General features: G+C 72.5%; 96 protein-coding genes, 1 pseudogene and 1 riboswitch (1 of these 98 running past the window's edge). Of the genes and pseudogenes, 31 read left to right on the plus strand and 66 right to left on the minus strand.

Annotation, left to right across the window (positions count from 1 at the left end; translation table 11 throughout):
• Positions 1 to 391: 391 nt before the first annotated feature.
• Both ACWC0C_RS25200 and ptsP read left to right on the plus strand, forming a co-directional pair.
• Positions 392 to 841, plus strand: coding sequence for a PTS sugar transporter subunit IIA (locus ACWC0C_RS25200; RefSeq protein WP_450866034.1), 450 nt, complete (start codon positions 392 to 394; stop codon positions 839 to 841).
• Positions 842 to 920: 79 nt separating this feature from the next.
• Positions 921 to 2,591, plus strand: coding sequence for a phosphoenolpyruvate--protein phosphotransferase (gene ptsP, locus ACWC0C_RS25205; protein ID WP_450866035.1), 1,671 nt, complete (start codon positions 921 to 923; stop codon positions 2,589 to 2,591).
• Between the two features lie 72 nt (positions 2,592 to 2,663).
• On the opposite strand, the gene ACWC0C_RS25210 is transcribed toward ptsP, so the two are convergent.
• A complete protein-coding gene (locus ACWC0C_RS25210) occupies positions 2,664 to 3,557 on the minus strand; it encodes a hypothetical protein (RefSeq protein WP_450866037.1) in 894 nt (297 codons plus the stop codon).
• Between the two features lie 24 nt (positions 3,558 to 3,581).
• Entirely contained in the window at positions 3,582 to 4,856 is a 1,275-nt protein-coding gene (locus ACWC0C_RS25215) for an MFS transporter (RefSeq protein ID WP_450866038.1), read from the minus strand.
• 57 nt (positions 4,857 to 4,913) lie between these two features.
• Here ACWC0C_RS25215 and ACWC0C_RS25220 point away from each other — a divergent pair, with 57 nt between their 5' ends.
• Positions 4,914 to 6,233: an aminotransferase class I/II-fold pyridoxal phosphate-dependent enzyme gene (locus ACWC0C_RS25220; protein WP_450866040.1), complete on the plus strand. Its 1,320-nt coding sequence runs from the start codon at positions 4,914 to 4,916 to the stop codon at positions 6,231 to 6,233.
• A 15-nt stretch (positions 6,234 to 6,248) separates the two neighbouring features.
• Here ACWC0C_RS25220 and ACWC0C_RS25225 read toward each other — a convergent pair whose 3' ends face one another.
• The gene (locus ACWC0C_RS25225; protein WP_450866042.1) at positions 6,249 to 8,225 is read right to left on the minus strand and encodes an acetoacetate--CoA ligase; all 1,977 of its coding nucleotides are present in this window, start codon (positions 8,223 to 8,225) and stop codon (positions 6,249 to 6,251) included.
• A 215-nt stretch (positions 8,226 to 8,440) separates the two neighbouring features.
• On the opposite strand from ACWC0C_RS25225, the gene ACWC0C_RS25230 reads away from it, so the two are divergent.
• Positions 8,441 to 10,801, plus strand: coding sequence for a glycoside hydrolase family 31 protein (locus ACWC0C_RS25230; RefSeq protein WP_450866043.1), 2,361 nt, complete (start codon positions 8,441 to 8,443; stop codon positions 10,799 to 10,801).
• Between the two features lie 10 nt (positions 10,802 to 10,811).
• Here ACWC0C_RS25230 and ACWC0C_RS25235 read toward each other — a convergent pair whose 3' ends face one another.
• Together ACWC0C_RS25235 and ACWC0C_RS25240 are read right to left on the minus strand one after the other, a co-directional pair.
• The gene (locus ACWC0C_RS25235) at positions 10,812 to 11,348 is read right to left on the minus strand and encodes an NUDIX domain-containing protein (RefSeq protein WP_450866044.1); all 537 of its coding nucleotides are present in this window, start codon (positions 11,346 to 11,348) and stop codon (positions 10,812 to 10,814) included.
• 46 nt (positions 11,349 to 11,394) lie between these two features.
• Positions 11,395 to 12,204: a M15 family metallopeptidase gene (locus ACWC0C_RS25240; protein ID WP_450866046.1), complete on the minus strand. Its 810-nt coding sequence runs from the start codon at positions 12,202 to 12,204 to the stop codon at positions 11,395 to 11,397.
• Between the two features lie 78 nt (positions 12,205 to 12,282).
• Here ACWC0C_RS25240 and ACWC0C_RS25245 point away from each other — a divergent pair, with 78 nt between their 5' ends.
• The 5 genes from ACWC0C_RS25245 (at position 12,283) to glpK (ending at position 18,414) form a co-directional block, all read left to right on the plus strand.
• Complete coding sequence (locus ACWC0C_RS25245; RefSeq protein WP_450866047.1) at positions 12,283 to 12,729, plus strand: Zn-ribbon domain-containing OB-fold protein; 447 nt, start codon at positions 12,283 to 12,285, stop codon at positions 12,727 to 12,729.
• The gene (locus ACWC0C_RS25250) at positions 12,726 to 13,916 is read left to right on the plus strand and encodes a lipid-transfer protein (RefSeq protein WP_450866049.1); all 1,191 of its coding nucleotides are present in this window, start codon (positions 12,726 to 12,728) and stop codon (positions 13,914 to 13,916) included. Before ACWC0C_RS25245 ends, ACWC0C_RS25250 begins: the two co-directional genes overlap by 4 nt.
• A gap of 134 nt (positions 13,917 to 14,050) precedes the next feature.
• A complete protein-coding gene (locus tag ACWC0C_RS25255) occupies positions 14,051 to 15,700 on the plus strand; it encodes an EAL domain-containing protein (RefSeq protein WP_450866050.1) in 1,650 nt (549 codons plus the stop codon).
• Between the two features lie 343 nt (positions 15,701 to 16,043).
• Positions 16,044 to 16,793: an MIP/aquaporin family protein gene (locus ACWC0C_RS25260; protein WP_450866051.1), complete on the plus strand. Its 750-nt coding sequence runs from the start codon at positions 16,044 to 16,046 to the stop codon at positions 16,791 to 16,793.
• Between the two features lie 97 nt (positions 16,794 to 16,890).
• A complete protein-coding gene (gene glpK / locus ACWC0C_RS25265; RefSeq protein ID WP_450866052.1) occupies positions 16,891 to 18,414 on the plus strand; it encodes a glycerol kinase GlpK in 1,524 nt (507 codons plus the stop codon).
• 110 nt (positions 18,415 to 18,524) lie between these two features.
• On the opposite strand, the gene ACWC0C_RS25270 is transcribed toward glpK, so the two are convergent.
• The 4 genes from ACWC0C_RS25270 to ACWC0C_RS25285 all read right to left on the minus strand — a co-directional run bounded on the left by ACWC0C_RS25270 (position 18,525) and on the right by ACWC0C_RS25285 (position 23,009).
• Positions 18,525 to 19,130 carry a GTP-binding protein gene (locus ACWC0C_RS25270; RefSeq protein ID WP_449196805.1) on the minus strand — a complete coding sequence of 202 codons (606 nt, stop codon included), beginning with the start codon at positions 19,128 to 19,130 and terminating at the stop codon, positions 18,525 to 18,527.
• Between the two features lie 61 nt (positions 19,131 to 19,191).
• Complete coding sequence (locus ACWC0C_RS25275) at positions 19,192 to 19,587, minus strand: DUF742 domain-containing protein (RefSeq protein ID WP_450866054.1); 396 nt, start codon at positions 19,585 to 19,587, stop codon at positions 19,192 to 19,194.
• A gap of 9 nt (positions 19,588 to 19,596) precedes the next feature.
• Positions 19,597 to 20,031, minus strand: a complete 435-nt coding sequence (locus ACWC0C_RS25280) for a roadblock/LC7 domain-containing protein (protein WP_449196803.1) — start codon at positions 20,029 to 20,031, stop codon at positions 19,597 to 19,599.
• Positions 20,028 to 23,009, minus strand: coding sequence for a nitrate- and nitrite sensing domain-containing protein (locus tag ACWC0C_RS25285; RefSeq protein WP_450866056.1), 2,982 nt, complete (start codon positions 23,007 to 23,009; stop codon positions 20,028 to 20,030). The genes ACWC0C_RS25280 and ACWC0C_RS25285 overlap by 4 nt, the downstream gene beginning before the upstream one ends.
• 403 nt (positions 23,010 to 23,412) lie before the next feature.
• Between ACWC0C_RS25285 and ACWC0C_RS25290 the strand changes: the two genes are divergently transcribed.
• Positions 23,413 to 23,961 (plus strand): hypothetical protein, encoded by a 549-nt coding sequence (locus ACWC0C_RS25290; protein ID WP_450866058.1) that lies wholly within the window; start codon positions 23,413 to 23,415, stop codon positions 23,959 to 23,961.
• An 84-nt stretch (positions 23,962 to 24,045) separates the two neighbouring features.
• On the opposite strand, the gene ACWC0C_RS25295 is transcribed toward ACWC0C_RS25290, so the two are convergent.
• From ACWC0C_RS25295 to ACWC0C_RS25310, 4 genes are all read right to left on the minus strand, one after another.
• Positions 24,046 to 28,800, minus strand: a complete 4,755-nt coding sequence (locus ACWC0C_RS25295) for a hypothetical protein (RefSeq protein WP_450866059.1) — start codon at positions 28,798 to 28,800, stop codon at positions 24,046 to 24,048.
• A 65-nt stretch (positions 28,801 to 28,865) separates the two neighbouring features.
• Positions 28,866 to 29,744, minus strand: coding sequence for a hypothetical protein (locus ACWC0C_RS25300; RefSeq protein WP_449196800.1), 879 nt, complete (start codon positions 29,742 to 29,744; stop codon positions 28,866 to 28,868).
• 31 nt (positions 29,745 to 29,775) lie between these two features.
• Complete coding sequence (locus ACWC0C_RS25305) at positions 29,776 to 31,305, minus strand: hypothetical protein (protein WP_450866061.1); 1,530 nt, start codon at positions 31,303 to 31,305, stop codon at positions 29,776 to 29,778.
• A gap of 168 nt (positions 31,306 to 31,473) precedes the next feature.
• Positions 31,474 to 32,175, minus strand: coding sequence for a GntR family transcriptional regulator (locus ACWC0C_RS25310; RefSeq protein WP_450866063.1), 702 nt, complete (start codon positions 32,173 to 32,175; stop codon positions 31,474 to 31,476).
• Positions 32,176 to 32,304: 129 nt separating this feature from the next.
• On the opposite strand from ACWC0C_RS25310, the gene ACWC0C_RS25315 reads away from it, so the two are divergent.
• Positions 32,305 to 33,159 (plus strand): putative hydro-lyase, encoded by an 855-nt coding sequence (locus ACWC0C_RS25315; protein WP_450866064.1) that lies wholly within the window; start codon positions 32,305 to 32,307, stop codon positions 33,157 to 33,159.
• 1,093 nt (positions 33,160 to 34,252) lie between these two features.
• On the opposite strand, the pseudogene ACWC0C_RS25320 reads toward ACWC0C_RS25315, so the two are convergent.
• The 5 genes and pseudogenes from ACWC0C_RS25320 to ACWC0C_RS25340 all read right to left on the minus strand — a co-directional run.
• Positions 34,253 to 35,077: pseudogene (locus ACWC0C_RS25320) on the minus strand (SGNH/GDSL hydrolase family protein); the annotation flags it as partial.
• Positions 35,074 to 36,249 carry a glycosyltransferase gene (locus ACWC0C_RS25325; protein ID WP_450866066.1) on the minus strand — a complete coding sequence of 392 codons (1,176 nt, stop codon included), beginning with the start codon at positions 36,247 to 36,249 and terminating at the stop codon, positions 35,074 to 35,076. The gene ACWC0C_RS25325 and the pseudogene ACWC0C_RS25320, both read right to left, overlap by 4 nt.
• Positions 36,246 to 37,373 (minus strand): glycosyltransferase family 4 protein, encoded by a 1,128-nt coding sequence (locus ACWC0C_RS25330; RefSeq protein ID WP_450866068.1) that lies wholly within the window; start codon positions 37,371 to 37,373, stop codon positions 36,246 to 36,248. Before ACWC0C_RS25330 ends, ACWC0C_RS25325 begins: the two co-directional genes overlap by 4 nt.
• Positions 37,374 to 37,558: 185 nt before the next feature.
• Positions 37,559 to 38,977: a HEAT repeat domain-containing protein gene (locus tag ACWC0C_RS25335; protein WP_449196794.1), complete on the minus strand. Its 1,419-nt coding sequence runs from the start codon at positions 38,975 to 38,977 to the stop codon at positions 37,559 to 37,561.
• Positions 38,978 to 39,277: 300 nt separating this feature from the next.
• Positions 39,278 to 39,670: an ankyrin repeat domain-containing protein gene (locus ACWC0C_RS25340; RefSeq protein ID WP_449196793.1), complete on the minus strand. Its 393-nt coding sequence runs from the start codon at positions 39,668 to 39,670 to the stop codon at positions 39,278 to 39,280.
• Between the two features lie 311 nt (positions 39,671 to 39,981).
• Between ACWC0C_RS25340 and ACWC0C_RS25345 the strand changes: the two genes are divergently transcribed.
• Both ACWC0C_RS25345 and ACWC0C_RS25350 read left to right on the plus strand, forming a co-directional pair.
• Positions 39,982 to 40,176, plus strand: coding sequence for a hypothetical protein (locus ACWC0C_RS25345; RefSeq protein WP_449196792.1), 195 nt, complete (start codon positions 39,982 to 39,984; stop codon positions 40,174 to 40,176).
• 40 nt (positions 40,177 to 40,216) lie between these two features.
• Positions 40,217 to 41,848 (plus strand): hypothetical protein, encoded by a 1,632-nt coding sequence (locus ACWC0C_RS25350; protein WP_450866070.1) that lies wholly within the window; start codon positions 40,217 to 40,219, stop codon positions 41,846 to 41,848.
• 114 nt (positions 41,849 to 41,962) lie between these two features.
• Here ACWC0C_RS25350 and ACWC0C_RS25355 read toward each other — a convergent pair whose 3' ends face one another.
• Positions 41,963 to 43,471, minus strand: a complete 1,509-nt coding sequence (locus ACWC0C_RS25355; protein ID WP_450866071.1) for an SCO1417 family MocR-like transcription factor — start codon at positions 43,469 to 43,471, stop codon at positions 41,963 to 41,965.
• Between the two features lie 102 nt (positions 43,472 to 43,573).
• Between ACWC0C_RS25355 and yczE the strand changes: the two genes are divergently transcribed.
• The 4 genes from yczE to ACWC0C_RS25375 all read left to right on the plus strand — a co-directional run bounded on the left by yczE (position 43,574) and on the right by ACWC0C_RS25375 (position 47,082).
• Positions 43,574 to 44,242 carry a membrane protein YczE gene (yczE, locus tag ACWC0C_RS25360; RefSeq protein ID WP_450866073.1) on the plus strand — a complete coding sequence of 223 codons (669 nt, stop codon included), beginning with the start codon at positions 43,574 to 43,576 and terminating at the stop codon, positions 44,240 to 44,242.
• A complete protein-coding gene (locus tag ACWC0C_RS25365) occupies positions 44,239 to 45,015 on the plus strand; it encodes a glycerophosphodiester phosphodiesterase (protein ID WP_449196788.1) in 777 nt (258 codons plus the stop codon). The genes yczE and ACWC0C_RS25365 overlap by 4 nt, the downstream gene beginning before the upstream one ends.
• Positions 45,016 to 45,071: 56 nt before the next feature.
• Positions 45,072 to 46,418, plus strand: coding sequence for an MFS transporter (locus ACWC0C_RS25370; protein ID WP_450866075.1), 1,347 nt, complete (start codon positions 45,072 to 45,074; stop codon positions 46,416 to 46,418).
• A 289-nt stretch (positions 46,419 to 46,707) separates the two neighbouring features.
• On the plus strand, positions 46,708 to 47,082 hold the full coding sequence (locus ACWC0C_RS25375; protein WP_003977404.1) for an RNA polymerase-binding protein RbpA: 375 nt from the start codon (positions 46,708 to 46,710) through the stop codon (positions 47,080 to 47,082).
• A 115-nt stretch (positions 47,083 to 47,197) separates the two neighbouring features.
• Here ACWC0C_RS25375 and fxsA read toward each other — a convergent pair whose 3' ends face one another.
• The 4 genes from fxsA to ACWC0C_RS25395 form a co-directional block, all read right to left on the minus strand.
• Positions 47,198 to 47,758: an FxsA family membrane protein gene (fxsA, locus tag ACWC0C_RS25380; RefSeq protein WP_450866077.1), complete on the minus strand. Its 561-nt coding sequence runs from the start codon at positions 47,756 to 47,758 to the stop codon at positions 47,198 to 47,200.
• A gap of 76 nt (positions 47,759 to 47,834) precedes the next feature.
• Positions 47,835 to 48,632, minus strand: a complete 798-nt coding sequence (locus ACWC0C_RS25385; protein ID WP_450866078.1) for a polyprenol monophosphomannose synthase — start codon at positions 48,630 to 48,632, stop codon at positions 47,835 to 47,837.
• 558 nt (positions 48,633 to 49,190) lie between these two features.
• The gene (locus tag ACWC0C_RS25390) at positions 49,191 to 50,798 is read right to left on the minus strand and encodes an amidohydrolase (RefSeq protein ID WP_449196784.1); all 1,608 of its coding nucleotides are present in this window, start codon (positions 50,796 to 50,798) and stop codon (positions 49,191 to 49,193) included.
• 73 nt (positions 50,799 to 50,871) lie between these two features.
• A complete protein-coding gene (locus tag ACWC0C_RS25395) occupies positions 50,872 to 51,312 on the minus strand; it encodes an Lrp/AsnC family transcriptional regulator (protein ID WP_449196783.1) in 441 nt (146 codons plus the stop codon).
• Between the two features lie 244 nt (positions 51,313 to 51,556).
• Here ACWC0C_RS25395 and ACWC0C_RS25400 point away from each other — a divergent pair, with 244 nt between their 5' ends.
• Entirely contained in the window at positions 51,557 to 51,991 is a 435-nt protein-coding gene (locus ACWC0C_RS25400; protein ID WP_449196782.1) for a hypothetical protein, read from the plus strand.
• A gap of 6 nt (positions 51,992 to 51,997) precedes the next feature.
• On the opposite strand, the gene ACWC0C_RS25405 is transcribed toward ACWC0C_RS25400, so the two are convergent.
• The 7 genes from ACWC0C_RS25405 to ACWC0C_RS25435 form a co-directional block, all read right to left on the minus strand.
• Positions 51,998 to 53,095, minus strand: a complete 1,098-nt coding sequence (locus tag ACWC0C_RS25405) for a phosphotransferase family protein (RefSeq protein ID WP_450866080.1) — start codon at positions 53,093 to 53,095, stop codon at positions 51,998 to 52,000.
• A 51-nt stretch (positions 53,096 to 53,146) separates the two neighbouring features.
• Entirely contained in the window at positions 53,147 to 54,247 is a 1,101-nt protein-coding gene (locus ACWC0C_RS25410; RefSeq protein ID WP_450866082.1) for a hypothetical protein, read from the minus strand.
• Between the two features lie 342 nt (positions 54,248 to 54,589).
• Positions 54,590 to 55,762, minus strand: a complete 1,173-nt coding sequence (locus ACWC0C_RS25415; protein ID WP_450866084.1) for an acyl-CoA dehydrogenase family protein — start codon at positions 55,760 to 55,762, stop codon at positions 54,590 to 54,592.
• Between the two features lie 280 nt (positions 55,763 to 56,042).
• Complete coding sequence (locus ACWC0C_RS25420) at positions 56,043 to 56,696, minus strand: TetR/AcrR family transcriptional regulator (protein ID WP_449196778.1); 654 nt, start codon at positions 56,694 to 56,696, stop codon at positions 56,043 to 56,045.
• A gap of 121 nt (positions 56,697 to 56,817) precedes the next feature.
• Positions 56,818 to 58,200, minus strand: a complete 1,383-nt coding sequence (locus ACWC0C_RS25425; RefSeq protein WP_450866086.1) for a peptidase C39 family protein — start codon at positions 58,198 to 58,200, stop codon at positions 56,818 to 56,820.
• A gap of 246 nt (positions 58,201 to 58,446) precedes the next feature.
• A complete protein-coding gene (locus ACWC0C_RS25430) occupies positions 58,447 to 59,988 on the minus strand; it encodes an amino acid permease (RefSeq protein ID WP_449196776.1) in 1,542 nt (513 codons plus the stop codon).
• A 52-nt stretch (positions 59,989 to 60,040) separates the two neighbouring features.
• Positions 60,041 to 60,997: a hypothetical protein gene (locus ACWC0C_RS25435; RefSeq protein WP_450866088.1), complete on the minus strand. Its 957-nt coding sequence runs from the start codon at positions 60,995 to 60,997 to the stop codon at positions 60,041 to 60,043.
• A gap of 259 nt (positions 60,998 to 61,256) precedes the next feature.
• Here ACWC0C_RS25435 and ACWC0C_RS25440 point away from each other — a divergent pair, with 259 nt between their 5' ends.
• Positions 61,257 to 61,877 carry a uridine kinase family protein gene (locus tag ACWC0C_RS25440; protein ID WP_450866198.1) on the plus strand — a complete coding sequence of 207 codons (621 nt, stop codon included), beginning with the start codon at positions 61,257 to 61,259 and terminating at the stop codon, positions 61,875 to 61,877.
• A 429-nt stretch (positions 61,878 to 62,306) separates the two neighbouring features.
• Entirely contained in the window at positions 62,307 to 64,166 is a 1,860-nt protein-coding gene (locus ACWC0C_RS25445) for an AAA family ATPase (protein ID WP_449196774.1), read from the plus strand.
• Positions 64,167 to 64,219: 53 nt separating this feature from the next.
• Here the strand turns inward: ACWC0C_RS25445 and ACWC0C_RS25450 are convergent, their stop codons facing one another.
• The 9 genes from ACWC0C_RS25450 to ACWC0C_RS25490 form a co-directional block, all read right to left on the minus strand.
• A complete protein-coding gene (locus ACWC0C_RS25450) occupies positions 64,220 to 65,305 on the minus strand; it encodes a hemolysin family protein (RefSeq protein WP_449196773.1) in 1,086 nt (361 codons plus the stop codon).
• Complete coding sequence (locus tag ACWC0C_RS25455; protein WP_449196772.1) at positions 65,302 to 66,636, minus strand: hemolysin family protein; 1,335 nt, start codon at positions 66,634 to 66,636, stop codon at positions 65,302 to 65,304. The genes ACWC0C_RS25450 and ACWC0C_RS25455 overlap by 4 nt, the downstream gene beginning before the upstream one ends.
• Before the next feature lie 225 nt (positions 66,637 to 66,861).
• Positions 66,862 to 67,317 (minus strand): PH domain-containing protein, encoded by a 456-nt coding sequence (locus ACWC0C_RS25460; RefSeq protein ID WP_450866091.1) that lies wholly within the window; start codon positions 67,315 to 67,317, stop codon positions 66,862 to 66,864.
• 15 nt (positions 67,318 to 67,332) lie between these two features.
• The gene (gene hisG / locus ACWC0C_RS25465) at positions 67,333 to 68,190 is read right to left on the minus strand and encodes an ATP phosphoribosyltransferase (protein ID WP_449196770.1); all 858 of its coding nucleotides are present in this window, start codon (positions 68,188 to 68,190) and stop codon (positions 67,333 to 67,335) included.
• Between the two features lie 62 nt (positions 68,191 to 68,252).
• Positions 68,253 to 68,525 carry a phosphoribosyl-ATP diphosphatase gene (locus ACWC0C_RS25470; protein WP_023552153.1) on the minus strand — a complete coding sequence of 91 codons (273 nt, stop codon included), beginning with the start codon at positions 68,523 to 68,525 and terminating at the stop codon, positions 68,253 to 68,255.
• Between the two features lie 34 nt (positions 68,526 to 68,559).
• Positions 68,560 to 69,045 (minus strand): 6,7-dimethyl-8-ribityllumazine synthase, encoded by a 486-nt coding sequence (ribH, locus tag ACWC0C_RS25475; protein WP_208901990.1) that lies wholly within the window; start codon positions 69,043 to 69,045, stop codon positions 68,560 to 68,562.
• Positions 69,046 to 69,102: 57 nt separating this feature from the next.
• The gene (locus ACWC0C_RS25480; RefSeq protein WP_450866094.1) at positions 69,103 to 70,392 is read right to left on the minus strand and encodes a bifunctional 3,4-dihydroxy-2-butanone-4-phosphate synthase/GTP cyclohydrolase II; all 1,290 of its coding nucleotides are present in this window, start codon (positions 70,390 to 70,392) and stop codon (positions 69,103 to 69,105) included.
• Positions 70,389 to 71,030 carry a nicotinamide mononucleotide transporter family protein gene (locus ACWC0C_RS25485; protein ID WP_450866095.1) on the minus strand — a complete coding sequence of 214 codons (642 nt, stop codon included), beginning with the start codon at positions 71,028 to 71,030 and terminating at the stop codon, positions 70,389 to 70,391. Before ACWC0C_RS25485 ends, ACWC0C_RS25480 begins: the two co-directional genes overlap by 4 nt.
• On the minus strand, positions 71,027 to 71,635 hold the full coding sequence (locus ACWC0C_RS25490; RefSeq protein WP_449196767.1) for a riboflavin synthase: 609 nt from the start codon (positions 71,633 to 71,635) through the stop codon (positions 71,027 to 71,029). Before ACWC0C_RS25490 ends, ACWC0C_RS25485 begins: the two co-directional genes overlap by 4 nt.
• A gap of 162 nt (positions 71,636 to 71,797) precedes the next feature.
• A riboswitch (FMN riboswitch) is annotated at positions 71,798 to 71,928 on the minus strand.
• A gap of 270 nt (positions 71,929 to 72,198) precedes the next feature.
• Here ACWC0C_RS25490 and ACWC0C_RS25495 point away from each other — a divergent pair.
• Positions 72,199 to 73,089: an RNA polymerase sigma-70 factor gene (locus tag ACWC0C_RS25495; RefSeq protein ID WP_450866096.1), complete on the plus strand. Its 891-nt coding sequence runs from the start codon at positions 72,199 to 72,201 to the stop codon at positions 73,087 to 73,089.
• A 102-nt stretch (positions 73,090 to 73,191) separates the two neighbouring features.
• Positions 73,192 to 73,932, plus strand: coding sequence for an SDR family oxidoreductase (locus ACWC0C_RS25500; RefSeq protein WP_450866097.1), 741 nt, complete (start codon positions 73,192 to 73,194; stop codon positions 73,930 to 73,932).
• Between the two features lie 318 nt (positions 73,933 to 74,250).
• Here ACWC0C_RS25500 and ACWC0C_RS25505 read toward each other — a convergent pair whose 3' ends face one another.
• Positions 74,251 to 75,507, minus strand: a complete 1,257-nt coding sequence (locus ACWC0C_RS25505) for an ROK family transcriptional regulator (protein WP_450866099.1) — start codon at positions 75,505 to 75,507, stop codon at positions 74,251 to 74,253.
• Positions 75,508 to 75,649: 142 nt separating this feature from the next.
• Between ACWC0C_RS25505 and ACWC0C_RS25510 the strand changes: the two genes are divergently transcribed.
• The gene (locus ACWC0C_RS25510; RefSeq protein WP_450866100.1) at positions 75,650 to 76,864 is read left to right on the plus strand and encodes an MFS transporter; all 1,215 of its coding nucleotides are present in this window, start codon (positions 75,650 to 75,652) and stop codon (positions 76,862 to 76,864) included.
• On the opposite strand, the gene ACWC0C_RS25515 is transcribed toward ACWC0C_RS25510, so the two are convergent.
• A complete protein-coding gene (locus tag ACWC0C_RS25515; RefSeq protein WP_450866102.1) occupies positions 76,824 to 77,282 on the minus strand; it encodes an acyl-CoA thioesterase in 459 nt (152 codons plus the stop codon). The genes ACWC0C_RS25510 and ACWC0C_RS25515 overlap by 41 nt on opposite strands.
• 222 nt (positions 77,283 to 77,504) lie before the next feature.
• Between ACWC0C_RS25515 and ACWC0C_RS25520 the strand changes: the two genes are divergently transcribed.
• Positions 77,505 to 78,896 carry a uracil-xanthine permease family protein gene (locus ACWC0C_RS25520; protein WP_450866103.1) on the plus strand — a complete coding sequence of 464 codons (1,392 nt, stop codon included), beginning with the start codon at positions 77,505 to 77,507 and terminating at the stop codon, positions 78,894 to 78,896.
• On the opposite strand, the gene ACWC0C_RS25525 is transcribed toward ACWC0C_RS25520, so the two are convergent.
• Positions 78,863 to 80,053, minus strand: coding sequence for a glycoside hydrolase family 6 protein (locus ACWC0C_RS25525; protein WP_450866105.1), 1,191 nt, complete (start codon positions 80,051 to 80,053; stop codon positions 78,863 to 78,865). The two genes, ACWC0C_RS25520 and ACWC0C_RS25525, sit on opposite strands and share 34 nt — an antisense overlap.
• A 110-nt stretch (positions 80,054 to 80,163) precedes the next feature.
• Here ACWC0C_RS25525 and ACWC0C_RS25530 point away from each other — a divergent pair, with 110 nt between their 5' ends.
• Both ACWC0C_RS25530 and ACWC0C_RS25535 read left to right on the plus strand, forming a co-directional pair.
• On the plus strand, positions 80,164 to 80,850 hold the full coding sequence (locus ACWC0C_RS25530) for a DUF5995 family protein (protein WP_450866107.1): 687 nt from the start codon (positions 80,164 to 80,166) through the stop codon (positions 80,848 to 80,850).
• Between the two features lie 97 nt (positions 80,851 to 80,947).
• Positions 80,948 to 81,877: an LLM class F420-dependent oxidoreductase gene (locus ACWC0C_RS25535; RefSeq protein WP_450866108.1), complete on the plus strand. Its 930-nt coding sequence runs from the start codon at positions 80,948 to 80,950 to the stop codon at positions 81,875 to 81,877.
• A 40-nt stretch (positions 81,878 to 81,917) separates the two neighbouring features.
• Here ACWC0C_RS25535 and ACWC0C_RS25540 read toward each other — a convergent pair whose 3' ends face one another.
• Positions 81,918 to 83,615 (minus strand): flavin monoamine oxidase family protein, encoded by a 1,698-nt coding sequence (locus ACWC0C_RS25540; protein ID WP_450866110.1) that lies wholly within the window; start codon positions 83,613 to 83,615, stop codon positions 81,918 to 81,920.
• A gap of 62 nt (positions 83,616 to 83,677) precedes the next feature.
• Complete coding sequence (locus ACWC0C_RS25545) at positions 83,678 to 84,466, minus strand: carbon-nitrogen hydrolase family protein (protein ID WP_450866111.1); 789 nt, start codon at positions 84,464 to 84,466, stop codon at positions 83,678 to 83,680.
• A 326-nt stretch (positions 84,467 to 84,792) separates the two neighbouring features.
• Here ACWC0C_RS25545 and ACWC0C_RS25550 point away from each other — a divergent pair, with 326 nt between their 5' ends.
• Complete coding sequence (locus ACWC0C_RS25550) at positions 84,793 to 85,362, plus strand: Repetin (protein WP_450866113.1); 570 nt, start codon at positions 84,793 to 84,795, stop codon at positions 85,360 to 85,362.
• 983 nt (positions 85,363 to 86,345) lie between these two features.
• Here ACWC0C_RS25550 and ACWC0C_RS25555 read toward each other — a convergent pair.
• Positions 86,346 to 86,768 (minus strand): hypothetical protein, encoded by a 423-nt coding sequence (locus tag ACWC0C_RS25555; protein ID WP_450866115.1) that lies wholly within the window; start codon positions 86,766 to 86,768, stop codon positions 86,346 to 86,348.
• Positions 86,769 to 86,887: 119 nt separating this feature from the next.
• On the opposite strand from ACWC0C_RS25555, the gene ACWC0C_RS25560 reads away from it, so the two are divergent.
• The gene (locus tag ACWC0C_RS25560; protein ID WP_450866116.1) at positions 86,888 to 87,691 is read left to right on the plus strand and encodes a helix-turn-helix domain-containing protein; all 804 of its coding nucleotides are present in this window, start codon (positions 86,888 to 86,890) and stop codon (positions 87,689 to 87,691) included.
• A gap of 15 nt (positions 87,692 to 87,706) precedes the next feature.
• On the opposite strand, the gene ACWC0C_RS25565 is transcribed toward ACWC0C_RS25560, so the two are convergent.
• The 8 genes from ACWC0C_RS25565 to ACWC0C_RS25600 all read right to left on the minus strand — a co-directional run bounded on the left by ACWC0C_RS25565 (position 87,707) and on the right by ACWC0C_RS25600 (position 96,400).
• Positions 87,707 to 88,087 carry a DUF742 domain-containing protein gene (locus ACWC0C_RS25565; protein ID WP_449196752.1) on the minus strand — a complete coding sequence of 127 codons (381 nt, stop codon included), beginning with the start codon at positions 88,085 to 88,087 and terminating at the stop codon, positions 87,707 to 87,709.
• Positions 88,088 to 88,094: 7 nt separating this feature from the next.
• Entirely contained in the window at positions 88,095 to 88,532 is a 438-nt protein-coding gene (locus ACWC0C_RS25570) for a roadblock/LC7 domain-containing protein (protein WP_449196751.1), read from the minus strand.
• Entirely contained in the window at positions 88,522 to 90,879 is a 2,358-nt protein-coding gene (locus ACWC0C_RS25575; protein ID WP_450866119.1) for a nitrate- and nitrite sensing domain-containing protein, read from the minus strand. Before ACWC0C_RS25575 ends, ACWC0C_RS25570 begins: the two co-directional genes overlap by 11 nt.
• 101 nt (positions 90,880 to 90,980) lie before the next feature.
• A complete protein-coding gene (locus ACWC0C_RS25580) occupies positions 90,981 to 92,438 on the minus strand; it encodes an HAD-IA family hydrolase (RefSeq protein WP_450866120.1) in 1,458 nt (485 codons plus the stop codon).
• Positions 92,439 to 92,452: 14 nt separating this feature from the next.
• On the minus strand, positions 92,453 to 93,529 hold the full coding sequence (locus tag ACWC0C_RS25585) for an ABC transporter ATP-binding protein (protein ID WP_449196748.1): 1,077 nt from the start codon (positions 93,527 to 93,529) through the stop codon (positions 92,453 to 92,455).
• Between the two features lie 8 nt (positions 93,530 to 93,537).
• Entirely contained in the window at positions 93,538 to 94,359 is an 822-nt protein-coding gene (locus tag ACWC0C_RS25590; RefSeq protein WP_449196747.1) for an ABC transporter permease, read from the minus strand.
• Positions 94,344 to 95,243, minus strand: a complete 900-nt coding sequence (locus ACWC0C_RS25595; protein ID WP_449196746.1) for an ABC transporter permease — start codon at positions 95,241 to 95,243, stop codon at positions 94,344 to 94,346. The genes ACWC0C_RS25590 and ACWC0C_RS25595 overlap by 16 nt, the downstream gene beginning before the upstream one ends.
• A complete protein-coding gene (locus ACWC0C_RS25600; RefSeq protein ID WP_450866123.1) occupies positions 95,240 to 96,400 on the minus strand; it encodes an ABC transporter substrate-binding protein in 1,161 nt (386 codons plus the stop codon). The genes ACWC0C_RS25595 and ACWC0C_RS25600 overlap by 4 nt, the downstream gene beginning before the upstream one ends.
• Positions 96,401 to 96,604: 204 nt before the next feature.
• On the opposite strand from ACWC0C_RS25600, the gene ACWC0C_RS25605 reads away from it, so the two are divergent.
• Positions 96,605 to 97,345: a GntR family transcriptional regulator gene (locus ACWC0C_RS25605; RefSeq protein ID WP_450866124.1), complete on the plus strand. Its 741-nt coding sequence runs from the start codon at positions 96,605 to 96,607 to the stop codon at positions 97,343 to 97,345.
• A gap of 178 nt (positions 97,346 to 97,523) precedes the next feature.
• Here ACWC0C_RS25605 and ACWC0C_RS25610 read toward each other — a convergent pair whose 3' ends face one another.
• From ACWC0C_RS25610 to fmt, 9 genes are all read right to left on the minus strand, one after another.
• Positions 97,524 to 97,976: an Lrp/AsnC family transcriptional regulator gene (locus tag ACWC0C_RS25610; protein WP_030343799.1), complete on the minus strand. Its 453-nt coding sequence runs from the start codon at positions 97,974 to 97,976 to the stop codon at positions 97,524 to 97,526.
• A gap of 27 nt (positions 97,977 to 98,003) precedes the next feature.
• Positions 98,004 to 99,491, minus strand: a complete 1,488-nt coding sequence (locus tag ACWC0C_RS25615; RefSeq protein WP_449196743.1) for an amino acid permease — start codon at positions 99,489 to 99,491, stop codon at positions 98,004 to 98,006.
• Positions 99,492 to 99,810: 319 nt separating this feature from the next.
• Positions 99,811 to 101,253, minus strand: a complete 1,443-nt coding sequence (locus ACWC0C_RS25620; RefSeq protein WP_449196742.1) for a GuaB1 family IMP dehydrogenase-related protein — start codon at positions 101,251 to 101,253, stop codon at positions 99,811 to 99,813.
• A 132-nt stretch (positions 101,254 to 101,385) separates the two neighbouring features.
• Positions 101,386 to 101,700, minus strand: a complete 315-nt coding sequence (locus tag ACWC0C_RS25625; RefSeq protein ID WP_449196741.1) for a barstar family protein — start codon at positions 101,698 to 101,700, stop codon at positions 101,386 to 101,388.
• On the minus strand, positions 101,697 to 102,128 hold the full coding sequence (locus ACWC0C_RS25630; RefSeq protein WP_450866125.1) for a ribonuclease domain-containing protein: 432 nt from the start codon (positions 102,126 to 102,128) through the stop codon (positions 101,697 to 101,699). The genes ACWC0C_RS25625 and ACWC0C_RS25630 overlap by 4 nt, the downstream gene beginning before the upstream one ends.
• Positions 102,129 to 102,839: 711 nt before the next feature.
• Entirely contained in the window at positions 102,840 to 103,883 is a 1,044-nt protein-coding gene (locus ACWC0C_RS25635; protein ID WP_449196740.1) for a sugar-binding transcriptional regulator, read from the minus strand.
• Positions 103,884 to 103,973: 90 nt separating this feature from the next.
• On the minus strand, positions 103,974 to 104,660 hold the full coding sequence (rpe, locus tag ACWC0C_RS25640) for a ribulose-phosphate 3-epimerase (protein WP_450866127.1): 687 nt from the start codon (positions 104,658 to 104,660) through the stop codon (positions 103,974 to 103,976).
• Positions 104,661 to 104,814: 154 nt separating this feature from the next.
• A complete protein-coding gene (locus ACWC0C_RS25645; protein WP_450866128.1) occupies positions 104,815 to 106,233 on the minus strand; it encodes an RsmB/NOP family class I SAM-dependent RNA methyltransferase in 1,419 nt (472 codons plus the stop codon).
• Between the two features lie 79 nt (positions 106,234 to 106,312).
• Positions 106,313 to 107,245 (minus strand): methionyl-tRNA formyltransferase, encoded by a 933-nt coding sequence (gene fmt / locus ACWC0C_RS25650; protein WP_449196737.1) that lies wholly within the window; start codon positions 107,243 to 107,245, stop codon positions 106,313 to 106,315.
• A 271-nt stretch (positions 107,246 to 107,516) separates the two neighbouring features.
• Between fmt and ACWC0C_RS25655 the strand changes: the two genes are divergently transcribed.
• A complete protein-coding gene (locus tag ACWC0C_RS25655) occupies positions 107,517 to 108,059 on the plus strand; it encodes a hypothetical protein (protein ID WP_449196736.1) in 543 nt (180 codons plus the stop codon).
• Positions 108,060 to 108,170: 111 nt separating this feature from the next.
• Here ACWC0C_RS25655 and ACWC0C_RS25660 read toward each other — a convergent pair whose 3' ends face one another.
• Entirely contained in the window at positions 108,171 to 110,330 is a 2,160-nt protein-coding gene (locus ACWC0C_RS25660; RefSeq protein WP_450866131.1) for a primosomal protein N', read from the minus strand.
• A 168-nt stretch (positions 110,331 to 110,498) separates the two neighbouring features.
• Between ACWC0C_RS25660 and ACWC0C_RS25665 the strand changes: the two genes are divergently transcribed.
• Positions 110,499 to 110,732 carry a hypothetical protein gene (locus ACWC0C_RS25665; protein WP_450866132.1) on the plus strand — a complete coding sequence of 78 codons (234 nt, stop codon included), beginning with the start codon at positions 110,499 to 110,501 and terminating at the stop codon, positions 110,730 to 110,732.
• A 69-nt stretch (positions 110,733 to 110,801) separates the two neighbouring features.
• Here ACWC0C_RS25665 and metK read toward each other — a convergent pair whose 3' ends face one another.
• The 3 genes from metK to rpoZ form a co-directional block, all read right to left on the minus strand.
• Positions 110,802 to 112,010 (minus strand): methionine adenosyltransferase, encoded by a 1,209-nt coding sequence (metK, locus tag ACWC0C_RS25670; protein WP_450866133.1) that lies wholly within the window; start codon positions 112,008 to 112,010, stop codon positions 110,802 to 110,804.
• 260 nt (positions 112,011 to 112,270) lie between these two features.
• Positions 112,271 to 113,473: a bifunctional phosphopantothenoylcysteine decarboxylase/phosphopantothenate--cysteine ligase CoaBC gene (gene coaBC / locus ACWC0C_RS25675; RefSeq protein WP_450866199.1), complete on the minus strand. Its 1,203-nt coding sequence runs from the start codon at positions 113,471 to 113,473 to the stop codon at positions 112,271 to 112,273.
• Positions 113,474 to 113,562: 89 nt separating this feature from the next.
• Positions 113,563 to 113,726, minus strand: partial view of a DNA-directed RNA polymerase subunit omega gene (gene rpoZ / locus ACWC0C_RS25680; protein ID WP_003982715.1) — the 3' portion only. Its footprint extends 109 nt past the window's final position; 164 of the gene's 273 nt are visible here — the last part of the coding sequence; its start codon lies off the right edge, out of view; it ends in the stop codon at positions 113,563 to 113,565.

Below are 113,726 nucleotides of genomic sequence, written 5' to 3' on the forward strand. Positions count from 1 at the left end.
GGCGTTGATTTTTGGCACGCTGTTGAGTTCTCAAGGAACGGTCGCTTCCTTTGTACTCACCCTCTCGGGCTTTCCTCCGGGCGCTTCCCTTCGGTGTTTCACACTCTACCAGGGTTTTTCCGTCTCTCTGACCACCCTCCTGCGAACATGCAGAAGCGGATCCAGAGACAGGATCTGACGAGTTTGGTTTCTGCCTGGTAGGGGCGCTCTCGCGTTCTTCCGTCCCAAGCAGGAGTACGACTGTACACGGGGCCTTGAACGCGGTGCAAATCCAGGGGGCTGGTGGTCTAGACCACTAACTGGTAGCTTCTAAACGGAACCGCCACTTCATATGACATACGCTGCTGCTCAGTGACGGCCCGTAAGCAGCTCCACTCCTGGGAGGCTTCCCATGACCACCGTGACGTCCCCGCTCGACGGACGCGCCATCGGACTGACCGCCGTGCCGGATCCGGTCTTCTCCGGGGCCATGGTCGGCCCGGGCACCGCGATCGACCCCGTGCGTGAGCCCTCCGAGGCCGTGGCGCCCGTGGACGGCGTCATCGTTTCGCTGCACCCGCACGCCTTCGTCGTCGTGGACGAGAACGGGCACGGCGTGCTCACCCACCTCGGCATCGACACGGTGCAGCTCAACGGCGAGGGTTTCGAACTGCTCGTCAGCAAGGGCGACACCGTGACGCGCGGCCAGGCCGTCGTGCGCTGGAACCCGGCCGCCGTCGAGGCCGCCGGCAAGTCCCCGATCTGCCCGGTCGTCGCACTGGAAGCCACCGCCGAGAACCTCTCCGACCTCCGTGACAGCGGAGACGTGAAGGCCGGCGACAGCCTCTTCGCCTGGAACTGACGGCAGTGCCGTCCCCGGACGGCGATCAGGACAACCACCGCGGCGGCGGGACCCGCCGCACTACTCGGAGACGGGTGAGATGGAGACAACGCTGCGAGGCGTCGGCGTGAGCCACGGCGTGGCCGTCGGCGAGGTTCGGCACATGGGTACGGCGGTGCTGGAGCCGCCGGCCAAGCAGATCCCGGCGGAGGAGGCCGAGCGGGAGCAGGGGCGCGCCCGCCAGGCCGTGGACGCCGTGGCCGCCGATCTGATGGCGCGCGGCAATCTGGCCGGGGGCGAGGCCCAGGCCGTGCTCGAGGCGCAGGCCATGATGGCCCAGGACCCCGAGCTGATGGCGGATGTGGACCGGCGGATCGCCGTCGGCAGCACGGCCGAGCGTGCGGTGTACGACGCGTTCGCGGCGTACCGGGAGCTGCTGGCCGGTGCCGGTGAGTACCTGGCCGGCCGTGTGGCCGACCTCGATGACGTGCGGAATCGTATCGTCGCCCGGCTGCTGGGCGTTCCCATGCCGGGTGTCCCGGACAGCGACCAGCCGTACGTGCTCGTGGCGCGGGATCTTGCTCCCGCCGACACCGCGCTGCTGGATCCCTCGTTGGTGCTCGGGTTCGTGACCGAGGAGGGCGGGCCGACCAGTCACAGCGCGATCCTGGCGCGGGCGCTGGGTGTGCCGGCGGTCGTGGCGCTGCCGGGTGCCGGTGAGCTCGCCGAGGGCACGGTGATCGCCGTCGACGGCAGCACCGGCGACATCTTCGTGAACCCGAGCGAGGAGAAGAAGGCGCAGCTGGAGGCCGCGGCAGCCGAGCGCAAGGCCGCGCTGGCCGCCTCGACCGGACCGGGCGCGACCGCGGACGGTCACAAGGTGCCGCTGCTGGCCAACGTGGGCGGGCCGGCGGACGTACCGGCCGCCGTGGCGGCCGGGGCCGAGGGTGTCGGTCTGTTCCGTACCGAGTTCCTGTTCCTGGACGACAGCAAGAAGGCTCCTTCCGAGGCGAAGCAGGTGGAGGCCTACCGGCAGGTGCTGGTGGCGTTCCCCGAGGGCCGTGTGGTCGTGCGGGTGCTGGACGCGGGTGCGGACAAACCGCTGGACTTCCTGACTCCCGCCGACGAGCCGAACCCCGCGCTGGGCGTGCGGGGTCTGCGCACCCTGCTGGACCACCCCGAGATCCTGCGTACGCAGCTGACCGCGCTGGCGAAGGCCGCCGAGGGGCTGCCCGTCTATCTCGAGGTCATGGCGCCCATGGTGGCGGACCGTGCGGACGCGAAGGCGTTCGCGGACGCCTGCCGTGAGGCGGGGCTGCGGGCGAAGTTCGGCGCGATGGTGGAGATCCCGTCGGCCGCGCTGCGCGCGCGTTCGATCCTGCAGGAGGTCGAGTTCCTGTCGCTGGGGACCAACGACCTCGCGCAGTACACGTTCGCGGCCGACCGGCAGGTGGGCGCGGTGTCCCGGCTTCAGGACCCGTGGCAGCCGGCGCTGCTGGACCTGGTCGCGTTGTCCGCGGAGGCGGCCAAGGCCGAGGGCAAGAGCTGTGGTGTGTGCGGCGAGGCCGCGTCCGACCCGCTGCTGGCCTGTGTGCTGACCGGTCTGGGGGTCACCTCCCTGTCGATGGGTGCGGCGTCGATTCCTTATGTCCGGGCGACGCTCGCGAAGTACACGCTGGCTCAGTGCGAGCGGGCCGCGGCGGCCGCGCGTGCCGCGGACAGCGCCGAGGAGGCGCGCAGCGCGGCTCAGGCGGTGCTGTCCGGCGAGTAGCCGTACCGGCGGCGCGGTGCGTGTGCCGGGTGCAGGGGCGTCCCGCCTTCGGGTGGGACGCCCCTGGTGCGTTCAGTGGTGGTGGCCCGGATCTGTGCGCTCGTCTCCGAGGCCGGGGGGCTCGCAGTAGTCGACGCCGGTCTCCGGGGAGATGAGGTCGCCGGATTCGACGTCGGTGCAGTAGGCATCGAACACTTCGGCGGCGGTGAGTGGTTCGAGGCCGCCGGAGCGCAGTCGCCAGCCGTAGACGCGGTCGGCCGTGTCCGGGGCGCTGGTGCGCAGGACGAGGCCGCCGGGGCTTCGGGTCGCGAGGCCGAGTGCGAGGACGGTGGTGAATTCCAGGGCCTCGGCCTCGTCCAGGTGGATGCCGTCGTGGCCGTCCTGGTCGGCGTGCAGGACGGAGACGAGGGTGTCGGGTGGTCCGGAGACGCTGCAGACCAGGTGCCGGTCGCCGGGTGGTGCGGTGTCGAGGATGCGGACCAGGAGGTCGGAGGCGCGGGTGAAGGCCGCCCTGCCGATGTCCTCGCCGCAGGTGGGGCAGGGGCCCAGGCGGGAGAGCAGGGTGGTGGCGTACTCCCAGGTGGCCTGTCGTACGGCTTCGTCCACCAGGGCCGGCACGAGGGTGGCCAGGGGCCGGCCGTCGTAGGGGATGGTGGGGCCGGTGGCCGCGAGTTCCGCGGTGAACCGGGTCCGGCTGGCCGGGGCTTCCGGGTCGAGGTCGGCTTCCGCGCAGTAGGCGGCGTAGTCCTCGGGGTCGAACAGGGCGAGTGTCGTGTGGGTGCCCTGGGCGGCGCGGGCCTTGAGGACGGTCTCGACCTGCCGGAGGTAGGTCGCGTGGTCGTCGAAGGTGAAGCTGCGGTAGCGCCGCATGGCGCTGAAGTCGTGTTCGTCGGTGAGCAGACCGATGGTGCCGGCGATCTCCCGGCGCAGGACGCGTCGCATGGTCTGGTGGTCGGTGTGCGCCATGTTTCCCCCTGGGTGTGCAGTCGATCAATGCTCACTCACCGTAACCGTCGGCACTGACAATGGGCTCCGCCGGAGACGGTCGCGGACCAGGCGGTGCTGAAGTGCGCAGGTCGCGGCGATGGTGGCGCCGAAGGCGGTCCAGCCGAGGGGCCCGGTGGCGATGGCGGCGGTGACGGCGAGTGGGCCGAGGCTGCGCTGGCCCGCCTGGGCGAGGCCGTGCACGCCGAGGTAGGCGCCCTGGGCGGTGTCGGGGGCGAGGGCCAGGGAGAGTTCCCAGGACACGACGGCGTGCAGCATCTCGGCCAGGGTGAAGAGGGCGGCGGACGCGGTGAGCAGGCAGATCGCCTGGAGGGTGCTGCCCGTGGCGGAGAGGGCCAGGGTGATGCCGCCGGCGGCGGAGGCGGCGGACAGCGGGACGAGCAGTTTCCGGGCTGCCGCGGTGGTGGTGCCGTAGCGGGCGAGCGGTACCTGGAGGGCGACCACCAGCACGTTGTTCAGGACGAGCAGGAGGGGTGCGAGACCGTGCGGTACGCCCTCGGTGTGCGCGATCCACAGGGGCAGGCCGATCTGGAAGACGGAGTCGTCGAGGAAGAGGACCGTCTCGGTCGCGACGTAGGCGAGGTAGGTGCGATCGCGCCAGGGGTTGGCCGGCCTGGTGTTGCCGGGTGTGGCGCCGGCGGTGGCGGCGATGCGGCCGGCGGCGCGGGGTTCCGCGCAGGTGAGGGTGAGGAGTGCGATCGCCAGGAAGGAGAGTGCGTCGCCGGTGAGGAGCCAGCGGTAGGCGGTGGTGGTGCCGAGGGTGAGGGCGGCCGCGGCGCCGAGGCCGCCCAGGGCCCAGCCGGCGTTGGAGGCGGTGCGGTTGACGGCCTGGTAGCGGACGCGTTCGGGTCCGGCGACGCGGGCGGCGTAGAGCTTGGTGAGGACGCTGGAGGCCCGGTCGCCGAGGCTGCCGACGGCCGAGATCGCGAGCAGCGGGAGGTAGTGGTCGGTCGTGAGCAGGCCGAAGGACGCGAGTGCGCGCAGAAGTTGGAGCGCGACCAGGATCCGGGTGAGGGGGAAGCGGTCGGCCATGCGTCCGCCGAGGGGGGCGCCCGCGATGCCTACCGCGCCGGAGACGGCGGCGAGGGTGCCGACCTGGGCGACGGACAGGCCGGAGACGTAGGTGAAGTACAGGACGGAGACGGATGCCCACAGGCCGCTGCCGATGCGGTCGATGAAGGTGACGAGCAGCATCCGGTGTCCGTCGCGGCCTCCTGGTATGCGCGTCGGCCGGATCGCGGCCTCGGGCTTGGCATCCACTGTTTCCCCCTCGGGCGGAACTTGCCGCCAGTTATGTATTGATACATAATCATTAACGTGGCAACACAATATGAGATCAGTGGTACGACGGCCAAGGGAATTGCCGCATCCGTGGAACGCGGCGTGGCGGAGGGGGCGTTGGCCCCGGAGGCCGCGCTGCCGCCCGTGCGGCGGCTCGCGGACGACCTGGGGGTGAGTCCGGGCACGGTCGCCACCGCGTACAAGGAGTTGCGGCGGCGCGGCATCGTCGTCACGCGCGGGCGTGGCGGCACGGTGATCGCGCCTGCCCCCGCGGTCGCGTCGCGGCGGCCGCCCAAGGTGCCCGAAGGGCTGCGGGACCTGGCCGGTGGACACCCTGATCCGGCCCTGTTGCCCGCGCTGCTGCCGGCGTCGCGGCTCTCCCCCGGCGCCCACTCCCATCGCTCCGCTCCCCGGCTGGCGCGACTCGAGGACGCGGTGCGCGACTGGCTGGGGGCGGAGGGCGTCCCGGTGGAGCACGTGACGTTCGCGCACGGGGCGCTGGACCTGATCGGGCGGGTGCTGTCGGTCGAGTTGCGTCCCGGCGACGGCGTGGCCATGGAGGATCCGGGCTATCACCACCTGCTGGATCTGGTCGCGGCGCTGGGGCTGCGCACCGTCCCGGTCGCCGTGGACGACGAGGGGATGCGGCCGGAGGCCCTGCGCGGAGCGCTCAGGGCCGGGGTACGGGCCGTGGTGCTCAGTCCGCGGGCGCAGAATCCGTACGGCGGGTCCTTCTCCGTCACCCGTCGCGATGCGCTGGCCGAGGTGCTGCGGGAAGCACCCGATGTGCTGGTCGTGGAGAACGACCATGCCTCCGAGGTGGCCGACGCCGCTCTGCACACGGTGACCGGTGCCGGGCCGGCCCGCTGGGTGCATGTGCGGACCGTCAGCAAGTTCCTGGGGACGGATCTGCGCTGGGCGGCCGCGGCCTGTGATCCGGTCACGCTCGCCCGGCACGACGGGCGGCTGCTGCTGACCTCGGGCTGGGTCAGTCACCTGTTGCAGGAGACCGTGCTCGGGCTGATGACGGACGACGGCACGCGCGCGTTGGTGGCACGCGCGCGTGAGACGTACGCGCTGCGGCGCACGGCACTGGCCCATGAGCTGGCCGAACGGGGGGTCGCGGCGCATGCCGCGAGCGGAATGAACCTGTGGGTGCCGGTGCGCGACGAGTCGGCGGTGGTGAACGGGTTGCGGTCGTACGGCTGGTGGGTCGCGGCCGGGGCGCGGTTCCGCCTGGCTTCCGGGCCGGGGGTGCGGATCACGGCCGCGGGGCTGGAGCCGGCCGACGCCGCGCGGCTGGCCTCGGACTTCGCCGCCGTGCTGGGCGAGTCCGAGGCCACCTACGGGGGGTGATCCGCCCCGGGGGGGTCAGGCGCGCTTGCGGGCGAGTTCCTCGTAGAAGCCGAGCAGCGAGAGGTTGTCGATGGAGCCCGGGTTGACCGCCTTCTCCAAAGGCGTGCCCTGAAGGATGCGCTTGACGGGGACCTCGATGCGCTTGCCGGTGAGGGTGTGCGGCACGCCGGGTACCTCGATGATCTCGTCGGGTACGTGGCGCGGCGAGAGCTGTTCGCGGATGGCCTGCTTGATGCGGTTCAGGAGTGCCTCGTCAAGGACCGCGCCCGGCGCGAGGTGCACGAACAGCGGCATCCAGTAGCCGCCGTCGGGCTGCTCGATGCCGATGACGAGGGATTCCCTGATCTCGGGCAGGCGCTCGACGACCTCGTAGATGTCGGCCGAACCCATGCGCACGCCCTGCCGGTTGAGGGTGGAGTCGGAGCGGCCGTGGATGATCACGGTGCCACGTGAGGTGACCGTGATCCAGTCGCCGTGCCGCCAGACGCCCGGGTAGGTGTCGAAGTAGCTGTCGTGGTAGCGGCTGCCGTCGGGGTCGTTCCAGAAACGGATCGGCATGGAGGGCATGGGGTTGGTGACGACCAGCTCGCCGACCTCGTCGATGACGGGCTTGCCGCTCGGGTCCCACGCCTGCAGGTCGGTGCCGAGGCCGGGCGCCTGGAGTTCGCCGGTGTAGACGGGGAGGACCGGCACGCCGCCGGCGAAGCAGGAGCAGACGTCGGTGCCGCCGCTGACGGAGGCGATCCACAGGTCGGCCCCGCTCTCCGCGAACTCGTCGTGCAGCCAGCGGAAGCCGTCGGGCGGCAGGGGCGAGCCGGTGGTGGCGACGCACTTCACCGTGGACAGGTCGAAGTCGCGGGCCGGGTGGACGCCGGCCTTGCGGCAGGCCATGACGTAGGCGGCGGAGGTGCCGTAGAGGGTGGCTCCGGTGCGCTCGGCGATCCGCCACTGGGCGCCGGTGTCGGGGTAGCCGGGGCTGCCGTCGTAGAGGACGATCGCGGTGCCCGTGAGCAGGCCGGAGACGAGGAAGTTCCACATCATCCAGCCGGTCGAGGTGTACCAGAAGAAACGATCCTCGGGGCCGAGGTCGCAGTGCAGGCCGAGCTGCTTGAGGTGTTCGACCAGGATGCCGCCCTGGGACTGGACGATGGCCTTGGGCAGGCCGGTGGTGCCGGAGGAGTACAGCACCCAGAGCGGGTGGTCGAACGGGACCTGCTCGAAGACGGGCTCGGTGTCCCCCGCCGTCAGCGCCGACCACTCCAGGGCCCCCTCGGGCGCCTCGGTGCCGAGCAGCGGGATGTGGACGACGGCACGCACCGTGGGCAGCTCGCGGCGCAGCTCGGCGACGATCTCGCGGCGGTCGTGCTCCTTGCCGCCGTACCGGTAGCCGTCGACGGTGAACAGGACGACGGGTTCGACCTGCTGGAAGCGGTCGAGGACGCTGCGCGCGCCGAAGTCGGGGGCGCAGGAGGTCCACACGGCGCCCACGGCGGCCGTGGCGAGCAGGGCGACGACGGCCTGCGGGATGTTGGGCAGGTAGCCGCTGACACGGTCACCGGGGCGGACGCCGAGGGCGCGGAGTTCGGCGGCGAGGGAGCCGACCTGGCGGCGCAGTTCGGACCAGGTCACCGGGCGCGGTTCGTGGGTCTCGTCGACGTACACGAGGGCGGGCTGGTCCGGGCGGTCGGCCGCTGCGCGCAGGGCGTGCTCGGCGTAGTTGAGGGTGCCCCCGGGGAACCACTGGGCGCCGGGCATGGCGCGGTCGCCGAGCACGCGCGCGTAGGGCGTCGAGAACCGCACGTCGAAGAACTCCGTGACGGCTTTCCAGAAGGTGTCCAGCTGGTCGACGGACCACTGGTGCAGGGCGGGGTAGCCGCCTTCGGCCGGGGCTCCGTGGTGCTCGGCGGCCCACGCCTGGAACTGGGTGATGCGGGCCTGGGCGATCCGCTGGGGATCGGGCTGCCAGAGCGGCTGGGGGTTCGCGGTCGACATGGGGGCGGCTCCCGGGCTGTGCGCGTCGTGGGCGTCGGTCCGCGCACGGGCTGGGGTGTGCGCGTGACGCGGCTGACAGGGACGATGCCATGTGATCGACTTCTACACCAGGGTGCACCCCACATAGTGAGTGTCGTGAAGATGTGGTCCCGGCACGGGTGAACGGCAGTTGAACGACACGCGCGCGTGGGGTGCGCAGTGGCAGGGTGAGCAGCATGGACGGTCGTGACCTGGTGCGTTCGGTGAGTGTGGTCGGTTCGGGGAAGGCGGCTCAGGGGTTGCGTACCGTACGGGCCGCGTGGCGCAGGCGGCGGATCGACGCCGCCGGGTTGCCGCGCCGGGGCGCCGAGCGGGCGCGGGTCCCAGGTCAGGTGGTGGGTGTGGAGCCGGGGCCGGGCGGCGGCCTGATCCGGTTCGCCCGGTCCGAGCTGCGGATCACCGTCGCGGTGAACGGGGCCGTGTTCTGGGGCTGGGACGGGGCGGCTGCGCAGCCCTCGTACGCGCTCGCGGGGAGCTGTCCGGACCCGGATCCGCGGGCGGTGCTGGAGCCGGACAAGGACGGCGGCTGGCGGGTGGTCGCCGAGCGGGTGACGGTCACCGTCTCGCGGCACGGCGCGGTGGAGGTGTGTACACCCGGCGGGGTGATGCTGCGGCGGGATCTGCCGCCGCGCTGGTGGGAACCGGTCGGCGGGGGCACGGCGCGGTGGATGCAGCGGTCGGAGGTGGCGGCGGACGCCCGTTTCTTCGGTCTGGGCGGCAGGGCGTCCGGGCCGCGGCTGCGGGACGGCACGTACCGGCTGTGGAACACCGATCCCGGGCGGGCCTTCGGCCGCGGCGACGATCCGCTGTATGTGACGATGCCGGTGCAGCTCGTGGTGGCCGACGCCGGCACGCACCTGGTGTTCCACGACACCACCTGGGACGGCACGGTGGTCCTGCGGGAGGGCGAGGAGGGCGCCGGGTCCGGGCACGACCGGGCGGGGCGCTGCGAGGTGCGGATGGACGGCGGTCCGCTGCGCTGCTGGGTGATGGTGGGCACCCCCGCGCGCGTGCTGCACACGTGGGCCTCGCTGACCGGGGCGCCCGCGCTGCCGCCCGCCTGGGCGCTCGGTCACCACCACGCGCGGTGGGGCTTCGGCAGCGAGCAGGAGGTGCGCCGGATCGTCGCGGGCTACCAGGAACGCGGGCTGCCGCTGGACGCCGTCCACCTGGACATCGACCACTACGACGACCACCAGGTGTTCACCGTCGATCAGGAGCGGTTCCCCAAGCTGCCGCAACTCGCCGAGGAGCTGCGCCGGGACGGGATCCGGATGGTGTCGATCATCGATCCGGCGGTGAGGGGGGCGGCGGGCAACCCCGTGTACGACAGCGGCTCGGCCGTGGACGCCTTCGTGCGGGACTCCTCCGGGCGCACGGTGCGCGGTGTGGTGTGGGCCGGGGAGTCGGTCTTCCCGGACTTCACGCACGCGCGCGTGCGCACATGGTGGGGCGGGCTGTACGAGGAGCGGCTGGGGCAGGGCTTCGCGGGCTTCTGGCACGACATGAACGAGCCGACGTCGTTCAACGCCTTCGGCGAGCCCACCCTGCCGCGTTCGTCCCGGCACGCCCTGGAGGGGCGCGGGGGCGATCACCGGGAGGCGCACAATGTGTACGCGCTCTGCATGGCCCGGGCGGGTTACGAGGGGCTGCGCGAGCTGTCGCCCCGGGAGCGTCCCTTCCTGTTCTCCCGGTCGGGCTGGGCCGGGATGCAGCGCTATGGGGGCACCTGGTCCGGGGACGTGGCGACGGGCTGGCCCGGGCTGCGGGCGTCGCTGTCGCTGGTGCTGGGGCTCGGGCTGTGCGGGGTGCCGTACTCGGGCCCGGACGTGGGCGGTTTCGACGGCAGTCCGTCACCGGAGCTGTATCTGCGGTGGTTCCAGCTCGGCGCCTATCTGCCGCTGTTCCGCACCCATGCGAGTCTGCGGGCGGGGCGCCGGGAGCCCTGGGAGTTCGGTGCCGGGGTGCTGGAGCACGCGCGCGTGGCGCTGCTCGAGCGCAGGCGTCTGCTGCCGTACTTCATGACGCTGGCGCATCTGGCCCGGCGGACGGGTGCGCCCTATGTGCGGCCGCTGTGGTGGGGGTCGCCGGAGGACCGGGCGCTGCGCGACTGCGAGGACACGTTTCTGCTCGGGGACGGTCTGCTGGTGGCTCCGGTACTGGACCCGGGTGCCGACCGGCGGGCGGTGCAGCTGCCGCGGGGCCGCTGGTACGACACGGTGACGGAGGAGGCGTACGAGGGGCCGGCCCGGGTTCTCGTCGACGCACCGCTGTCGCGGATACCGGTGTTCGCGCGCGCGGGTGCGGTCATCCCCGTGCGCGGTGCCGACGGCGGCCTGGAGCTGGAGGTGTGGGCACCCGCGCGTGGCCGGACCGGAGGCGGCCTGGTCGTGCCGGACGCGGGCGACGGGTGGGACGAACCGGAGATCGAACGCTACGTCGCCCGCCGGCAGGGCCGTGAGGTGGTGGTCACCCGGGACCGGGAGGGCGGTTCCGCCGCGCCGCCCTACCTGGTGCGGGTGCGGGGGCTCGGCTGAGCCGCGCGGCTCAGACGTACCGGCCCTCGAACCAGGCCCGTACGGCGATGGTGTGCAGCGGGAAGGCGAGTTCCTCGGGCCTGCGCAGCAGCCGCCAGCCCTCGGTCTCGTCCGTGGGATCGGCGGGCGGGAGTCCGTCCGCCGGGCGCTCCGGGAGGAGTCCGAACAGCAGCAGGTGCCCGTCGGGCGAGCTCATGGCGTCCACGAGGCGCACGTCGCGCGCGGCCGCGTCGATGCCGGTCTCCTCCTTGAGCTCGCGGACGACGGCGTGTTTCCAGTCCTCCCGGTCGTCGATGTAGCCGCCGGGCAGTGCCGTGCCGCCACGCGCGGGGGCGATGGTGCGGGTGATGACGACCAGGGCCGTGCCCTTGGTGTCGTACACGGGCTGGAGCGCGATCGCGACCGGCAGCGGGTTGCGGTAGGCGACGGTCCCGCAGGACGGGCAGGTGCGCGGCCAGCCGGAGACGCCCTCTCCATAGGGCGCTCCGCAACCGGAACAGTGCGAGTCCGGTGCGGAGTTGGCAGTTGAGTGCTGAGTTTCGGACACGCGCGGACTGTATCCGATCAGAAGAGGGGCGTCTTGTGCAGGCGGCTCAGTCTCCGTTGATGAGCGACTTCCGGGAGACGGGGAAGTCGAAATAGGTGTCCGGATAGGGCTCCGGCTTGTACGTGTAGTGCCACCACTCCTCGGCGAGGTTCACGAATCCGAGGTCCTCCAGGGTGTTCTTGAGCAGCAGGCGGTTGGCGCGCTGTTCCCCCTGGATCCGTGGGTCGAGCGTGTGCGCAAGGGTGTCGAAGCAGTCGAATCCCGTGCCCATGTCGACGGAGTTGTCCGGGAATCGCTCATCCTTGGGCGCGTAGCACGGCACGAGCGGCTCCCCCGGGTAGTACGGCCGGGTCGGCCTCGCGGGGAGCTTCACGATCGTGAGGTCCATGGTGGAGCCGCGGCTGTGGCCGGACTTCTCGGCGATGTAACCGTCCGCGAACAGGCGGGTCTTGTCGACGTTCGGATAGAACTCGCCCTTCGTCGCCTGGTCGCCGAGGTCCTTGGCCCAGCGGACGAAGTGGTCCACGGCGCGCTGGGGGCGGTAGCAGTCGTAGACCTTGAGGGTGTAGCCCATGCGCAGCAGGTGGAGCTGCGCCTTGTGGAGGGCTTCGGCGGCGGGACGGGTGAGGATGCAGATGGGCTGCTCGTAGCCGTCGATGCGCTCGCCGACGAAGTTGTGCGGGGTGAAGTAACGGATCTCCTGGATGATCGTCGGGTCCACGGTTCTCAGGGCCACGAAGTCCTTCGGCGCCTTGGGCTCCGGCTTCGCCTGCGCGGTGGCGGAGGCGGCGGTCACGGCCAGCAGGGCGGCGAGGGCGGTGACGAGACCGCGGACTGCACTGGTGAGTCGTGTCATGTCTGCGCCCTGCCCATTTCCGGATGCCCGTGACACACTTCTGACGATCCGTCAGATCTTTAGGGGCAGGGAGGGGCTTTGTCTCGGACACGCACGCCCGCGGTCGCCGGCTGGTTCGCCGGCGAGGGGGACGGCTTCCGGTTGCTGGGCACCCGTTGCTCGTCCTGCGCCACGGTGTTCTTCCCGCGCGAGGACGTCCACTGCCGGAACCCGCACTGCGCCGGTGACTCACTGGAGGAGGTACGCCTGTCACGAAGAGGGCGAATCTGGTCGTACACGGACAGTCGATACCGTCCGCCGTCACCCTATGTGAGTAATCCGGAACTTCCGTGGGAGCCGTACGCGTTGATCGCGGTGGAGCTGGAGGCCGAGCGGATCGTGGTGCTGGGACAGGCGGCTCCCGGGGTCACCGTCGCCGATCTGACGGTGGGCATGGAGGTGGAGGTCGTCCCCGGGGTGCTCCACGAGGACGCGGAGACGACCTGGACGACCTGGCACTGGCGGCCGACGGGGGTGAGGGCATGACGAGGGACGTGGCGGTGCTCGGCGCGGGCATGCACCCATGGGGCAAGTGGGGGCGCTCCTTCGTGGAGTACGGGACGGCGGCGGCCCGCGCGGCGCTCGCGGACGCCGGCGTCGACTGGCGGGACGTCGGCTCGGTCGTGGGCGCGGACACGGTGCGCGGCGGCTATCCCGGGTATGTGGCGGGAGCTACGTTCGCCAGAGCCCTGGGCTGGCAGGGAGCCAGGGTCGCGAGTGTGTACGCGGCGTGCGCGTCCGGGGCGCAGGCGATCGCCACGGGACGGGCACAGATCCTCGCCGGGCTCGCGGACGTCGTCCTCGTGGTGGGGGCCGACGCGGCGCCCAAGGGGTTCTTCCGGCCCGCGGGCGGGGAGCGCCCCGACGATCCGGACTGGTTGCGCTTCCGTCTGCTGGGCGCGACGAATCCGGCGTACTTCGGGCTCTACGCACGGCGGCGGATGGCGGTGCACGGGGACACACCGGAGGACTTCGCCCTGGTCAAGGTGAAGAACGCCGCCATGGGTGCGCTCAACCCGTACGCCCGCTACCGCAAGCGGGTCACCGCGGAGGAGGTCGCCGCGTCCGCGGTGGTCGCCGATCCGCTGCGGCTGCTCGACATCTGCGCCACGTCCGACGGCGGCGCGGCCCTGGTGCTCTCCAGCCTGGACTTCGCGCACCGGCACGGTGTGGCCCGGCCGGTGCGAATCCGGGCGGTGTCGACGGTGACCCCGCGCTTCCCGAACACGGTGCCGGACCTGCCGGACATCGCCACGGACTCCGCTGTGGCGGTGGAGGCCGCGGACGAGACCTTCCGGGCCTCCATCGCCCGGGCCGCCTACGAGGAGGCCGGCATCGGCCCCGAGGACCTGTCCCTGGCCGAGGTCTACGACCTGTCCACCGCGCTGGAGTTGCAGTGGTACGAGGACCTGAGGCTGTGCGGCGAGGGCGAGGGGGCGAAGCTCCTGCGGGTGGGAGCCACCGCTCCGGGCGGCCGCACGCCCGTCAACGCCAGTGGCGGCCTTGCCTCCTTCGGGGAGGCGGTGCCGGCCCAGGCCATCGCCCAGGTCTGCGAGCTGACCTGGCAGCTGAGAGGCGCCGCGGGCGACCGGCAGATCACCGGCGCGCGCGTGGGGATGTCCGCGAACCAGGGGCTGTTCGGGCACGGATCGGCGGTGGTCGCGGTGAGGTGACCAAAACGGGAGGAGACCGTCCTGTGGCACCGGTGACAGCAGGGGTTGTCCACGCTGCGTGATCGCCCCGGAATCCTGTGTGAACGTCTCATGAACTGGGCCTGGGCGTACGCGGGCGGCGACATCATGCTCCCGTGCACTCCTGGACGGACACTCTGCGCTTCGCCTTCCAGCCGGTGGTCAACCTGACGACGGGCGCGGTCGCCGCCCTGGAGACACTCGCCCGCCCGGAGACCGGTGACATCCTGGCCGAGGCCCGCCGGGACCCCGAACTCGACGGCAGGCTCACGGTGTTGGCGCTGCGCGCCGCAACACACAAGGAGACCCTGCTGCCGCTGCACCTCAACGTGTTCGCGGCCACCCTCGCCGACCTCGGCGGCCTCACCCCGCTGCACGACACCGTGCGCGCGGCCGGGCGCATGCCCTGGGAGATCACGCTGGACGTGGTCCCGCCCTACACACATGTGCCGCAAAGGGCACTGCTGGAGGCGGTGGCCGCGCTGCGCGAGCAGGGGTTCCGGATCAGCGCGGACGGCATCGGGGACGGCGACGTACCGCTGCGGCTGCTCACCGATCTCTCCCCCGACCTGGTCAAGCTCGACGCCTCGCTGCTGTCCCGGCCGGCCGCGGTACGGGCGATGCGGACGCTGTGCGAGGAGCTGGGTGCCCTGGTCGCGGCGGAGGGTGTCGAGACCGAACTGCAGTGTGCCGCCGCGCTGTCGGCCGGTGCGCAGCTGGCCCAGGGCGAGCTGTTCGCGCCGCCGGCCCGGATCCCCGCCGCCGACGTATACGTTCCGCCCCGCTCCCCCGGCGCCGTCAGCATGCCCCGGTCCGGGCCGTCGGTGCGGGAGTTCGTGCGCCCGGCCGCGGTGCTGCCGGTGACCGCGTCGGCGGGGCAGGTGCGGGCGCTGCTGACCGGGTCGCCGGACGTCTCGGGTGTGCTGCTGGTGGATCAGGCCGGCAGGCCCGTGCGGTCGGTGCACCGCTCACGCTTCCTGCTGACCATGTCCGGCCGCTACGGGCACGCCCTGTACGCCGACCGGCCGGCCTTCAAGCTGGGTGACCCGCCCCGCACGGTCGGGGCCGACGCCACCGCCTGGGAGGTGCTGGACGTCGTCGCGATCGGCGGCCGGGACCGGACCTCCGACGATGTCGCGGTGGTCGACCGGCACGGGCGGTGCGTGGGCGTCGTACGACTCGCGGACCTGGTGCGGGCCCTGTCCGAGAGCCGGGTCGAGGAGGCGGCCGGGCTCAATCCGCTGACCCGGCTGCCCGGTTCGGACCGCATCACGAGCGAGGTGGACCGGTGGATCACGGACGGCCGGACGTTCGCGCTCAGCTGGCTGGACATCGATCATTTCAAGCACGTCAACGACGGTGCCGGGTTCGCCGCGGGCGACGAGCTGATCCGGTCGGTGGGGCGGGCGCTGCAGCAGGCGGTCTCGGGGCACGCGCGCGTGGGGCACATCGGCGGGGACGACTTCCTGGTGCTGGCCGAGGAGGAGGCGCTCGATCCGCTGGTCGCCGCCGTGCTCGACGCACCCTGGTCGGCGGGGGACCAGCCGGTCACGCTCTCCCTGGCGACCGTCGTGTGCGCGCCGGGCAGCGTCGGCGACCATCGCCACGCCGCCGCCCACCTCGCTCCGCTGAAGAAGGCGGCCAAGGCGCTGCGCGGCGCGAGCTGGGTGCTCGGGCGGGCCGGGCTGCCGGGGCACGAGGTCCGGCGCGGCTCGGGGGCGGCGCCGGCACAGGCCGGGTACGCGGCCGCCGAGCCAGGGTGGTGAACGTCCCTGCCGGATATGTTCGTTGTGGCTCGCGGCGGTGACCCGGCCGCCGGGCGAGTCGCTGTCACCGTCGCCGTCGGCAACCTTGACGCCCCCGTGGCACCGGTGAACACTTCCCGGTGTCAGCCGACATCGCCGTACATTCGCGGCGTTATCAGGCACTGCGCCACGGGTCTGTCCTGCTGCACGGCCCGTCCCTCCTGGCGATACGGCTGCGACGGCACGCTCGTCACGGACGCCGGGCGGGGCACGGGGCTCCCTGTCCACGGCTGACGTCGCCAAGGAAACTTGCCCGCACGGAAGCCCGGGGCCGAGCGCCCCGACCGGCGCCAAGGGAGCCGCCATGAGCAACGGAGACATCTTCGTCGGCGAAGTCATCGGCACCGCGATCCTCATCCTGTTCGGTGCCGGTGTCTGCGCCGCCGTCACTCTCAGACATTCCAAGGCAAGGGCCTCGGGCTGGGTCGTCATCGCGTTCGGCTGGGGCTTCGGCGTCCTGGCGGGCGCGTACACCGCCGCCCCGCTCTCCGGGGGCCAGCTCAACCCCGCGGTCACCCTCGGCATCGCCGTCGACACCGGCAAGTGGGGCAAGGTCTGGGTGTATCTGCTGGGCCAGCTCGTCGGTGCGATGCTCGGGGCCGTACTGGCGTACCTCGTGTATCTCGCGCAGTTCCAGGCCAACGTCCGCAAGGAGGGCGGCGCCGAGGGCACGGTCGAGGAACCGGTGGCGACGCTCGGCATCTTCTCGACCATTCCGGAGATCCGGAACCCGGTCGCCAACCTCATCACCGAGATCATCGCGACCATCGCGCTCGTGCTGCCCGTCCTCGCCTTCGGGCTGACCAAGGGACTAGGCGAGTCCGGCACCACCGTGCTGATCGTGTCCCTGCTCGTCGTCGGCATCGGGCTCTCCCTCGGCGGGCCCACTGGCTACGCCATCAACCCGGCCCGCGACCTCGGCCCGCGCATCGTGCACACCTTCCTGCCGATCCCCAACAAGGGCACGTCCGACTGGCGTTACGCCTGGATACCGGTCGCCGGGCCCCTGATCGGCGGGGTACTCGCCGGCGTCATCTACAACGCGGCCTTCTGATCTCCCGTACATCTCTCCCCCACCCCGTACGCCGCCTTACCGCCCCGCACCGCGCCCCGCTGACCAGCGACCCGACCCAGCGACCCAGGGGACAGCCATGACGGACACCGCCGAGAAGTACGTCGCCGCCATCGACCAGGGCACCACGTCCAGCCGCTGCATCGTCTTCGACCACGGCGGCGCGATCGTCGCCGTGGACCAGCGTGAGCACCGCCAGATCTTCCCCAAGCCGGGCTGGGTGGAGCACGACGCGACCGAGATCTGGTCCAAGGTGCAGGCCGTGGTGGCCGGAGCGCTCGCCAAGGCCGGGCTGCGCGCCGACCAGCTGAGCGCGCTCGGCATCACCAACCAGCGCGAGACGACGGTCCTGTGGGACCGCGCCACGGGCAAGCCCGTGCACAACGCGATCGTGTGGCAGGACACCCGTACCGCGGCCCTGTGCAACGAACTGGGCGGCGCGGACGGCCAGGACCGCTTCCGCGAGCAGACGGGGCTGCCGCTGGCCAGCTACTTCTCCGGGCCCAAGGCGGCCTGGCTGCTGGACCATGTGCCCGGCCTCAGGGAGCGGGCCGAACACGGCGAGATCGCCTTCGGGACCATCGACTCCTGGCTGATCTGGAACCTCACCGGCGGCACCGACGGCGGCCGGCACGTCACCGATGTCACCAACGCGGGCCGCACCATGCTGATGAACCTGGACACCCTCCAGTGGGATCCGGCCATCCTCTCCGCCATGAACGTGCCCGAGGCGGTCCTGCCCGAGATCAGGTCCTCGGCAGAGGTCTACGGCACGGCGGTCGGGCAGCTCGCCGGCGTGCCCGTGGCCGCCGCGCTGGGCGACCAGCAGGCCGCCGTCTTCGGGCAGGCCTGCTACGACGTGGGCACCGCGAAGAACACCTACGGCACCGGCAGTTTCCTGCTGCTGAACACCGGCAACCGGCCGGTGCCGTCCAAGAGCGGGCTGCTGACGACGATGGGCTACAAGATCGGCGGGGAGGCGCCGGTGTACTGCCTGGAGGGGTCCATCGCGATAACGGGCGCGCTCGTCCAGTGGTTCCGCGACCAGCTCGGGATCATCCGCAGCGCCGACGAGATCGAGACACTGGCGGCGAGCGTCGAGGACAACGGCGGCGCGTACATCGTGCCCGCCTTCTCGGGCCTGTTCGCGCCCTACTGGCGCTCCGACGCGCGCGGTGTGGTCACCGGCCTCACCCGGTACGTCACGAAGGCGCACCTCGCGCGCGCGGTGCTGGAGGCGACGAGCTGGCAGACCCGGGAGGTCGTGGACGCCATGTATCAGGACTCCGGGGTGCGGATCACCACATTGAAGGTCGACGGCGGCATGACGAAGAACAATCTGCTCATGCAGCACCAGGCGGACGTCCTCGGCGTGCCGGTGATCCGGCCCCGGGTGTCGGAGACGACCTGCCTGGGCGCCGCCTACGCGGCCGGTCTGGCGACCGGGGTGTGGAACGACCTGGACGAACTGAAGTCGCACTGGCGGCAGGACGCGGAGTGGACACCGGCGATGGAGGCGTCGGTACGCGACCGCGAGTACGGCAACTGGCGCAAGGCGGTGGAGAAGAGCTTCGGCTGGCTGGAGGAGGAGGACGGCGCGTAACGGTGCCCGGCACGCGCGCGTGAGGGCTCCTCACGGACCACGGCCCGTACCCCGGTCGGCGGGGGTACGGGCCGTGCCCGTGATTCCGGCCCAAGGGGCCGCCTCGCCGGTCAGCCGAGGGCGGCCTGGCGGCGGTCCGCCGCGTGGTCCATCGCGTGCTGGACGACTCCGATGAGCACTTCTTTGACCGATTGCCGGTCGCGCGCGTCGCACAGCAGCACGGGCACGTCCTCGTCCAGGTCGAGGGCCTGCCGGACGGTCTCGGCCGGGTAACGCGCCGCTCCCTCGAAGCAGTTGACGCCGACGAGGAAGGGTATGGAACGCCGCTCGAAGTAGTCGACGGCGGCGAAGCAGTCCTCCAGGCGCCGTGTGTCGGCCAGGACGACGGCGCCGAGCGCGCCCTCGGACAGCTCGTCCCACATGAACCAGAACCGCTCCTGCCCGGGCGTGCCGAAGAGGTACAGCACCAGGTCCTCGCGCAGGGTGATACGGCCGAAGTCCATGGCCACGGTGGTGGTGTGCTTGCCCTCCACACCGCTGGTGTCGTCGACCGGGCGGCCGGCCTCGGTGAGCAGTTCCTCGGTGCGCAGCGGCCTGATCTCGCTGACCGCGCCGACGAGGGTGGTCTTGCCCACGCCGAAGCCGCCGGCCACCAGGATCTTGAGCGTGACGGGCTCGACCGGGGGCTTGCCGCGCTCAGAACGCCCGAAGATCATCGGTCTCTTCTCCTGCTCGAGGGTTCTGCTGGATGGGGTGGGGCGACGGTTCTCGCGCCGGTCACAGGGCCCGGAGGCCGTTGATCACGTCGCGCAGAATGCTCTCGTCCGGCAGCTCGGCCGGGGGCACCGGACGCGTGACGTGGACGAGTTCCGCGTGCACGAGGTCGCCGATGAGGACCCGCACCACGCCGGTCGGCAGGTCGAGTTCGGCGGCGAGTTCGGCGACCGACTGCGGTTCGTCACGGCAGAGCCCGACGATCTCCACATGCTCCGGCGCCAGCGTCGGATCCGTCTCCGGGTCGCCCACGTCCGGTTCCGTGACGACCACGGCGATCAGGTCGAGCCGGTGCTGGGCCGGACTCGTCGTGCGGCCGCGTGTCATGGCGTACGGACGGACGACCGGTCCGGCCTCGTCGTCGAACCAGTGGTTTCTTCGCTGACCGTCTGCGCTCATGACATTCCACTACCCGCCCGCGGGGAGATCGGTGCGCGGGGCGGTGCCCAGATGTACGCCGACCCGCTTCACGAGGAGCGTCATCTCGTAGGCGACCTGTCCGACGTCGGAGTCGGCGTCGGACAGGACGGCCAGGCAGCTGCCGTCCCCGGCCGCGGTGACGAACAGAAAGGCGTCGTCCAGCTCGACCACCGTCTGCCGGACGCTGCCCGCCTCGAAGTGCCGGCCCACGCCCTTGGCGAGGCTGTGGAAGCCGGAGGCGACGGCAGCCAGATGCTCGCTGTCCTCCCTGGTCAGGTCCTGGGACACACCCGTTGGCAGCCCGTCGCCGGACAGGACGACGGCCTTGCGGATGCTGGCGACCCGGTCGACCAGGTCGTCCAGGAGCCAGTCCAGCTCCCCCTTGTTCGTCGCCGTGTGGCCGGTCGCCTTCGGTGCGGTCATCGACCGTCCCCCTTTGTCGTTCCTTGTGCCGTGCCGTTCTGGGCCCCGTCGCCCGCGGCGTTCTCCTGCCGGCCGCGCTGCCAGCCGCGCTGGAGCGAGGCCATCCGGCTGCGGACCTCCTCGGCGTCCCGGTCGTCGGGCGCCGCCGCGCGCTCGGCGCGCCGTACGGTGTCCTGTTTGAGCTGGGGGGCCAGGCTGGCCTGGCGTACGCGCCGGGGCAGGGGGCCGGTGGGTGGCTCCGTGGCCGGGTTCGTGACCGGGTTCATGACAGGGTCGGTGCCCGGCTCGATGCCGGGCTCGGTGCCCGGCCCGGTGGCCGGTGCGGTCGTCGCGCGGCCGTCGGCGTCGAGGGCGCGGCTCGGCGGGGCCGTGTCGTCGGCGGACTCGGTGGTGCCGCCATCACCGGGACGGGAGCCGTCGCCGGTCGGATCCACTGCGTCGCCACCGGTCCTGCCCGCGGCGCCGCTATCGGCGGGAGACCCGGGTCGGGTACGCCGGGGCAGTGCGGGGGCGTCGGGCGGCGTGGTGGTGGCGTCGGCAAGGGCCGGGGCGGTTTCCTCGACCCGGTCGGTGAGTTCGGCGGGGCGCCGGGAGGGCGTGGCGCGCCGGCGGGCGGGCAGCGGGGCCAGGCCGCCGGTGTCGGGGCGGCGGGGGGCGGAGGAGGTCTGCGGGTCCGGTTCGTCGCGGCGGGAGCGCTGGTCGGTGACGGGCTTGCCGTGCGAGCTGACCAGTTTGGGGGTCTGCCGGCGCGGCAGCGGGATGGGGCCGCGGTCGCCGCCCTCGTCGTGTGCCGCGCGGCCGGCGGACGGCGACGGCGTCCGGTCGTCGGCGCGGGCGCCGGAGCGGCGGTGCCGGAACAGGCCGCCGCGCTCGCTGTCCTCGTCCTCCAGGACGCCGGGGAAGTCCTCGATGGCGTCGAGATCCACGGGCGCCTCCAGCTCGACGGGGCCGTCCAGCAGCGAGGTCGGCAGACCGGGCAACTGTACCGGCGCCGCGGACCGTCCTGCGGCACGGCTCGCCGCCTGCCCGGCCCCCTTCCCCGGGCGGTCCCGGTCGAGGCGGAAGCCGAGGCCGTTGGTGTCCGGTACGTCGTCGCTCAACAGCGCGTCGGGGATGAAGAGGACGGCGGTGGTGCCGCCGTACGGCGACGGCTGGAGGGAGACCCGGACGTTCTGGCGCTGGGCGAGACGGCTGACCACGAACAGGCCGAGCCGGTCGGTGTCGGACAGTTCGAACTCGGGGGTCTCGGCGAGGCGCAGGTTGGCGTCCAGGAGTGCCTCGGCCGTCATGCCGAGACCCCGGTCGTGGATCTCCAGCGTGAAGCCGTTGGCGACCCGCTCGCCGAGCACCTGGACGGCGGTGTGCGGGGGTGAGAAGACCGTGGCGTTCTCCAGGAGTTCGGCCACGAGGTGGGTGACGTCGGCGACGGCCGGGCCGGTGACGGCGACCCGGGGCAGGCGCCGTACCTCGATGCGTTCGTAGTCCTCGACCTCGGCGACGGCGGCACGCACGACGTCCATCAGCTGCACCGGGCGGCGCCACTGCCGGGAGGGCGCGGCGCCGGAGAGGATCACCAGGCCCTCGGCGTGCCGGCGCATACGGGTGGTGAGGTGGTCCAGGCGGAAGAGGTCGGCGAGCTCGTCGGTGTCCTCGGTACGGCGTTCCATGGTGTCGAGCAGCGTGAGCTGCTTGTGCAGCAGCACCTGGCTGCGGCGGGCGAGGTTGACGAACACCTCGGAGACCCCGGCCCGCAGTTCGGCCTGTTTGACGGCGGCCTCGACGGCGGCTCGCTGGAGGGTGTTGAGGGCCTGGCCGACCTCGCCGATCTCGTTCTTGTCGTACTCCAGGCGCGGCACCTCGGTCTCGACGTCGACCTGTTCGCCCGTGGACAGACGGCGCATCACGCTGGGCAGCCGGACTCCGGAGGCCTCGTGTGCCTCCAGGCGCAGCTGGCGCAGGTCGCGGATGAGGCTGCGGCCGATCCGGATGGACAGGACGACGGAGACCACGAGTGCGAGCAGGCCGAGCAGGCCCGCGACGGCCGCCTGCAGGATGACGCCGAGGGCCACGGGGCGCGTACGGTCCTGGAAGCGGTCGCCCACCTCGTCGTCGAGGGTGCCCAGTGCGTCCAGGGCGCTCGCGGCCGCGGAGTCCCAGCTCTGCGCGGTGACACCGCGTGGAGTGCCGGAGTCCGTGCGGATGACGGTCTGTTCGGCCGTGCGCAGCGGGGCGGTGGTGGCGTCCTTCCAGAGGCGTTCGTAGCGGTCGCGCTCGGCGGTGGGCAGCAGCGGCAGGCTGACGTCGTACAGGACCGTGCGCTGGGCGACGAGGTCGGAGATGTCCCGGGTCTCGTCGTGGGTGAGCCGGCCGACGACGAGGGAGGAGCCGAGCAGGGCGTCCTCGCGGGAGAGCAGCTCGCGGGCCCGGCTGACGTTGACCATCGCGTGGGACTGCGCGTCCAGGCCGACGTCGTCGATGCCCTCGAGGGTGGCGAGCAGCGCGAAGCAGGGGTCGACGAGGCGGTTGTAGAGCCCGTAGGCCTGAGTGCGGGTGACCGTGCCCTGCTCGACGCTGCGGCGCAGGGAGCCGAGGCCGTCGAAGGCGTCCAGGACGGCACTGAGGCGCCCGCTGTCGCTCGCGTCCATGCTGTCGAGGACGTCGTGGTCGCCGGCGTTCTTCCGGATCTTGGCGATCGCCCGGTCGGTGGCGGTGCGGGTGCGCTGCAGCGCGGAGAGGGCGTCGGCGGCCCGCGGGTCGGCGAGGTAGACGAGGGTCTGGCGGCGTTCCTGCTGGAGGACACGGACGGTGTCCTCGGCGGGGTAGCCGATGTCCTCCTTGACGTCCGACACGTGGAACAGCCGGGCGACCTCGCGTCCCGTGAGTACCGTTGCGAAGCCCCAGACGGCGGTCAGGGACACCAGCGGCACGAGAAGCAGCGCCACGATCTTCCGGCGGATCGACTTCCCGCGAAAGCGCATGGCCTCCCCCAGCTCGACCCCCGCCGGCCGGGGGTGCACATGTCCGTCAACAAACGGCGCGAGCCTACTACCGCCCCACAGTTAACTCGAAGACATGTCCGGAGGGCGAACTTCCGCTCCGACGGCGAGACATGGCGAGTTGTCCGGGCATTGCGGGAGATTGCCACCGCGATCCGGTAGCCGCGTCCGGCCGGACCGTGAGCACACGGCCGGCCGGTTGGCCGGATCTTTTCGCAAGGTGGGAATCTTCTGGCGATCTCGTGCGTCCTTCTCTACGGGAAATGGGGGCGGAATGGGCCACAGGAGCCGCATCCCGCCACCCGGCGGCGTAAACCAGCGCAAGCCGGGCAGCCACTGGGGAGTCGGAGTCTTGTGACACCGGGGTGCGAGGGGACTGCTGGCGGTGGGGAGTGACACGGTGATGGGCACGGCGGAGCGGCGCGAGGCGCCCGGGGACAGCGTGGCGGGGCGCTCGGTGGCGCGGCGGGGCCTGGAGGCGCCGGATCGCGACATTCCGGCGCGGGGACGCGGCGTGGAACTCACCGGCGAACAGCAGCTGCTGTACCGGCCGTTGTGGATCGAGGAGCCCGCCCGACGACATCCGCTGCCGGATCCGGTGCGTACGGCGGCGGTGCGGGCGGTTCTGATCATCGCGGTGACGCTGATTCAGGCGATGGTGGCGTTTCTGTGCACGTTGGCCGGGTCCTGGCTGGCGTTCCCCATGGTGATCAGCAGCGTGGCGAGCACGGTGGTGGCCACCTGGGCCGCGGTCGACGTGTGGGTGACCCGCCAGGTGTGGAACCAGCGGTACGGCGTGCTCTCCGAGCCGAGCAGCACGGCCCGGGCACTGCGCCGCGAGCGGCGGGCCCACCGGCGCGAGCAGCGGGCGGCCCTGCGTGAGCAGGACCGGATACGCCGGCGGGGCGGCGCCGGACAGCTGTCCCACCTCTGAGCCGCGCCGGACAGCCGTCCCACCCCTGAGCCGCGCCGGCCGCGGAAGGCCCGCAGTGCTCCGCAGTGCTGCAGGGCCTCGCCGCTACGGCGTGTTCGAGACCGGCTTCTTGAACATCCGCGTCGCCGTGATCTCGCTGTGCACCGCCTCCCCGGCCTGGGGCTCCTGCGGAAGACCGGGCCGGAGGTGTTCCTCCACACTGATGTACTTCAGGCCCGCCCTGAGGTCGGCGTCGTTGCGGAGACGGATGACCAGCGGGAACTCGGCCAGGGCCGTCGTGTCGAACAGGCCGGTGGTGTACAGCAGCTGCACGCCGAGCGCGTCGGACACGGCCCGCTGCAGTTCCAGCAGGTATGTGGCGTTGGCGCGGCCGATCGGGTTGTCCAGGAACAGCGTGCCCGCGTGCCGGTGCTTGTCGCGGCCCCGGTCGTTTGAGCGCAGGGCGGCCATCGTGCAGTACAGGGCGATCGCGGCGGTGAGCAGCTGGCCGCCGGAGAAGACGTCGCCCATCTGGCCGACGGGGACACGCTCGGCGCGCAGTACGGCGTCGGGCTTGAGGATCTCGACGGCCACGCCCTTGGGCTGGAGCGCCGCCGCGACTCCGCGCAGCAGCAGGGACATACCGTCCCGGCGCAGGTCGGAGTTCTTCTTCACAGCCGCGCGCGTGGCGTCGTCGATGACCTCGCCGAGGCGTTCGGTGAGCGTGGCCTGGTCGGGCTCCTCGAAGCGGATGCGCAGGAACTCCTGGCCGGACCACTCGCCGAGGCCTTCGGGAAGGCGGGAGAGCCGCTGGGCGGAGCGCAGGGTGGCGAGGGCGGACTCGACCAGGCCGCGGAGGCGGTCGACGATCGAGTCGCGGTTGCGCTCCAGCTGGGCCAGCTCGTCGGTCAGGACGCGCAGCCGGGGCGCGAACGCGTCGGCCCACTTCTGCGCGTGCTCCGGCAGCGCGGACGCGGGCAGTTCGCGGATCTGCTGCCGGGCGGGGGTGCGGACCTGCTCGTAGCGCGTGGAGTTGGCGTGCCGGACGAGGACGTCGCTCGCCTCGCGGACGGCCGCCTCGGCGGCGGACAGGTCGGCGGCGCAGCCGCGCAGCGAGCGGCGGGCCTCGGCCGCGGAGTGCCGGGCCTCCTCCAGGCTGCCGGGGTACGGCTCCGGCTCCTCCTGCTCCTCTTCGGGGGTGTGCTCGCGCAGCAGGTCGCGGAGCATCGCGGCGATCTCGTCGAAGCCGCCGGCCGCGTCCTCGGCGGCCCGGTGGGCCTCCAGCAGCTCGGCGTGCGCCTCACGGGCCTCGGCCAGCGCCTCGGTACGGGCGGCGAGTTCGCCCGTCGCGGTGCGCAGCAGCGCCTGGGCGTGCTCGGCGTCGCGCGGGAGCAGTTCCTCGGGCAGCTCGGTGTGTGCCTCGCCGTCCTCGGGGGCGTGCCGCTCGGCCTCGCCGCGCAGCCGGCCGAGCTGCTCGCTCGCGCTGGACATGCGGGTCTCCAGGAGCTGCACCAGCTCCTCCGCGCGCGCGGCGGCCGCCTGCCGGGAGGGACCGTCGGAGCCGTCGGGTGACTGAAGCAGCTGCTCGGCACGCGTGCGGACCTTGTTGCTGAGGCGGTCCAGTTCGGCGCGGGCGGCGCTCTCGTCGCTCTCCGCGCGGGCCTGTTCGGCGCGCAGGTCGGCGCCGACGCCGACCTTCTCGTACACCTGGGAGGCGGCCCGGTAGGCCTCGCGGAGGGCGGGCAGGGACGTCTTGGGGGCGTCCGCCTCCTCGACCGGTAGGTCGTCCGGGGCGCCGGCGATCTCGGCGCGTTCGGCGCGCAGGGCACGCGCGGTGCGGCGGGCGTCGTCGGCGGCGCGCTGGGCGGCGCGGCGGTCCTCGTCGGCGGCGCGGGCGCGCTCCAGGCAGACCTGGGCGCGGGCCTCGGACTCGGCGGCCTCGTCGGCGAGTTCACGCAGTTTCACCTGCCAGCCGGCGCGCTCGCGGAGCCGGTAGGCGAGTCCGGCCAGGGCGTCGGCGGCGCGGCGGGCCTTCTGCGCGGCCTCCTGCCGCTCGTCGCGGACGTGTGCGGTCTCGGCCGCGGCCTCGTCGGCCTCCGCACGCACCGTGCGCGCCTCGGCCAGCTCCGCCTCGGCCTCCTCGGCGAACGCGCGGGCCTCCTCGGCGGTCCGGCCCAGTTCGGTGAGGCGGCCGGCGGGGCAGCCGGTGCGCCAGGAGGCGAGCCGGGCGGCCAGTTCGCGGTCCTTGCCCAGCCGGGCGGCGAGGGTGCGGATCTCTTCGTCGCGTTCGGTGGCCCGCGCGCGCAGCGCCTGCCGTTCCTCGTCGGCGGCGTGCTCGTCGTGCATGGCCGGGTTCGGCGGCACGAGGAAGACGTCCCCGGAGGCGGCGCTGTCGGCGGGCGGCGGGGCGAGCAGGGCGGCGGCCGTGCCGACGGCGACGGCGGAGCGGGGCAGCAGGGCGGCGTCGCCGAGCGCCTCGCGGGCACGCGCGTGGGTGGCCGGGTCGGTGATGATCACACCGTCGACCAGTTCGGGCCGGGCGGCGAGCACGCGCGCGTGGTCGGCGGGGTCGACGGCCTGGGCGAGATAGCGCCAGCCGGGCAGCGCCGGGATGCCGTGCTCTCCGAGGAACTCCACCGTGGCCAGGACGTCCGGGCCGGGCGGCAGCAGTCCGCCGTCGCCGAGGGCACCGAGGATCCGGGAGTCGTCGGCGGCTGCGGTGCGCAGCTCGAAGAGGTGCCGTTCGGCGCTCGACACGACGTCGTCGAGCAGCTCGCGCAACTCGTCGGCGAAGCGGTCGAGTTCCTCGGGCGCGAGGGGGCCTTCGGCCGGGGGCCGGGCAGCGCCGGTCGCGTCGGCCGCCGCGTCCCGGGTACGGCCGTGCGGAGCCGTACCCGCCTCGGAACGGGCACCGGACGCGCTCTCGCCGGCGATTGCCGTACCGGCCCGGCCGCCGGGGGTGTCGTCGGCTCCGGTGCGGGGTCCGGGCACGTCGGCCCGGCCCGTCCCGGACGCGCCCGGCAGGCTGAGTAGTTCCGCCAGCCGCTCCTCGGCGGCCAGGGACTCGGCGAGGCGCCGCTCGGCCTCGTGGGCCCGCTCGGCCGCCGTCGCGGCGTCCGCCGCGCGGGCCGCGGTCAGTTCCGCGCGGGACTCGGCGGAGGCCGCCTCGCGGGCGTGCTCGGTGACCTTGCGGGCGGCCTCGCGGGCCGCGTCCCAGGCGGCCACGGCAGTCTTCTCCGCGTCGCTGGCGGCGAGCGCGGCACGCGCCGGGTCGGCGTCCGGGGCGCTGTCGTCGAGCCAGCCGGCGCGGACGGCCTCGGCGGTCTCCTGCTCGACCTCGGCGAGACGCTGGCGCAGATGCCCAGACTCGCTACGGGCGCGCTGGGCTTCGGTCGCGGCGGTCGTCGAGTCGCGGTGGGCGCAGTCGCTGACCTCCTGCAGCGCGGCGGAGCGCTCCTCCTCCTCGTTGGCGAGGGCCTCGGCGCTCTCGGCGGCCGCGTGCAGGGCCCGTACGAGGTCCACGGCGGCCTTGGCGCGTGCGGCGAGCGCGGGCGCGGCGTCCCGCTCGGCCTCCTGGATGGCGGCGGAAACGCGGGCGACGCGGTCGGCGGCGGCGCGGTGGCGCAGCACGGCCTCGGCGGCCTGCCAGGCGGAGTGCAGGGTGCGGGCATCGGCCAGCTCGCGCTTCTGCGCGGCGGCGGACTTCTCGGCGGCGGCGAGCGCCAGGGAGGCGTGCCGGTAGGCGAGTTCGGCGGCGATCAGGGCGCTGCGCTCCCGGGCGCCCTCGGAGTGCGTGACGGCGTAGGCGGCGGCCGTGACCCGCTGGGCGAGGTCGGCGGCCCGCACCCGCTCCCGCACCGCCCGCGCGGACAGCCGCCGGGCGAGGGTGCGGGTACGGCGCTCGGCGCCGGCGTGGATGTCACGCGCGCGTGAGCGAGCCTCGGCGGCCTCGACGATCCGCCCGAGCAGGTCGGCCGACCCGGCGGTGAAGTCCCGTTCGGCGATCAGCTCGGCGCGCCGGCCCAGCTTGTTGCCGAAGCCGCTGACCAGGTCGGCGAGGCCGTCGGTGTCCCGGGTGTCGGTGACGGCGCGCAGCAGCAGGTCGGTGAAGTCGGAGTCCTTCTTGACCGCGAAGAGACCGGCCGCCTCGCCCTCGTCGGCGTTCATCTCCCGCTGGTAGCGGAAGAGTTCGGGGTCGAGGCCGAGGTCGCCGAGGTGCTCGATCCAGCGGTCGTGGATCTCCTCCCAGTGCACCTCCAGGTGCGGATAGGCCTTGCCCGCCTCCATCAGGGCGTCACGGAAGCCCTTCATGGTGCGGCGCCGCCCCTGGGCGCCGGAGGTGCCTTCGACGGGCGGCCGTACGGCGGTGGACTCGGCGACCGGCAGGTTGTCCAGGCTCAGGCCGGGGCCGGGCCGGAAGGAATACCAGGCCTCGGCGAACTTGCGCGGGTCGTTGGACACCTGCCGTCCGCGCCACTCGCTCACCTTGCCGACGACGACGCACTCGCCCGTCTGCACATGCTGCCACTCCAGCGCCACGTGCCCGCAGTCGTCGGCGAGCAGGAACTTGCGCAGCACACCGGAGCTGGCGCCGCCGAGGGTGTTGCGGTGGCCCGGCAGCATCACCGAGAAGATCAGCTTGAGCAGGACGGACTTGCCGCCGCCGTTCTCCAGGAAGAGCACGCCCGCGGGGGCGGGGCGGCGCGGCGGGCCGGACGGCTCCTCCTCGAAGAACTCCGCCTGCGTGGGCGCCGGGTCGGGCACGGGCTCGCCGACACCCCGCAGGTCAAGCACGGTGTCGGCGTAGCGCGCACCGGCGGGACCGATGGAGTAGAGGCGGACCCGGGACAGCTCGTACATGGCGGACTCTCGTAAGTCTGGTGAAAAGTGCGGTGGTTCGGAGATCTTCGGGAGCTCGGCGGCCCTCAGGAGTGGAACGGCAGCCCGGCGCCGGCCACCAGTTCCAGGTCCTCGGTGTCCTCGGCGGGCAGCAGGCTGGCCGTGCCGTCGGTCACCGGTACGACGCCCAGCTCGAGCAGTTCGGCCATGGCGGCGCTGCCGGCCATGTCGCGGACCTGGAGCTGGTAGCGGGCCGTGGTGCGGTACGTGCCGCCGCCGTCGTCGCCGGTGCGCTGCAGGAAGCCCGAGTCGGTGAGGAAGGCCAGGGCCTTGGCCACGATGCCGGTGGTGGAGGCGGCCGGGCGGCGGGCGTCCTTGGTGGCACCGGTGGCGCTGCGTCTGGCCCAGATCCGCCAGGCGGCCTCGAGGCCGGGCGCGTCGGTCGCCGGGTCGGTGTTCTCGCCCAGTTCCTCGGCCCGCTCCTCCAGACGCCGGCAGGCCTGCCGTACGAAGGCGTCGACGCCGTTGACGGTGACGCGGCCGATGTAGGAGTCGTCGGACAGGTCCTCCGGGCGTGGGAACGCCAGTGCGGCGACGGCGAGATGGGCGAGCCCGTGCAGGAAGCGGTCGCCGGAGTCGGCGGCGGTGCGACGCGCGTAGTCACCCATGCGGACGGCGAACACCGAGTCCTCGGCGGCCGTCACGGCCATGCCCGCACGCGGGGACACCTCCAGCACGACGAGTCCCAGACCGGCGGCGACGGCGTCCGCGAGCCGTGCGAATGCCGGGTCGTCCCGGTACCGGCGCAGCAGCTCCGTGTACTCCTGGTCCCGCGCGGGCTGCAGCTTGGGCTGCAGACCGAAGGCGACGAGCCGCGCCGCGTCGGCGGCGTCGGCGGGGGTGACGGCGGCGGGCGCCGACGGGGCGGAGGGCTCCGCCTCACTCCACTCGACGTGCTCGGTCACGGTCGGGGCTCCTTGTCACGCTGTTGCTCGCTCATGCTGCTTCGGTCCTGTCCGCCGCCATCCCGGCCGCGTCCAGCAGGGCGGTTCCCACGATCAGGTCGGCACCGCCGAACTCGGGGTCATCCAGTTCGGCCCCGTCGTCCACGGCGAACAGCAGCTTCTCCTCGCCCTGCCGGTAGGCGGTGCCGACAGCCGGACTGGCCGCGTGGACCGCCAACAGGGCGACCAGGTACGCCAGATCGGGATCCCCGGTGCGCCGGGCGGCGGCCAGCAGCCCCGACAGCCTGCGCGGCGCGTCGGCCGGAAGGTCCAGCAACTCCATCGCGGCAGCCAGTTGTTCCTCGCTGAACCGGCTGTCGTCCGGCGTGGCGATCAGATCCGGCTCCGGCATCTCCGCGCCCAGATGCTCCCGCTCCACCGGCGGTGTCAGCAGTATGTCGACGAGGTCGCCGACCCGCACCGACACCGGCGTACGCAGCCCCGTGCCGCGCGCGAAGAACGCGTCCGTGACCCGGATCGCCTGCTCCAGGGGCAGCGGCAGGACGGGGGCCACGAGATGGCCGTACAGGTCTACCCCGGAGGTGGTCGTGGGCGTGGCGAAGGCCTGCCGGTCCTGCTCGGCGCGGAACAGCGGGCCCGCCTCCAGCAGGCGCGACTGGAGCTGAGTGTGCCGGCGGATGCAGTCCTTGACGATGTCCACCAGCTCGGCGGCGCGCCGCTTGTGCTCCGGCTCCTCGGTCTCGTCGCGGGCCTTGCGGATGTTGGTGAGGATCGCGTTCTCGTGGCGGTAGCGGTCGGCCACGTGGTCCAGGGCCTCGGCGATCATGTCGGGCACGGCGCTCAGCCAGTCGACCGCGCGGACGTTGCGCCGGGTGGCCTCCAGGGCGCGGCGCAGGGTCTCCGAGTACTGCACCGTGCGGTAGCGGGCCTGCTCGGCGGCGAGCTGGGCGTCGGCGAGCCGACCGCGACTGATCAGCACCTCCAGCTTGACCTCGGCGGCGATCTGGGCGCTGGTGACGTCGGTGTCGAGGGCACCGACCAGGACGTTGACCGCCTCGTCCGTCGTCCGCAGATAGACCGTGCCGCCGGGGCCGGGGACCTCTTCGATCAGCTTGAAGTCGTAGTCCCTGCGGACGTATGTGCCGTCCGGGGCGAACGTGCCGTAGACGGCGCGGAAGCCGCGGTCGACGCTGCCGACGTTGATCAGGTTCTCCAGGACCCAGCGGGCCACGCGCTCGTGCTCGGCGGTGGGGCGGTGGGGGGCCTGGGCGGCGATGCGCGGGACGAGGCGGGCCACGATCTGCTCGTGGTCGGCGCCGGTGTCGAAGTCCATGTTGAGCGTGACCAGGTCGATGGCGGCGAGGGCCACCTCGGCCATGCCGTACACCGAGTACTCACCGGCCAGGTTGGCCTTGCGTGCGTCGAGGTCGTGCAGCGGCGCGGTGCAGGCGAGCGCGCGCAGCCGCCGCGCCAGCCCCTCGTCGGCGGCCGGGCCCGGTGCCGGGCGCGGCCCCGCGCTGAGCTGGGGCGGAACGCTGTCCGTCGATGCAGGCGAAGTCACGGTGCACAGACTAGGTCCTCGGTCTGACATCGACCCAAACGAGAGGCTCCGCCGGTTTGCCCGACAGGACTGCGGGTCGCTGTCCGGGCGCGGGCCGTCCGTGGTCGCTCGCGCCCACGCGGCGGAGCCGCGTACCGATACAGCCCCGCCCCTTTGGGGCGCACCCGCTCAGGGAGCGCTTTCCTCGCCCACCCGTCGCCGGTACACCTCGACGATGCGCTCCAGGGAGTCCGCCAGGTAGGTCTCCAGAAGCCCTTCCGCCGCGCGCCGGTCCCCGGCCTGCAGCGCCCGCAGGATCTCGCGGTTGCGGGCGAGGTAGGGCTCGTGCAGCCGGCGCTCGTCGTCGACGACGTGGAAGGCCAGGCGCAGTTCGGCGAAGACGCTGCGCATCAGTTCGTCGGTGCGTTCGCTGCCGGCCAGGGCGACCAGTTCCCGATGGAAGTGAATGTTGGCGGTACCCAGCGCCTTCCAGTCCTTCTCCGCGGTCGCCGTCTCCCCCTCGGCGACCGCCGCGGCGACGCCGTCCAGCCGGTACGGCGGCTCGCCGAGCCCGCGGACGACGGCGCACTCCACCAGGGAGCGGGTGCGGTAGATGTCCTCGACGTCCTCGACGGTCAGGACCCGGACGAACACACCGCGGTTGAGTTCGTGGATCAGCAGGCGTTCGTGCGTGAGCAGCCGGAACGCCTCGCGCAGGGTGTTGCGGGAGACCCCGAGCGCCCCGCCGATGCCGTCCTCCGAGAGCCGGGTGCCGGGCGGGAAGTACCCGTCGGCGATACGACTGCGGAGGATGTCCGAAACCCGCTCCGCCGTGCTCGTGCGCCCCAGGAGCGCGCGATCGCCGGCCAGTGCCGTCAGCTGCTCTGCCATGCCGGGAATTCAATCGCACGCACCGGAACGAGACAACATGGGTATTGAAGGATCGTTGAACGATCCTCTACCGTGCCCCCTACGGCACTGCTCACCTCCCCGCATCGACGTCCCTTCTGCGAGGCGCCCATGAGCACGATCCCTTCCCTGCAGACCCGGAACACCGGGGACCGTCCCGTCACCACCGTCGACGAGCACGCGCACGCGTGGAGCCCGAAAACCGTGCGGGCCCGCTTCCGTGAGGGCCTCACGGGCCCCACGGCAGGGGTCGCGGCGGGCCACACGCAGGCCAATCTCATCTCCGTACCGGCCGACTGGGCCTACGACATGCTGCTGTTCTGCCAGCGCAATCCCAAGCCCTGCCCGGTGCTCGACGTCACGGACGCCGGCTCCCCGGTGACGGTCCTCGCCGAGGGCGCCGATCTGCGCACCGACCTGCCGCGCTACCGGGTGTGGCGGGACGGCGAGCTGGTCGAGGAGCCCACCGACGTGCGCGCGCACTGGCGGGACGACCTGGTGTCGTTCCTGCTCGGGTGCAGCTTCACCTTCGAGTGGGCGCTGGCCCGGGCGGGCGTGCCGATCCGGCACGTCGAGGAGGGCCGCAACGTACCCATGTACGTGACCACGCGCGCGTGCCGGGGGGCGGGCCGGCTGCGCGGGCCGATGGTGGTGTCCATGCGGCCGGTGCCGCCGGAGCACCTGCGCGCCGCGATCCGGGAGAGCGGCCTGTTGCCGGCCGTGCACGGCGGTCCCGTGCACTGCGGAGATCCCGCGGCCCTCGGCATCGAGGATCTGGCCCGGCCCGACTTCGGCGACGCCGTGACCGTCGAGCCCGGTGACATCCCGGTGTTCTGGGCCTGTGGGGTGACCCCGCAGGCGGCGGTGATGGCCTCCCGGCCGCCGTTCGCCATCACCCACGCCCCGGGCCAGATGTTCCTGACCGACGCCCGCGACGAGCAGTACCGGCTGGTGGGCGTCGTCTGAGACCGCCGGGCGCCCCTCACCCAGGGAGGGGCCACGGGGGCCTACGCCGTTCGCCGGGGGGGGCGCGGCGCGTGGTTCCTACCGGCGCAGGACGCGTGGACCGAGCGCCGACCTCGGCCACGCGCGCGTATGCGGCCTCCTCCAGGGCAACGGCACCGGACGGCTGCCGGCCACCGAGGGGCCCGCGCCGGACACGGGCCCCGCCCGGTGAACTCCCCGGCGACACCTGCGCCTCGGCGCGTTCGGGTCGGCCCGGACGCGCGTCCGGGCCTCACCTTGGCGGCCCCAGGCCCGCAGGACGCTACCCGGTGACCGCGGTGGTCCGCGCCGCCTGCGTCCCGATGGCAACGCGGGCCGCGTCCGGCACGGTGGCCGAGTCGGCAGTGTCCGGAACCGTGGCGCCGAGATCGGTACCCGAAGCCGAGGCCGCGCGGGCGGAACCCGGCATCGCGCCCTCGCAGGCCGCACCGGCAACCGAGACCACGCGGGCGGCAGTCGGCATCGCTCCTCCACGGCCCGCACCCGCAACCGAGGGGGCCTCCCGGACCACACCGGGAGCCGCCGCCTCAAACCCGGCACCAGCAACTGAAGCCACGCGAACCTCTCTGGGCACGGCGCCCCCAGAGGCCCCACCCGCGGCCGAGGACGGCGCGCGGACCACACCCGGAATCATCGCCTCAGAGCCCGCATCAACAACCGGAGCCACGCGAGCGGCACCCGACACCACGCTCCCAGAGGCCGCACCTACGGTGGAGGAGCCCGTCGGGGCTGTAACCGGAACCGTGGCCTCAGGGCCCGCTCCAACCACCGGGCCCGACCGGACCTCACCCGCAACCATGACCTCAGAGGCCGCACCAGCCACCGAGCCCGACCTGACCACACCGGCAACCGTCACAGAACCCGCACCAGTCACCAAGCCCGGCCCAACCGCACCCGCACCCGCACCCGCCACCCCAGAACCCACACCAGCCACCAGCGAAGCCGCCCGGGCCGTGCCCGGATTCGCCGCCGCGCGGGCGGAAGCAGGCAGGGCCGGCCGGCTCGTGCCGGAAGGGCGCCGCTGAGCCTCGGCGTCCTCGGCTGTGCCCTCCGGCAGGCGGGCCAGGGCCGCGGTCACCGCCGCCGAGGCACTCAGGTCGAGGCGGGCGCTGGTGCCCCGGGCCCGGTGGTGCAGTTCGTCGGCGGCCAGGCGCAGCAGCTGGGGCAGCAGGTCCTTGCAGCGCCGGACCACCCAGGCGGTGCCGGCCGTGGCCAGCCACAGCAGGCTCGCCGCCCGGGTCGGGGCGGGAAACTCCGGTTCGGGCGAGGGCGGCTGCCCCGTCGCGCGGCCCGCCTCGGTGAGCAGGGCGTGGAAGCGGACGGCGAGCTGCCGGTGCCCGCGCTCGCCCGGGTGCAGCCGGTCCGCGCTCCACAACGCCCGGTCGGTGATCCAGGCACCGTCCGCGGCGTGCAGGTGGATGGCGCCGTAGCGTTCGGACAGCGCGTGGACGACCGTGTTGACGGCTCGTTGCCGGCGGGCCAGCGGACGGGCCAGGGCGCCCGGCAGGCCCAGCATCGCGCCGGGGTCGGGCAGGCAGGCGGTGAGCAGGGTGGCGCCCTCGCGGGTGAAGGTCGCGTAGACCTCGTCCAGGTGGGCCGCCACCGCCTGGATGTCGAAGGTGTGGCGCAGCGTGTCGTTGACGCCGATCACGACCGACACCACGCCGGGGCGGAGTTCGAGGGCGGCCGGCGTCTGCCGCTCCAGCACGTCGCGCGTCTGCGCGCCGCTGACCGCGAGGTTGGTGAACTCCACGGAGTCGACGGCCTCGACGAGGGAGGGCGCCAGCAGCGCGGCCCAGCCCCGCCAGCCGTCCCCGACGGGGTCGCCCACGCCCTGGGTCAGCGAGTCACCGAGGGCGACGAAACGGACGGATCTCATGCCACGCCCCCCGGCACGGCGCGGCGCAGGCCGGTCGGGCGGAGCAGCTCCGCGTCGTGGGCCGCGAGGAACGCCTCCACGGCCGTACCCCAGCCGAAGCACTCCGCACGCGCGCGTGCCGCCTCCCGCCTTACTCGCTCGCCACGGTCCAGGAGCAGCTCCACGGCGTCCGCGAAGGCCTCGCCGCGGTCGGCTGCGGTCGCTCCGGCGGAGCCGATGACCTCGGGCAGCGCGGACGACGCGCTCGCCACGACGGGCGTGCCGCACGCCATGGCCTCCAGGGCGGCGAGTCCGAAGGTCTCCGCGGGCCCGGGCGCGAGGGCGATGTCCGCGGTGGCCTGGAGGGCGCCGAGCGCGGCCCGGTCGGAGACGTGGCCGAGGAATGTCACCGGCAGCCCGTGCTCCCGCGCGCGCTGCTCCAGCCGGGGCTTGAGCGGACCGTCCCCGGCCACCACGAGTACCGCCCGCCGCCCGCGCCGCAGCAGCGCCTCCAGGGCGTCCAGAGCCGTGCCGGGCCGCTTCTCCACGGACAGCCGGGAGCACATGACGAGCAGCGCCTCGCCCCCGCGCGCGTGCAGGCTGCGCACCCCCGGATCGCGCAGTGCGGGGTGGCGCTCCATCAGGTCGACGCCCAGGGGGGCGCGTACGACGTTGCGGGCGCCGATGCGCACGAACTCGCGCTCGGCGAACTCGGTGGTGCACACCACCCGTGAGTAGACGTGTGCGGTACGGGTGTTGAGGGCGTCGGCGGCCCGGCGCGAGAGGTTCTCGGACAGGCCCCAGGTGCGCAGCACGCCGTCGGCGGTCTCGTGGGAGACCATCACGGCGGGCACGCGCGCGCGGCGGGCCCAGCGGCCGGTCCAGCGCAGGGTCGTACGGTCGGAGACCTCCAGGCGGTCCGGGGCCAGCTCCTCCAGGAGGGCGGCGACGCGCCGCTTGTCGGTGAGGACGCGGTAGCCGCCGGTGCCGGGCAGCAGCGGGCCGGGCAGGGTGATGACGCGGCCCTGCTCGGTGTCGCGGTCGGTGTGCCGTTCGCCGGGCACGATGAGCACCGGTTCGTGACCGGCCGCCTTGAAGCCCTTGCCCAGCTCGCGCAGGGCGGTGCGCAGGCCCCCGGAGGCCGGGGCGACGAAGTTGGCGAGCCGGACGATGCGCAGGGACTGGCCGGTCATGCCGCCACCACCGTCCTGCGCGCCGCGAGGACGTCGCCGTAGTGGGCGATCAGCTGGTCGCCGACGGCGGCCCAGGTGCGGCCCTCGACCATCGCGCGCGCGGCGGCGCCGAACGCGGTCCGCCGCGCCGGGGCGGCGGCCAGTTCACGGACGGCTTCGCGTACGGCGTCGGCGTCGCGCGGCGGGACCAGGTATCCGGTGCGGCCGTGGGCGACCAGGTCGAGCGGGCCTCCGGCGGCGGGTGCCACGACCGGAACACCGCTGGCCATGGCCTCCTGGACGGTCTGGCAGAACGTCTCGAAGGGGCCGGTGTGCGCGAACACGTCCAGCGAGGCGAAGATCCGCGCGAGGTCGCCTCCGGTGCGCCGGCCGAGGAAGACGGCGCCGGGCAGGGCCTCGGTGAGGTGGGCGTGGCTGGGCCCGTCGCCGACGACCACGACCTTGACGCCGTCCAGGCCGCAGGCGCCGGCGAGGAGTTCGACGTGCTTCTCGGGGGCGAGTCTGCCGACGTAGCCGACGATCAGCTCACCGTTCGGGGCGAGTTCGCGGCGCAGCGCCTCGTCACGCAGGTCTGGCCGGAAACGTACGGTGTCCACGCCGCGCGGCCACAGCCGGACCCGGGGTACGCCATGTGCCTCCAGGTCGCCGAGGGCGGCGCTGGAGGGGGCGAGGGTGCGGTCGGCTGCGGCGTGCACGGAGCGGATGCGCCGCCATGCGGCCGCCTCGCCGGCGCCCATGTAGGTGCGGGCGTAGCCGGCCAGGTCGGTCTGGTAGACGGCGACGGCGGGGATGCCGAGCTTGGCGGCGGCGGCCATGCCGCGGACGCCGAGGACGAAGGGGCTGGCGAGATGGACCAGGTCGGCGCGGTGCTCGACGAGCGCTGCGGCGAGCCGTCGGCTGGGGAGGGCAACGCGTACCTGGGGGTAGCCGGGGAGCGGGAGGGAGGGGATCCGGACGACCGGGCACGGGGCGTCCGTGTCCCGTCCGCTGCCCGGAGCGGGGGCGGGGGCGACGACGAGCGGATGGTGACCGCGATCTACGAGGTGCCGGGCGGTCTGGAGCGCGCAGTGGGCCACGCCGTTCACATCGGGGGGAAAGGATTCGGTCACGATGACGACACGCATACGGGTGTTGTCGCCGCGCCGGACGTGGCCGCGTCAACTTCGATCTTTCCGCCCGGGAAACGTCCCATGAGCGTTGTACTGCACACCCGAGCAGGTCAGACGGTCGTCATGACCGCCTGACCTGCGAGATACCCGGTGTTCACCCGGCGGGTGGTCGTCCGCCCGGGCCGGGTACGGCTGCGGGGTCAGCCGGTGGCGGCGTCGGGTCCGAAGCGGCTGCGCACGGCCGTCTGCACTTCCGCCTCCTCGGCCGGATCGGCGGCCAGGCGGCGAAGGCGCTCCACGACCCGGGCGTCACCGGTCTCGGCGTGCCGGGCGGCGAGTTCACGGGTGGTCTCCTCGCAGTCCCACAGGCATTCGACGGCGAAGCCGGTGGCGAAGGAGGGGTCGGTGGCGGCCAGGGCGCGGGCGGCACGGCCGCGGAGATGGGAGGAGGCCGTCTCCCGGTAGATGTGGCGCAGCACGGGGGCGGCACAGGCGATGCCCAGGCGCCCGGTGCCGTCGACGAGGGTCCACAGCGTGGGTGCGTCGGGGCCCTCGCCACGTACGGCCTCGCGGAGGGCGCCGAGGACGAGGTCGCGGTCCTGGACGCCGCCGCGGCAGGCGAGCATGCGTCCGGCGGCGGCGCCGAGCACGTCGGGGCGCTGGGCCCAGCGGCGCGCGCGGTCGACGGCGGCGACGCTGCGCATCCGTTCGAAGGCGTCGACGGCGGCCTCCACGACGACGGACGTCCCGTCGGCGACGGCGGCCTCGATCAGGCCGAGGGCGTCGGGGTCGTTGCTGTCGGCGAGGTAGCGCAGTGCGGTGCAGCGGGCGCCGTCGATGCCGCTGCGGGCGGCCTGGAGGATCTCCGGCCGGTCCTCGGGGCCGGCCACGGCGACCAGGCAGCGGGCGGCCGGCACATGGAGGGCGGCGCCGCGCTCCATGCCCTGCTGGGCCCACTCGAAGACGGCGCGCACGCTCCATCCGGGCCGTGGGCCGGTGGGCCGCAGCTGGCGCTGCCAGCGGTCGAAACAGCCGGTCTCCTGGGCGGCACGCACGCGCGTGGCGATCGACTCGCGCGGGTCCTCGGCCCACAGCCGCCAGGGCCTCGGCTCGAAGGCGTCGCGTACGGCGCAGGCGAGTTCGGCCTCGCCCTCGGGGTCGGTGGCGAAGCGGGCCAGGACGGGTGGGGCGAGGGCGCGCAGGCCCGCGTCGTCGTCCCTGAGGGCCAGTTCGTCCAGGGCCCAGGCCCAGTTGGAGCCGTGGGCGGCGTACCTGCGCAGCAGTTCGAGCGCGTCCCGCCTGCCGTAGGAGGCGAGGTGCCCGAGGACGGCCAGGGACAGGCCGGTACGGGACTCGTCGGTGTCGAGGACGTCCTCGGGGTCGAAGAGGTGCGCCTCGATCGCGTCCAGCTCGCCGTTCAGGTCGAGGTAGAGCCGGGCGTAGTAAAGGGAGCGGTTCTCCACCTGCCAGTCGTGGCGGGGATCGCGCAGCACGCACTGGTTCAGGGCCGCGAGCGCTTCGGCGCGCGGGGCGGTGAGCGCGTGCAGGGTACCGTCGCCGCGGCCCCGCTGGAGCAGGCCGAGCAGCGTACCGCTGGGCGCTATGACCGGATCGAACATGGGAAACAGCCTCACATCAAGCGTCGACGCAACCGGAGAACACGCACTACCTGGCCGCGTGACACAACGTCGGAGCGCCCGCCGTCTCTTGCTTGCTGTAGACCATCTCTCTCTGCCTCTCGTCTGTGGCCCATGCGGACCGCATCACGGCCCGCGCGGTGCGGCAACACCTGCCCAGCCATCGCGTCCGTGAATCACGTCGTCATGATGACCCGCGGTGTGTGCTGCCGCGACCGTATTTCCGGCGGCCCTTTACCGCCTCCCCCGTTTTCCGTGCCGTATCTGGTAAGGACAGGCGCGTCAGAGCGCGCCGAACAACTCCAGAAGTTCCGTCTTGCCGAACATCCGGGCGGTGTCGAGCGCCGACGGCGTCCCCGCCGCCGGGTCGGCCCCGCCCTCCAGAAGAGCCTTGATCACTTCCGTCTCGCCCTTGAAGACCGCACCCGCGAGCGGGGTCTGGCCTCGGTCGTTGACCTGGTCCGCGGCGGCGCCCCGGGCGAGCAGGGCACGCACCGCGTCGGCGTGACCGTGGTAGGCGGCGAGCATCACCAGGGAGTCGCCGCGGTCGTTGGTGAGGTTGGCCGGAACGCCGGCGTCGACGTACGCCACGAGCGCCTCGGTCCGGCCCTGCCGGGCCAGATCGAAGATCTTGGTCGCCAGCTCCACGACCTCGGGGTCGGGGGCTTCACTCATCGGCGGACCGCCTCTCCTGGAACTTCGGGTACTGCAGGGAGCGTACGGCAGCGAGCGGAACACGGCCGTACGAGTGAATCGCCAGCGTACTGGCTCGCGCGGCACATGACCCGATGTGCCCGAGGTAAAGATCAGCAACAGCACCCGCCGGAGGCAAGAGGCCAGGTCAACCGGTGGCCGGGAAGATTCCCCCGACCGGGGGAAATCAGCCGAATTTCACCCAGTTGCACCTTTAATCATATGGATACATCCTGTGATCCTGGAAGAACTCATGGTGACTGTCCCCCACCTTCGACACCAGGAGGCCCGAAATGATCCTCTCCCTGTCAGGCGTGTTCATCCTCGGAATCATCGTCTTCCTCTTCTTCCGCAAAGACGGACTGAAGGGCTCGCACGCCACCGTCTCGGCCCTGTTCGGCTTCTACCTGTCGAGCACGGCCATCGCCCCGAGCATCAAGGCCGGCGGCGAGAGCCTGGCCAGTCTCCTCGGCGGCCTCAAGTTCTGATCCCGTCCGCCCCGCACGCACGCACGATCAGGAGACAGCAGTGGCCCGGCGCCCTCTCCCCCGCATTCTGAGCAAGGACAGCGCCCAGATCGCCCGGATGCAGATCGCCCGGAGCAGGGAGCTGGCGCGGACGGCGGCCGACAGCGCCACCGACGTCCTGCACCCGCTGATCACCGTCACGCGCGGGCTGCGCCTGCTGGCCTCGGCCGCGCGGCGCAGATGGGCGGACACGCCCAAGGACAAGCGCGGGCCGCTGCTCTTCCTGGTGGCGTCCGTAGTCCTGGTCGTGGCGCTGGTGCCGTACGGGCCGCTGCTCGCCGTCATCACCGTGATGGCGGCGGCGGCCTGGCAGGGCCGCGACCGCACCCCGCCGGCTCCCGAGGGACCCGACGAGTCCCAGGCCGAACGGCTCCAGTCCCTCTACGACGCCCTGGTGCCGTACTTCTCCAGCCCCGAGGACCCGGCGCCGCTGTATGCGCACGGCGGAGAGCGGGAGAAGGCGTTCCTGGCGTACGAGTTCGACGACGACGGGCGCATCGCCCACCTCGTGATCCGCTACCCCGCCTACTTCCCGGACGGCGAGCCCGAGGTCCGTGCGCGGATCGAGCAGCTGCTCACCGCGAAGGCCGGGCGGGGCCGCGAGTACCGCTTCGCTTGGGACGAGGAGGGCAACCAGCTCACCGTCGCCGTCCTCCCCCCGCTGCCCGCCGACATCCCGGCCCAGCACTTCGTCACCGCGCCCGGCGAGACCGTCCTCGGCTTCACCGACCCGAGCGAGGTCCAGCGCACGCTTCCCCTCTCCTACGGGGAGGAACAGATCGACGTCCCACCGGTCGTCTGGCGCACCGGCATCCGCTCCACCGAGCCGCACCTGCTGGCCATGGGCCACCCCGGCTGCGGCACCTCGACGCTGCTGCGCTCCATCGCCCTGCAGGCCCTCCAGTACGGCGACGTCCTGATCGTCGACGGCGGCGGCACCGGTGAGTACGCGTGCCTGACCGGCCGGGACGGCGTGCTGGCCGTGGAGTGCGCGCTGCCCGGGGCGCTGGCGAGCCTGGAGTGGGCGGCGCAGGAGACCGAGCGGCGGCTCATCGCCATCAACCTGGCCCGGCAGGCGGGCGACCCGCCGCCGGCCGACGCCCGGCGCCCGCTGTGGATCATGCTGGACCGGCCGTCCGTCTTCGCCCACCTCGCCATGGCGGACGGCCACAAGGACCCTCAGACACTGCTGGCGGTGCCACTGCGGCACGGGCGCGCGGCGAACGTGACCGTCGTGGTGGCCGAGCAGTTCGACAGCGCGGAGTCCTTGACCGACGCGGTACGGCAGCACACGCGCGCGCGTGTCGTGCTCGGGCCCGTGGCGGCGCGGCAGGTGGAGGCGGTACTGGGGGCTCCGCCGCACACCACGCCGCTGGGGCATGTGCCGCCGGGGCGGGGCTTCGCGCGGCTGGGGTCGGGTCTGGTGCACCGGCTTCAGGTGCCGCGTACGCCGGATCCGTACGACGACGCGACCAGCGACGCCGATCGGCAGGCGGTGCTGGAGTTGCTGCCGCCCCGGGCCACTGCGGTGGAGGCCGAACCGACCGATCCCCCGAAGCCGACGGATCTGACGAAGCCGGCGGTTGATGCGGCGCCGGTGACCGCGGAGACGGTGGCGGCGGAGACGCCGTAGGCACCCGGCCGGCCCCCACGGACCCGCGGCCGCCGGACCACCACGCGTCCCGAGCCGGTGGGCGAACCGCGGCCCAAGCTGGTGGGCGAACCGCGTCCCGAGCTGGTGGGCGGACTAGGCCACGAACGTGCGGGGCGCCTCAGCACCGCCCGTCGCGCCCGACTCCACGAGCCGAGCCGCCGCGGCCAGGCGGATCGCCGCCTCCTCCGCCACGGCTCCCCCGACGGTGAACGGCAGCCGGACATAGCCCTCGAAGGCGCCGTCCACGCCGAAGCGCGGGCCGGAAGGAACGCGGACGCCGGTCCGCTCCCCCGCTTCGGCGAGCCGGGATCCGGACAGGCCGCCGGCGCGGACCCACAGGGTGAGACCGCCCTTCGGGATGTCGAACTCCCACGTGGGCAGCTCCCGGCGCAGCGCCGCCACCAACGCGTCCCGGTTCTCCCGGGCCTGGGCGCGGCGCAGCTCGACCGCCTGTTCCCAACCACCCGTGCTGAACAGCCAGTTGACGGCGAGCTGCTCCAGTACCGGCGTACCGAGATCGGCGTAGGCTCGCGCAGCGACCAGGCTGCGGATGACGTCCGGAGCCGCCCGCACCCAGCCGATCCGCATGCCGGCCCAGAACGCCTTGCTGGCCGAGCCGACCGTGATGACGGTCGAGCCGGCCGGATCGAAGGCGCACACCCGGCGCGGCATCCCACCGCCCGCGCACTCCTCGTCCAGCCACAGCTCGGTCATCGTCTCGTCGGCCACGAGCACCGTGCCGGCCGAGCGTGCCGCGTCCACCAGGCGGCGCCGCTGGTCGTCGTCGGCGAGCGCGCCGGTGGGGTTGTGGAAGTCGGCGACGACGTAGGCGAGGCGGGGCGCGGCCTCGCGCAGCACCTGGCGCCAGCGGTCCATGTCCCAGCCGGAGAGGCCCTCGGCCATCGCGACGGGAACCAGGCGGGCACCGGCCTCCCGCATCAGCTGGAGGATGTTGGCGTAGGAGGGGGACTCCACGGCGATCCGCTCACCGCGGCCGGCGAAGAGGTGGCAGATCGCGTCGATGGCGCCCATCGCACCGGTCGTCACCATGATCTGCTCGGGCATCGTGGGGATCCCGCTCGCGGTGTAGCGCTCGGCGATCATCGCGCGCAGGGCGGGCAGGCCCGCCGGGTAGTCGCCGTGCGTGTGGGCGTACGGCGGCAGTTCCTCCAGGGCGCCCTGCACGGCGCGGGTGAGCCATGGCTCGGGGGCCGGGAGCGAGGCGCAGCCCAGGTCGATCACCGAGCCCAGCGCCTCGGGCGGCAGGGGCTCGAGACCGCGCGCGGGCAGCGGGTTGCCCGCCGGGACGGCGGTCCAGCTGCCGGCTCCGCGCCGGGACTCCAGGAAGCCCTCGCCGCGCAGCGCCTCGTATGCGGCCGCGACGGTGGTCCGGCTCACGGACAGGGCGAGGGCCAGTTCGCGTTCGGCGGGGAGGCGGGCGGCCACCGGGACGCGCCCTTCGAGGACCAGCAGCCGGATGCCGTCGGCGAGGGCGCGGTAGGCGGGCGGGCGGCGGGTGCCGGGGCCGGCCGGGCGGTCCTGCTGGGACTTGAGGAGCCGGGCCAGCTGCGCGGCCCCCATTGCAGAAGTCCACTGGCCCATGACGATCAGTCCACCTTCCCCGAATTGGCCATGGATGATGATTCATCCCAAGCCACAGAGTGACATGCGCAAGGCCACTTCCACCACCCAGGGGGGAATCTCATGTCCGCTCCCAGTCACTCCGGAGGACGCCGTCTCGGACGACGGTTGATCCAGCTGTACGCCGGGCTCGCGCTCTACGGCGCGAGTGCCGCACTGCTCGTACGGGCGGGCCTGGGGCTGGAGCCCTGGGGCGTACTGCACCAGGGGCTCGCGAAGCTGACCGGGCTGACCATCGGGGTGGTGTCGATCATCGTGGGGGCGGCCGTGCTGCTGCTGTGGATCCCGCTGCGCCAGCGCCCGGGACTCGGCACGGTCTCCAACGTCTTCGCCATCGGCCTCGCCATGGACGGCACGCTGGCACTGGTCCCGGACGCACGCTCCCTCGTCGTACAAGTCCCGCTCGTGCTCGTGGGGATCGTGCTGAACGGCGCGGCGACGGGCCTGTACATCGCGGCTCGGTTCGGTCCGGGTCCGCGCGACGGGCTGATGACGGGGCTGCACCGGCGCACCGGCCGCTCGATCCGGCTGATGCGGACCGGGATCGAGGTGACGGTGGTGATCACCGGATTCCTGCTGGGCGGCACCATCGGAGTCGGCACCGTGCTGTACGCGGTGTCCATCGGACCGCTGGCGCAGCTGTTCCTGCGGGTGTTCGCCGTCCCGCCGGCACCGGGCGGCAGCACGGTCGTTGCCACCGCGACACCGGAACGGGCCATACTGCCCGGGTGAGCATCACGACACCGCCCTTGCGCCACCCCTACCTCGACCATCCCGGCCCGATCGCCTTCGCCCATCGGGGCGGGTCCGCCGCCGGGCTGGAGAACACCGTGGCGCAGTTCCGGCGCGCGGTGGAGCTGGGCTACCGCTACATCGAGACCGATGTGCACGCCACCGCCGACGGCCGGCTCGTCGCCTTCCACGACTCGACGCTGGACCGGGTCACCGACGGTGCGGGCCGCATCGCCGACCTGCCGTGGGAGGACGTACGGCAGGCGCGTGTGGCGGGCCGTGAACCGGTGCCGCTGTTCGAGGAGTTGCTGGAGACCTTCCCCGAGGTGCGCTGGAACGTCGACATCAAGGCGGAGCCCGCCCTGCGCCCCACGCTCGACCTCATCGAGCGCACGGGCGCCTGGGACCGGGTCTGCGTGGGCTCGTTCTCCGAGGCGCGGGTACTGCGCGCCCAGCGGCTGGCCGGCCCCCGGCTGGCCACCTCGTTCGGCACGCGCGGGGTACTGAGTCTGCGGCTGCGCTCGTGGGGGCTGCCGGCCGCGGTGCGCCGGTCGGCCGTCGCCGCGCAGGTGCCCGAGGCCCAGTCGGGCGTCCCGGTGGTCGACCACCGCTTCGTCCGCGCCGCCCACGCGCGCGGGCTGCAGGTGCACGTGTGGACGATCAATGAACCAGAGCGCATGCACCGGCTCCTGGACCTGGGTGTCGATGGCATCATGACCGATCACATCGACACGTTGCGCAAGGTCATGGAGGAGCGCGGCGTCTGGGTCTGACCACCCGGCCGCCGCTGGTCCGAGCCTTCGCATAAGCGGGGAAAGCGAGGGCACGGGTGCAAACCGACACCCTGCGGACGCAGGCGGCGGACGAGACCGCCGGTCTGCGGCGCGAGCAGCGCGGCTGGTACTTCTACGACTGGGCCTGCTCGGTCTATTCGACGAGCGTGGTGACGGTCTTCCTCGGGCCCTACCTCACCGCGGTCGCCCGGCGGGCCGCGGACGCCGACGGCTATGTGCATCCACTGGGCATACCGGTGCGGGCGGGCAGCTTCTTCGCCTACTCGGTGTCCCTGTCGGTTGTCGTGGCGGTCGTGGTGATGCCGCTCGTGGGCAGCGCGGCCGACCGCACCGGTCGCAAGAAGCCGCTGCTCGCCGCCGCGGCGTACACCGGGGCAGCCGCGACCGCGGGCATGTTCTTCCTGGACGGCGACCGGTATCTGCTCGGCGGGGCGCTCCTGGTGGTGGCCAACGCGGCCCAGTCCGTCGGGATGATGCTCTACAACTCCTATCTGCCGCAGATCGCCCCGCCCGAGGAACGCGACGCGGTCTCCTCGCGGGGCTGGGCCTTCGGCTACGCGGCGGGCTCCACGGTCCTGGTCGCCAACCTGGTCCTGTACTCGGCGCACGACTCCTTCGGCCTGACCGAGACCGCCGCGGTCCGCGTCTGCCTTGCCTCGGCGGGCCTGTGGTGGGGTGCCTTCACGCTCGTACCGCTGCGCAGGCTGCGCGACCGGCACACACGCGTGGAGCGCGCCAAGGCTCCCGGGTTCAGGCAGCTCTCGGCGACGGTCCGGGACATGCGCCGCTACCCGCTGACCCTCGCCTTCCTCCTGGCGTACCTCATCTACAACGACGGCATCCAGACGGTGATCACCCAGGCCTCCGTCTACGGCTCGCAGGAACTGGGCCTCAGCCAGTCGACGCTCATCGTGGCCGTGCTGCTGGTGCAGGTGCTGGCCGTGGCCGGAGCGCTGGCGATGGGGCGGCTGGCGCGGACGTACGGCGCCCAGCGGACGATCCTGGGCTCACTGGTGGCGTGGACGGTCACCCTGGCCGCCGGTTACTTCCTGCCCGCGAAGGCGCCGGTGTTCTTCTTCGTGCTGGCCGCCGGGATCGGCCTGGTCCTGGGTGGCAGCCAGGCGCTGTCCCGGTCGCTGTTCTCGCACCTCGTGCCGCCCGGCAAGGAGGCCGAGTACTTCTCGGCGTACGAGATGAGCGATCGCGGGATGAGCTGGCTCGGACCGCTGCTGTTCGGCATGACCTACCAGCTGACCGGAAGTTATCGGTCCGCGATCATCTCGCTGGTGGCCTTCTTCGTGATCGGCTTCGCCCTGCTGGCCCGGGTCCCGGTCCGGCGGGCGATCAGCGAGGCGGGCAACCCTGTTCCGGAAAGGATCTAGGACCGATTTAGCGCTCAACCCGAAAGGGCGGTAGTGTACGCCTTTGGCCTGCCAGGCGTACCGTTACTGCGCGTCAAAGATGCCGAAACGCTGGGTGACATCTGCTAGCAGATGTGACAAACCGGGCGCCGGTGGGTACGACATTGGTCAGCAAGGCTGCGGCTACGACGGCGACGCACGACCCGGAACGGGACACGGAACGGGAATCTTTACCGCCGACCGGACGTTGACCGGATGACGACGACAGCGACACCTGTCCTGTGGGCGACAAGCCCGGGAGGCACGATTCATGAGTGAGCGAGCTCTTCGCGGTACGCGCCTCGTGGTGACCAGCTACGAGACGGACCGCGGTATCGACCTGGCCCCGCGCCAGGCCGTGGAGTACGCATGTGAGAAGGGGCACCGTTTCGAGATGCCCTTCTCGGTCGAGGCGGAGATCCCGCCGGAGTGGGAGTGCAAGGTCTGCGGGGCCCAGGCACTCCTCGTCGACGGCGACGGCCCTGAAGAAAAGAAGGCCAAGCCCGCGCGTACCCACTGGGACATGCTGATGGAGCGGCGCACCCGTGAGGAGCTCGAAGAGGTCCTCGAGGAGCGTCTGGCGGTTCTGCGCTCGGGGGCGATGAACATCGCGGTTCATCCCCGGGACAGCCGCAAGTCGGCATAGTCCCTGCGGGGCTGGACCGACACACAGCGCACGTCAATCAACCGCGGGCGCCGTACGTGAACTCGACGTACGGCGCCCGCGGTTTTTCGTGTTCGAGTGCGGCTGCGTGGGGCGATCACCGCGTCAGCGGCGGGTACTGCTCCCCCGGCTCCCCCGGACCCGGCCGGTCCTCCCTGATGACCTCGCCCTGCACCACCCTGCCGTCGGGGCGGTGGATACGGGCCTGCTGGAAGGCGTCGCCAAGGGTGCCGGGGGCCGCCGTGCGCAGCCTCTTGTCCAGGGCGTTCTCGGCGTACCGGCTCACGGCCTTCTGCACCGGCGGGATCAGCAGGAGCAGGCCGGCCACGTCGGAGACCACGCCGGGGATCATCAGCAGCAGTCCGCCGAGCATCATCAGGCCGTTGCCACCGCCGCGCTCGGGCGAACCGCCCCGCTGCAGCGCCTCGTTCAGGCTCTGGAAGGCGCGGCGGCCCGCCCGCTTGATGACCACGGAACCGGCCACGAAGCCCGCGACGAGCAGCAGGAAAACGGCGAAGCCCCCGGCCGCGCCCGCGACGAGGGTCAGCAGCCAGATCTCCAGCACCAGCCAGGCGGCGACCCCCAGCGGCAGATACCTGCGCAGCCGGGAGCGCCGGGGCCGGGCGAGATACGGAGAGGTCGGAGCGCCAGTCGTCATACCCCCAGTGTGCCTGGCGGCGCCTCAGCACGGGATAAGGGGTTGACCGACCGGAGCCGACGGGAAACCGCTGAGACTACGCGGTGCGCTTCTTCTTGCCGGTGAGCTTGGCGACCCGTTCCGCCGCGCCCCAGGCAGTGACCCGCCACAGCGCCTCGATCAGGATGTCCTTGCTCATCTTGGAGTCGCCGAGTTCGCGCTCGACGAAGGTGATCGGGACCTCGACCACCTGGTAGCCGGCCTTGACCGCGCGGCGGGCCAGGTCGACCTGGAAGCAGTAGCCCTGCGAGGCGACCTCGTCCAGGCCCAGGCCCTCCAGCGTCTCGCGGCGGAACGCGCGGTAGCCGCCGGTGATGTCGCGCAGCGGCAGGCCGAGCGCGAGCCGGGAGTAGAGGCTGCCGCCACGGGAGATGAACTCGCGGGACTTGGGCCAGTTGACCACGCGGCCGCCGGGCACCCAGCGGGAGCCGAGCACCAGGTCGGCGGCCTTGAGGGCGGTGAGCAGCCGGGGCAGTTCCTCGGGCTGGTGGGAGCCGTCGGCGTCCATCTCGACCAGCACGCCGTAGCCGCGCTCCAGGCCCCAGCGGAAGCCGGCGAGATAGGCGGCGCCGAGGCCTTCCTTGCCCTTGCGGTGCATGACCTGGACGTTCTCGTCCTCGGCGGCCAGTTCGTCGGCGAGCTTGCCGGTGCCGTCGGGACTGTTGTCGTCCGCGATCAGGACGTGCGCCTCGGGGACGGCCTTGCGTACCCGGCCGACGATGGTCTTGATGTTCTCCGCCTCGTTGTAGGTCGGAATGATCACCAAGGCCGTGCCGAGCGGACCGAACTGCCCCCCCTGGGCTTTGGCCGCGAGAGTCCCGTCGCCGTCGTTCACAGATGCCCCTTCTGGTCGTACGCAGGCGTCCACCATAGTGGCCGCCGCATGGGTAGACGTGACAGCTCGTTCGTATGGTGGTGTCGATTCCACAAGAGTGGGGTAAGAATGCGTTTTTACGTACCTTAACGGCTCGTCGCCCTCGGTTTCCCACCACGGCGGATGGGGGCCCGGCGCCCTTCGGGCCGACCTGGGACCCGCTGGCTGCGGATCGACCGAAAGCCGTTGTCTACTGAGCGCTCGGGCCCCACCCGGGTCACACCTTGCCGACCGGCCGGAACGTTCCCTCGGCGGCGCGGGCACTGAGCCTGGCTCCCAGCGACGGTGCCCCGGTGCGGCACACCGTCCCTGACCCAGCGGCGCTGCGCCGCATTGCGTGAACGCTCCCCGCTCGGGCGTCCGGTGGTGGACTCGGACGAACCTACCGGCCCGCGGCCGTCGACTGTCAACAGCCCTCTGACCTGCGAAGACAGTCCGAACTATGCGGTTGCCGCAGAGGATGCGCAGGTCGGGCGGCGGGGCGGCGGCAGCCGATCGCGGCCGCGCCCCGCCCGTAGATCACTCGCCCGGCCGTACGAACACCGTCCGTCCGCCCACCACGGTGCGCAGGCAGACCGGCAGGTCGCGGCCCGGGGTGAGGTCGGGCAGGCCGGGGGTGCCGGAGCGCGGGTCCGTCGACCAGCGGGCCACCCGGTCGTCGGGGGCCTGGACGACCAGCTCCTCGGTGCGCCAGACCGCGTAGTCGGCGGGCGCGCCGGGCACCAGGACGCCCGCGTCGTCCCGGCCGACGGCCCGCCAGCCGCCGCGCGTGTGCGCGGTGAACGCGGCGCGGACGGAGACCCGGTGCTCGGGCGTGTGATGGAACGCGGCGGCGCGGACCGTGCCCCACGGGTCGAGCGGGGTGACCGGGCTGTCGGAGCCGAAGGCGAGCGGCACACCCGCGCGCAGCAGGGCCGCGAAGGGGTTGAGGGTGCGGGCGCGTTCGACGCCGAGCCGGCGGGCGTACATGCCGTCCTCGCCGCCCCACAGCGCGTCGAAGGCGGGCTGCACGGAGGCGGTCAGGCCCAGCTCGGCGAAGCCGGCGACGGTCTCGGGGGTGAGCATCTCGGCGTGCTCGACGCGATGGCGGGCGGCGCGGATCCGGGCCGGGCCGAGCTTCTCCGCGGCGGCGCGTACGCCCTCCACTACGGCGCTCAGGGCGGCGTCGCCGATGGCGTGGAAACCGGCCTGCAGGCCCGCCTCGGTGCAGGCGACGACGTGGGCCGCGACGGCCTCGGCGTCCAGGTAGGCGGCGCCGGTGTGGTCGGCGTCGGTGTACGGCTCGTGCAGGCAGGCGGTGTGGGAGCCGAGCGCGCCGTCGGCGAAGAGATCGCCCGCGGCGCCCACGGCACCGAGGTCCCGTGCCCTGTCGACGTTCTGTTCCGCCCAGTAGCCGACCACGCGGGGGCCCGGCTCCTCGGCCGCGAGCTTGAGCAGGCCGGTGAAATCGTCCTCGGAGGAGATCTGCGGACCGCCGCACTCGTGCACCGAGCCGATGCCGAGGGAGGCCGCGTGGGCGAGGGCGGTGCGCTGGGCCTCGGCGCGCTGGGCGGGGGTGACGGCGGCGAACGCGGCCTCGCGAACGGCGTGATGGGCGTCGCGGGTCAGCGGGGCGTCCTCGCGCGGGATGCCGGCGGGGACCAGGTCCAGCAGGGCCGTGGTGACCACCGCCGAGTGCACGTCGATGCGGGAGAGGTACAGCGGGCGGCCGCCGGTCGCCTCGTCGAGTTCGGCGCGCGTCGGCGGGCGGCCGCCGGGCCAGCGGGCCGCGTCCCAGCCGTGGCCGAGCAGGACGCGGTCGTCCGGGCGGGCGGCGGCGAAGTCGCGGACCAGGGCGAGGGCCGCGTCGAGGGAGGGTGCGCCGGACAGGTCGAGGCCGGTCAGGGCGAGGCCGGTGGCGGTGGTGTGCACATGGGCGTCGGTGAAGGCCGGGGTGACCAGGGCGCCGTCGAGGTCGACCACCTCGTCCACGCCCTCGGCGAAGGCGTCGGCGGCGCCCTCGGAGCCGACCCAGGCGACTTGGCCGGACTCCACGACCATCGCGGTGGCGAAGGGGTCGGCGGGGCTGTGCACCTCGCCTCGGCGCAGGAGGACGGTGTTGGGGGGCTCGGCGGTGCGGTCGCTCATAGCGGACAGTTTCCCGCCTCGGCCGACGCGGGCTGCACTCGGGGGCACCTGCGGGGCCCCGGGACAGCTGTCATCAGATCCGCGGCGGGCGTGCCTCGTACGGTGTCGACAGCACGACCGTCGTGCGCGTCGACACGCCGGCCAGGCTCCGCAGCCTCGCCAGCAGTTCCTCCAGTTCGTGCGGGGTGGCCACCCGCACCTTGAGGATGTAGTTCTCGTCGCCCGCGACGCTGTGGCAGGCCTCGATCTCGGGGACGTCGGCAAGGCGGTCCGAGATGTCGTCGGGGGCGCTGGGGTCGAACGGTTTCACCGAGATGAAGGCGGTGAGCGGCAGCCCGACGGCCTCGGGGTCGACCACCGCGGCATAGCCGCGGATGACGCCACGCTGTTCCAGCCGGCGCACCCGTTGGTGCACGGCCGACGTGGACAGGCCCGTGGCCTTGCCCAGGTCTGTGTAGCTCATCCGCCCGTCCTTGACGAGCAGCTGCACGATCTGTCGGTCCAGCTCCTCCATGGCGCCAAAACCTACAGTGCGCTTGATCTCCTGGGATAGCCGAGAGCGCAGGTCATCGCCGGTTCGATACAAAAAGCGCCGCATAAGGCCCGCAGTGCGCACCTGCATGTGGCATGTGACGAACGCCACACACCCCGAACAGGCTCCGTGATGTTCTCGTGATTACCGCCGAGAGCGGGCGGGAAGTGCTTGCTGTGGTCGAGGCCGCAGTGCCTTCACGGCCCAGCCTTAGGGGGAGAGTCCCATGCAGAGTGTCCATCGCCCTGGTCGATCCGCGTCCAAGCGGCAGCAGCCGGTCGCCGAGCCCGAGCCGGAGGGCGTCGAACCCGTCGCCCTCGACGACGAACCGGACGCCTACGACACCTTCGAGATGTACCGGGTGATCTGCCCGGACTGCGCCCAGCCGATCGCCCTGCTGGCGGACGAGGCGGTCCTGCCGGAGCACGCGCTGTGCGCCTCGCCGTGGAACCCGTTCGGGCTCACGGTCTGTGCGGGTACGGGCCGTGCGGCGGCCGACGCCCGCCCCGCGGACGAGTCCTTCGAGCCGCAGGAGCAGGACACCGCCCTGCTGCTGACGCTCCCCCAGGGGCTGAACTGGCGGACGCAGCCCTTCTCGCACGTCGGCGGCCCGGGCTCGCGCCCGATGCGCGTGCCGGCGATGCGCCGCCAGGCCGCCTGAGCCGCCTCACCGCGTCCAGTACGTGCCCTGCACCATGGCGCGCAGGCTGTCGTGGTGCAGGATCAGTGTGTCCGGTTCCGCCGGTACGGCGACCTCCCCGAAGTACGCCTGCCGGTAGGCGATGCGCAGCATGACGATCGCGTGCCGCAGGGCGGCGTAGAGGGTGTGGAAGTCCATGTCGCGCGGGGTGTGGCCGGTCAGGCGCGCGTAGCGGGCCTCGACGCGGTCGCGGCGCAGGAAGTCCGGCAGCCCGCGCCGGCCGGAGGCGACCGTGAGGTCGTGGAAGAAGCGGTGCAGATAGATGGCCCAGCCGAGGTCGACCTCGCGCGGGGCGAGCGCCGCCATCTCCCAGTCCAGGACGGCGACGGGGTCGAAGCCGTCGTAGACGATGTTCCCGATGCGTGCGTCGCCCCAGCTGAGGACGGGTTCGCCGGGCTCACGCGGCCACAGCTGCTCCAGCCGGTCGAAGGCCGCCTCGATGAGGGGTGAGCGGGGCAGGCCGTCGATCACCCAGGCGTAGTAGGCGCGTTGGGCCGTCACATGCCGGCGCAGTGCGTCCCCGGGGCCCGGTGAGGTGAGGAACCGGGCCTCGGCAAGGGGTGCTTGGTCGTGCAGGCGGGCCAGGAGTCCGACGGTCGCGGCTTCCAGGTGCTCGCGTTCGGCGTCGCTCGCCCCGTGCAGCCAACTGCCTTCGTAGGTGTACGGCATGACGTCCGGCGGCACGCGCCCGGCGACGCGCTCCATGACGAAGAACGGCGCCCCGAGCGGGCCGGGGTCCTCCTCCAGCCACAGCACGCAGGGCACGGGGACGTCCGTGTGCTCGGCCACCAGGCGCAGCGTGCGGTACTGGCGGGCCATGTCGTACTCGGGGAAGACGGTGTAGGCCGCCGGGTCCGCCGCCAGCCGCAACGCGCAGGCGGTGCACGGCGCTTCGGGGTGCTCGAGGTCGAACAGCAGGGTCTCGCTGGACATGCCGTTGGAGGCCGGGACGGTGACGCCGGTGGCCTTGGCGCCGGGCAGCCGGGCGGCGAGCCAGGCGGTGAGGCGGCGGGCCAGCTCCTCGGGGTCGCGCGTGGTGGTGCGGGGACGCGGTGCCGTGGCCATACCGGGCTCCTCCCTCGGGGTGCGACCGATGTCTCGGGGTGCGACCGATGCTCAGGGTGCTACCGAGTCGAAGCCGGTGAAGCCGCTCGGGTCGTGCCGGCCGAACGAGCCGTGCTCGAAGATGCCGTGACCGGTCCGCCCGTCGAGCCGGAAGCGGGCGGAGTGGTCGGTGACGCCGTAACCGGCCAGCGGGTGGGGCAGGGTCATGTCGTAGCTGCGCCGGTCGGTCCATCCGGGACCCCGCCACGTCCCGTGCTGCCAGTCGTCCGCCGGCGGATAGCCCGCGCCGAGCGCGAGCGGCGAGGAGGCGAGGATCTCGACGTCGAGTCTCCGCGGCTCCCGGGCGTCCCCCAGGTGGATGACCGCGTGTTCCGGGTGGCGGGTGCCGGAGCGGTAGCCGATCTCGGCCTGCGGCCAGCCCAGTTGGCGGTCGGGGTGGCCGGGGCGGACCAGGGTGGCGTCGTTGAGGGAGCGGTAGCCGTCGGCGTCCTCCTGGGTGATGACCATCAGGAAGCGGTCCGCGAAGCGGACCGGGCACCAGATCCAGTGGAAGCCCTCGGTGGGGTGGTCCGCGGCGAGTCGCCCGCCGTCCTCGCCCGGCACCGGCCGCACGCCCCAGCTACGGTCCCGGGTGCCGGTCCAGTCGTCCGCGGTGACCCGGAACTCCTCGTCCCCGGCCCGGATCACGCCTTGCGCGGTGCCCGCCTGCACGAAGCGGCGACCCTCCAGGGTGAGCCGGTCGCCCCGGCGCTGCAGGTGGTGCGGCTCCCAGAGGGCGGGGAAGGCGGCCGTCCAGCTGAGGTCGCACGACAGCTGCTCGTCCGCGCAGATCAGGCGCAGCTCCCGCAGCGGCCGCACGACCTCGATGCGCAGCGGCCCCACGGCGAGCCGCATCCGGTCCTCCCCCAGGGCGTCGGAGGCGCGGACGGCGTACAGGATGTCCCCGGTGCGCAGGGTGGCGTAGGCGTCGATCACGCCCAGGTTGGGGTAGACGCCGAGGCCGAGGATGAGCAGGGCGCGCCCGGCGTGGTCGAAGACGTGGAAGATGCAGCGGTCGTAGGCGTTCCGGTCGCCGGTCGCCACGTGTTTCATGGACAGCGGCACCTGGTGCACCGGGTACTCGTCGAGCGGTACGGGACGGTCGTCGGCCACGGACACCCCCTGAGCGATGGTCGGCTGACGGTACGTCAGATGACCGGAGGAGGCCAGAGCGGGAACCGGATGTGCCTGAACTGACGCTCGATTCCGCCGGGCGGTGACCTGTCCGGCCGCTGTCGCGTTGCCCAGGCATGACCCCCACGTACTCGGTCACCGGGCGTCAGCCCCGCATCTTCGTCCCTCGCCCCGCAGAATCGGTTCCGCCGCCCGCGCCGCAGGACCCGCCCATCTACCGCGATCTCATGCGGACCTGGGCCGACCGGGGCCGGACACTGCCGGGCCGCCACGACCCGGAGTGGATCAGGCTGGCGGCACCGGCGGTCCTCACGGGGCAGTTCAGCGACCTTCGGGTCCCGCCACGTGACGGGCGATGACCATCCGCTGGATCTGGTTGGTGCCCTCGACGATCTGCAGGACCTTGGCCTCGCGCATGTAGCGCTCGGCCGGGAAGTCGGCGGTGTAGCCGTAGCCGCCGAGTATCTGCACGGCGTCCGTGGTGACTTTCATGGCCGCGTCGGTGCAGTGCAGCTTGGCCATGGCGGCCTGCTTGGCGAACGGCTTGCCGGCGTCGCGCAGCCGGGCCGCCGCGAGGTAGAGCGCGCGGCCGGCCTCGATCTGGGTGGCCATGTCGGCGATCATGAAGCGCAGGCCCTGGAAGTCGGCGATGGGATGGCCGAACTGCCGGCGCTGGGCGGCGTAGGCGACCGCCTCGTCCAGTGCGGCCTGGGCGAGGCCGATGGCGCAGGCGGCGATGCCGAGCCGCCCCGAGTCCAGGGCGGACAGGGCGATGAAGAAGCCCTGACCCTCCTCGCCGATCCGCCGGTCGTCGCCGACCCGGACGCCGTCGAGGTGGACCTGCGCGGTGGGCGAGCCCTTCATGCCCATCTTCTTCTCGGGCACCGCCCCGCTCAGACCCGGCGTGTCCCCGGGGACCAGGAAGGCGGTGATCCCGCGCGGGCCCTCCTCGCCGGTGCGGGCCATGACGGTGTAGAAGTCGGCGATGCCGCCGTGCGTGATCCAGGCCTTGGTGCCGTTGATCACCCAGTCGTCACCCTCCCGCACGGCCTTCGTACGCAGCGAGGCCGCGTCGGAGCCCGAGGACGGCTCGGAGAGGCAGTAGGCACCGAGCAGGCCGCCGCCGAGCATGGCGGGCAGGTGCTCGACCTGCTGCTGCTTGGTGCCGTAGGTGGCGAGCGCGTAGGAGGCGAGTGTGTGCACGCTGACGCCGAGGCCGACGGTGAGCCGGGCCGCGGCCAGCTCCTCCAGGACCTGGAGGTAGACCTCGTAGGGCTGGTCGCCGCCGCCGTACTCGGAGTCGTACGGCAGACCCAGCAGGCCCGATTCGGACAGCAGGGTGAAGATCTCGCGTGGGAAGCGCCCCGCGTCCTCCTCCTCGGCCGCCTTCGGCGCGATCTCGCGCTGGGCGATGTCCCGGACGAGCGCGAGTAGATCCCGCGCCTCCTCCGTCGGCAGCTGACGCTCCACCGGCTGCGGGTCGCGGTCGGACATGGCGTCGGTCTCCTCCCTGTTCGGGCACCGGCGGTCTGGCCCGTCGGGTGGGGGCGGCTCCGCCTGGTCGTTCCGTTGCCGAAGGCGCCCGCTCCCGGGTCTCGGAAGTGGCTGACCAGCGGCTGTGCGCTGTGAGTATGCCCGATCAGCGACGTCCCGTCACCAGTTAACGACCGCTCACTTCAGGAAACCCCGACTACTCGACGCACGCACAACGGAAAGCGATGCGGGGCGTCTGCGCCCCGCCCACCCGACACGGTTGCGCCTCGGCAGTCGGGCCTCAGCCGTCGCGGCGGGCCGGCTGCGGTGCCCGGTAGGCCGGGTCCAGCTCCTCGACGGCACGCAGGGCGCCGCCGAGCGTCTTCACCAGCAGCGCGCGCATGGTGTCCCGGGACAGCTCCGGGTGGTCGATCCAGTCCAGGGTCGCGCCCTCCACGCTGCACACCCAGGAGAGCAGACTCATCCGGGCCAGCGGATCTATGTCGCTGCGGCCGTAGGCCCCTTCGGCGATGGTGGCTATGATCGCCGCGCGCACGCCGTCCCGGATGGCGTGCACCTCGGCGTCGAAGCCGACGCCGCCGCTGACGATGGTGCGGTAGGCGGCCTGATGGTGCTCGGCGTAGCGCAGATAGCCGTCGATGGTGCGGTGGACGCGGTCCACGGCGGACAGCTCGAGACCGCTCGCGGCGGAGGTGACCAGGTCGGCGACGGAGTCCTGGATGATCGCCAGGTAGTAGCCGCGCTTGGACTGGAAGTAGTAGTAGATCAGCCCCTTGGCGACATGCGCCTGGCGGGCGATGTCGTCCATGGACAGCGCGTCGTAGGACGTGTCCGCGAACAACTTCCGCCCGATGGCGATGAGTTCGGCGCGACGCGCCACGGAGCGCTCGGTACCGCGCGTCCGGGGACGGACGGCGGCACGCTGATGCGGCATATTCAACTTCGACCCTGTTCCAGGCGGTCGGCGGGACCTCCGCAGTATGTCAGAACATGCCGCACAGGTGAGCGGGTCACGTCAGAGCAGGCCGAGCCGTGTCACGAGCATCGCGCGACGTTCAGCGCACACCCACCGCCGCGAGCGCCTTGCGCTGGCGCGGGCTCGGGTGGGCTGGGAAGTAGAGGTAGCAGACTCCCCCGGTACCGGAGACGACCTTGCCGGAGGCGTTGTACCGCTTGGTGCGCAGCCAGATGTTCTCGAACTCCCGGCGCAGATAGACCCGTCGTACGGCGTCGTCGCTCGGCGAGGCCGGGTCGCCCGCGATCACGTCGCCGTCCGCGGTGAAGCCGATCACCGTCATCAGATGGCCGGAGGTGCCGTAGCCCGCACCGGTCAGCTCGGTCTTCAGGAACGACTGGGACGTTATCACCGGGATGCCGGCCGCGATCAGGGTCTCCAGGTCGGTGAGCGAGGCGAGCCGCGTGACCACGCCCTGGAGTCCCTCGAACGTGGCGGCGTAGGCGGCGTTGAACGGCCAGTTGCCGCAGCCCTGGTACTGGTAGTCGTAGGTGAAGCGGGCCGCGTTGTCGACCTGCGGGTCGACATAGGAGGGGTCGACCCAGGACAGCTGCTCGGGGGTGAGCCGGCCGCCCCAGTACTCGATGATCATCTGCGAGGAGGTGGGACTGCACCAGGCCTCGCCGCCGTTGTCGTACTGCGGGTACTGGCCCTTGTGGATCTCCTGCGAGTAGCGCGGGACGGCCAGCTCCTGGGCGAGGCCGGGCGTGGAGGCGGGGACCGTGAAGCGGTCGGGGATGTCGGAGCCCATGGCGCCGAGCCGCCACACGGTGGGGGTCAGGTGCGTGCCGGGCCTGCGGTAGAGGGTGAGGCGCAGCCGGTACGACGCCAGGCGCAGGCCGGTGCTCGCGTCGTCGATGGCGAAGGTGTCGGTCCAGACGGTGCTCTTGCCGTCGGTCTGGCCGTCCACCGAAGTGCGCTTGATGTCCTGGTCACCGGCCGCCCAGCGGCCCATCACGTACCAGGGCGTCTCGGCGCCGTCGGAGTACGTGCCCCCCAGTTCCACCTGGAGCCAGGTGCCCTCGGGGGTGTGCGCGTTCCAGGAGGCGACGACCTCGGTGGCGGGGACGGTGAGCCCGTGGGCCGGCGAGGTCCAGGTGGCGTACTCCCAGGTGGCGGTCGTGCCGGTGTGCGGGTCGGTGTAGTCGGTGCGGCCTGCGGGGGCGCCGATCACGACGCCGGGGCGGGCGCCGCGGACGGCCCGCGCGCCCTGGGCGGCGCCGAGGCGCCACTCGCGGTACGTGCTCCAGGAGTGGTAGTCGATCGGGCGGGCCTGCGCCTGGCCGGGGTCGTCGGCGGCGTCGGAGGCGGGGCGCTGCGCGGCGGCAGCGGCAGCGGCAGCGGGGGCCGTTCCGCCGGCCACCGCCGCGGCGACGGCGGCGGTCAGGACGGTTCTGCGGGACGGCTGTTGGGCTCTGCTCATGGGCGCGATTACCCCCAGGTGTCCGGGTCGGGGCTGATCTGCTGCACGGTTGCGCCAACTATGGAACAGGCGGCATGGCCCTGCCAGCACTTCCGCACATGCCGCGCCCATGAATATTGGTCTTGGCCACTGGAGGTACGGCCGTCGGGGTGCACCCCGCGCCCGGAGGGGCGCGGGGAACTGCGCGACCAGCCCCCCACGCGCCCGAACCCCGGCACGGCGCGCAACCCCCGATCCGTACCTCGGTCAGACGAGATCCATCGCCGCGACCTCGTCGGGGCGGCCGTAGCTGATCGGGCCCTGGAAGCGGCGGCGGGCGGTGGCGAACCACCAGACCGTCGCCACGACCAGGACGGCGGCGAGCGCGATCGGCGCGTAGTTGAACGAGTCGACGGTGATCGGCGAGGCCTGCGGCAGCATGAACAGGACGCTGCTGAGCAGGATCCAGATCACCGCGAGCCAGCCGATGGGCTGGCCCCAGCGGCCGAGGTGCCAGGGCCCCGGCTGGAACGCTCCGCCGAGCCGCAGCCGCAGGAAGATCGGCACGGCGTAGGCGAGGAAGAGCCCGACCACGTTGACGCTGACGATCGCGGTGAAGGCGGTGTGCGACCACCAGCCGGGCACGACCAGGGCCAGCGAGCAGATCACCGCGAGCCACACCGCCTTCACGGGCGTACGGGTGCGCGGCGAGACCGAGTGCCACCAGCGGGAGCCGGGCATGGCCCCGTCGCGGGAGAAGGCGAAGATCTGCCGGGTGTTGCTGGTGAGGTTGGCGAGACCGCAGAAGAGCATCGCGCCGATGACGATGAGGAGCATGACCTTGGCGGTGCGGAGGCCGAGGCCGTCGATGAGGATCTGGACGGGCGGCGCGGAGGAAGAGGCCACCTTGGTGTAGTCACCAATGCTGTAGACCAGTGCCAGCATCAGGATCAGACCGGTGATCGCCGAATAGCCGATGGCGCGCGTGATCCCCTTCGGCGCGTTGACCGTCGCACGGACCGTTTCCTCGGACATGTGGAAGCTGCCGTCGAACCCGGTGAACGTCCAGCTCGTGACCAGCAGCCCGAGCATGCCGCCGTAAAGTCCGTTCGTGAAGCCGGTGTTGTTCTCGAAATGCGTCACGAACGACGCCGGCTGATGATGATCGGGCATCACTATGAGTGCGCCCACGATCACGACGAGTCCGATCAGCAGCCACCACACGGAAATGCGGTTCAGTACGGCGACGAGCTGGACCGTGTAGGTGTTGGCGAGGCCCTGTACGACGATGACCAGGGCCGTGATCAGGACCGTCTGGTGGGTTGTCGGCTGGTAGGAGGGCCACTGCAGGTTCATGAAGGCCTGGATGAAGGTGGCGGCCGCATAGCCGGTGGCGGCGGTGCCGCCGATCTGGCCGACGAAGTTGAGCCAGCCCGTGAACCAGGACCAGGCGCCCTTGTGCCGCTTTGCAAGTTTACCGGCGGAGAAGTACAGGGCACCGCTCGTCGGATAGGCGGAGGCGACTTCCGCCATGGCCGCGCCGATGAGCAGAACCATGACGCAGACACCGATCCAGCCGAATACGAGAATGCGGGGGCCACCCGCGTTCATTCCGAATCCGAACGACGAGAAAATGCCCGACAGAATATTGATGATGGTGAAGGAGATCGCGAAATTGTCGAACGCCTGGAAGCGCCGGGTGAGTTTCCGCGGATAACCCATCGCGTGCAGGGTCGCGTCATCGTCGAGTACGACCGGTTCCTCGCCCGCGCGGGCCTTCGCCCGGGACGGTGATGTCCGTTCCGACACAGTTCGGCCTTTCTCTGAGTGAATCCGAGTGAAGGGGCAGAGCATGTGCAGGTCAGTCGGGTCGCGGGACGGGCAGGCCGCAGGCGCGCCGGGCCCGGGAGAGCTGCTCGACGGGGTCACCGAAGGCGCTCCAGGGCATGCGCGAGGCGTACGGGCCCATCGCCGTGAACACCGCCCGGGCCTCGAACTCGCGCTGGGCCATGACCAGCGCGTGCGCGAGGTAGGCCAGGTCGAGCACCGGGGTGAAGCGGTAACCGGCCACCGCGGGCAGCCAGTTGTGGTAGATCGACAGCGCGGTGGAGCGCCACTGCGGCTGTTCCCAGACGCGGTCGGCGAGCAGCTGGGTGGGGTTGTAGCTCTCCACCAGGGCCACCAGGGGCAGCAGCCGGAGGGCGGAGTCGGCCGGCGCCCGCTGGCTGAGGAAGGCGGCCACGTCCCAGGCCGCGTTGACCGAACCGCCGTACCGCGTGAAGAAGCACGACAGGAAGCGGTGGTGGCCCTCGCGGTGCCAGGGGTCCAGCGACAGGACGTGCGCGAACAGCCGCCAGGGGCCGGGCGGGGCGGTGAGCAGGCCCTGCGGGGCGGGGTCGCGCAGCCGGTGCAGCCGGGCCATGGAGAGCTTGGCGACCCAGGGCGTGGGGTCCTCGGGGGCCTCGGTGGCGGCCCGGTCGCAGGCGGTCAGCGCGATCCGCTCCAGCGCCTCGGCGCGCTCGTCGCGGGCGTCGGCCGCCCGCAGGGCGCGCTGTACCGCGACCCGGGCCCACATCAGCGCCGCCTCGGGTGTCGGCTCCTCGGCCAGCCAGCGCTCGACCAGATCGGTGTCGGCCGCCTCGGAGGCGAGGACCAGCGAGCGGTGGGCGCGCAGCGCGAAGTCGGAACGCGTCTCGGCGAGGGCTTCGAACGCGTATCGATAACGCCCGGCGCGTACATCGACGCACACGCTCGCCAGGACACGGTCGTCGGCCGCCGGGTGCCACACATAGTGCCCTTCGAATAACTCCGCGGCCATGTCCCCCTGCCAGTCCCCGTACGACGCACGGCGGTTGCGCTGAAGGCACCATACTCAGCGGTGGGCATCACCGGAACGCCGAATTCGACATATCGGTCAGGGGATTCGCGAATGTTTATCCGTGCCATTGACTGGCCGCCAGCCGATGGTTCAAAAAGCGACCTTTTCACCCCGGCGGCCTCGGCCGGCCGCCCACTATGGGTCACTACTACACTGTTTCGGAAAACCGCCCACACCGACCCACACCCCGGGAACCACCATCCGCGACCTCGCCGCCCGACTGCGCGGGCTTCCGCCCTCCCTCGGGCCGGTCCGGCTGATCGGCGTCGACGGACATGCCGGCTCGGGAAAGTCCACCTTCGCCGGGCACTTGGCCGCGGCCCTCGGCGGGGCCCCGGTGCTGCACCTCGACGACATCGCCAGCCATGAGCGGCTCTTCGAGTGGACCGACCGGCTCCTGGCCCAGGTGATCCGCCCGCTCGCCCGCGGCGAGAGCGCGCACTACGCCCCCTACGACTGGCGGGCCCGTACGTTCGGCGCACCGCGCCCGCTGCCGGCCGCACCCGTGGTCCTCGTCGAGGGGGTCGGCGCCGGCCGCCGGGCGCTGCGGCCACATCTGGCACTGCTGCTGTGGATGGAGACACCCCGGGACGAGTCCTGGACCCGGGGCCGGTTGCGGGACGGGGATGAGCAGCGGGAGTTCTGGCAGGGGTGGGTCGCGGCGGAGCGCGCGCATTTCGCCGAGGATCCCTCGCGCCCCCATGCCGATCTCCTGGTACTGCAGACGCCCAAGGGGTATGAGGTGCTGCCGGGACCCGGGTCAACCCGTGGACCGGACCAAGGCGTGACCCAGAGTGACGAATCCTCCGCGTTGTGGTGAAGTCGTGAAGACCCTCGTGGGGGAACTTCCCCGAGTGCCTCAACTCCGCTTGACCGGGGGGCCGTACAGGTCTTACGTTCTCAATGTGCGGTCATTCGGGACCGCCCACCGACGCGAGGCCCCCGGTTGTTCCCCCGTGACCGGGGGCTTCGTTCTGTCCGCGTGACCTTTTTCCACGCGCCCCGCGCACCGATCCGCTCACCCTCGGTCACGAAACGCAATGCGCCCCGTCTGCTCCCACCTCGTCAAACGGCCCGTGCGGCACCCTTCGGCACGCGGACGTCGCGCGGGTACGATGCCCTCGGTGCGACCTTCCAGGCTGCCTGGCGCACCGGTAACTCCGGTCCGCGGCACGGCGGTTCGACCGCGGCGGCCGTCGGGCGACTGCCTGGTGGTGAACCACGGGGGCACGGTCTGTGGGGGGACGGGATGGACTTCGGCACGCAGGGCCCCGAGGCCCCGGCCGACCTGGCCTGGCTGCGGGGGGTGGACGCCTACACGATGGGCGCCTATCCGCAGGCGGAGGAGGAGTTCCGCACCGCGGTGCGGATGGACCCGGGGATGGCCGACGGCTGGCTCGGGCTGCACGCACTCCGGGTCGACACGACGACCTCGCTGCTCAGGATGTTCCGGCACCGCGAGCGCTTCGGCGAACAGCGCGCCCGGCACCGCAGGACGCTCAACTCCTGGTACTGGCTGGGCTGGTGGGTACAGCCGGTGCTGGAGAGCCCGCGCGATCTGCTGCTGGCGCACGCCTCGCACTGGCTGGACGGCCGGCACGTACCGGAGCTGGACCGTGCCCTGGCCGGGCTCCCGCCCGTGGACACCGACCCTCAGGTCCGCTTCCTGCACGCCTGCCGCGCCTATCTGGTCAAGGACTGGGAGCAGCTGGTACGGCACACCGACTCGCTGCTGGACGATCCCATGCTCGGCATCGAGGCGGGCCTGTTCGGCGGCATGGCCAGGGTCCGGCTGGAGATGTACGGCCAGGCCGAACCGCTGCTGTCGGCGGCCCTGATGCGGTGCCGCAGCGAGCAGCCGCAGCGCAAGGAGCTGCGCTACTGGCTGGCCCGGGCGCACGAGGGCACGGGGCGCTCGGCGGCGGCACTCCCCCTGTACCGGGCCGTGCACCGCGTCGACCCGGCCTTCATGGACACCTCGGCGCGGCTGGCGGCGATCGCCGAGGGCGACGGGTACGACGACGCCGCCGACCTCGCCGCGATCAGCCTGACCGGGGCCGGGCAGGACAGCGTGGACGGGCCGGACGGCTTCGATCCGCTCTTCGGTACCGAGGGCCGTGATCTGCGGTTGCCGGAGCCTGATCTGCCGACGGGGCCGCTGCCGTCGGTCAGCGATCCTGCGGTGCGGGTGAGGACCGGGCTCTCCTCGCCGATCCCGGCCGGGCCGACCGATCCCGCCTTGCTCGAGGAGGCGCTCGCCGAGCTGGAGCGCATGGTGGGGCTGGAACCGGTGAAACGCCAGGTCAAGGCGTTGTCCGCGCAGTTGAACATGGCGCGGCTGCGGGCCGGGCAGGGGCTGCCGGTGCAGCCGCCGAAACGGCACTTCGTCTTCTCGGGGCCGTCGGGGACGGGGAAGACCACGGTGGCCCGCATTCTGGGGCGCGTCTTCTATGCGCTGGGCCTGCTCGGCGGGGACCACCTGGTGGAGGCCCAGCGGGCCGATCTGGTCGGCGAGTACCTCGGGCAGACGGCCGTGAAGGCCAACGAGCTGATCGACTCCGCGATCGGCGGGGTGCTGTTCGTGGACGAGGCGTACTCGCTGTCCAACTCCGGGTACGGCAAGGGGGACGCGTACGGCGACGAAGCCTTGCAGGTGCTGCTGAAGCGGGCCGAGGACAACCGGGACCATCTGGTGGTGATCCTCGCGGGCTATCCCGAGGGCATGGACCGGCTGCTGGCCGCGAACCCCGGGCTGTCCTCCCGGTTCACGAGCCGTGTCGACTTCCCCTCCTACCGGCCGCAGGAACTCACCGAGATCGGGAAGGTGCTGGCCGCGGAGAACGGGGACGTGTGGGACGAGGAGGCGCTGGAGGAGCTGCGGTCGATCGCCGGGCACGTGGTCGAGCAGGGGTGGATCGACGAGCTGGGCAACGGGCGGTTCCTGCGGACGCTGTACGAGAAGAGCTGCGCGTACCGGGACCTCCGGCTGTCGACGTATGCGGAGTCCCTGTCCAGGGAGGACCTGGCCACGCTGCGGTTGCCCGACTTGATGCAGGCGTACGGGGAAGTGCTGTCGGGGCGGGGGCCACAGGATCCGTCGGCCATGTAGGTGCGGGTGGGCTGGGGCGGGGGTTGCCGCCCCAGCGGCACGACTGCCCGCAGCTACATCAGTGCGCCCTCCGGCTCCCCACTCGCTCTCGGCTCCGCCAGCTTCACGTCCGGCAGCTCTCGGTGTGCCGGGTCCCGTACCTCGCCCACCAGCATCTCCAGGACGTCCTCCAGGGCCACCAGGCCCAGCACCTTGCCGGAGGCGTCCGCTACCTGGGCCAGGTGTGTGGCGGCTCGGCGCATGACCGTCAGGGCGTCGTCGAGCAGCAACTCGGCCCGCAGGGTCGCCATCGGGCGCCACACCTGCTGCGGGACGGCCCGGTCGGACTGCTCCAGGTCCAGGACGTCCTTGACGTGGACGTACCCCATGAAGGGGCCCTTGTCCGTGGCGGCGACCGGGAAGCGGGAGTAGCCCGTGCGGGCCGTCAGCTCGACGATCTCGCCCGGGGTGACCGACGGGGTCACCGTGACCAGGGTCTCCCGGCGCAGCAGGACGTCGGTGACCGGGCGGGAGCCCAGCTCCAGGGCGTCCTCCAGGCGTTCCCGCTCCTCGGGGCCGAGCAGGCCCGCCTGGCCGGAGTCCTCCAGCAGGCGGTTGAGCTGTTCGCTCGTGACCACCGCCTCCACCTCGTCCTTCGGCTCGACGCGGAACAGACGCAGGATGGCCTGGGCGCAGGCGCCGAGGGCCACGGTGATCGGCTTGCACAGGCGGGCGAAGGCCACCAGCCCGGGGCTCAGCCACAGTGCCGCCTTCTCGGGGGCCGCCATCGCGAGGTTCTTCGGCACCATCTCGCCGATGACCAGGTGGAAGAAGACCACCGCGGCGAGGGCGATGACATACCCCAGCGGGTGGACCACGCCGTCGGGGAGGTGGACCGCCGCGAACACGGGCTCCAGCAGATGCGCCACCGTCGGCTCGGCCACCGCGCCCAGCGTCAGCGAGCAGACGGTGATGCCGAACTGGGCCGCGGCCATCATCTGGGGCAGGCGTTCCAGGCCGTAGAGCACCTGGCGGGCCCGCGCCGTACCCAGCGGTTCGATCTGGCTGCGGCGGACGGAGACCAGCGCGAACTCGGCGCCGACGAAGAAACCGTTGGCGAGCACGAGCAGCGCGGCGAAGAGCAGTTGGAGGAGGCTCATCGTGCGGCCTCCATCACGTTCGTCACCGGGGCCGTCCTGACCAGACGGACCCGCTCGGCGCGGTAGTGGCCGACCTGGCGGACCAAGAGCCGCCAGCCGGGCAGTTCGGCCCGGTCGCCGGGGGCCGGGATGCGGCCGAGCAGGTCGGCGACCAGCCCGGCGACCGTCTCGTACGGCCCCTCGGGCACGTCGAGGCCTATGCGCTGGAGGATGTCGACGCGGCAGCTGCCGTCGGCGTCCCAGGCGGGCCGGCCGTCCTCCGGCGGGGCGGGGGCCAGCTCGGGGACGTCCTTGGCGTCGTGCTCGTCGCGTACCTCGCCGACGAGCTCCTCGACGATGTCCTCCAGGGTGACCACACCCGCCGTGCCGCCGTACTCGTCGACGACGACGGCGATGGGCTGCTCGGAGCGGAGCCGGGCGAGCAGGGGCTGGACCGGCAGGGTCTCCGGGACCAGCAGCGCCTTGCGGGCGATGCGGCTCACCGGGGTGCGCAGACGGTCGCGCACGGGGACGGCGAGGGCGTCCTTCAGATGGGCCATGCCGACGATCTCGTCGATCTTCTCCCGGTAGACGGGGAAGCGGGACAGGCCCGTGGCCCGGGTGAGGTTGACCACGTCCTCGGCGGTGGCCGAGTCCTGCAGGGCGCTGACCTTCACGCGCGGGGTCATGACGTGCTGCGCGGTCAGCTCGCCCAGGGAGAGGGTGCGCACGAACAGGTCGGCCGTGTCCTGTTCCAGGGCGCCGGCCTGGGCGGAGTGCCGGGCCAGGGAGACGAGTTCGCCCGGGGTGCGGGCGGAGGCCAGCTCCTCGGCGGGTTCGACGCCGAGGGCCCGTACGAGCCGGTTGGCGACCGTGTTGAGCGCGGCGATCACCGGGCGGAACAGGCGGGAGAAGTGGTGCTGCGGGCCGGCCACGAACCGGGCGACCGGCAGCGGCTTGGACACCGCCCAGTTCTTGGGCACGAGCTCGCCGATCACCATCTGGATCGCGGAGGCCAGCAGCATGCCGACGACCACGGCGACACCGGAGACGGCGCCGTCCGGGATGCCGATCGCGGCGAAGGGGCCGTGCAGCAGCTCGGCCAGGGCCGGTTCGGCGAGCATGCCGACGACCAGGGAGGTGATGGTGATACCGAGCTGGGTGCCGGAGAGTTGGAAGGACAGCTCCTTGAGCGACTCCGCGACCCTGCGGGCCCGTCGGTCGCCCTCGGCGGCGGCCTTCTCGGCCTCCGTGGCCTCGACGGTCACCAGACCGAACTCGGCGGCCACGAAGAAGCCATTGGCGAGGATCAGCAGGAAAGCCGCTCCCAGGAGCAGCAGGGAGACGGTCACGCTGCCACCGCCTTCCCGGTATGTCGGGTCGGGGCGGCGCAGGTACTACAGGACGATCCGTCCATCGCTGGAGGGAGTCACTCCTCGGGTAGCAGGAACCCCTGTGCACCGGGTGGCGTCCAGGGGCGGAGGCGCAGCGAAAGGGCCTCCGCCACCAGATTAATCAAGACATGGGGCGCTGGGGCAGGGTGGGCGACCCCGAGTCGGCCCCGATCTGCCCCCGAGTCAGCCCTGACCCTCCGCCGGGTGGGCCACGGAGCGGGCCTCGGCGAGGGCCCGCAGGGCCTGCGCGTCGGCGATGGCGCGCTGCTTGGCGACGCCCGGCTGGATGCCGAGAGCGGGCAGGCTGGTGCCGTCGCTGAGGTTGAGGAACACCCACGGATCGCCCGGACGGAGGTTCACCTGGAGGATCTCCGCCCATTCCAGGCGCCGTTTGCTGGCGATGTTGACCACGGTGACGCCGGACTCGTCGGCGACGACCTTCACCCGGGCCAGCTGGGCCAGCACCCAGAAGATCAGCGCCCCGGTGATGACGAAGCTGAGCCGCTCCCCCGGGCCGAGCTGCTCCAGCAGCAGCCCGATCGTGGAGATGGTCAGGAAGATCACGACACCGGCGGTGAGCAGGATCACCCGGGTGTGGCCCGGCCGGAAGGTGACGGGGAGGGAGGGGGTGTCGGACATCTCGGTGCGCACCCCTCAGAGGCGGCAGGCGTGGATGGCCGTGGTCAGGATGGCGCGGGCGCCGATGGCGTAGAGGTCGTCCATGATCCGCTGCGCCTCCTTGGCGGGGACCATGGCGCGCACCGCGACCCAGCCCTCGTTGTGCAGCGGGGAGACGGTCGGCGACTCCAGGCCGGGGGTGAGCGCGACGGCCTTCTCGAGCTGCTCGACACGGCAGTCGTAGTCCATCATCACGTACGTCCGGGCGACCAGGACGCCCTGGAGGCGGCGCAGGAACTGCTGGACCTTCGGCTCGGCGGTCTCATCGGCGTCCGCGCCCGTGCGGCGGATGACGATCGCCTCGGACTTCATGATCGGCTCGCCGAAGACCTCCAGGCCGGCGTTGCGCAGGCTGGTGCCGGTCTCCACGACGTCGGCGATGACCTCGGCGACGCCCAGCTCGATCGCGGTCTCCACGGCGCCGTCGAGGTGGACGACGGAGGCGTCGACGCCGCTGTCCGCGAGGTGTCCCGCGACGATGCCCTCGTAGGAGGTGGCGACCGTCTTGCCCTTCAGGTCCTCGATGCCGTTCGCGGTGCCGGGCTTGGCGGCGAAGCGGAAGGTGGACCGGGCGAAGCCGAGCGGCAGGATCTCCTCGGCGTCGGCGCCGGAGTCGATCAGCAGGTCGCGGCCGGTGATGCCCATGTCGAGGCGGCCGGAGGCGACGTAGATCGCGATGTCGCGGGGGCGGAGGTAGAAGAACTCGACCTCGTTCTCCGGGTCGACGATCCGCAGCTCCTTGGACTCGCGGCGCTGCTGGTAGCCGGCCTCATGCAGCATCTCCGCCGCAGGGCCGGACAGTGAACCCTTGTTGGGGACGGCGATGCGCAGCATGAGGTCGGCTTCCTTTGCTTGAAGGGGTTTTTGCGGCTCTTACGGCTTTTACGTCGGGCGTGTCACAGGTGGGCGTAGACGTCGTCCAGGGAGATCCCGCGGGCGACCATCATCACCTGGACGTGGTACAGCAGCTGGGAGATCTCCTCGGCCGCCGCCTCCTTGCCCTCGTACTCGGCGGCCATCCAGACCTCGGCGGCCTCTTCGACGACCTTCTTGCCGATGGCATGGACGCCCTTGCCGACCAGCTCTGCGGTGCGGGAGGTGGCGGGGTCGCCGTGGGCGGCCTTCTGCTGGAGCTCGGTGAAGAGCTCCTCGAACGTCTTCTTGGACATGGTGGTCCTTACCCTACGCGCTCCGGCCGCTGCCTCAGTGCCAGGGTTCGGATACTGAGCGGAGCGTCGCCGCGGTCGCGACCGCCGCGGTCACCGCCTCGTGCCCCTTGTCCTCGTTCGAGCCCTCCAGGCCGGCCCGGTCCAGGGCCTGCTCCTCGGTGTCGCAGGTGAGCACGCCGAAGCCGACGGGGACGCCGGTCTCGATGCTGACCTGGGTGAGGCCCTGGGTGACGCCCTGGCACACGTAGTCGAAGTGGGGGGTGCCCCCGCGGATGACGACGCCGAGCGCGACCACGGCGTCGTAGCCGCGCCCGGCCAGCACCTTGGCGGCGACCGGGAGTTCGAAGCTGCCGGGGACCCGGATCAGGGTCGGCTCGTCGATCCCCAGTTCGTGCAGGGCGCGCAGGGCGCCGTTCACCAGACCGTCCATCACCTTCTCGTGCCACTGCGCCGCGATGACGGCGACCCTGAGGTCGCTCGCGTTGCGTACGGACAACTCCGGTGCACCCTTGCCGCTCACGTGTCTCCTAAGTGCTGTCTTGCTCGAAGTACTGTCTTGCTCGAAGTGCTTTCCTGCCTACTGGCTGCTGCAGGCCGCCACGGCGGGCGTGTCCAGCCAGGGCAGGTCGTGTCCCATCCGGTCCCGCTTGGTGCGCAGGTAGTGGAGGTTGTGCTCGCCGGCCTGGATGGGCATCGGCTCGCGGCCCGTGATCTTCAGGCCGTGGCGCAGCAGCGCGTCGGTCTTGTCGGGGTTGTTGGTCATCAGCCGGATTCCGTACACGCCGAGGTCGGCGAGGATCCGGGCGCCGGCGCCGTAGTCGCGGGCGTCGGCGGGCAGGCCGAGTTCGAGGTTGGCGTCGAGGGTGTCGCGGCCGCGCTCCTGGAGTTCGTACGCCCGGAGCTTGGACAGCAGGCCGATGCCCCGGCCTTCGTGGCCGCGCAGATAGACCACCACGCCCCGGCCCTCCTCCTGGATGCGCTCCAGGGCGGCGTCCAGCTGGGGGCCGCAGTCGCAGCGCAGGGAGCCGAAGACGTCACCGGTGAGGCATTCGGAGTGGATGCGGACCAGGACGTCCTCGCCGTCGCCGATCTCGCCGTGGACGAGGGCGACGTGTTCGACGCCGTCGACGGTGGAGCGGTAGCCGTAGGCGGTGAAGGTGCCGTGCCGGGTGGGCAGGCGGGTCTCGGCCTCGCGGCGGACGGTGGGCTCGCTGCTGCGGCGGTAGGCGATCAGGTCCTCGATGGAGATGATCGTCAGCCCGTGCTTGCGGGCGAAGGGGATCAGCTCGGGCAGGCGGAGCATGCGGCCGTCCTCGCCGGCGATCTCCACGATGGCGCCGGCCGGGCGCAGGCCCGCGAGCCGGGCGAGGTCGACGGCGGCCTCGGTGTGGCCGTTGCGGACGAGGACGCCGCCGGGCTTGGCGCGCAGCGGGAAGATGTGGCCGGGGCGGACGAGGTCCGTCGGCTCGGCCGTGCCGCTCGCGAGCAGCCGAAGCGTCGTCGCGCGGTCGGAGGCCGAGATGCCGGTGCTCACACCGTGTGCGGCGGAGGCGTCCACGGAGATGGTGAACGCGGTCTTCATCGACTCGGTGTTGTCCTCGACCATCTGCGGCAGCCGCAGCCGGTCCAGTTCCTCGCCCTCCATGGGGGCGCAGATGAGTCCCCGGCACTCGCTCATCATGAAGGCGACGATCTCGGGGGTCGCCTTCTCGGCGGCGATGACGAGGTCGCCCTCGTTCTCCCGGTCCTCGTCGTCGACGACCACGACCGGGCGGCCGGCCGCGATGTCGGCGATGGCCTGCTCGACGGGGTCGAGCCGGAAGTTCTCGATGGTGTCCGTGTCGTACAGGGACAGTGCCGAGGTCATGCCGGGGCTCCTTCCAGGACGGGCTGCGAGCCCCGGCGGGAGCGCAGCCACCAGTCGCGCATGCCCCACAGGACGAGTGCGCCGTAGATGACGTAGACGAAACCGGAGAAGGCGTAGCCGTTGGCGAAGTTGAGGGGTACGCCGACGAGGTCGACGAGCAGCCAGGCGAACCAGAACTCGACCATGCCCTTGGCCTGGGCGTACATGGCGACGATGGTGCCGACGAAGATGTAGGCGTCGGGCCAGGGGTCCCAGGACAGGGACGGGTAGGCCGTGAAGAGCAGGGCCACCGCGACCGTGCCGGCGGCGGCCGCGCCGAGCATCGCCGCGCGCTCGCGCCAGCCGGCGAACCGGGGCACGATGTGGCCGTCCGCGGAGCGGTTCTTGTTCCGCTGCCACTGCCACCAGCCGTACAGGGCGACCGCCATGACGACGACCTGCTTGCCGGCGCTGCCGGCCAGGTGGCCGTAGAAGGCGATGAACAGGACGAGACCGGAGAGGAACTGCGCGGGCCAGGTCATCAGCGAGCGGCGCCAGCCCAGGGCGAGGGTGATCAGGCCGAGGATGTTGCCGACCATGTCCGACCAGATGATGTGCTGGCCGAAGAGGGTGAAGGCCTCGGAATTCAGCCAGTTCACTTGCCGGCTCCCTGGGCACGGTCGCCGAGGAGCCGCTCGACGTACTTGGCGACGACGTCGACCTCGAGGTTGACCGGGTCGCCGGGCTGCTTCACGCCGAGCGTGGTCAGGTCGAGGGTGGTCGGGATGAGGCTGACGGTGAAGTAGTCCGGGCCCGCCTCCACGACGGTGAGGCTGATGCCGTCGACGGTGATGGAGCCCTTCTCGACCACATAGCGGGACAGGTCCGCCGGGAGGGACACCTTCACGATCTCCCAGTTCTCGGAGGGCCTGCGCTCCAGCACCTCGCCGGTGCCGTCGACATGGCCCTGCACGATGTGCCCGCCCAGACGCGCGCCCACGGCCATGGGGCGTTCGAGGTTGACCCGGGAGCCGGCGGTGAGCGCGCCGAGGCTGGAACGCTTCAGGGTCTCCGCCATCACATCGGCGGTGAACTCGTCGCCCTCGTGCTCCACGACGGTGAGACAGACCCCGTTCACGGCGATGGAGTCGCCGTGCTGCGCGCCCTTGGTCACGATGGGGCCGCGGAGCCGGAAGCGGGAGGCGTCGCCGAGGTTCTCGACGGCGGTGACCTCACCCAGCTCTTCGACGATTCCGGTGAACACTTCCCGGGTCCTCCTGCCTCTTCGGGCACGGACTCCGGGGCCTGTCGATGACGACAGAATGGACGAGTGAGCAACACCGTGAACGCTGCCGACGCCGACAAGGACCCGTCCGGGTACGGACGAGCCCAGATACGACGGCGCGCACGGAGACGTGCCCGCTCGCCGCGCACTGCCTCCCATCCGGACTTTAACCGTCGGTCCAGGAATTTCACCTGGTCAACCGGCCGCTGGAAGCGACCGGGTCGCGGACTGTAACCGCCGGTTCGGACTTTCACCGACCCCGGAGTGCGCTGCTTCTAGTACAGGGCCAGTGTGCCACGCCGCACGGCTCTCCAGACAGGCGAGGGGTGTGGGCTCCCTCACAGCCCGTGTCGCCGGACTTGCGCGGCGCAGTCACCAGGCACAACTGCCTGGCCGGTGGGGTGGTTTGAGCTTGGTCCAGACCCATTGACCATGCTGGTCTAGTCCTTTTATCGTGCGGGCGGGCCCGGTGGCGGTGACGACGGCCCTTGCCCGCCGCCGGGCCGTCAGGACGTCACCGCGGGTCTGGCAGGGTGACACCCATGACGCACACGCCGCCCGCCGACGAGTTCGAGTCCCACCGGCCCCGCCTGTTCGGCCTGGCCTACCGTCTGCTCGGCTCCGCCCATGAGGCGGAGGACGCGGTGCAGGACGCGTACCTGCGGTTCAGCGGCGCCGATCGGAGGGCCATCGAGCACCCGGGGGCGTGGCTGGCCAAGGCCGTCACCAACCTCTGCCTGACCCGGCTGACCTCGGCCCGAGCCCGCCGCGAGGAGTATCCCGGGCCCTGGCTGCCGGAGCCGGTGCTCACCTCCGACGGCACGCTCGGGCCGCTGGAGTCGGCGGAGCGGCGCGAGCAGGTTTCCCTGGCCCTGCTGGTCCTGCTGGAACGGCTGACGCCGACCGAGCGGGCGGTGTACGTGCTGCGCGAGGCCTTCGGTTACGCCCACCGGGAGATCTCCGGCGTCCTGGACCTGAGCGAGGCCAACTGCCGTCAGCTGTACCGGCGGGCGGTGGCCCGCCTCGCCGTGCCGGAGGGAAGGTTCGAGCCGGCGCCGGAGCGGCAGGAGGAACTGGTCACGTCGTTCATCGCGGCGGCCCGCGAGGGTGACGTGGCCGGGCTGGAGAAGCTGCTCGCGGCGGAGGTCACGTACTGGGGCGACGGCGGCGGCAAGGTGTCCGCGGCCCGGCGGCCGATCGAGGGGCGCGAGAAGGTCGTGCGGTTCCTGGTCGGCGGGGCCGCACGGTTCACGGGAGGCCTGGACTTCGCGGTGGCGGAGGTCAACGGCGCGAGCGCGCTGGTGACGTGGGCGGGCGACGTGCTCGTCGGGGTGGCGGCCTTCGAGCTGCGGGACGGGCTGATCGCCCATGTGCGGACCGTGGTGAACCCGGACAAGCTGGCCTACATGCAACGGCAGCTGGTGCGGTTGTAGCGGCGCCGGCCCGGGCTTGTCACATTTCCCGGGGGCTGCGTGGTCTCAGCCGACGAGGGTGCTCCGACCGGGGGCACACGAGTCCGAAGGGACACGAACAGCATGACCACGATCCTGGTGACCGGCGGGACCGGCACGCTCGGCCGGTGCCTGACGGAGCGGCTGCGGGCGGACGGGCACGAGGTGCGGGTGCTCAGCCGGCACGCCCAGCCGTACGCCGTCGATCTGCGTGAGGGCGGGAGCGGCCTCGATGCCGCGCTCGCCGGTGTGGAGACGGTGGTGCACTGCGCGACCGCTCAGCGGGGCGACGAGCAGGCCGCCGATCACCTGATCGCGGCGGCACGGCGGGCCGGAGTGGGCCATCTGGTCTACATCTCCATCGTCGGCGTCGACCGGGTGCCGCTCGGCTACTACAAGACCAAGCTGGCCGTGGAGCGGCGGATCGAGGCGTCGGGGCTCGGCTGGACCATCCTGCGCACGACCCAGTTCCACGACCTGCTGGTCACGATCCTCGGCGGGCTGGCCAAGCCGCCCGTCATGCTGGTCCCGGCCGGGGTGCCGGACCAGCCGGTGGAGGTGGGCGAAGTCGCCGAGCGCCTGGCGGAGTTGGCGCTCGCCGCGCCGGCCGGGCGGGTGGCGGACATGGGCGGTCCCGAAGTACGGTCCCTGGACTCGCTGGCCCGCGCCTACCTCCGCGCGACCGGCCGGCGCCGGGCCGTCGCGCGGGTGCCGCTGTTCGGCGGGACCTATCGCGCTGTCCGCGAGGGCGGCCTGCTGGCCCCGGAACAGGCGGTGGGGAAGACGACGTTCGAGGAGTATCTGGGGCGGCGCTTCGGCGGCTGACGGGAGGGAGCCGGAGGGCATCGCCCGGTTCGAGGCCCTCGACGCCGAGGAACGGTCAGCGGCGCTGCGGGATCTGCGCCGCTTCTGCGTCCAGGCCCGCGCCACCCGCGAGGACGCCCTGGAGACCGTCCGCCGCGCCGGTCTCCGGGCGGGCGGCCCCCGTCGGCCCCCGTCTCGCGCGGACCGATCGACGTACAGCCGAGAACCGGAGGCCGGCCTGACACCCGGTCACGAGCGGACCAGGGCCTGGGACAACGGGCCGACTGAGCCCCTCGACCCCAAGCGCCCATGACAGACGGAGGAGTGCCCGGTGGGTGGTCAGTTGCGGTTCGGGGGTGCGAAGAGTTCGTCCTGGGCGCGGTCACGGGCGGTCAGGAGCGCGCCGCGCAGGACCGCCGCACCGCCAAGGGTGCTCGCCCGCACCTCCGTGAGCAGGGGCGACATCCGGCGCAGCCGTTCCTCCACGAGCCCGGCGAGCAACGCGCCGCCGGCCTGCCCGGCCTCCCCGCCGAGTACCACACAGCCGGGATCGAGTACGGCCACGACCGACGCGGCGCCGACGGCGATCCGGTCGGCGAGGGCGTGGAGGAAGCGCTCGGCGGGCCGTTCCGCGCCCGGCTGACCCGCACCCGCGTCGCTCACCTCCGCGACCGCCCCCCGAATCACCACCGCCGCCCCCGGTCCGTCCACCGTGGCCGGTACCGGCAGGCCGCACTCCGCCGCCAGGGAGCCGATCGCCGCCGCCCCCACCAGCGAGTGGAAGCCGCCGTCGCAGTCCGTCGCCGAGGGGAGCGAGCCGGTGCCCGGGACCGGCAGGAAGCCGATCTCGCCGGTGCCGCCCGAGGCGCCACGCAGGAGGGTGCCGCCCAGGACGACCGCCGCGCCGACGCCGTGCCCCAGCCACAGCAGGACGAAGGTGTCCCGGTCCCGGGCGGCACCCTCGCGCTGTTCCGCCAGGGCGGCGAGGTTGGTCTCGTTCTCCACGGTGACGCGGGCCCCGGGCAGCCGGTCCTGCAGGGCGGCGGCCAGGCGGCGGTGCCAGGCGGGCAGGCCCCCGGAGTCACGGAGGTCGCCGGTGGCCGGGTCGATGAGGCCCGGGGCGCCGATGCCGACGGTGTGCAGCCTCCCCCACGCTCGACCGCCCCCGCGCGGGGGCGCCCCCGTCGCCCCGGCCTCCTTGGCGGTCCGCTCCACCGCGGCCACCGCCTGTTCCACGGCGGGCCCGGTCCCGGTGCCCCCGCCGATCGGCACGGACGCCTCGGCGAGCACCCGCCCGACCAGGTCGGAGACCAGCACGAAGACACCCCCGGTACGGACGTCGAGCGCGGCCAGGTGGGCCCGGTCGGCGACGATGCCGTACAGCCGGGCGTTGGGGCCGCGGCGCTGCTCGCCGGACTCGCCGACGACCGTGATCAGTCCGGCGGCGGTGAGCCGTTCCACGAGGTCGGCGACCGTCGGCCGGGACAACCCCGTCAGCTGCTTCAACTGCCCTGCCGTGAGCGGGCCTTCATGCTGCAACAGCCGTAGGGCCTGGCGGTCGTTGATGGCCCGGGCGGTGCTGGGTGATGCGGGCATGACGGGAATCCTCCCAGATCGGCGGTCCTCACCCGATCAACGCGTCCTCGAACAGGCGGCCGTAAAACCGTCTATCTATCAGGCAGGCTCCCTGATAGTTTACGGCGCGTGCCGCGGGGCCACGCTCGGGAGGGACGGGAACATGAGTGACGTGGGGTACGCAGGTGGCGAGGTCAGGCGCGCCCGGTACGCCGTGGCGGCCGTGTTCGCCGTGCACGGCGCCGTGACCGGCTCCTTCGCCACCCGGGTGCCGTGGATCCGGGAACACGCCTCGCTCAGCCCGGGCCAGCTGGGGTTCGCGCTGGCCTTCGGCGCGTTCGGCGCCTCGTGCGCGATGCCGCTGGCGGGCCGGATCAGCCACCGCTTCGGCAGTCGTACGGCCCTGCGCGGGCTGCTCGCGCTGTGGACCCTCTCGCTGGTGCTGCCCTCCCTGGCGCCGAACGTGTACACGCTGTGCCTGGCGATATTCGCCTACGGCGCGAGCGCGGGCGTGTCCGACGTGGCGATGAACGCGCTCGGCGTCGAGATCGAGCGGCTGCTCGGCAGGTCGATCATGTCGGGGCTGCACGGCATGTGGAGCGCGGGCGCGCTGACCGGCTCGGCGGCCGGCACGCTCGCCGCGCACCTCGGCTCGGACGCCCGCCTGCACTTCGTGCTCGCCTCGGCCGTACTGACCGTGCTCGGCCTGGTGGCCTGCACCTGGGTACTGGACCTGCAGCCCGCCGAGGACGAGGAGGCGCCGCCGAGGTTCGCGCCGCCCCCGCGCTCGGCGCTGCTGATCGGCACGGTCGGCTTCTGCGCGGTGTTCGCGGAGGGTGCGAGCCTGGACTGGTCGGCGGTGTTCCTGCGGGACCGGCTGGACAGCTCGGCCGGTGTGGCGGCGGCCTGCACGACGGGGTTCATGCTGACGATGGCGGTGGCCCGGATCGCCGGTGACGCGGTGGTGAACCGGTTCGGCGCGGTCCGCACGGTCCGGGCCGGCGGCGTCCTGGCCGGGCTGGGCGGTCTGCTGATCGTGCTCGCCGGGTACCCGGCGGTGGCGATGGGCGGGTTCGCGCTGATGGGGCTCGGCATCGCGGTGGTCGTGCCGCTGTGCTTCGCGGCGGCCGGGCACGCCGGGCCCAACCCCAGCCAGGCCATAGCCGGCGTGGCCACGATCACCTACACCTCGGGCCTGATCGCGCCGAGCCTGATCGGCGGGGTGGCCCAGGCGACCAGCCTGGTGGTGTCGTTCTGTGTGGTGACGGCGCTGGCCTGCGGGCTCGCGGTGTTCGCGGGCGTGCTGCGCACCGCCGGGCGCGGCGGCCGGACCGAGGTCAGCCGGCCGGCCGCAGCAGTTCCCGGGCCACGGCCCTGAAGGCGTCGGTCCAGGGCGCCGGGCGCAGGGTGGTGGCGTCCAGCCGGACCAGCACCCGGGTGCCCTGGGCGTAGGTCTGGGCCCCGTCGGCCGAGCAGAAGCGGAAGCCGTAGGTCAGTCCGGTGGTGCCGAGCCGTTCCAGCCACAGGTGGACGGCGTAGCCGCCCGGGCGCGTCACCGGCGCCTCGTAGCTGATCCGCAGCTCGCGGACCGCGTTGCAGGCGTCTTGGGCCGCGTGCCAGTCGCCGTCGAAGCGGACGCCGTGCTCGTTCCACAGGTCGGTCCAGGCGCGCTCGACCATCAGCGGGTAACGGGCGTTGTGCAGGAGCCCGAGCGCGTCCAGGTCGTCGAAGTGCACGGTGACGGGGATCAGCCGGCCGTGGGAGACGGCGGGGGCGATCGGGGCTTCGGCGGTCACGGGGGCGGGCTCCTGAACATCGTTGCTGGGACGGATCCATACTAAGCGACCGCTCAGGAGCCCCGGCTGTCCCTGTGGCCGGCTGCCGTCGGCCGCGATCTGCGGGGCGATCCGCTTGGCGCGCGCGTCGAGCACGGTCCGCCGCGGCCGGCGGCAGGACCGCTCGTCAACCGTGACAATGGTGCGGACCGCCTGCACATACGCAAGAAAGCGAAACCCCACATGGATCTCGGCGTGCGCTGGAAACTGCACGGTGACGGGCGCACGCCCGCCCCCGGAGCGGTGGTACGCCCCGACGAACGGCTCTCCTGGCCCCGTACGGTGGGCCTGGGCGCCCAGCACGTGGTCGCGATGTTCGGCGCGTCCTTCGTCGCGCCGGTGCTGATGGGCCTCGACCCGAACCTGGCGATCATGATGTCGGGCGTGGCGACGGCGATCTTCCTGCTCGCCACCCGCGGACGCGTGCCGAGCTACCTGGGCTGCTCCCTGTCGTTCGTGGGCGTGGCCGCCGTCATCCGCGCCCAGGGCGGTACGAGTGCCACCGTGACCGGCGCGGTGTTCGTGGTCGGCATCGTGCTGTTCCTGGTGGGGCTCGCGGTGCAGCGCTTCGGCGCGCGGATCATCCATGCCGCGATGCCGCCGATCGTCACCGGCGCGGTCGTCATGCTGATCGGCTTCAACCTGGCCCCGGTGACCGCCTCCACCTACTGGCCGCAGGACCAGTGGACGGCCCTGCTGGTCATGCTGTTCACCGGGCTTGCCGTGGTCTGCCTGCGCGGTTTCTGGTCGCGGATCGCGATCTTCCTCGGCCTGGTCTTCGGGTACGGCATCTCCTGGGCCTTCGACCGGATCTTCGGCAAGATCCACTCCATGAGCCCCGGCGGCAAGGTCACCGACCACTGGCGGCTGGACCTCTCCGGCGTCTCCAAGGCGGACTGGATCGGCCTGCCGCACTTCCACGGGCCGTCCTTCCAGTGGTCGGCGGTCCTGGTCGCGCTGCCGGTCGTCATCGCGCTGGTCGCGGAGAACGCGGGCCACGTCAAGGCGGTCGGCGAGATGACCGGCGACCCGCTGGACGACAAGCTCGGTACGGCGATCTCGGCGGACGGCGTCGCGTCCATGCTCTCCACCGTGGTGGGCGGACCACCGAACACCACCTACTCCGAGAACATCGGCGTGATGGCCGCGACCCGGGTCTACTCCACCGCCGCGTACTGGGCCGCCGCCGGCTTCGCCCTGCTCTTCGGCATCTGCCCGAAGTTCGGCGCGGTCGTGGCCGCCATCCCCGGCGGTGTGCTCGGCGGCATCACCGTGATCCTGTACGGCATGATCGGCCTGCTCGGCGCCCAGATCTGGCTGCACGCCAAGGTGGACCTGCGCAACCCGCTGAACCTGGTCCCGGCCGCCGCGGGCATCATCATCGGCGTGGGCAACGTCAGCATGAAGTTCACCGGCACCTTCTCGCTCAGCGGCATCGCCCTCGGCACCCTGGTCGTCATCACCGGCTACCACGCGCTGCGCGCCTTCGCCCCCGCCCACCTGAAGAAGCAGGAACCGCTGCTGGACGAGGGCACGTCCGGCTACGACGCCAAGGCTCCGCGCGCCAAGTCGTAGGCGTACGACGGCGTGAACATCCCGGCGGCGCCCCGGCAGCCGTCGGACTCCCCCGGCGGCTTCACCCAGAGGTAGGCGTCGATGCGTGCCTCGCCGGTGTCCAGGGTCGGGGCCCGGCCGATCTTCCGCCCCGCCGGGTCGCACCACCGGCCGTCCGGCGGGGCGCCGTTGCCGTTGCGGCTGGTGTCGACCACGGCGCCGAGGCTCGCCGGGCCACCGAGCGCGTCCAGCACCCGACGGTCGTAGGCGATCTCGTCGGCCGTGGTGCGGAAGTTGGAGACATTGCTGAAGACGCCGTCCGCGTCGGCCGCCCCCGCCTGTCTCAGCAGGGCGGCCTGCTCGGCCGGCGGGTTCCAGCCGGAGTGTCCGGCGTCGTAGTAGACCCGCGCCCTTGGATCGGCGGCCTTCAGCACCCGGCCCGCACGGGCCAGCGAGGCGAACCGGGCGGCGCGGTCGGCCTCCGTCAGGCAGCCGGACCGCGCGATCGAGTCCGGCTCCAGGACGACGATCACCTCTCCCCGCCCCAGCCCCTGGGCGAAGGCGCCGATCCAGGCGTCGTAGGCCGCGAGGTCGGGCGCACCGCCCCGGGAGGCGCCGCCGCAGTCCCGGTCCGGGATCGCGTACGGCACGACCACCGGGACCCGGCCCCGATCCGCCGCACCCGCGGTGACCGCGCGCACCCGGGCGGCGATGGTGTCCGGGTCCGGGTCGGTGAACCACACCGCGGTCGGGCGGCCGGCGATCCGGGAGGCGATGACGGCGGTGCGCGGATCGCCGGGGTGCGCGCGGACCCAGTCCAGCACCTGGGAGTCGGGGTGGCGGTAGAGGAGCGGTGCGCCAGGCACGGTCGGCTGTTCGTCTCCGGCGCGGGTGGGAGTGGGAGTGGGAGTGGCCGAGGTTCGCGCGCGCCCCGAAGGGGCGCGGGGCCGTGTCCGACCTGCGGCTGACGCCGTGTGGGCGCGGTCGACCACAACGGGCCCGCGGGCGTTCGACGGCCCGGCACGACCCTCCCGCGGAGCGCTCGGCGCCGAGAGGATCCCGGTGACGGAGCCGACCAGCGTCACCACCGAGGCCACCGTCACCATCACCCCGCGCCGCACCGCACGCCTGCGCGCCGCCCGGCGCTCCGCCAGGCGCCGGACGCGTAAGCCTGACACGGTGTCATGTCCCCCTCTCGCCTGCGCACTGCGGCGGTCCGTTCCCCCGTTCCGGCGAAGCACCGGGCCGGTCGGCACACCGGCCGACCCAGGGCTGGGACCCTTCCCCCATGGCGCAGTTGGAACACCTCACCACCCCCGTCGACGCGGTCGTCTCCCGGATGCGCGCAATCGACGCGACCCTCCCCGAGCGGGACGGTGTAGCCGTGTTCAACCGCGTCTACCTCACCGTCACCGAGGAGATCGACCGGAGCCTGGACGCCGGGGAGTTCCCGGATCCACGGGCGGCGATCGCGCTGGACGTGCGGTTCGCCGATCGCTATCTGGCGGCCGTGGACGCGGAGGCCGCGGACCGCCGTCCACCGGCCTGCTGGCGTCCGCTGTTCCAGCTGCGGGGCCATCCCGGGGTACGGCCGCTGCAGTTCGCGCTGGCGGGCATCAACGCGCACATCGGCCACGATCTGGCGCTCGCCGTGGTGGACGCCTGTCGTACCGTCGGCTGCGAACCGGCCGGTCTGGAGGACGAGTTCGACCGCGTGGGCGATCTCCTGGTCGCGCTGGAGGAACGCATCCGCGAGGATCTGATGCCGGGCCCCGACCTGCTCCAGATCGCCGACCCGCTCACCCATCTGCTGGGCTCCTGGAGCCTGGAGCGGGCCCGCGACGCGGCCTGGGTGGCGGCACGGTCCCTGTGGGCGCTGCGCCACTGCGGCGACATGGCTCAGGAGTTCGCCGAACGACTGGACGCTGCGGTGGGATTCGGGGGGCGGATGCTGCTGACACCGCTCACCGACTGACCTGGCCGGAATCGGCCCCTGCGCGCGCCACCTCCGGAACTCCCCGGCGACGGCCGTACGTTGCCGGGCAAGCATCCGATCGCAGAGGAGCAGCGGTATGGTGACCCGGCTCGGCCTGAGTCTTCCCCAGATGCGGCAGTACTCGATCGGCACGGACGTGCCCGCGGTGGCACGCGCCGCCGAGCGGACCGGCTATGACAGCCTGTGGGTCTTCGAGCGGGCCCTGTTCCCCGAGCCCGCCACCCAGGGCCTGTACGGCGTCGACGGCCTGCCCTGGCCGGACCAGTACCGGAACGTGGCGGACCCGCTGGTCACCCTCACCCTGGCCGCGGCGGCCACCGAGCGGGCGGAGCTGGGCTCCAGCGTCCTGGTGGCGCCGCTGCACGTGCCGTTCCAGCTCGCCAAGGCCCTGGCCTCGCTGGACGCGGCGAGCGGGGGCCGGGTCATGGCGGGCTTCGGCACGGGCTGGTCCGTGGACGAGTACGCGGCCTCGGGCGTCCGGCCGATCGCGGAGCGCGGCGCGGTCCTGGACGAGATCATCGAGGTGTGCCGGGCCGTGTGGGGTCCCGATCCGGTCGTCCACGACGGACGGCTCACCAAGATCGCTTCAGCCGTGGTCGGGCCCAAGCCCGCCCGGCCGATCCCGATTCTGCTCGCCGCGGGCAACAGGCGGGCGTGGCGGCGGCTGGTGGACCACGCCGACGGCTGGCTTCCGGTGGGCATGGGCGCCGAGCAGGTCGCCGCCCAGTGGCGCGAGCTGCGGGAGCTGGCCGAAGAACGGGGGCGCACCGAACCGATCCGGACGGTGTTGCGGGTGAACACCGTCCGTCTGCCCAAGGCGTACGAGGGCGCGGACCGCCGGCCCTTCCAGGGGAGCGTGGACCAGATCGTCGAGGATCTGGTGGAGCACGCGCGGATCGGCCTGGACGAGATCCTCGTCGACCTCCAGGGCAGCGCGCGGGACGCCCGGGAGCTGGCGGACGTCGCCGCGGAGGTGTTTGAAAAGGCGCGGGCGGCCGGAATCTGAGTCCGGCCGCCCGCGCCTTGGTCCTTGCTCGTTCTTCTGGTCAGTCCTCGGGCAGCTCCACAGGGGCGATCTCGTCGTACATGTCACCCGGGCCGGGGTTGGCCGGGTCGGTCTCGCCACCCAGGTGGTGCATGACGCCCCAGACCGCGTTCAGCGCGGTCTGGATCGCGCCCTCGGCCCAGCCCGCCGTCCAGGAGATGTCGTCGCCGGCGAGGAAGATACCCCGCTTGTCCTCGGGCAGCCGGTCCTGCATGAAGTGGGTGAACAGGCGCCGCTGGTAGCGGTAGTGACCCGGCAGGTTGGCCTTGAACGCGCCCATGAAGTAGGGCTCGTTCTCCCAGGAGACCGTCACCGGGTTGCCGATGATGTGCTTCCTGATGTCGACCTTCGGGTAGATCTCGCCGAGCGACTTCAGCATGACCTCCATCCGCTCGTTCGCGGACAGCGGCAGCCACTTCAGGCTGTCGTCGCACCACGTGTAGGACAGGCAGATGACGGCCGGCTGGTCCGGGCCGTTGTCCAGGAGGTAGGTGCCGCGGGTCATGCGGTCGGTCAGCGTCATCGACATGACGTCCCGGCCCGTGTCCTCGTCCTTGTCCAGCCAGAACGGCCGGTCCACGGGCACGAAGAGCTTGCTGGACTCCATGTAGTGGGTGCGCTCGATCGCCGTCCAGTGGTCGATCGGGAACAGCGAGTCGTCGCAGGCGATCTTGGACAGCAGCATCCAGGACTGGGCGGTGAAGACGGCCGCCTTGTAGGTGCGGATGTCGCCGTTCGCGTCCGTCACGGTGATCTGGTTGCCCGCGGTGCGGTGCAGCCGGGTCACGGCCGGCTTCGGCTCGCCGTCCACGTGCAGGGACTTCAGCGAGGTGCCGTAGGGCCAGTGGACGATCTTCTCCGGCTGGCGGTCCCACAGGCGCAGCGGCAGCTGCTGGGAGCCGCCGACGATGCCGCGGTGGTGGTCGTCGGCCTCGGTGTAGACGACGCGCAGGATCTCCAGGATGGAGTTCGGGAAGTCGGTGTCCCAGCCGCCGGTGCCGAAGCCGACCTGGCCGAAGATCTCGCGGTGCCGGAAGGACTTGAAGGCCTCGGAGTCGCAGAGGAAGCCGTAGAAGGTCTGGTTGTCCAGCTTCTCGACGAGCTTCGCCCAGATCTCGCGGATGCGCGGCACGTCGCGCTCGCGCATGGCGCGGTTCATGTCGGAGAAGTCGGCGCCCTCGTCGAGGCACTTGTTCCAGGCCTCGGCGACGTCCCGGTACACCTGCGGCAGGTCGGCGATGGTCTCGGCGTAGTGCGACTCGCCCTTGAGGTCCACGACGGTCGAGGGGGTGGCCTCGGCCAGCGGGTTCGGGAAGGGCCTGGTCTCCAGGCCCACCATGTCGATGTAGTGCTGCAGGGCGGTGGAGGACGGCGGGAAGCGCATCGCGCCCAGCTCGCAGTTGAGCGACTCGTCGCAGCCCTCGAAGCCGACGGTGCGCAGCCGGCCGCCGAGCTGGTCGGCCTCGTAGACGACGGGCTTGAGGCCCATCTTCATCAGCTCGTACGCGGCCACGATGCCGGACAGACCGCCGCCGATGATCGCGACCTCGGTGCCGTGCTCGGTCGCGGGTATCTGGCCCAGGCCCGCCGGGTGGGCGAGGAAGTCGTCGTAGGCGTAGGGGAAGTCCGGGCCGAACATGGTGATCGGCGGCTGCTGCTCGTCGGTGTGCTCGACGGCGTTGGGCACCGTGGACGTCATGGGGTACGGACTCCTTGCGCGTGGTGAAACCGGGGGGAGGCTTTTCGGGCGGCTGCGGCGGCTCAGGCGAGGGACCCGTACAGACCGGGGCGGCGGTCCTGCAGGTACGGGTTGGCCTCGCGGGAGGCGGCCAGGAAGGCGGGGTCGGCGTCGGCGAACACCAGTTGCTCGGCGCGGCCGGCCCGGGCGCGGGCGACACCGTCGGGACCGGCGAGCACGGAGAGCCCGACGAACTCGAACTCGCCTTCCTGGCCGACCCGGTTGACGTACGCGACGTACATCTGGTTCTCCCAGGCGCGCACCGGGATCATCGACTCGGCGACGAACTGGAAGGGGTGCATCTGCGCGGTCGGGACGACGAGGAGGTCGGTGCCGGCCAGGGCGTGGGCGCGGACGTTCTCCGGGAACTCGACGTCGTAGCAGATCATCAGGCCGACGGTCAGGCCGTTCAGCTCGGCCTGGACGACCGGCTGCTCGCCCGGCGTGAAGTGGTCGCGCTCGAAGCAGCCGAAGAGGTGGGTCTTGCGGTAGTTGGCGAGCCGGGTGCCGTCGGCGGAGATCAGCTGGGCGGAGTTGTAGACGGTCTCGCCGTCGCGCTCCGGGTAGCCGTAGGCGAGGGCGATGCCGTGCCGGGTGGCGATCTCGGCGATCGCGTCGGCGGAGTCGCCGTCGGCGGGCTCGGCGAGGCGGGCGATGTCGTCGCCGATCGCGTACCCGGTCAGGAACATCTCCGGCGCGGCGAGCAGCGCGGCGCCCGCTGCGGCGGCACGGCCCGCGGCCTCGTCGAGGACCTTGAGGTTCTCGACGATGGAGCCGGGGCGGCCGGAGCTCTGGAGCAGGGCGGTGCGCATGCGGGGTCCTCACCGGAAAGAGGTTCTTGTGGGTGGCCGGGAAGTTTTTTCGGGCCACGAAGAAGGTACGGTCGGCGCGCTCGGCCGGACAAGAAGGAGCCGTTGCGCGCCTGTGCGCGGTTCGTTGCGTGCAGTGCGGGTCGGGCGGCGATTCGTTGCGCGCCCTCGACGGCGGTTCCCCTCCTCCCTGAGACGCAGGTCACCGGCAGGGTCCCCCGCCGGACGGGGGAGGTGGGATGCCGACTGCGGAGCGATGCGCCGAAACGCTCCTGCCGGGAGAGTGGTGATCGTTCAGATCACGCGCTTGACCTGCGGAAAGGACCGTCATGAAGCGCCGTACGAAGATCGTCGCCGCGTCTGCCGCCGCCGCCCTGCTGATCATCACCGGGGCCGCCGGTGCGGCGGTGGCCGCCGGAGCGACCGTGGCCGCCGGGGGCGGGGCCCACCCCCCTCAGCGCGAGGCCGCCGCACTGACCGGTACGGCCAAGCTGTACCGGTCGGCGGGGGACGACATCACCTTCTCCTTCGACGCGCATCTGGCGGCGAAGGACACCAAGGACCCGCTCAAGGCCACCGGCACGTTCGAGTGGAGCCACTACCTCCACGGTGAGGGGGCGTGGGCCAAGGCGAAGGTGGACTGCCTGGTCACCGGCGGGAAGGTCGCCGTCGTGTCCGGTGTCATCACGGCATCGGACCTGCCGGGGGCGAAGGGCAAGCGGGTCGGCGTCACGGTCGACGACCTGGGCCGGCACGACCGGCTGGGCTACAGCTGGGCCGCTGTCGGCAGTCCCGTGGACACCAAGGACCTGCCCAAGTGCGTCTCGTCCGCCCCGTTCGAGAAGGTGAAGCAGGGCACGGGCGACTTCAAGGTCGTCCCGTGGCAGCCGGCTCTGTAAGGGATCCCTCGCGGATCTCGATGACGACCTTTCCATAGGCACGGGGACGAGGGCGACCTCGGGCAGGACGGCCAGCTCGCGCGGCATGCCGTTGGGCGTGCCGCGGGAGCTGGGCGCAGCGGAGCCGGATCCAGCGGGGCGTCCAGCCGCCGCGGGGACAGCGCGACGGTGGCCCGGGGGCAACCGGTGGGCGCCCGGACCGGGGCGACCTCGGGTAGGAGGGGCAGCTCGGGCGGCATGGCGTCGAGCGTGCCGCCCACCTGGGGCAGCAGGGCCGGTTTCGGCAGGGCGTCCAGCCGCCGCGGGGACAGCGCGACGGTGGCTCGGGGGCAACCGGTGGGCGCCCGGACCGGGGTGTCCTCGGGCAGGAGGGGCAGCTCGGGCGGCATGCCGTTGGGTGTGCCGCGCAGCTGGAGCAGCAGGGCCGGATCCAGCGGGCCGTCCAACCGCCCCGGGGGGGCAGCGCGACGGCGACCCGGGGCAACCAGTGGGCGCCCGGACTGGGGCGACCTCAGGCAGGACCGCCAGCTCGGGCGTCGAGCCTGCCGAACAGCTGGGGCAGCAGGCCGGATCCAGCAGGCCGTCCAGCCGCTCGGCGGTGACCGGGGGGCACCCGGCGGGCGTCTCCGGTCCGGGGCATCCTCGGGCAGGGCCGCCAGCTCAGGCGGCATGCCGTTGGGCGTGCCGCGCAGCTGGAGCAGGCAGGGCCGGATCCAGCAGGCCGTCCAACCGCCCCGGGGACAACACAGCGGCGGCCCGGCGACAACCGGTGGGCGTCGACGGCGCCGTCGGATGACGTCCGGTTTCGCCGGCGGGACGGACTGGTCGCGCCGCACGAGGTGTTCGCGGAAGCCGAGGGAGGCCGCGCGCAGGGCGGCCGCCGGGTCGCCCGGGACCGGGCGGCGCCGGGCGTGCGTGGGCGGGGTGAGTCTCCCCTCACCCGTGGCTGCGCACCGTCGCGGGGAGGGTGGGCGTCGTCGCGCTCAGCCCTCGATGAACTGGTAGTCGCCGGTGATCCGCCCGTCCGGGTCGAGCACCAGGATCTCCAGGCCCACTGCGGCGACCTCGCCGCCGTGCCGGGACACCATCTCCCAGTGGAACTTGACGATGTCGTTCAGGCGGTCCGCGTCGCCGCGCGACCGGAAGACATAGGTGCCGGGCGCGACGAACTCCTCGTAGGCGCGCGTCACCCGGACGTCCAGCGCGTCATGCCCGCGGGCCTGGAGGACGAGCCGGTCGAAGCCCAGCTCCTCGGCGGTCCGCCGCATCTCCTTGGGCGCCTGCAGCACATGCACCGCGTCGGCGGACCACAGCGCGCCGATCGCGGCGCGGCGCTGCTCCGCGTCGGGTTCGTTCCACACGGCGACGTACCGGCCGGTGAGTTCCTGGATGTCGTTGGCTTTCACGGTCGTTCCCCTTCGGCCGTTGTCGGTCGGTTACGGCACCGACCCTGCTGCGCCGGGCTGCGCGCGGCAATTCCCGCCAGGGAATGGCCGATCGTGATCGCTCGGGCTACACATGAGGGGTGATCAGCGAATCGACCACGGGCGGGCTCGGCACCGCGCTGCGCGAGTGGCGCGCCCGAAGGCGCGTCAGCCAGCTGGAACTGGCCCTGCGTGCGGGCACGACCCAGCGGCACGTGAGCTTCATCGAGAGCGGCCGGTCGGCCCCCGGCCGCTCCATGATCATCAGGCTGGCGGAGTCCCTGGAGGTGCCGATCCGCGAGCGCAACGAGCTGCTGCTGTCGGCCGGATTCGCCCCGGCCTACCCGCAGAGCGGCCTGGACGATCCCCGGATCGGGCCGATCCGCACCGCCCTCGAACGGATCCTGGACGGCCATCTGCCCTACCCGGCGGTGGTCGTCGACCGGCACGGCGACCTCGTGTCCGCCAACGCCGCGTTCCACGCGCTCACCGCGGGCGTGGCCCCGCAGCTGCTCGCCCCGCCCGTGAGCGTGCCCCGGCTGCTGCTGCACCCGCAGGGCCTCGCGCCCCGTATCGTCAACCTCGGTGAATGGGCGTGGCACATCATCGACCGGGTGCGGGCCGAGAGTGTGCGCAATCCGGACGAACGGCTGCGCGACCTGGCCGCCGACCTCGCCGCTCTGGCTCCCGAACGGCCGCGCGACACGCCGGACCACCTGGGTTTCGCCGTGCCGCTACGGCTGCGCGCGGCCGATCCCGCCGACGGCCGGGAGCTGACCTTGGTCACCACGCTCACGCACTTCGGCACCGCCACCGATGTCACCGTCGCCGAGCTGCGGCTGGAGGCGTTCCTGCCGGCCGACGAGGCGACCGCCGCGCTGCTCGCGGAGCTGGTGCGCCGCTGACCGGTGCCGTGGCGCCTACAGCTCCTTCAGCCGCTCGACGATCTCCCGCAACAGCCCCGGATCGGCGGCCGGAGCGCCGGCCCGGAGGCGGCGCGGCTCATCGATGCGGATCAGGCCCGCCTCGGCCAGGTCGCCGAGCAGGACCCGCAGGACGGTCAGCGGCAGATCGGCGTCCGCGGCCAGCTCCACGACGGGACGCGGGCCGCGCCGGATCAGATCGAGCAGGGCGGCACGGGCGTGGTCCACGTCCGGCCCGGGCGTGTCGGTGTCCAGCGCGGTGACCCGGGACATCAGGTCGATGGCGTGCGCGCCCGAGGGCCGGGTGCGGCCCCGGGTCACCGTGTAGGGGCGCACCATCGGCCCGGTCTCGTCCTCGTACCAGTGCTCGTCGCTCACCGCGGGATCATCTGGCGGTGCGGGCGGCCGCGTCCAGGTGGCGGCCGAGGCGGCGGACGAGCAGGGCCATCTCGTGGGCGAGCTGACCGACGTCGGTACGGGCTTCGCTGAGCACGGCGAGCCGGCTGCCGTGTCCGGCCGGGGTGACGAAGAGGTAGGCGTCGTCGAGCATCACCATGGTCTGCCGCACCTGGCCCGCGGCGAACCGCTCCCCCACCGACCGGGCCAGGCCGTGGAAGCCGGAGCAGATGGCGGCCAGGTGCTCGATGTCCTTCCGGCGCATCCCCTCCGAGCTGCTGAGCGGGATGCCGTCGGCGGTCAGCAGCACGGCCTGGCGGACGTGATCGGTACGCGCCACGAGGTCGTCCAGCAGCCAGCCGAGATCCGCGCCGGGCGCTCCGCTGGTCTCGGCGGACTGCTCGGGCCTGTGTTCGTCACCGGGCATCGTCGGTGTCGGTCCCTTCGTCGGCGTGGGTGGTCAGGGAGTCGGCGTCGGCACCGGCGCTGCGAGCAGCGGCTTCGGGGGGCGTGGGAACGCCCCTGCGGCCGCGGTCGAGGCCGCGCTGGAAGGCGCCGAAGATCGCACGCATCTCCTCGGCGTCGATCTCGCGCTCGGGTGCGGTGTCGCGCGGCGGTGGTTCGTCCCGCAACTCCCGGACGAGGGAGGCCTGCCGGGTCCGGGAGGGCAGCGCGGGCGGGGACGCAGGCGGCTCGGCTACGGCCTCGGGGGCGGGCGGGGACGACGACGGTGCGGGCACGGACGCGAGTCGGCTTCGCGTGGGCAGGTCACCCGCGGGGGCGCTCCGCGGTTCGGCCGGCGCGGACACAGCCGCCCGCCTCCTGGAGGGCAACTCGCGTACGGCCGCGCCCTGTTCGCGTGGCTCGACCCCCGCCAGCACGGCCTCCGGAAGCAGGACCACCGCCGTCGTACCACCGTACGGCGAGTCGCCGAGGCTGACCTCGATGCCGTGGCGGGCGGCGAGGCGGCCGACGACGTAGAGGCCGAGCCGGTCGTGGCGGGTGGGGTCGAAGGCGTCGGGGTCGGTGAGGGTGGCGTGGGCCCGGTCGCGGGCTTCGGCGTCGAGGCCGAGGCCCCGGTCGTCGATCTCCAGCACGAAACCGGCACCGACCCGGCCGGTGCGCAGGGTGACCCGGGTGTGCGGGGGCGAGAACACCGTGGCGTTCTCCAGGAGTTCGGCGATCAGGTGCACCACGTCGGCGACCGCGTCCGCCGCGATCCCGGTCTCCGGCATCGGCGGCACGACCACGCGCGCGTAGTCCTCGATCTCGCCGACCGCCGAGGCGACGACGTCCGCCAACGGCACCGGCTTGCGCCAGCGCCGCCCGGGCGCGGAGCCGGAGAGGATGATCAGGCTCTCCGCGTGCCGGCGCATGCGCGTGGTCAGGTGGTCGATGCGGAACAGCTCGCGCAGGATGTCGGGGTCCTCGGTGCGCCGCTCCAGGGTGTCGACGAGCTTGAGCTGCCGGTGGACCAAGGCCTGGTTGCGGCGCGCGATGTTGAGCAGCACCGCGAACAGGCCCCGCCGCAGGGTCGCCTGCCTGACCGCGGCCTCGACGGCGGCGAGCCGCGCGGTGTTGAAGGACCGGCCGACCTGCCCGATCTCGTCGTCGCGCACCTCGTCGGCGGCGAGCGGCGGCGCCTCGGCGAGCGCGTCCACGTCTTCACCGGCGCTCAGTCTGCGCATGACGTCGGGCAGTTGGCGGGTCGTCAGGACGTCGGCCGCGTCCCGCAGGGTCTCCAGGCGCCGGGAGATCCGCCGTGCGCCGCGCACCGCGAACCACAGCGACAGCCCGGCGGCGGCGAGCCCCACCACGCCGACGACGGCCGCCTTGATGAGCTCCCGGTAGGCGAAGGCCCGGCCCCGCGCGGCGGAGTTCTCGGCGGACCGCGTGCACAGCTGCATGTACCGGTGCACGGCCCGGTCGGTGGTGGACCGCCAGCTGTCCGCGGCGACGGCCCGCCCGGCACCGGCGGCACCGGCCCGCAGCAGCGCGTCCTCGCCGCGCGCCAGCGAGCCGTACAGCTCCCCGCGCTGGAAGTCCTCGAACAGCGCACGCGAGTCGGTGGGCAGGTCCGGTACGTATGTGCGCTGGAACACCCGCCGGTCCTCGATGGTCGCGGTCAGGGTGTCGTACTGCCGGTCGGTGAGCGTGCCGGCCGCCCGCGCCCCGGCGACCAGCGCGTCCTCCCGCGAGACGAACTCCCTTACCCGGACCAGCTCGATGACGACCTGTGCCTCCCGGGCCAGCTGTCCGGCCTGCAGGGCGGTGAGCGTGGACTGGACGTCGAAGCCGGGCTCCACGAGCGTGCTGTACTCGTCCACGGCCCGGTCCCAGGTGATGCGCCGGGACAGCACCTGGGAGCGCAGCCCGTCCAGCTTGCCGGTGGCCGTGACCATGGTGTCCAGTGCCTGCCGCTGGCGGTCCGTGAGCCGGCTGCGGTCACCGTGCTGGATCGCCTGCCGCATGGCGTCGACGGCCCGGTCGGTACGGCGCTGCTGCTCGAGCAGCTGGGCGGCCGTCGCGGTGTCGAGGCGGGCGCCCAGGTAGGCGGCGGACATCCGGCGCTCGATCTGGATCTGCCCGACCGCGGTGTCCACGGGGGTGCCGAAGTCCTCGTACACCCCCTGGATCCGGACCAGCGCGCGCAGTTCGCCGGTGACGGACCACATGGCGAAGCCCCACAGCGCCATCAGCGCGACCGCCGGGGCGAGCGCGAGCGCCACGATCCGCGCACGGACGGTGGTGGGACGGCCGAGGGGCCAGCGCATGGAGTACCTGCCGGGGTTACCAGTCAGTAGTGGGTGGGAGCGCGGCACAACCTACGGGATGGTCACCCCGTACCGCAATGGTGACCTGCGGTAACCCGCGGTCACCCGGCAGACAGCGCAAAGGTCGTGACGACCGCCGCGTGGTCGGAGGGCCAGTCGTTGTCCGCGACGTCCGGCCAGGGGCGCGGGCTGCCCGTGACGAGGGTCCGCGCGTCCCGCACGGTCAGGCCCCGGTGCAGGACGTAGTCGATCCGGTCCTGCGGCTCGGGCCGCCCGCTGCCGTCCTCGTGCACCGGGTGGATCGGCGACCAGGTGCGGCCGGGCTCGGCGGCGGGATCCGGGTGGGCCTCGCGGTAGGAGTCGGCGAAGCCCGCGTCCTCGGTGGCCCTCGTCACCGGCCAGGCGACGTCCGGCCAGTCCAGATGCGAGGGGCAGTTGAAGTCGCCGACCAGGACGACCGGGACGCCCTCGGCCGAGGACTCGGCGATGCGGTCCAGGGCGTCCCTCATCTGCGCCAGCCGCAGCTCCTCGTGGGCGATCAGCTCCGGCGCCGGCAGCCCGTCGAAGACGGACTCGTAGGGGCCGTACGGCGTGTAGTGCAGATGTACGGTCCACACGTCGACCTCGCGGCCGGGCGCCACCGCGATCCGGGCGCCCGCGGCGCCGTAGAAGCCGACGTCCGGGTCGCCGAAGCGGGCGGTGATCGGGTGGCGGCTGATGATGCCGAGGTTCTCGCCGGCCCGGTGGTGGTACCAGCCGAGCGCCTCGGCCAGCTCCTGGGCGGCCGTCCCGCCCGTCTCCTGGAGCCCGACGACGTCGGCGCCGCTCTCCAGGATCACCTTGAGCTGCTTGGCACGGTGGTCGTCGACCTCGCTGCCGCCGAGCCACAGGTTCCAGCTCATGACCCGGAGTTCGGGCGCGACCATGCGCCGCAGTTCCTCGACCGTGACGCCGGCGAGGCTGTCCCGCACGGTACGGCCGGGCGCCGTGCCGATCGGCGCGAGGGACGGTACGGCGAGGACGGCGCAGCCGGCGGCCTCGGCGGAGGCGACGCCGGTCTCGGTGTCCTCGACGGCCAAACAGGCGGCGGGGTCCACGCCGAGGGCATGGCAGGCGGCCCGGTACGGGTCGGGGGCCGGCTTGGTGCGCTCGGTGTCGTCGGCGGTGACGGAGGCCGCGAACCGTTCGGCGCCGAGGGCGTCGAGGACGACATCGGCGACCGCGCGCGGGGACGCGGTGACCAGGGCCGTGGGAATGCCGACGGCGGCCAGCGCGTCCAGCAGGTCCAGCGCGCCGGGCCGGGGCACGATCCCGGTGCGGACGCGGTCGGCGAACTCGCGGTGCAGCTCGGCCGCGAGAGCGTCGGCCGGCCTGCCGGTGGCCGTGCCGAGCCAGGCGGCGGTGTGCTCGACCGGGCGGCCGAGCACGTCCGGCTGGTCGGCCTCGGTCAGCGGGCGTCCGGCGACCTGCTCGACCGCCTCCCACCACAGGCGCTCGGTGTCGACGAGCGTGCCGTCCATGTCGAACAGAACCGCCTGGAGGGCAGTGTGGGGGGTCATGTTCGGGTTGTTCCTCACTTCTGGGTACGTTCGGCCACGAGCACCGGCCGCTCGGGCAGCGACACGCCGACGGCGGTTCCGGCGCCGAGCCCGGTGGCCTCGTGGGCGGGCAGGTCGGCCTTGACCTCGGTGCCGTCGGCGAGCCGTACGGTGACCCGGACGACCGCGCCGAGGAAGGCGGTCGCGACGATCCGGGCGGTGCCCTGCTCGTCGGCGTCCACCCGGACGGACTCCGGCCGCACCAGCACGTCCACGGCCCCGCTGGGCACGTCCGAGTCGGTGGGCAGCCGCCGGCCGAGCACCTCGACCGTGCCGTCCTTCAGCTCGCCCGGGATCCGGCTCATCGTGCCGACGAACTCGGCGACGAAGGCGGTGGCGGGGCGGCCGTACAACTCGGCCGGTTCGGCGCACTGTTCGAGGCGTCCGGCGCGCATGACGGCGACGCGGTCGGCGACCGACAGCGCCTCCTCCTGATCGTGTGTCACGAACAGCGTGGTGATGCCGAGTTCCTGCTGGAGCCGGCGGATCTCCTCGCGCAGGGTGAGCCGCACCTTGGCGTCCAGCGCGGACAGCGGCTCGTCGAGCAGGAGCACGCGCGGGCGCAGGGCCAGGGCGCGGGCCAGGGCGATGCGCTGCTGCTGGCCGCCGGAGAGCTGGTGCGGGTAGCGCTCACCCTTGTCGGCGAGGCCGACCAGCTCCAGCAACTCGGCGGCGCGGGCGCGGCGTTCGGCCGTACGGACGCCCCGCATGCGCAGTCCGAAGGCGACGTTGTCGACGGCGTTCAGATGCGGGAAGAGGCTGTACGACTGGAAGACCATGCCGGCGTCGCGGCGGTGGGCCGGGACGTGCGTGACGTCCTCGCCGTCCACCAGGACGGCGCCGGAGTCGGGGTGTTCGAACCCGGCGAGCATGCGCAGCGCGGTGGTCTTGCCGCAGCCGGAGGGGCCGAGCAGGGCCAGGAACTCCCCCGGGCGGACGGTCAGGTCGAGCCCGTCGAGGGCGACCGTTGCCCCGAACTCGCGCCGCAGCGAGCGGAATTCGACGGTGGCGGCCTTTTCCGAGACGGCCTTTTCAAGCGTGGTGGCGGTCATGGTGTGTGTCATCCCCGGGAGTTGGCGGTTCGGGTGCGTCCGCCGCCGGCACCGGCGAGCGCGAGGAGCAGGGCCCAGGTGACGAGCAGGCTGAGCACGGACACGGCGACGGACATCTGGGCCTGCTCGCCGCCGACGTTGTAGATCCACACGGCGAAGGGGGTGTAGCCGAGCAGATGGGAGACCGTGAACTCGCCGAGGACCAGGGCCAGCGTGAGGAAGGAGGCGTTCAGCAGCGCCCCGCGCAGATTGGGCAGGACGGCCCGGACGAGGGCCTTCGGCCAGGACGCGCCGCAGCTGCGGGCCGCCTCGACGAGGGTCCGTACGTCGATGGCGCGCAGCCCCGAGTCCAGCGCCCGGTAGACGAACGGCAGGGCCATCACGACGTAGGCGAGGACCAGCACCATGGGGAAGTCCTGGTTCTGGATCACCACGAACGTCTCGAACAGCGGGGTCCGGGAGAGCTGCTCCGGGCCCCACTTGAGCACGGTGGCGATGCCGGCGACGAACGCGATGGGCGGCACCACCAGCGGCAGCGAGCACACCACCTCCACCACCGGGCGCAGCCGGGGCGAGCCGAGCCGGAGCGCGACCACGGCGGGCACCGTCAGCAGCAGCACGACCGCGATGGTGGCCACGGCCAGCTCCAGCGAGAGCAGCAGGCTGGAGAGGAAGCCGTCGGCGGAGAGGATCTTGGTGTAGGCGTCGAAGGTGAGGCCCTGGCCGGGTACGTCCACCGTGAAGATCGCGGAGGCCGCGAGCGGCACCAGGAAGTACAGGGCGGCGAGGCCGAGGACGACCCACCGCCAGAGGGTCAGGCGTCGAGCCATCGGGCACTCCGTCGCTGAAGGGGCAGGTACACGGCCATCACCAGGCCCGCCACGAGGACCATGTCGAGGCTGAGGGCGAGCGCGACGTTCTCCTGGCCGACCAGCACGTTGCCGGACAGGGCGTCGGCGATCTGCAGGGTGACCAGCGGGACCGCGCTGCCGACCATGGCGGCGGCGGTGGCGTAGGCGGCGAAGGCGCTGCCGAACAGCAGCACCAGGCCGCCGAGCAGCGAGGGCGCGAGCACGGGCAGGGCCACGTGCCGCCAGTACTGCACGCCGGTGGCGCCGTTGTTCAGCGCGGCTTCGCGCCACTGCGCGCGCAGGCCGTCCAGCGCCGGGGTGATGGTGAGGACCATGAGCGGGATGAGGAAGTACAGGTAGACCAGGACCAGGCCCCAGAAGCTGTAGAGGTCCCAGCCGGTGTCCTTCAGGCCCAGGTGCACGGTCAGGACGCCCGCGTTGCCGAGGGTGGCGACGAAGGCGAAGGCCAGCGGGACCCCGCCGAAGTTGGCGAGCACGCCGGAGGCGGTCAGCACGGCCTCGCGCAGCCAGCGCGAGCGGGAGCTGACCACGGCCTGGGCGAGCGGCAGCCCGAGCAGGGCGCCGAGCGCGGCGGAGATCGCGGACAGCTTGACGCTGCCGAGCAGGGCGGTGAGGTACGGGCCCTGCAGCGAGGCGGTCATATTGGCGCCGGTGTACGAGGTGGCGCCGGTCGTGGCGTCCTTGACCGTGAAGGCGCCGTTCAGAATGGCGATGGCGGGCAGGCCGAAGGCGATGGCCGTGAACGCCAGCAGCGGCACCACGGCGAGCCAGCCGGGGGCGCGGCGCCGCCGCTTCGCCGAAGCGACGGGCGCCACGTCCGCGCGCGGGAGAGCGGCGGTCATCCGGAGACGGCCTTACCCCAGCCCTGGGCGATGACCGTCTTGGCCTTGCTCTGCTGGTCCTCGGTCGGGAAGGAGGGCGTGCCGGTGACCTTGGGCAGCTTGGCGGCGGCCGTCTTGTCCAGCGTGCCGGCCTTCTCCATGACGGCCATCAGGGCCGGGCGGGCGTAGCCCTTGAGCCACAGGTTCTGCCCCTCGGCACTGTACAGGTACTCCTGCCACAGGCGGGCGGCCGCCGGGTGCGGGGCGTCCTTGTTGATGGCCTGCGAGTAGTACTGGGCGTACTGGCCGTCGCTCGGGATGACGACCTTCCAGTCGAGGCCCTTGGACTTGAACTCGTCGGCGTAGCCGGCGTTCAGGTAGTCCCAGTCGATGGAGATGGGCGTCTCGCCCTTCTCGACGGTGGCCGGGGTGGACTCGACGGGCGTGTAGTTGCCGTTCTTCTTCAGCTTGGCGAAGAAGTCCAGGCCGGGCTGGATGTTGTCGAAGGAGCCGCCGTTCGCGAGCGCCGCCGCGTAGACGCCGCCGAAGGCGGAGCCGGACTTGGTGGGGTTGCCGTTGAGGGCGACCTGGCCCTTGTACTGGGGCTTGAGGAGGTCCTTGAAGCTGGTCGGGCAGGCCTTCACGCGCTTGGCGTCGCACCCGATGGAGACATAGCCGCCGTAGTCGTTGTACCAGCGGGCCTGCGGGTCCTTCTGGGCCTCGGGGATGTCGGCGTAGGAGGCCACCTTGTAGGGCGCGACCAGGCCCTGCTGGGCGGCGCTCAGCGCGAACGAGGAGCCCAGGTCGAGCACGTCCGGGGCGCGGTCCTGGCCCTTGCGGGTGGTGACGGCGGTGATCTCGTCCTGGCTGGTGCCGTCGGGGCTCTCGTCCTGGATCTTGATGCCGTACTTCTTCTGGAAGCCGTCGATGATCGCGCCGTAGTTGGCCCAGTCGCGGGGCACCGCGATGATGTGCAGCGTGCCTTCCTTCTTGGCCGCCTTGACCAGGGCGTCCATGCCGCCGAAGTCGGCCGCGGAGGTGGCGGTGGCGGCGCTCTTGCCGTCCTTGGTGGTGGTCGACGCCTTGTCGGGGGCGGCACCGCAGGCGCTGAGCGCGAGCGCGGCGACGACGGCGAGGGAGCCGCCGAGTGCGGCGTTTCTCGGCAGGGACACGGTCACGGTCTCTCCAGGGGGACGCATGAGGGGAGGGAGAACTTGTCTGAACAAGTTGCGTCACAGTACGCCCGCTCGCGGTGTCCTGTCTGTAAACGCGAGCGAAACTCTGGGCCCTGTTTGGCTGCACAATCCAGACCGTTGCAGATCACGCTCAGGTCTCGATTAGGCTGGTCACGCTGTGCACAGCGACCTGAGCAGAGGGGAAGCATGACGGCGCGACACGAGGAGATCGCCGACGAACTGCGGCGGGCCATCGACCGCGAGGAGTACACGGTCGGCAGTCGCCTGCCCTCGGAGTCGGAACTCGCGACGCACTACGGCGTCTCACGCGGCACGGTCCGCCAGGCCGTCGCGACCCTCACCTCCGAAGGCCTGATCGGCTCCCGCCAGGGCGCCCGGCGCGTGGTCCTGGCCAGCCGCCGCAGCCAGAGCTTCGAGGAACTGCGCAGCTTCGCCCAGTGGGCCCGGGCGATGGGCCGCGAGGCCACGGGCCACGTGGTGGCGCAGGAGTACCGCCCGGCGACGGCCGAGGATGCCGTGCGCCTCCAACTGCCCGTCGGCACACGGGTGTTGCACGTGCTCCGGGTCCGGGGCCTGGACGGCGAACCGGTACTGCTGGAACGCACGGTGTACGCCGACTGGATCTCCTCGGCGGTCGAGCCGATCGAGCCGGACTGCCCGTCCGTCACCCAACGCCTGTACGACGACACGGGGTTGGTCTTCGCCTACGGCGAGCACATCATCGACGCGGTGGCGGCGGGCGCCCAGGACGCCGAGCTGCTGGAGGTTCGCCGGACGAGTCCGCTGCTGCGGGTGCGGCGGGTGACGACGACGCGTGAAGGGCGGCCCGTGGAGTGGTCGGACGACCGGTACCGGTCGGACGCGGTGAGCTTCAGCGTGCGGAACTCTATCGGCAGCAACTCGCTGGCGCGTAAGGCCGCGGAGTAGAGCTCGGGGCGCGATGCCGTATGCCGAGTGCGCGTCCGTCGTGGTTTCTCGCGCAGTTCCCCGCGCCCCTTGAGGCATGCTCGACCGCAACTTCCTCATGGGCGCGGGGAACTGCGCGATCAGCCACGATTCACCCGCACCCGGCATACGACATCGCGCCCCGAGCTGGAATCCGTCTTTATCCCGGCGCGCCCGACGAGAAGCGCCGCAGCAACGGCGACAGCACCAGCACCGACTTGGTCCGCTCCACGAACGGCTCCCCGGCAATACGCTCGAGCACCCGCTCGAAGTGCCTCATGTCGGACGCGAAGACCTGCGCGATCGCGTCCGCGTCCCCGGTGACGGTGGACGCGGCCACGACCTCCTGGTACCGCTCCAGCCCCCGCTGAATGGTCTCCGGCGAGGTGTTCCGCCGGCAGTAGATCTCGATGTACCCCTCGGTCTCCCAGCCGAGCGCCGCCGGATCCACCCGGACGGTGAATCCGGTGATCGCTCCGGTGGCGCGCAGCCGGTCCACGCGCCGCTTCACCGCGGGCGCGGACAGGCCGACCATCTGCCCGATGTCCGCGTAGGAGCGGCGGGCGTCCTCGGCGAGGGCGTGCACGATGCGTTCGTCGAGATCGTTCAGCACAGGGGGTGGTTCACTTCTTCGGTTCGGTCACTTCTCTGCCGTCACCGCGAGACCCTCACCGGTCGCGAGACGGGAACGGCGATAGCCGTATACGAAGTAGAACACGAGCCCGACGGCCATCCAGACACCGAACACGATCCAGGTGACGGTGGAGAGGCTGATCATCATCCACACGCAACACACGAAGCCGAGCGCGGGCACCAACGGTGAGAACCGGACCCGGAAGGTGCGGTTCATGTCCGGGCGCGTCCGGCGCAGCACCACGACCGCGATGTTGACCAGGCCGAAGGCGAACAGCGTGCCGATGCTGGTGGCGTCCGCGAGCTGGCCCAGCGGGATCGCGGCGGCGAGGACACCGCAGAACACCGACACGATGACCGTGTTGGCACGCGGGGCGCCGGTCTTCGGGTGGACCTTGGCGAAGACCTTGGGCACCAGGCCGTCGCGGGACATGGCGAACAGGATGCGGGTCTGGCCGTAGAGCACGGTCAGGACGACGCTCGCGATGGCGATGACGGCACAGAAGGCCAGCAGGGTGGCCCAGAAGCTCTGCCCGGTGACGTCCTTCATGATCTGGGCGAGCGCGGCCTCGGAGTCGTTGAACTGCCGCCACGGCTTGGCACCGACGGCGACGGCCGCGACCAGCACGTACAGGGCGGTCACGATGACGAGCGACAGCATGATCGCGCGGGGCAGGTCGCGCTGGGCGTTCTTCGCCTCCTCACCGGCGGTGGAGGCGGCGTCGAAGCCGATGTACGAGAAGAACAGCGTGCCGGCGGCGCCGCTGACGCCCGCCATGCCGAGCGGCATGAAGTGGGAGTAGTTGCCGGACTTGAAGCCCATGAAGCCGATCGCGCAGAACAGGATCAGCGCGGCGATCTTCACGCACACCATGATGGTGTTGGCCCGCGCGGACTCCTTGGCGCCGCCGAGCAGGAACGCCATCGCGAGGAGCACGACGATCAGGGCCGGCAGGTTGAAGATGCCGCCGTCGCCGGGAGGCGCCGACAGGGCCGTCGGGATGGTCACGCCTATGGTGCCGTCCAGCAGCTCGTTGAGGTACTCGCCCCAGCCGACGGCCACGGCGGCGACCGAGACGCCGTACTCCAGGAGCAGACACCAGCCGCAGACCCAGGCGATGAGTTCGCCCATGGTTGCGTACGCGTACGAATACGAGGAGCCGGAGACCGGGATGGTACCGGCCAGCTCGGCGTAGGACAGGGCCGAGAACAGCGCGGTGAGACCGGCGATCACGAAGGACAGGGTGACGGCCGGGCCCGCCTTGGGCACGGCGTTGCCAAGGACGACGAAGATGCCGGTGCCGAGCGTGGCACCGATGCTGATCATGGTCAGCTGCCACAGCCCGAGGGAGCGCCGAAGCGATCCTCCTTCGCCGTGGCCGCCCTCCGCGACCAGGCGTTCCACGGGCTTGCGCCGCATGAGGCGCGCGGCGACACCCGGGGACGCGGGGGCGGTCGCTGTGCGGTCGTGCGGGGGTGCGCCTTGGTCGAGCACGCGCTGGCTCCTTAATCCTGCGGTCATTGCGGGCGGGGACCGGTGGCGGCCCTGCGCGGGCGGAAACCCACCGAGCGGGGTCCCCGCCACACCACGTACAGACGAGCACCCTATGAGGCGGGCCTTCACGGGCGTAATGCAGCAACCTTGCGCGTCCCCGGATGATCATTGCGTTCGTCGGACCGGAATGACAAATCGTTGCGCCCGGGCTGTCGAGCGTTGTGCGGCGACCTCGGATGCACCTTCGCCCCGTACGCCGACGGCCCCCGGCCCTCCCTGGCGCGGGAAGGACGGGGGCCGTGGGGGAACGTTTCGCCGGTCAGCTCCAGCTGGCGTGCAGCGGCTTGCCCTCGGCGTAGCCGGCCGCGCTCTGGATGCCGACGATGGCCTTCTCGGCGAACTCCTCCAGAGAGCCGGCGCCGGCGTAGGTGCAGGAGGAGCGCACGCCCGCGATGATCGAGTCGATCAGGTCCTCGACGCCCGGGCGGGCCGGGTCGAGGAACATGCGGGAGGTGGAGATGCCCTCCTCGAACAGCGCCTTGCGGGCACGGTCGTACGCCGACTCCTCCGACGTACGGTTGGCCACCGCACGCGCGGACGCCATGCCGAAGGACTCCTTGTAGGCGCGCCCGTTGGCGTCGTGCTGGAGGTCGCCCGGGGACTCGTAGGTGCCCGCGAACCAGGAGCCGACCATCACGTTGGACGCGCCGGCCGCGAGGGCCATGGCCACGTCGCGCGGGTGGCGGACACCGCCGTCGGCCCACACGTGCTTGCCGTACTTCTTCGCCTCGGCGGCGCACTCCAGCACGGCGGAGAACTGCGGCCGGCCCACGCCGGTCATCATGCGGGTGGTGCACATGGCGCCCGGGCCCACACCGACCTTGATGATGTCCGCACCGGCGTCGATCAGGTCCTTGACGCCCTCGGCGGAGACGATGTTGCCCGCGACGAGCGGCACCTGCGGGTCGAGGGCGCGCACCAGCTTGATGGCGGTGATCATCGACTCCTGGTGGCCGTGCGCGGTGTCGATGACGAGCGTGTCCACGCCCGCGTCGAGCAGCTGCTTGGCCTTGCCCGCCACATCGCCGTTGATGCCGACGGCGGCGGCGATGCGCAGCTTGCCGTTCGCGTCGACGGCCGGGGTGTACAGCGTGGCGCGCAGGGCGCCCTTGCGGGTGAGGATGCCGGCGAGCTTGCCGTCCTTGTCGACGGCCGGGGCATAGCGCCGGTTGTGGTGGTCCAGGGTGTTGAAGGCCTCGCGCGGGTCGATGTCCGCGTCGAGGAGCAGGAGGTCCTTGGACATGACCACTTCGAGCTGCGTGAAGCGGTCGACGCCGGTCAGGTCCCGGTCGGTGACGACACCGACGGGACGCTGGTCCTCGTCCACGACCACACCGGCGTTGTGCGCACGCTTGGGCAGCAGCGCGAGTGCGTCGGCGACGGTCTGGTGCGGGGCCAGCACGATCGGCGTGTCGAGCACCAGGTGGCGGCTCTTCACCCAGGAGACGACATCGGTGACGACGTCGATCGGGATGTCCTGCGGGATGACCACCAGGCCACCGCGGCGGGCCATCGTCTCGGCCATGCGGCGGCCGGCGATGGCGGTCATGTTGGCGACGACGAGCGGGATGGTGGTGCCCGTGCCGTCCGGCGAGGCGAGGTCCACGCCCTGACGCGAGCCGACCGCGGAGCGGCTCGGCACCATGAACACGTCGTCGTACGTCAGGTCGTACGCGGGCTGGATGTCATTGAGGAAACGCACGTGCTGCACATCCCAGTCGATCAGAGGTGACCCCCCGACAGGTGTGCCGGGGGGAAAGAGCACGTACTTCATTGTCCCATGTCGGGACCGCTGTCACGCCCCCACGGAACATCCAGGGTGACCGCCGATCACCTAGGAGGATCCTCCAAGGGCCAGGGCCACGCAGAGGGCGGGGGTGTGGTCCGCGGCCTCGGCGAACACCTCCTGCGCGATCCGCCACTCGTCCGGATGCGCCTTGGCGTACGGCTGCCAGTTCCGTACGACGACCAGCAGTCCCCGCTCGACGGCGCCCTCGGGCCACACGGTGTGGTCGCCGAGCGAGTCGGCCAGGGCGTCCCAGTTGCGGCCGAACCAGTCGGGCAGCGCGAGAGCACGGGCGGCGCGGTCCATCAGGCCGGCCTTGTCCGTGACCCCGTCGAGGTCCAGTGTGACCAGGAGTTCCGTCATCTCAGCACCGCCCGGAACGAGTCGTAGTGATCATCGGTGTAGTAGATCTCCCCTCCCTGACCGGTGACGATGCGCCGGGCCCCGCGATCGCGCGAGCCGGGCGTCCTGACGGTGTACTCGTGGTAGTAGCCACGCTGATGCCTGGGCAGACGCCCCTCGAAGTTCCCGAAGACGACGCCGTCCTTGGCGTAGGGAAAGGGCCCGCCCTTGTCGATGAGTGCGAGCGTCCTGCGCGCCTCGGCCGGCAACTGGGACTCCCTGACCGTGCCCATGCCGTGCGGCGCCCAGGCGGGCCCGGACACGCTCGCCCCGACACCGGAGCCCGGCCCCGAACTGGTACCGGCACCGGACGAGCATCCCGCAAGCAGAACGGAGAGCACGACGGCCAGCAGCCCTGTGAGCAGACGGGCCGGGGTGAGAGCCCGCATGGGGGTAGGCGACGGACTCAGGGACCGTCCAGGCGCGCAGGCCGAGGCGTTGCGGGGCGGCGCCGACGCCCGCCCCGGCGTATGGACCGGCGTCAGTGACCACCTCGGCAGGTGGGGGAGGAACCGCGGCAACATGCCGACGATGCTGCCACGGCCGTCCCGCTCGAACTCCGGCACGACCCGCCGTACCGTCCCCGCACGCGCCGGTTGCGCCTCGCTGCGCCATGCCCTCAGTCGCCGGGGCTTGCCCCGCCCGTCACGACAAGCGAGCGAGCAGAAGCCGGACGACGCGCTGGCACGCCTCACGTCGACCACCACGACCTGCCGTGGCCCGACCGACGCCACCACCGTGCCGGAAGCCGCCACGACGGACGGGCACACCGACGACCGACACCGGGCCGACGCCCCCGCCCCACCGCAGCCCGCCACGACCACCACGATCGACCGGGCCCAGAACAACCACCACGCCCGACCGACGCCCCCGCGACCAGCACCACGACGGACGGGCACACCGAGGACCGACACTGGGCCGACGCCCCCGCCCCGACCAACCACGACCACCACGATCTGCCGGGTCCAGCACACCCACTACGCCCGACCGACGTCCCGCGCGACCACCACCGCGCCCGGCGCGGAGCGGCCACCACGACCCCCGGAGTTCATCGCCACCCGCCCCGCTCTCGTGCCGCGGCGGTCGGCGCCGGGGCGCCGTCAGTGGCCGTCCGGGTCCGAGCGGCTGAGCGTCGGCTTCGGCGTCGGGCCGGCCGTCATCAGGTAGTCCGCGGCGGAGGTGTCCGTGACCAGGCTGGTGACCAGGCCGGAACGCAGCACCGCGTCGATCGCGGCCGCCTTGCGCTGACCGCCGGCGATCGCCACGACCTCCGGGATACGGCGCAGCTGGTCGGCCTTGACCGTGATGCACCGCTCCCCCAGGTCCCGCCCGATCCGGCGCCCCTCGGCGTCGAAGAGGTGCGCGGCCATCTCGGCGGCGACGCCGAGCGAGGCGTAGTGCGCCCGTTCCTCGTCGCTGAGCATGTCGTGCACGGTCGAGATGCCCGGCTCCCAGGAGCCGATGGAGACACAGGCGACCGTGACCTTGTCGAAGTACTCGAAGGCCCGGGCGATCCCGGTCTGGTTGCGCAACGCGGCCGCGGTGGCCGCGTCCGGCAGCAGCATCGGCGCGTAGATGGGGTGGGCGTCGCCGCCCGACACCTGGGCGGCCCGGCGCACGGCCTCGACCGAGCCCCGCTCCGAGGTCCCGGCGTCGTACACGCCCGTCAGCTGCACCACCGTGCACGGCGGCAGCCGGTCGAGCGCCGCCGCCATGTGGATCGTGGACCGGCCCCAGGCCAGCCCGAGCACGTCCCCCTCGTTGACGAGCTCGCCGAGCAGGTCGGCGGCGACCTCGCCGAGGTTCTCGGGGTCGGGGGTCTCCTCCGCCTCGGCCGGGGACTCGACCACCACGGCGTTCCTCAGGCCGTAGCGGGCGCGGAGCGCGTCGGAGCGCTCGGCGTCCAGCTCGGCCGGGACACGGATCTCGATGCGTACGAGATCCCGTTCGAGGGCCGTCTCCAGGACCCGGGCCACCTTGAAGCGGCTGACGCCGAACTCCTCCGCGATCTGGATCTTGGACTTGCCCTCGAGGTAGAAGCGGCGGGCCATGGCCGCCGCCTGCACCAGCTCAGCGGGTCCCATCCGCATGGCTGACCGGCCCGCCGACATACCCGACACGGCGATCTCCTCACTGCTGTTCACACTCTGGATTCGCCGTTCATCCTTGCAGATTCGGCGCAGCTGATCCGCCCTGAAGGGCGGCCTTCCCTTAACCGTTCACGTAGCTGTGGCTCAGTGGTCGCATGCCCAGGACGCCTTTGCGATGGCCGTCTCCGCCTGCGTGCGCAGGGCACGGACCGCCTCCTGCGGGTCCTTCGCCCCGTACACGGCCGAGCCGGCCACGAACACGTCCGCTCCCGCGTCCGCGCACTGCTCGATCGTCGAGGCCGAGACACCGCCGTCCACCTGGAGCCACAGCTGCAGGCCGTGCTTGCTGATCAGCTCACGGGTGCGGCGGATCTTCGGCAGCATGATGTCGAGGAAGGCCTGGCCGCCGAAGCCGGGCTCGACTGTCATGATCAGCAACATGTCGAGTTCCGGCAGCAGGTCCTCGAACGGCTCGATCGGCGTCGCCGGCTTGAGCGCCATGGAGGCACGCGCGCCCATGGCCCGGATCTCCCGGGCGAGCCGCACAGGGGCGGCGGCCGCCTCCACGTGGAAGGTGACGGAGGAGGCGCCCGCCTCGACGTACTGGGGTGCCCAGCGGTCGGGGTCCTCGATCATCAGATGGCAGTCCAGCGGGGTGTCCGTCGCACGGGCCAGGGACTCCACGACCGGCACGCCGAGCGTGAGGTTCGGGACGAAGTGGTTGTCCATGACGTCGACGTGGAGCCAGTCGGCGCCTTGAACCGCCTTGGCCTCCTCCGCGAGGCGGGCGAAGTCGGCGGACAGGATGCTGGGGTTGATCTGCACGGCCATGCCCCAAGACTGCCATGCCGCTGCGCTCGGCTGTAACGGCGGTCCTTACGGTTGAGTGTCGTCTGCGGCCCGGTGGGGGCTTGTCGCGCCCCGCGGCGGAGCCGCATATCGATACAAGCCCCGCGCCCCTGGGTTGGCTGCCGTCGGCGGTGCTTCAGCCCGTTCTGCGGATCAACGCCAGGTACATGGCGTCCGTGCCGTGGAGGTGGGGCCAGAGCTGTACGTCGGGGCCCTCGCCCAGCGCGGGCACTCCCGGCAGCATCGGGCGGGCGTCGATCAGTTCCACCTCCGGGCGCCGCTTGAGGACGTCGGCGACGACCGCGCGGGTCTCGGCGAGGTGCGGCGAGCAGGTCGCGTAGCCGACGATCCCGCCGACGCGCACCGAGTCGAGCGCGGTGCCCAGCAGGGCGCGCTGGAGGGGCCCGAAGTTGTCCAGGTCCTCGGGGCGCCGCCGCCAGCGGGCCTCGGGGCGGCGGCGCAGCGCGCCGAGCCCGGTGCACGGCACGTCCATCAGCACCCGGTCGAAGCTGCCGGGCCGCCACGGCGGCCGGGTCCCGTCGGCGGCGATCACCTGGTACGGACCCGGGTTGCCGTGCAGTGCCTTGGCGACCAGCCCGGCCCGGTGCGGCTGCTTCTCGGAGGCGAGCAGCATGGCCCCGCGCTCGGCGGCGAGGGCGGCCAGCAGCGCGGCCTTGCCGCCGGGCCCGGCGCACCCGTCCAGCCACTTGCTGTCGGCCCCCTCGAGGGGCGCGTTGGCGAGGGCGAGGGCGACCAGCTGGCTGCCCTCGTCCTGCACTCCGGCCCGCCCCTCGCGCACGGCCTGCACCGCGCCCGGCTCGCCGCCCTCGGCGAGCCGAACGGCGTACGGCGACCAGCGGCCCGGTACGGCGGCCTCCTCGCGCAGCAGCTCCTCGGCGGTGGCCCGCCCCGGCCGCGCGACCAGCGTCACCTCGGGCCGTTCGTTGTCGGCCTCCAGCAGGTCCTCGATACCGGCACGCCCGCCGCCGAGGGAGTCCCAGAGCGCGGAGACGACCCAGCGGGGATGCGAGTGCACGACGGCGAGGTGATCCTCGGGATCCTCGTCGTACGGCGGCGCGACCTTCGCCAGCCACCCGTCGAGATCGTCCTGGGCCACCTTCCGCAGCACGGCGTTGACGAACTTGGCCCGGCCGTCGCCGAGCACCGCGCGAGCCAGCTCGACGGAGGCGGACACGGCGGCGTGCGTCGGGATCCGTGTGCCGAGCAGCTGGTGCACACCGAGGCTGAGCACATCGAGCACCGGCGGGTCGACCTCGCGCAACGGCCGGTCGACGCAGGCGGCGATCACGGCGTCGTACGTCCCCTGCCGGCGCAGCGTGCCGTACACCAGCTCGGTGGCGAGGGCGGCATCCCGCGCGTCGAAGTCGCCCTTTTCACGCGCCTTGCGCAGCAGGGGGGGCAGCACGAGGTTGGCGTACGCGTCCCGCTCGTCGACCGCGCGCAACGCCTCGAAGGCCAGGATGCGGACGGGGTCCTTCTGCGGACGGCGGTAGGGCTTGGCGGGCCTGTGGGGCCGCCGGGACTGCTCGCTCACGAAAAAGGTGCTCCGGATATGAGGAAGGGGTGCGGTTCCAGCCTACGTCGATACCCCGTCGCCTCCTCCGGCCGGGGCGTCAGCCGCCGAGCGTCTCGGTCTCGGCGATGCGCACGCCACGCGCCCAGTCGGCGGCGCGCATCGGCTTCTTGCCCTGTGCCTGCACCCAGAGCAGCTCGATGGCGTACGAACCGGTGCCCACGTGCACGCTGTTCTTGCCGACCGCCATCCGTCCGGGGGCGAGGTCGGTGCGCTCGGGCACGGGCGTGACCTGGATGAGCTTGAGCCGCTCGCCGCGGAAGGTGGTCCAGGCGCCGGGCGCCGGGGTGCAGCCGCGCACGACCCGGTCGACGCGCAGCGCGGGCGCGGCCCAGTCGATCTGCGCGTCCTCGACGGTGATCTTCGGCGCGAGGGTGATGCCCTCGGCCGGCTGCGGTACGGCCTTCAGGGCGCCGTCCTCGATGCCGTCCATGGTCGCGGCGAGCAGCCCCGCACCGGCGAAGGCGAGCCGGGTGAGCAGATCGCCGCTGGTGTCGGTGGGCCGGATCTCCTCGGTGACGGTGCCGTAGACGGGCCCGGAGTCGAGGCCCTCCTCGATGAGGAAGGTGGAGGCGCCGGTGATCTCGTCGCCGGCCATGATGGAGTGCTGCACCGGCGCCGCGCCGCGCCAGGCGGGCAGCAGCGAGAAGTGCAGGTTGACCCAGCCATGGGCCGGGATGTCGAGGGCGGCCCTGGGCAGCAGGGCGCCGTAGGCGACGACCGGGCAGCAGTCCGGGCCGATCTCCTTCAGCCGCTCCAGGAACTCCGGGTCCCGCGGCTTGAGGGGCTTCAGCACCTCGATCCCGGCCTCCTCCGCCCGCTCGGCCACGGGCGACGCGACCAGCCTGCGCCCGCGCCCGGCCGGCGCGTCGGGCCGCGTGACGACGGCGGCCACCTCGTGCCGCCCGGAGGCGATCAGAGCGTCCAGAGCGGGAACGGCGACCTCGGGGGTACCGGCGAAGACGAGCTTCATGGGCGGGATCGGGCCTCTCGGGCGGGGGTTGGACGGGCAGCGCACCAGTCTATGACCACTGCGGGAGGGGCGGGGCGGGACCGCGGACGTGCGGACACCGACGGCGGGTGAAAGAGCCCGGGCGCGCGCCCTGTCAACCGGCGTACGCATATGCCCGTACGCCCCCACCCCGTGACCAGCGGAGCGCACACGCGTTGGTCAAGAGAGAGTTGACCACATAGGGCCGCTTAGCGGCCCAATTCCTTTCAACGCCGGTTCGAGAGGCTTGTTCATGGCCGACCACGCAACCCACGACGCCCAGGCCCGGGCCAGCCTGCACTTGCTGGTGCGGGACATCGAGCGGGTCCGCCGGCAGGTGGACGCGCTGCGTACGCTCACCGCCCAGCTGGGCAACGTCTACCGCCCGCGCCGCTCCGGCCCGTCCACGGGCTTCGTCGTCTACGGACGCGCCCCCGCCCCGACGGTGCGCCTCGCCCAGGAACTCCGGGACAGTGTCGAAACCCTGGTCACGGCCGCCGTGGACTTCGACCGCTCACTCGGCTTCTCGTGGGACGCGGTGGGCTCGGCGCTCGGAGTCACCAAGCAGGCGGTGCACCGCCGTTACGGCGCTCGCCGCGCCACGGCCCAGGCGGCCGCCGAGGCCGAGCGGGCGCCGGAGCCGTCCGGTACCCGCACGCTCAATGTGAACACCGGCCTGCCCGCGGTCCCGACGGTCCCCGCAGCCCGCTCGATGCCCACCCAGCCGACCGCGGGCAGCCAGTCCCTGCGCGACGACGCCCGCCCGACGGCCTTCCCCGGCCCACGCAACGGCTGACCAGCCGCCGCCACCTCCGCCCTGCCCTCCCGGCTCCACCCGGGAGGGCAGACACGCGTATGGACGATCAAGCCACCGCTCGGGTCGGAGAGCCTCACCCGATGTCCGGCCTCACCCGATGTCCGGCGGATCGATCCGCACCCGCACCGCCTCCCCGCTGCCCCGCGCCATGCGAGCGGCCTGGGCGGACTTCAGAGCGGAAGCCAGCGCGGCACCGCTGCCCGGCGGCACCCGGACCAGCGCCCGCTCCCAGTGCTCCCCCGGCAGCGGCGCTCCGGGTCTGCGCGGCCGCCCCGGCGGCGTCGGCGGTACCGGCACCGGCCCCAGCACCTCCGCGTCCGGCGGTAGCCCGACCGAGCCCAGGAACTCGGCGACGGCCGCCGCCGTGCCGGATACGGCCGCCATCCGCGACACCGGCGGAAAGCCCAGCTCGGCCCGCTCCGCCAGTTCCCGCACCGCGTGCCCGACGGGGTCCCAGCGCACCAGCGCCTGCACGGGCCGCAGCGTCGGCTCGGCCACCACGACCACCGTGCCCCCCTCGCCCTGCGGCCGTACCAGCGCGCCCGCCGCGATCCACCGGCGCAGCGCGTCCTCGCCGGCCCGCAGGTCGGGTCGTACGAGCATGGCCCAGCCGTCCAGCAGCAGGGCCGCCGCGTAACCGCCCTCGGCGATCGGTTCGGCGCCCGGTGTGCTCACGACCAGCGCGGGCGTGCCCGGCACCGTGTCCAGCACGTGTTCCCGCCCCGAGGTGCGCACCGGGACGGCGGGAAAGGCGCGCCCCAGCTCCTCGGCCGTCCGCCGCGCCCCCACGACCTGGGCCCGCAGCCGGAAGCCGCCGCACTCGGGGCAGTGCCACGCGCTCTCCTCACGCCCGCACCAGCCGCACCGCAGAACCCCCGCGTCCTGCCCCTGGAGCGGCCCCGCGCAGTGCCGGCACCGGGCGGGCGCCCGGCACTGGGCGCAGGCCATGCGGGGCGCGTAACCGCGCCGGGGCACCTGCACCAGCACGGGTCCGTGCCGCAGGCCCTCGCGGGCCGCCTGCCAGGCGAGGGTGGGCAGCCGGGCGGCGCGGGCGGCCTCGTCGCGTGCGAGGTCGTCGTCCCCGACCGTCCGGACCAGGGGGGCGGCCCGGCGCACCTGCTCCCGGCCGGCGCCCAGCGGCCGGGCCCAGCCGCTCTCCACGAGCTGGGCGGCCTCCACGGTGCAGCTCCAACTCCCCAGCAAGAACGCGCACTTGTCCAGAGCGGCGCGCAGCAGCAGCACATCGCGCGCGTGCGGCTGCGGGGCGTGCTGCTCGCTGTGGCTGTCGTCGCCGTCGTCCCAGATGGCGACGAGTCCGAGGTCCTGTACGGGCGCGAACATAGCAGCCCGGGTCCCGACCACGGCCCGTACGGCTCCCCGGCGCACCGCGAGCCACTGCGTGTACCGCTTCTCGGGCCCGGCGTCGGCGGTGAGCAGTGCGTGCCGGCCCGTGCCGAGCAGCCGGGTGAGTGCGGCGTCGACCCGCGCGGCGGCGCGCCCGTCCGGTACGACGACCAGGGCGCCGCGTCCCGAGGCGAGCGTGGCGGCGACGGCACGGGCCAGCTCCTCGCTCCACAGCGGGCCCGGCAGTGCGCTCCAGACGGCCCTGGGCGACCCGCCCGAGGCCAGCGCGTCGAGGAACGCTCCCCCATGCTCGTACCGCCCCCAGGAGGCCGGCTCCGGCGCCTTCGGGGGCGGCAGCGGCGCGGGGGACGGCCGCTGCTCGGCGCGGGCGCTGCGCGGCGGTACGGCCAGCTGGAGGACATCGGCGAGGCTTCCGGCGTACCGGTCGGCCACGGCCCGGGCGAGGCCCAGCAGCTCCTCGCTCAGCACCGGCTCCGGCGACACGACCTGGGCCAGCGCGGCCAGGGGCCCGGAGTAGTCGGACTCGGCCCGCCGCTCGACGAGGAAGCCGTCGATGAGACCGCCGCCCTCGCGGCGCCCGTCGCGCACCCGGTTCCGTCCGGCGCCGAACCGCACCCGCACCCGCACGCCGGGCTGCGCCTGTTCGTCCAGTTCCTCGGGGACCGCGTAGTCGAAGTACCGGTCGAGGTGGAGTACGCCCTTGTCGACCAGCACCCGTGCGACGGGCAGCTCCTTGGCGAGTGCGGCGCCCCGCCAGGTCCGCGGCTTGGCGCGGGGTGTCTTCGCCTTGCGCACGCTCTCGCGAATGAGCGCGAGCTGCTCCGGCGGCGCCCCTTCGGCCCCGCCGTCCCCTTCTGCTCGGGGTGCCCCGTTCTCGCTGCTCACGCTTGCATTCTTACCAAACGGCACTGACAACCGGCGTCCCCCCGAGATCCGGATCGGCAGCGGTACGGATTCGGCCTCACCGCATGCCCCACGGGGCGTACCGGGGCCGGACGGGCGGGCCTGGGCTCGCGACCATGACCGATCGGGTTCGACGGCGACGACCTGCTCGTGCTGCTGGACGACGACCCGCGGGAGCCGATGGGCCGGAACCCCCGGCACCCGCTGTCCTGGACCGCGCGCGAACACCCGTCCGAGGTCGTCGCGGTCGGCCGGCGCATCACCGCCGAGCTGATGATCACCTCGCCGGTGGCCCTGTGCCCGGGCCGGACCGCATCCTGCGGGTGGTCGATGCGCAACCTCGACCGGCCACGGCGCCGGATCCGGCTGGCGCCCGCCGACTGAGCCACGGCACGCCGAAGCCCGGCCCCCGCGACGGGGAAGCCGGGCTCCGGTGAGAAGGACGGGGCGGGGCTACAGGCCCGCCGCCAGGCGCAGGGCGTCCACGCGGTCCGTGCGCTCCCAGGTGAAGTCGGGCAGCTCGCGGCCGAAGTGGCCGTAGGCCGCCGTCTGGGCGTAGATCGGGCGGAGCAGGTCGAGGTCGCGGATGATCGCGGCCGGACGGAGGTCGAAGACCTCGTCGATCGCCTTCTCGATCTTCTCGGTCTCGACCTTGTTGGTGCCGAAGGTCTCCACGAACAGACCGACCGGCTCGGCCTTGCCGATGGCGTAGGCGACCTGGACCTCGCAGCGGGAGGCCAGGCCCGCCGCCACGACGTTCTTGGCGACCCAGCGCATCGCGTACGCCGCCGAGCGGTCCACCTTGGACGGGTCCTTGCCGGAGAAGGCGCCGCCGCCGTGGCGGGCCATGCCGCCGTAGGTGTCGATGATGATCTTGCGGCCGGTCAGGCCGGCGTCGCCCATCGGGCCGCCGATCTCGAAGCGGCCGGTCGGGTTGACCAGCAGGCGGTAGCCGTCGGTCTCCAGCTTGATGCCCTCGTCCAGGAGCGCCTTCAGCTCCGGCTCCACGACGAACTCGCGGATGTCGGGCGCCAGCAGCGACTCCAGGTCGATGTCGGAGGCGTGCTGCGAGGAGACGACCACGGTGTCGAGACGGACGGCCTTGTCGCCGTCGTACTCGATGGTGACCTGCGTCTTGCCGTCCGGGCGCAGGTAGGGGATGGTGCCGTTCTTGCGGACCTCGGACAGCCGCTTGGACAGGCGGTGCGCCAGGAAGATCGGCAGCGGCATCAGGGTCGGGGTCTCGTCGGACGCGTAGCCGAACATCAGGCCCTGGTCGCCGGCGCCCTGCCGGTCCAGCTCGTCCTCGTCGCCTTCCACCCGAGACTCGTACGCCGTGTCCACACCCTGCGCGATGTCCGGGGACTGCGCGCCGATGGACACCGACACGCCGCAGGAGGCGCCGTCGAATCCCTTCTTGGAGGAGTCGTAGCCGATGTCGAGGATCTTGCCGCGGACCAGGTTCGCGATGTCCGCGTAGGCCTTGGTCGTCACCTCGCCGGCCACGTGCACCAGGCCGGTGGTGATCAGCGTCTCGACGGCGACCCGGGAGGTCGGGTCCTCGCGCAGGAGCGCGTCGAGAATGGTGTCGCTGATCTGGTCAGCGATCTTGTCGGGGTGACCCTCGGTCACGGACTCCGAGGTGAACAGGCGACGGGACACAACGCTCCCTGTGGTTGCAGCGGCTGCTGGCTGATCATTTGCGGCAGCGCGCGGGGCTGCGCCCGGCGCCGACCGGAACAGTTTATCGGTCGCACTCGGCCGATGGGGCACGTGTCTCGCCTCTCGGGAGCGCTGTGACCTGCGGCACGGGCATTCTGCACAATGCCGGGCGGCGTTGGCCAGGGCCGCCACACCCGATTTGATCGGTCATCGAGCGCGCCGTCAACGGTGCCTCACGATCCGGACGAGGAGCGGCCGGGTCAGCCCAGCCGCCGCGCGACCAGGTCCCAGACGGTGTCGGCCAGGGCTTCCTTGGGGCCGTACGGCACCGGGGTCTCGCTGCCGTCGGCGCCCAGCACCACGGCCTCGTTCTCCTCGGAGCCGAAGGTCTTGCGCTCCCCCACCTCGTTGACCACGAGCAGGTCACAGCCCTTGCGGGCGAGCTTGGTGCGGCCGTTGGCGAGGACGTCGTCGGTCTCGGCGGCGAAGCCGACGACCACCTGGCCGGGGTGGGCGCGCTCGGCCGAGATCTCCGCGAGGATGTCCGGATTGCGGACCAGGACGATCGGGTCGGGGTCCTGGCCGTCCTTCTTCTTGATCTTGCCGGCGGCGTAGGCCGCCGGGCGGAAGTCGGCGACGGCGGCGGCCATGACGACGGCGTCGGCGTCCGCCGCCGCCTTCAGGACGGCCTCGCGCAGCTGGACGGCCGTGCCGACCGGCACGACGTCCACGCCCGCCGGATCGGGCAGGCCGGTGTTGGCCGCGATCAGCGTGACCCGGGCGCCGCGGGCGGCGGCGGTGCGGGCGAGGGCGTAGCCCTGCTTGCCGGAGGAGCGGTTGCCAAGGAAGCGGACCGGGTCCAGGGGCTCGCGGGTGCCGCCGGCGGAGACGACGACGTGCCGCCCCTCCAGGTCGGGCTCGGTGACGCCCCGGGCCAGCACCCGGCGGCAGATCTCGAAGATCTCCCCGGGGTCGGGCAGCCGGCCCTTGCCGGTGTCGACTCCGGTGAGCCGGCCGACGGCGGGCTCGATGACGACGGCGCCGCGGCGGCGCAGCGTGGCCACGTTCTCCTGGGTGGCCGGGTGCTCCCACATCTCGGTGTGCATGGCGGGCGCGAAGACGACCGGGCAGCGGGCGGTCAGGAGGGTGTTGGTGAGCAGGTCGTCGGCGAGGCCGTGCGCGGCCTTGGCGAGCATGTCGGCCGTGGCGGGCGCGACGACCACCAGGTCGGCGTGCTGGCCGATGCGGACGTGCGGGACCTCGTGGACGCCGTCCCAGACCTCCGTGGAGACGGGGTTGCCGGACAGGGCGGACCAGGTGGCGGCGCCGACGAAGTGCAGCGCGGAGGCGGTGGGCACCACGCGGACGTCATGACCCGACTCCGTGAACCTTCTCAGCAGCTCACAGGCCTTGTAGGCGGCGATGCCGCCGCTGACTCCCAGAACGACCCTCGGCTTGTCCACCGGGACTCCCATTCGTTGAACCTACGCCTCCATGACACACCACAGGCCCGGCAGTCGCGCCGCCGGGCCTGTCATGCGAAAACGAACGGTTACTGCGCGGGGCCCTCGACGGCCTCGGACGTCAGCAGACCCGCGTTGATCTCACGCAGGGCGATCGAGAGCGGCTTCTCGTGGACGTGGGTGTCGACGAGCGGACCGACGTACTCGAGGAGGCCCTCGCCGAGCTGCGAGTAGTACGCGTTGATCTGGCGGG

Source organism: Streptomyces sp. NPDC001709, from assembly GCF_053596375.1.

What these genes read in the sequence shown, in the direction of transcription:
- glpK (WP_450866052.1), top strand. Translation starts at nt 16,891, where the DNA reads ATGACGGACACCGCCGAGAAGTACGTCGCCGCCATCGACCAGGGCACC.
- ACWC0C_RS25405 (WP_450866080.1), bottom strand. Translation starts at nt 53,095, where the DNA reads ATGGCCACGGCACCGCGTCCCCGCACCACCACGCGCGACCCCGAGGAG.
- ACWC0C_RS25590 (WP_449196747.1), bottom strand. Translation starts at nt 94,359, where the DNA reads ATGGCTCGACGCCTGACCCTCTGGCGGTGGGTCGTCCTCGGCCTCGCC.
- ACWC0C_RS25595 (WP_449196746.1), bottom strand. Translation starts at nt 95,243, where the DNA reads ATGACCGCCGCTCTCCCGCGCGCGGACGTGGCGCCCGTCGCTTCGGCG.
- ACWC0C_RS25500 (WP_450866097.1), top strand. Translation starts at nt 73,192, where the DNA reads ATGACCACGATCCTGGTGACCGGCGGGACCGGCACGCTCGGCCGGTGC.
- ACWC0C_RS25575 (WP_450866119.1), bottom strand. Translation starts at nt 90,879, where the DNA reads ATGCGCTGGCCCCTCGGCCGTCCCACCACCGTCCGTGCGCGGATCGTG.
- ACWC0C_RS25550 (WP_450866113.1), top strand. Translation starts at nt 84,793, where the DNA reads ATGAAGCGCCGTACGAAGATCGTCGCCGCGTCTGCCGCCGCCGCCCTG.
- ACWC0C_RS25210 (WP_450866037.1), bottom strand. Translation starts at nt 3,557, where the DNA reads ATGGCGCACACCGACCACCAGACCATGCGACGCGTCCTGCGCCGGGAG.
- ACWC0C_RS25315 (WP_450866064.1), top strand. Translation starts at nt 32,305, where the DNA reads ATGAGCACGATCCCTTCCCTGCAGACCCGGAACACCGGGGACCGTCCC.
- ACWC0C_RS25330 (WP_450866068.1), bottom strand. Translation starts at nt 37,373, where the DNA reads ATGCGTGTCGTCATCGTGACCGAATCCTTTCCCCCCGATGTGAACGGC.
- ACWC0C_RS25540 (WP_450866110.1), bottom strand. Translation starts at nt 83,615, where the DNA reads ATGACGTCCACGGTGCCCAACGCCGTCGAGCACACCGACGAGCAGCAG.
- ACWC0C_RS25335 (WP_449196794.1), bottom strand. Translation starts at nt 38,977, where the DNA reads ATGTTCGATCCGGTCATAGCGCCCAGCGGTACGCTGCTCGGCCTGCTC.
- ACWC0C_RS25275 (WP_450866054.1), bottom strand. Translation starts at nt 19,587, where the DNA reads ATGAGCGCAGACGGTCAGCGAAGAAACCACTGGTTCGACGACGAGGCC.
- ACWC0C_RS25225 (WP_450866042.1), bottom strand. Translation starts at nt 8,225, where the DNA reads ATGTCGACCGCGAACCCCCAGCCGCTCTGGCAGCCCGATCCCCAGCGG.
- ACWC0C_RS25460 (WP_450866091.1), bottom strand. Translation starts at nt 67,317, where the DNA reads ATGTCCGACACCCCCTCCCTCCCCGTCACCTTCCGGCCGGGCCACACC.
- ACWC0C_RS25345 (WP_449196792.1), top strand. Translation starts at nt 39,982, where the DNA reads ATGATCCTCTCCCTGTCAGGCGTGTTCATCCTCGGAATCATCGTCTTC.
- ACWC0C_RS25415 (WP_450866084.1), bottom strand. Translation starts at nt 55,762, where the DNA reads ATGTCCGACCGCGACCCGCAGCCGGTGGAGCGTCAGCTGCCGACGGAG.
- ACWC0C_RS25445 (WP_449196774.1), top strand. Translation starts at nt 62,307, where the DNA reads ATGGACTTCGGCACGCAGGGCCCCGAGGCCCCGGCCGACCTGGCCTGG.
- ACWC0C_RS25545 (WP_450866111.1), bottom strand. Translation starts at nt 84,466, where the DNA reads ATGCGCACCGCCCTGCTCCAGAGCTCCGGCCGCCCCGGCTCCATCGTC.
- ACWC0C_RS25295 (WP_450866059.1), bottom strand. Translation starts at nt 28,800, where the DNA reads ATGTACGAGCTGTCCCGGGTCCGCCTCTACTCCATCGGTCCCGCCGGT.
- ACWC0C_RS25435 (WP_450866088.1), bottom strand. Translation starts at nt 60,997, where the DNA reads ATGGCCGCGGAGTTATTCGAAGGGCACTATGTGTGGCACCCGGCGGCC.
- ACWC0C_RS25535 (WP_450866108.1), top strand. Translation starts at nt 80,948, where the DNA reads ATGGTGACCCGGCTCGGCCTGAGTCTTCCCCAGATGCGGCAGTACTCG.
- ptsP (WP_450866035.1), top strand. Translation starts at nt 921, where the DNA reads ATGGAGACAACGCTGCGAGGCGTCGGCGTGAGCCACGGCGTGGCCGTC.
- ACWC0C_RS25480 (WP_450866094.1), bottom strand. Translation starts at nt 70,392, where the DNA reads ATGACCTCGGCACTGTCCCTGTACGACACGGACACCATCGAGAACTTC.
- yczE (WP_450866073.1), top strand. Translation starts at nt 43,574, where the DNA reads ATGTCCGCTCCCAGTCACTCCGGAGGACGCCGTCTCGGACGACGGTTG.
- ACWC0C_RS25375 (WP_003977404.1), top strand. Translation starts at nt 46,708, where the DNA reads ATGAGTGAGCGAGCTCTTCGCGGTACGCGCCTCGTGGTGACCAGCTAC.
- ACWC0C_RS25425 (WP_450866086.1), bottom strand. Translation starts at nt 58,200, where the DNA reads ATGAGCAGAGCCCAACAGCCGTCCCGCAGAACCGTCCTGACCGCCGCC.
- fxsA (WP_450866077.1), bottom strand. Translation starts at nt 47,758, where the DNA reads ATGACGACTGGCGCTCCGACCTCTCCGTATCTCGCCCGGCCCCGGCGC.
- ACWC0C_RS25570 (WP_449196751.1), bottom strand. Translation starts at nt 88,532, where the DNA reads ATGCCCGGTGACGAACACAGGCCCGAGCAGTCCGCCGAGACCAGCGGA.
- ACWC0C_RS25390 (WP_449196784.1), bottom strand. Translation starts at nt 50,798, where the DNA reads ATGAGCGACCGCACCGCCGAGCCCCCCAACACCGTCCTCCTGCGCCGA.
- ACWC0C_RS25355 (WP_450866071.1), bottom strand. Translation starts at nt 43,471, where the DNA reads ATGGGCCAGTGGACTTCTGCAATGGGGGCCGCGCAGCTGGCCCGGCTC.
- ACWC0C_RS25280 (WP_449196803.1), bottom strand. Translation starts at nt 20,031, where the DNA reads ATGACCGCACCGAAGGCGACCGGCCACACGGCGACGAACAAGGGGGAG.
- ACWC0C_RS25340 (WP_449196793.1), bottom strand. Translation starts at nt 39,670, where the DNA reads ATGAGTGAAGCCCCCGACCCCGAGGTCGTGGAGCTGGCGACCAAGATC.
- fmt (WP_449196737.1), bottom strand. Translation starts at nt 107,245, where the DNA reads ATGAAGCTCGTCTTCGCCGGTACCCCCGAGGTCGCCGTTCCCGCTCTG.
- ACWC0C_RS25625 (WP_449196741.1), bottom strand. Translation starts at nt 101,700, where the DNA reads ATGACGGAACTCCTGGTCACACTGGACCTCGACGGGGTCACGGACAAG.
- ACWC0C_RS25285 (WP_450866056.1), bottom strand. Translation starts at nt 23,009, where the DNA reads ATGCGCTTTCGCGGGAAGTCGATCCGCCGGAAGATCGTGGCGCTGCTT.
- ACWC0C_RS25420 (WP_449196778.1), bottom strand. Translation starts at nt 56,696, where the DNA reads ATGCCGCATCAGCGTGCCGCCGTCCGTCCCCGGACGCGCGGTACCGAG.
- ACWC0C_RS25395 (WP_449196783.1), bottom strand. Translation starts at nt 51,312, where the DNA reads ATGGAGGAGCTGGACCGACAGATCGTGCAGCTGCTCGTCAAGGACGGG.
- rpe (WP_450866127.1), bottom strand. Translation starts at nt 104,660, where the DNA reads ATGGCCGTGCAGATCAACCCCAGCATCCTGTCCGCCGACTTCGCCCGC.
- ACWC0C_RS25260 (WP_450866051.1), top strand. Translation starts at nt 16,044, where the DNA reads ATGAGCAACGGAGACATCTTCGTCGGCGAAGTCATCGGCACCGCGATC.
- ACWC0C_RS25495 (WP_450866096.1), top strand. Translation starts at nt 72,199, where the DNA reads ATGACGCACACGCCGCCCGCCGACGAGTTCGAGTCCCACCGGCCCCGC.
- ACWC0C_RS25585 (WP_449196748.1), bottom strand. Translation starts at nt 93,529, where the DNA reads ATGACCGCCACCACGCTTGAAAAGGCCGTCTCGGAAAAGGCCGCCACC.
- ACWC0C_RS25450 (WP_449196773.1), bottom strand. Translation starts at nt 65,305, where the DNA reads ATGAGCCTCCTCCAACTGCTCTTCGCCGCGCTGCTCGTGCTCGCCAAC.
- ACWC0C_RS25310 (WP_450866063.1), bottom strand. Translation starts at nt 32,175, where the DNA reads ATGGCAGAGCAGCTGACGGCACTGGCCGGCGATCGCGCGCTCCTGGGG.
- ACWC0C_RS25240 (WP_450866046.1), bottom strand. Translation starts at nt 12,204, where the DNA reads ATGACACGACTCACCAGTGCAGTCCGCGGTCTCGTCACCGCCCTCGCC.
- ACWC0C_RS25580 (WP_450866120.1), bottom strand. Translation starts at nt 92,438, where the DNA reads ATGACCCCCCACACTGCCCTCCAGGCGGTTCTGTTCGACATGGACGGC.
- hisG (WP_449196770.1), bottom strand. Translation starts at nt 68,190, where the DNA reads ATGCTGCGCATCGCCGTCCCCAACAAGGGTTCACTGTCCGGCCCTGCG.
- ACWC0C_RS25270 (WP_449196805.1), bottom strand. Translation starts at nt 19,130, where the DNA reads ATGATCTTCGGGCGTTCTGAGCGCGGCAAGCCCCCGGTCGAGCCCGTC.
- ACWC0C_RS25250 (WP_450866049.1), top strand. Translation starts at nt 12,726, where the DNA reads ATGACGAGGGACGTGGCGGTGCTCGGCGCGGGCATGCACCCATGGGGC.
- ACWC0C_RS25400 (WP_449196782.1), top strand. Translation starts at nt 51,557, where the DNA reads ATGCAGAGTGTCCATCGCCCTGGTCGATCCGCGTCCAAGCGGCAGCAG.
- ACWC0C_RS25510 (WP_450866100.1), top strand. Translation starts at nt 75,650, where the DNA reads ATGAGTGACGTGGGGTACGCAGGTGGCGAGGTCAGGCGCGCCCGGTAC.
- ACWC0C_RS25655 (WP_449196736.1), top strand. Translation starts at nt 107,517, where the DNA reads ATGGCCGACCACGCAACCCACGACGCCCAGGCCCGGGCCAGCCTGCAC.
- ACWC0C_RS25470 (WP_023552153.1), bottom strand. Translation starts at nt 68,525, where the DNA reads ATGTCCAAGAAGACGTTCGAGGAGCTCTTCACCGAGCTCCAGCAGAAG.
- ACWC0C_RS25505 (WP_450866099.1), bottom strand. Translation starts at nt 75,507, where the DNA reads ATGCCCGCATCACCCAGCACCGCCCGGGCCATCAACGACCGCCAGGCC.
- ACWC0C_RS25520 (WP_450866103.1), top strand. Translation starts at nt 77,505, where the DNA reads ATGGATCTCGGCGTGCGCTGGAAACTGCACGGTGACGGGCGCACGCCC.
- ACWC0C_RS25230 (WP_450866043.1), top strand. Translation starts at nt 8,441, where the DNA reads ATGGACGGTCGTGACCTGGTGCGTTCGGTGAGTGTGGTCGGTTCGGGG.
- ACWC0C_RS25605 (WP_450866124.1), top strand. Translation starts at nt 96,605, where the DNA reads ATGACGGCGCGACACGAGGAGATCGCCGACGAACTGCGGCGGGCCATC.
- ACWC0C_RS25325 (WP_450866066.1), bottom strand. Translation starts at nt 36,249, where the DNA reads ATGACCGGCCAGTCCCTGCGCATCGTCCGGCTCGCCAACTTCGTCGCC.
- ACWC0C_RS25200 (WP_450866034.1), top strand. Translation starts at nt 392, where the DNA reads ATGACCACCGTGACGTCCCCGCTCGACGGACGCGCCATCGGACTGACC.
- ACWC0C_RS25530 (WP_450866107.1), top strand. Translation starts at nt 80,164, where the DNA reads ATGGCGCAGTTGGAACACCTCACCACCCCCGTCGACGCGGTCGTCTCC.
- ACWC0C_RS25630 (WP_450866125.1), bottom strand. Translation starts at nt 102,128, where the DNA reads ATGCGGGCTCTCACCCCGGCCCGTCTGCTCACAGGGCTGCTGGCCGTC.